The organism is Pseudomonas sp. UF-293 (genome assembly GCF_058245595.1).
In genome coordinates this window covers 1-115,343 of sequence record NZ_JBSICA010000015.1, presented here as the reverse complement: position 1 = coordinate 115,343, position 115,343 = coordinate 1, and the positions used below count along the sequence as shown (strand labels likewise).

General features: G+C 59.8%; 88 protein-coding genes, 1 tRNA gene and 2 pseudogenes (1 of these 91 running past the window's edge). 48 read left to right on the top strand and 43 right to left on the bottom strand.

Translation table 11 applies throughout. From position 1 onward, the window contains the following. The 7 genes and pseudogenes from AC4IHP_RS17205 to AC4IHP_RS17175 form a co-directional block, all read left to right on the top strand. Positions 1–483: the 3' portion of a FecR family protein gene (locus tag AC4IHP_RS17205; RefSeq protein WP_490832265.1), read on the top strand. 483 nt of this gene lie to the left of the window's left edge; 483 of the gene's 966 nt are visible here — the last part of the coding sequence; the start codon falls outside the window, past its left edge; it ends in the stop codon at positions 481–483. A 122-nt stretch (positions 484–605) separates the two neighbouring features. Next, entirely contained in the window at positions 606–3,191 is a 2,586-nt protein-coding gene (locus AC4IHP_RS17200) for a TonB-dependent receptor (RefSeq protein WP_490832264.1), read from the top strand. A 110-nt stretch (positions 3,192–3,301) separates the two neighbouring features. Next, positions 3,302–3,898 carry a biliverdin-producing heme oxygenase gene (locus tag AC4IHP_RS17195; RefSeq protein WP_460120969.1) on the top strand — a complete coding sequence of 199 codons (597 nt, stop codon included), beginning with the start codon at positions 3,302–3,304 and terminating at the stop codon, positions 3,896–3,898. Between the two features lie 153 nt (positions 3,899–4,051). Further along, complete coding sequence (locus AC4IHP_RS17190) at positions 4,052–4,462, top strand: YbaN family protein (protein ID WP_490832263.1); 411 nt, start codon at positions 4,052–4,054, stop codon at positions 4,460–4,462. Between the two features lie 105 nt (positions 4,463–4,567). After that, a pseudogene (locus AC4IHP_RS17185) lies at positions 4,568–5,911 on the top strand (methyl-accepting chemotaxis protein); the annotation flags it as partial. Between the two features lie 102 nt (positions 5,912–6,013). After that, on the top strand, positions 6,014–6,769 hold the full coding sequence (locus AC4IHP_RS17180) for a methyl-accepting chemotaxis protein (RefSeq protein ID WP_371699605.1): 756 nt from the start codon (positions 6,014–6,016) through the stop codon (positions 6,767–6,769). A gap of 191 nt (positions 6,770–6,960) precedes the next feature. Next, a complete protein-coding gene (locus tag AC4IHP_RS17175) occupies positions 6,961–8,307 on the top strand; it encodes a CoA transferase (RefSeq protein ID WP_490832262.1) in 1,347 nt (448 codons plus the stop codon). A 105-nt stretch (positions 8,308–8,412) separates the two neighbouring features. Here the strand turns inward: AC4IHP_RS17175 and arcD (AC4IHP_RS17170) are convergent, their stop codons facing one another. Beyond that, positions 8,413–9,840 carry an arginine-ornithine antiporter gene (gene arcD, locus AC4IHP_RS17170; protein ID WP_460120975.1) on the bottom strand — a complete coding sequence of 476 codons (1,428 nt, stop codon included), beginning with the start codon at positions 9,838–9,840 and terminating at the stop codon, positions 8,413–8,415. A gap of 438 nt (positions 9,841–10,278) precedes the next feature. On the opposite strand from arcD (AC4IHP_RS17170), the gene arcD (AC4IHP_RS17165) reads away from it, so the two are divergent. The 12 genes from arcD (AC4IHP_RS17165) (at position 10,279) to AC4IHP_RS17110 (ending at position 24,987) form a co-directional block, all read left to right on the top strand. Continuing rightward, positions 10,279–11,706: an arginine-ornithine antiporter gene (arcD, locus tag AC4IHP_RS17165; protein ID WP_490832261.1), complete on the top strand. Its 1,428-nt coding sequence runs from the start codon at positions 10,279–10,281 to the stop codon at positions 11,704–11,706. 35 nt (positions 11,707–11,741) lie between these two features. Continuing rightward, the gene (gene arcA, locus AC4IHP_RS17160) at positions 11,742–12,998 is read left to right on the top strand and encodes an arginine deiminase (RefSeq protein WP_460120979.1); all 1,257 of its coding nucleotides are present in this window, start codon (positions 11,742–11,744) and stop codon (positions 12,996–12,998) included. A gap of 69 nt (positions 12,999–13,067) precedes the next feature. Further along, positions 13,068–14,078 carry an ornithine carbamoyltransferase gene (locus AC4IHP_RS17155; protein ID WP_126365799.1) on the top strand — a complete coding sequence of 337 codons (1,011 nt, stop codon included), beginning with the start codon at positions 13,068–13,070 and terminating at the stop codon, positions 14,076–14,078. 191 nt (positions 14,079–14,269) lie between these two features. Continuing rightward, positions 14,270–15,199: a carbamate kinase gene (gene arcC, locus AC4IHP_RS17150; protein WP_016770621.1), complete on the top strand. Its 930-nt coding sequence runs from the start codon at positions 14,270–14,272 to the stop codon at positions 15,197–15,199. Between the two features lie 62 nt (positions 15,200–15,261). Then, positions 15,262–15,624, top strand: a complete 363-nt coding sequence (locus AC4IHP_RS17145; RefSeq protein ID WP_460120982.1) for a DUF5064 family protein — start codon at positions 15,262–15,264, stop codon at positions 15,622–15,624. Between the two features lie 208 nt (positions 15,625–15,832). Then, positions 15,833–17,341 (top strand): transcriptional regulator GcsR, encoded by a 1,509-nt coding sequence (gene gcsR / locus AC4IHP_RS17140; RefSeq protein WP_460120984.1) that lies wholly within the window; start codon positions 15,833–15,835, stop codon positions 17,339–17,341. 439 nt (positions 17,342–17,780) lie between these two features. Next, complete coding sequence (gcvH, locus tag AC4IHP_RS17135) at positions 17,781–18,164, top strand: glycine cleavage system protein GcvH (RefSeq protein ID WP_039758162.1); 384 nt, start codon at positions 17,781–17,783, stop codon at positions 18,162–18,164. An 11-nt stretch (positions 18,165–18,175) separates the two neighbouring features. Next, positions 18,176–21,028, top strand: a complete 2,853-nt coding sequence (gcvP, locus tag AC4IHP_RS17130) for an aminomethyl-transferring glycine dehydrogenase (protein WP_460120987.1) — start codon at positions 18,176–18,178, stop codon at positions 21,026–21,028. A 204-nt stretch (positions 21,029–21,232) separates the two neighbouring features. Further along, positions 21,233–22,609, top strand: coding sequence for an L-serine ammonia-lyase (locus AC4IHP_RS17125; RefSeq protein ID WP_490832260.1), 1,377 nt, complete (start codon positions 21,233–21,235; stop codon positions 22,607–22,609). A 51-nt stretch (positions 22,610–22,660) separates the two neighbouring features. Further along, positions 22,661–23,785, top strand: coding sequence for a glycine cleavage system aminomethyltransferase GcvT (gene gcvT / locus AC4IHP_RS17120; RefSeq protein ID WP_490832259.1), 1,125 nt, complete (start codon positions 22,661–22,663; stop codon positions 23,783–23,785). A 403-nt stretch (positions 23,786–24,188) separates the two neighbouring features. Further along, positions 24,189–24,401 (top strand): cold-shock protein, encoded by a 213-nt coding sequence (locus AC4IHP_RS17115; RefSeq protein WP_003227496.1) that lies wholly within the window; start codon positions 24,189–24,191, stop codon positions 24,399–24,401. Between the two features lie 97 nt (positions 24,402–24,498). Then, positions 24,499–24,987, top strand: coding sequence for an RDD family protein (locus AC4IHP_RS17110; RefSeq protein WP_460120991.1), 489 nt, complete (start codon positions 24,499–24,501; stop codon positions 24,985–24,987). A gap of 133 nt (positions 24,988–25,120) precedes the next feature. Here AC4IHP_RS17110 and nadA read toward each other — a convergent pair whose 3' ends face one another. The 19 genes from nadA to AC4IHP_RS17015 form a co-directional block, all read right to left on the bottom strand. Then, complete coding sequence (gene nadA / locus AC4IHP_RS17105; RefSeq protein ID WP_093098981.1) at positions 25,121–26,179, bottom strand: quinolinate synthase NadA; 1,059 nt, start codon at positions 26,177–26,179, stop codon at positions 25,121–25,123. 273 nt (positions 26,180–26,452) lie between these two features. Next, positions 26,453–26,528: transfer RNA gene (locus AC4IHP_RS17100), tRNA-Lys, on the bottom strand. A 63-nt stretch (positions 26,529–26,591) separates the two neighbouring features. Next, positions 26,592–27,284: a 7-cyano-7-deazaguanine synthase QueC gene (gene queC, locus AC4IHP_RS17095; protein WP_041479788.1), complete on the bottom strand. Its 693-nt coding sequence runs from the start codon at positions 27,282–27,284 to the stop codon at positions 26,592–26,594. Position 27,285: 1 nt separating this feature from the next. Further along, complete coding sequence (gene queE, locus AC4IHP_RS17090; RefSeq protein ID WP_460120995.1) at positions 27,286–27,933, bottom strand: 7-carboxy-7-deazaguanine synthase QueE; 648 nt, start codon at positions 27,931–27,933, stop codon at positions 27,286–27,288. 167 nt (positions 27,934–28,100) lie between these two features. Next, positions 28,101–28,937 (bottom strand): tol-pal system protein YbgF, encoded by an 837-nt coding sequence (gene ybgF, locus AC4IHP_RS17085; RefSeq protein ID WP_460120997.1) that lies wholly within the window; start codon positions 28,935–28,937, stop codon positions 28,101–28,103. Positions 28,938–28,943: 6 nt separating this feature from the next. Continuing rightward, positions 28,944–29,441, bottom strand: a complete 498-nt coding sequence (gene pal, locus AC4IHP_RS17080; RefSeq protein WP_003178634.1) for a peptidoglycan-associated lipoprotein Pal — start codon at positions 29,439–29,441, stop codon at positions 28,944–28,946. Positions 29,442–29,493: 52 nt separating this feature from the next. Next, positions 29,494–30,774, bottom strand: a complete 1,281-nt coding sequence (gene tolB / locus AC4IHP_RS17075) for a Tol-Pal system beta propeller repeat protein TolB (RefSeq protein ID WP_082367955.1) — start codon at positions 30,772–30,774, stop codon at positions 29,494–29,496. A gap of 17 nt (positions 30,775–30,791) precedes the next feature. Beyond that, on the bottom strand, positions 30,792–31,868 hold the full coding sequence (gene tolA / locus AC4IHP_RS17070; RefSeq protein WP_460120999.1) for a cell envelope integrity protein TolA: 1,077 nt from the start codon (positions 31,866–31,868) through the stop codon (positions 30,792–30,794). Next, positions 31,868–32,320 (bottom strand): protein TolR, encoded by a 453-nt coding sequence (gene tolR, locus AC4IHP_RS17065; RefSeq protein ID WP_163012734.1) that lies wholly within the window; start codon positions 32,318–32,320, stop codon positions 31,868–31,870. Before tolR ends, tolA begins: the two co-directional genes overlap by 1 nt. A 23-nt stretch (positions 32,321–32,343) precedes the next feature. Then, positions 32,344–33,039, bottom strand: a complete 696-nt coding sequence (gene tolQ, locus AC4IHP_RS17060; RefSeq protein ID WP_008080223.1) for a protein TolQ — start codon at positions 33,037–33,039, stop codon at positions 32,344–32,346. After that, a complete protein-coding gene (ybgC, locus tag AC4IHP_RS17055; protein WP_186530005.1) occupies positions 33,029–33,496 on the bottom strand; it encodes a tol-pal system-associated acyl-CoA thioesterase in 468 nt (155 codons plus the stop codon). Before ybgC ends, tolQ begins: the two co-directional genes overlap by 11 nt. A gap of 127 nt (positions 33,497–33,623) precedes the next feature. Beyond that, positions 33,624–34,685, bottom strand: a complete 1,062-nt coding sequence (ruvB, locus tag AC4IHP_RS17050) for a Holliday junction branch migration DNA helicase RuvB (protein ID WP_024014087.1) — start codon at positions 34,683–34,685, stop codon at positions 33,624–33,626. Beyond that, on the bottom strand, positions 34,686–35,294 hold the full coding sequence (gene ruvA, locus AC4IHP_RS17045) for a Holliday junction branch migration protein RuvA (RefSeq protein WP_460121001.1): 609 nt from the start codon (positions 35,292–35,294) through the stop codon (positions 34,686–34,688). Between the two features lie 114 nt (positions 35,295–35,408). After that, positions 35,409–35,936: a crossover junction endodeoxyribonuclease RuvC gene (ruvC, locus tag AC4IHP_RS17040; protein WP_016773501.1), complete on the bottom strand. Its 528-nt coding sequence runs from the start codon at positions 35,934–35,936 to the stop codon at positions 35,409–35,411. A gap of 154 nt (positions 35,937–36,090) precedes the next feature. Then, positions 36,091–36,837 (bottom strand): YebC/PmpR family DNA-binding transcriptional regulator, encoded by a 747-nt coding sequence (locus tag AC4IHP_RS17035; protein ID WP_250607526.1) that lies wholly within the window; start codon positions 36,835–36,837, stop codon positions 36,091–36,093. Between the two features lie 119 nt (positions 36,838–36,956). After that, entirely contained in the window at positions 36,957–38,732 is a 1,776-nt protein-coding gene (gene aspS / locus AC4IHP_RS17030; RefSeq protein ID WP_039758189.1) for an aspartate--tRNA ligase, read from the bottom strand. A gap of 98 nt (positions 38,733–38,830) precedes the next feature. Continuing rightward, positions 38,831–39,052 carry an FmdB family zinc ribbon protein gene (locus tag AC4IHP_RS17025; RefSeq protein ID WP_016773499.1) on the bottom strand — a complete coding sequence of 74 codons (222 nt, stop codon included), beginning with the start codon at positions 39,050–39,052 and terminating at the stop codon, positions 38,831–38,833. Between the two features lie 130 nt (positions 39,053–39,182). After that, positions 39,183–39,521 (bottom strand): ribbon-helix-helix domain-containing protein, encoded by a 339-nt coding sequence (locus AC4IHP_RS17020; RefSeq protein ID WP_460121004.1) that lies wholly within the window; start codon positions 39,519–39,521, stop codon positions 39,183–39,185. A 181-nt stretch (positions 39,522–39,702) separates the two neighbouring features. Beyond that, positions 39,703–40,173, bottom strand: a complete 471-nt coding sequence (locus AC4IHP_RS17015) for a Dps family protein (protein WP_490832258.1) — start codon at positions 40,171–40,173, stop codon at positions 39,703–39,705. Between the two features lie 311 nt (positions 40,174–40,484). Here AC4IHP_RS17015 and AC4IHP_RS17010 point away from each other — a divergent pair, with 311 nt between their 5' ends. Then, positions 40,485–41,087 carry a cold-shock protein gene (locus AC4IHP_RS17010; protein WP_460121006.1) on the top strand — a complete coding sequence of 201 codons (603 nt, stop codon included), beginning with the start codon at positions 40,485–40,487 and terminating at the stop codon, positions 41,085–41,087. 64 nt (positions 41,088–41,151) lie between these two features. Here AC4IHP_RS17010 and AC4IHP_RS17005 read toward each other — a convergent pair whose 3' ends face one another. Both AC4IHP_RS17005 and AC4IHP_RS17000 read right to left on the bottom strand, forming a co-directional pair. After that, positions 41,152–41,358 carry a SlyX family protein gene (locus AC4IHP_RS17005; protein ID WP_039758193.1) on the bottom strand — a complete coding sequence of 69 codons (207 nt, stop codon included), beginning with the start codon at positions 41,356–41,358 and terminating at the stop codon, positions 41,152–41,154. 3 nt (positions 41,359–41,361) lie between these two features. Then, on the bottom strand, positions 41,362–41,787 hold the full coding sequence (locus AC4IHP_RS17000; RefSeq protein ID WP_490832257.1) for an HIT family protein: 426 nt from the start codon (positions 41,785–41,787) through the stop codon (positions 41,362–41,364). Positions 41,788–42,675: 888 nt separating this feature from the next. Between AC4IHP_RS17000 and AC4IHP_RS16995 the strand changes: the two genes are divergently transcribed. Continuing rightward, complete coding sequence (locus AC4IHP_RS16995; protein ID WP_076563946.1) at positions 42,676–44,025, top strand: OprD family porin; 1,350 nt, start codon at positions 42,676–42,678, stop codon at positions 44,023–44,025. A gap of 113 nt (positions 44,026–44,138) precedes the next feature. Here the strand turns inward: AC4IHP_RS16995 and AC4IHP_RS16990 are convergent, their stop codons facing one another. Together AC4IHP_RS16990 and AC4IHP_RS16985 are read right to left on the bottom strand one after the other, a co-directional pair. Continuing rightward, complete coding sequence (locus AC4IHP_RS16990; RefSeq protein WP_460121012.1) at positions 44,139–44,981, bottom strand: mechanosensitive ion channel family protein; 843 nt, start codon at positions 44,979–44,981, stop codon at positions 44,139–44,141. 160 nt (positions 44,982–45,141) lie between these two features. Next, positions 45,142–45,627: a YajQ family cyclic di-GMP-binding protein gene (locus tag AC4IHP_RS16985; RefSeq protein WP_016773491.1), complete on the bottom strand. Its 486-nt coding sequence runs from the start codon at positions 45,625–45,627 to the stop codon at positions 45,142–45,144. Between the two features lie 140 nt (positions 45,628–45,767). On the opposite strand from AC4IHP_RS16985, the gene AC4IHP_RS16980 reads away from it, so the two are divergent. Genes AC4IHP_RS16980 through AC4IHP_RS16970 form a run of 3 tightly spaced genes read left to right on the top strand, consistent with a single transcriptional unit; the run spans position 45,768 to position 49,355 of the window. Beyond that, entirely contained in the window at positions 45,768–46,685 is a 918-nt protein-coding gene (locus AC4IHP_RS16980; RefSeq protein WP_490832256.1) for a putative 2-dehydropantoate 2-reductase, read from the top strand. A gap of 45 nt (positions 46,686–46,730) precedes the next feature. Continuing rightward, positions 46,731–48,767, top strand: coding sequence for a sensor histidine kinase (locus tag AC4IHP_RS16975; RefSeq protein WP_460121016.1), 2,037 nt, complete (start codon positions 46,731–46,733; stop codon positions 48,765–48,767). Between the two features lie 3 nt (positions 48,768–48,770). Beyond that, complete coding sequence (locus tag AC4IHP_RS16970) at positions 48,771–49,355, top strand: cob(I)yrinic acid a,c-diamide adenosyltransferase (RefSeq protein WP_460121018.1); 585 nt, start codon at positions 48,771–48,773, stop codon at positions 49,353–49,355. A gap of 113 nt (positions 49,356–49,468) precedes the next feature. Here the strand turns inward: AC4IHP_RS16970 and AC4IHP_RS16965 are convergent, their stop codons facing one another. The 4 genes from AC4IHP_RS16965 to secA form a co-directional block, all read right to left on the bottom strand. Next, positions 49,469–50,416: a Nudix family hydrolase gene (locus AC4IHP_RS16965; protein ID WP_490832255.1), complete on the bottom strand. Its 948-nt coding sequence runs from the start codon at positions 50,414–50,416 to the stop codon at positions 49,469–49,471. Then, positions 50,413–51,045: a glutathione S-transferase family protein gene (locus AC4IHP_RS16960; RefSeq protein WP_490832254.1), complete on the bottom strand. Its 633-nt coding sequence runs from the start codon at positions 51,043–51,045 to the stop codon at positions 50,413–50,415. The genes AC4IHP_RS16965 and AC4IHP_RS16960 overlap by 4 nt, the downstream gene beginning before the upstream one ends. A 159-nt stretch (positions 51,046–51,204) precedes the next feature. Next, complete coding sequence (gene argJ / locus AC4IHP_RS16955; RefSeq protein ID WP_490832253.1) at positions 51,205–52,422, bottom strand: bifunctional glutamate N-acetyltransferase/amino-acid acetyltransferase ArgJ; 1,218 nt, start codon at positions 52,420–52,422, stop codon at positions 51,205–51,207. A gap of 122 nt (positions 52,423–52,544) precedes the next feature. Beyond that, the gene (gene secA / locus AC4IHP_RS16950; RefSeq protein ID WP_490832252.1) at positions 52,545–55,286 is read right to left on the bottom strand and encodes a preprotein translocase subunit SecA; all 2,742 of its coding nucleotides are present in this window, start codon (positions 55,284–55,286) and stop codon (positions 52,545–52,547) included. A gap of 308 nt (positions 55,287–55,594) precedes the next feature. On the opposite strand from secA, the gene AC4IHP_RS16945 reads away from it, so the two are divergent. After that, positions 55,595–56,050: a DUF721 domain-containing protein gene (locus AC4IHP_RS16945; protein ID WP_460094847.1), complete on the top strand. Its 456-nt coding sequence runs from the start codon at positions 55,595–55,597 to the stop codon at positions 56,048–56,050. Positions 56,051–56,140: 90 nt separating this feature from the next. Here the strand turns inward: AC4IHP_RS16945 and AC4IHP_RS16940 are convergent, their stop codons facing one another. Further along, the gene (locus AC4IHP_RS16940; protein ID WP_490832251.1) at positions 56,141–57,628 is read right to left on the bottom strand and encodes a helicase HerA-like domain-containing protein; all 1,488 of its coding nucleotides are present in this window, start codon (positions 57,626–57,628) and stop codon (positions 56,141–56,143) included. 186 nt (positions 57,629–57,814) lie between these two features. Here AC4IHP_RS16940 and AC4IHP_RS16935 point away from each other — a divergent pair. From AC4IHP_RS16935 to gpgF, 5 genes and pseudogenes are all read left to right on the top strand, one after another. Then, a pseudogene (locus AC4IHP_RS16935) lies at positions 57,815–58,846 on the top strand (HAMP domain-containing protein); the annotation flags it as partial. Positions 58,847–58,939: 93 nt separating this feature from the next. After that, a complete protein-coding gene (locus AC4IHP_RS16930; protein ID WP_425375757.1) occupies positions 58,940–59,704 on the top strand; it encodes a methyl-accepting chemotaxis protein in 765 nt (254 codons plus the stop codon). A gap of 174 nt (positions 59,705–59,878) precedes the next feature. Next, complete coding sequence (gene gpgS / locus AC4IHP_RS16925; protein ID WP_490832250.1) at positions 59,879–60,991, top strand: N-acetylglucosaminyl phosphatidylglycerol synthase; 1,113 nt, start codon at positions 59,879–59,881, stop codon at positions 60,989–60,991. Beyond that, positions 60,984–61,754: an N-acetylglucosaminyl phosphatidylglycerol deacetylase gene (gpgD, locus tag AC4IHP_RS16920; RefSeq protein ID WP_490832249.1), complete on the top strand. Its 771-nt coding sequence runs from the start codon at positions 60,984–60,986 to the stop codon at positions 61,752–61,754. The genes gpgS and gpgD overlap by 8 nt, the downstream gene beginning before the upstream one ends. Next, positions 61,751–62,749 (top strand): glucosaminyl phosphatidylglycerol flippase, encoded by a 999-nt coding sequence (gpgF, locus tag AC4IHP_RS16915; RefSeq protein ID WP_460121034.1) that lies wholly within the window; start codon positions 61,751–61,753, stop codon positions 62,747–62,749. The genes gpgD and gpgF overlap by 4 nt, the downstream gene beginning before the upstream one ends. On the opposite strand, the gene AC4IHP_RS16910 is transcribed toward gpgF, so the two are convergent. After that, positions 62,733–62,909: a hypothetical protein gene (locus AC4IHP_RS16910; RefSeq protein ID WP_490832248.1), complete on the bottom strand. Its 177-nt coding sequence runs from the start codon at positions 62,907–62,909 to the stop codon at positions 62,733–62,735. The two genes, gpgF and AC4IHP_RS16910, sit on opposite strands and share 17 nt — an antisense overlap. A gap of 81 nt (positions 62,910–62,990) precedes the next feature. Beyond that, positions 62,991–63,839 carry a formyltetrahydrofolate deformylase gene (gene purU / locus AC4IHP_RS16905; RefSeq protein WP_016773477.1) on the bottom strand — a complete coding sequence of 283 codons (849 nt, stop codon included), beginning with the start codon at positions 63,837–63,839 and terminating at the stop codon, positions 62,991–62,993. Positions 63,840–64,175: 336 nt separating this feature from the next. Here purU and mvaT point away from each other — a divergent pair, with 336 nt between their 5' ends. Continuing rightward, complete coding sequence (mvaT, locus tag AC4IHP_RS16900; RefSeq protein WP_016773476.1) at positions 64,176–64,553, top strand: histone-like nucleoid-structuring protein MvaT; 378 nt, start codon at positions 64,176–64,178, stop codon at positions 64,551–64,553. Positions 64,554–64,650: 97 nt separating this feature from the next. Here mvaT and sbcB read toward each other — a convergent pair whose 3' ends face one another. Continuing rightward, a complete protein-coding gene (gene sbcB / locus AC4IHP_RS16895) occupies positions 64,651–66,081 on the bottom strand; it encodes an exodeoxyribonuclease I (protein ID WP_460121040.1) in 1,431 nt (476 codons plus the stop codon). Between the two features lie 267 nt (positions 66,082–66,348). On the opposite strand from sbcB, the gene AC4IHP_RS16890 reads away from it, so the two are divergent. The 6 genes from AC4IHP_RS16890 to AC4IHP_RS16865 are packed head-to-tail and all read left to right on the top strand — an operon-like array spanning position 66,349 to position 73,047. Then, on the top strand, positions 66,349–67,065 hold the full coding sequence (locus tag AC4IHP_RS16890) for an RDD family protein (protein WP_490832247.1): 717 nt from the start codon (positions 66,349–66,351) through the stop codon (positions 67,063–67,065). Beyond that, positions 67,062–68,039: a stage II sporulation protein M gene (locus AC4IHP_RS16885; RefSeq protein ID WP_490832246.1), complete on the top strand. Its 978-nt coding sequence runs from the start codon at positions 67,062–67,064 to the stop codon at positions 68,037–68,039. The genes AC4IHP_RS16890 and AC4IHP_RS16885 overlap by 4 nt, the downstream gene beginning before the upstream one ends. Beyond that, positions 68,026–69,564, top strand: a complete 1,539-nt coding sequence (locus AC4IHP_RS16880) for a DUF4129 domain-containing protein (protein ID WP_490832245.1) — start codon at positions 68,026–68,028, stop codon at positions 69,562–69,564. The genes AC4IHP_RS16885 and AC4IHP_RS16880 overlap by 14 nt, the downstream gene beginning before the upstream one ends. Beyond that, positions 69,561–70,724, top strand: a complete 1,164-nt coding sequence (locus AC4IHP_RS16875) for a DUF4350 domain-containing protein (RefSeq protein WP_490832244.1) — start codon at positions 69,561–69,563, stop codon at positions 70,722–70,724. Before AC4IHP_RS16880 ends, AC4IHP_RS16875 begins: the two co-directional genes overlap by 4 nt. Next, complete coding sequence (locus AC4IHP_RS16870) at positions 70,721–71,722, top strand: AAA family ATPase (RefSeq protein WP_490832243.1); 1,002 nt, start codon at positions 70,721–70,723, stop codon at positions 71,720–71,722. The genes AC4IHP_RS16875 and AC4IHP_RS16870 overlap by 4 nt, the downstream gene beginning before the upstream one ends. Continuing rightward, positions 71,719–73,047: a DUF58 domain-containing protein gene (locus AC4IHP_RS16865; RefSeq protein WP_490832242.1), complete on the top strand. Its 1,329-nt coding sequence runs from the start codon at positions 71,719–71,721 to the stop codon at positions 73,045–73,047. Before AC4IHP_RS16870 ends, AC4IHP_RS16865 begins: the two co-directional genes overlap by 4 nt. A gap of 24 nt (positions 73,048–73,071) precedes the next feature. Here AC4IHP_RS16865 and AC4IHP_RS16860 read toward each other — a convergent pair whose 3' ends face one another. The 6 genes from AC4IHP_RS16860 to AC4IHP_RS16835 form a co-directional block, all read right to left on the bottom strand. Continuing rightward, on the bottom strand, positions 73,072–77,142 hold the full coding sequence (locus tag AC4IHP_RS16860; RefSeq protein WP_490832241.1) for an Ig-like domain-containing protein: 4,071 nt from the start codon (positions 77,140–77,142) through the stop codon (positions 73,072–73,074). Continuing rightward, positions 77,087–81,211 carry a Tc toxin subunit A-related protein gene (locus tag AC4IHP_RS16855; RefSeq protein WP_490832240.1) on the bottom strand — a complete coding sequence of 1,375 codons (4,125 nt, stop codon included), beginning with the start codon at positions 81,209–81,211 and terminating at the stop codon, positions 77,087–77,089. Before AC4IHP_RS16855 ends, AC4IHP_RS16860 begins: the two co-directional genes overlap by 56 nt. 55 nt (positions 81,212–81,266) lie before the next feature. Next, positions 81,267–84,881: a Tc toxin subunit A gene (locus AC4IHP_RS16850; RefSeq protein WP_490832239.1), complete on the bottom strand. Its 3,615-nt coding sequence runs from the start codon at positions 84,879–84,881 to the stop codon at positions 81,267–81,269. Between the two features lie 140 nt (positions 84,882–85,021). Continuing rightward, entirely contained in the window at positions 85,022–88,273 is a 3,252-nt protein-coding gene (locus AC4IHP_RS16845; RefSeq protein ID WP_490832238.1) for a hypothetical protein, read from the bottom strand. Positions 88,274–88,461: 188 nt separating this feature from the next. Beyond that, the gene (locus AC4IHP_RS16840; protein ID WP_460121060.1) at positions 88,462–88,821 is read right to left on the bottom strand and encodes a PilZ domain-containing protein; all 360 of its coding nucleotides are present in this window, start codon (positions 88,819–88,821) and stop codon (positions 88,462–88,464) included. A gap of 230 nt (positions 88,822–89,051) precedes the next feature. Continuing rightward, positions 89,052–89,438, bottom strand: coding sequence for a tetratricopeptide repeat protein (locus AC4IHP_RS16835; protein WP_016773461.1), 387 nt, complete (start codon positions 89,436–89,438; stop codon positions 89,052–89,054). A 190-nt stretch (positions 89,439–89,628) separates the two neighbouring features. On the opposite strand from AC4IHP_RS16835, the gene pyk reads away from it, so the two are divergent. Continuing rightward, on the top strand, positions 89,629–91,080 hold the full coding sequence (gene pyk / locus AC4IHP_RS16830; RefSeq protein WP_024014116.1) for a pyruvate kinase: 1,452 nt from the start codon (positions 89,629–89,631) through the stop codon (positions 91,078–91,080). Positions 91,081–91,281: 201 nt separating this feature from the next. After that, the gene (locus AC4IHP_RS16825; RefSeq protein WP_490832237.1) at positions 91,282–92,577 is read left to right on the top strand and encodes a hypothetical protein; all 1,296 of its coding nucleotides are present in this window, start codon (positions 91,282–91,284) and stop codon (positions 92,575–92,577) included. A 137-nt stretch (positions 92,578–92,714) separates the two neighbouring features. Here AC4IHP_RS16825 and AC4IHP_RS16820 read toward each other — a convergent pair whose 3' ends face one another. The 3 genes from AC4IHP_RS16820 to AC4IHP_RS16810 are packed head-to-tail and all read right to left on the bottom strand — an operon-like array spanning position 92,715 to position 95,522. Next, on the bottom strand, positions 92,715–93,458 hold the full coding sequence (locus AC4IHP_RS16820) for an enoyl-CoA hydratase-related protein (RefSeq protein WP_490832236.1): 744 nt from the start codon (positions 93,456–93,458) through the stop codon (positions 92,715–92,717). A 29-nt stretch (positions 93,459–93,487) separates the two neighbouring features. Beyond that, the gene (locus tag AC4IHP_RS16815; protein ID WP_490832235.1) at positions 93,488–94,423 is read right to left on the bottom strand and encodes an iron-sulfur-binding ferredoxin reductase; all 936 of its coding nucleotides are present in this window, start codon (positions 94,421–94,423) and stop codon (positions 93,488–93,490) included. Beyond that, positions 94,416–95,522, bottom strand: coding sequence for a GGDEF domain-containing protein (locus tag AC4IHP_RS16810; protein ID WP_460121067.1), 1,107 nt, complete (start codon positions 95,520–95,522; stop codon positions 94,416–94,418). Before AC4IHP_RS16810 ends, AC4IHP_RS16815 begins: the two co-directional genes overlap by 8 nt. Positions 95,523–95,959: 437 nt before the next feature. On the opposite strand from AC4IHP_RS16810, the gene AC4IHP_RS16805 reads away from it, so the two are divergent. The 8 genes from AC4IHP_RS16805 to AC4IHP_RS16770 all read left to right on the top strand — a co-directional run bounded on the left by AC4IHP_RS16805 (position 95,960) and on the right by AC4IHP_RS16770 (position 113,225). Then, positions 95,960–97,483, top strand: coding sequence for a fumarate hydratase (locus AC4IHP_RS16805; RefSeq protein ID WP_016773454.1), 1,524 nt, complete (start codon positions 95,960–95,962; stop codon positions 97,481–97,483). A 197-nt stretch (positions 97,484–97,680) separates the two neighbouring features. Then, positions 97,681–102,153: a SpvB/TcaC N-terminal domain-containing protein gene (locus AC4IHP_RS16800; RefSeq protein ID WP_490832234.1), complete on the top strand. Its 4,473-nt coding sequence runs from the start codon at positions 97,681–97,683 to the stop codon at positions 102,151–102,153. Beyond that, a complete protein-coding gene (locus AC4IHP_RS16795; RefSeq protein WP_490832233.1) occupies positions 102,150–104,933 on the top strand; it encodes an RHS repeat domain-containing protein in 2,784 nt (927 codons plus the stop codon). Before AC4IHP_RS16800 ends, AC4IHP_RS16795 begins: the two co-directional genes overlap by 4 nt. After that, positions 104,926–107,568, top strand: a complete 2,643-nt coding sequence (locus AC4IHP_RS16790) for an RHS repeat domain-containing protein (RefSeq protein WP_490832232.1) — start codon at positions 104,926–104,928, stop codon at positions 107,566–107,568. The genes AC4IHP_RS16795 and AC4IHP_RS16790 overlap by 8 nt, the downstream gene beginning before the upstream one ends. 84 nt (positions 107,569–107,652) lie before the next feature. After that, entirely contained in the window at positions 107,653–109,413 is a 1,761-nt protein-coding gene (locus AC4IHP_RS16785) for an ATP-binding protein (protein WP_490832231.1), read from the top strand. Beyond that, complete coding sequence (locus AC4IHP_RS16780) at positions 109,413–110,744, top strand: sigma-54-dependent transcriptional regulator (protein ID WP_490832230.1); 1,332 nt, start codon at positions 109,413–109,415, stop codon at positions 110,742–110,744. Before AC4IHP_RS16785 ends, AC4IHP_RS16780 begins: the two co-directional genes overlap by 1 nt. A gap of 320 nt (positions 110,745–111,064) precedes the next feature. Beyond that, positions 111,065–112,384: an MFS transporter gene (locus AC4IHP_RS16775; protein ID WP_024014128.1), complete on the top strand. Its 1,320-nt coding sequence runs from the start codon at positions 111,065–111,067 to the stop codon at positions 112,382–112,384. A 211-nt stretch (positions 112,385–112,595) separates the two neighbouring features. Next, on the top strand, positions 112,596–113,225 hold the full coding sequence (locus AC4IHP_RS16770) for a flavin reductase family protein (protein WP_415761663.1): 630 nt from the start codon (positions 112,596–112,598) through the stop codon (positions 113,223–113,225). Here AC4IHP_RS16770 and AC4IHP_RS16765 read toward each other — a convergent pair whose 3' ends face one another. Together AC4IHP_RS16765 and AC4IHP_RS16760 are read right to left on the bottom strand one after the other, a co-directional pair. Next, a complete protein-coding gene (locus AC4IHP_RS16765) occupies positions 113,226–113,468 on the bottom strand; it encodes a hypothetical protein (protein ID WP_039758265.1) in 243 nt (80 codons plus the stop codon). Between the two features lie 43 nt (positions 113,469–113,511). Further along, on the bottom strand, positions 113,512–113,865 hold the full coding sequence (locus AC4IHP_RS16760; RefSeq protein WP_490832229.1) for a putative quinol monooxygenase: 354 nt from the start codon (positions 113,863–113,865) through the stop codon (positions 113,512–113,514). A 368-nt stretch (positions 113,866–114,233) separates the two neighbouring features. On the opposite strand from AC4IHP_RS16760, the gene AC4IHP_RS16755 reads away from it, so the two are divergent. Then, positions 114,234–115,163: an AraC family transcriptional regulator gene (locus AC4IHP_RS16755; RefSeq protein WP_042607330.1), complete on the top strand. Its 930-nt coding sequence runs from the start codon at positions 114,234–114,236 to the stop codon at positions 115,161–115,163. Positions 115,164–115,343 lie beyond the last annotated feature (180 nt).

The window sequence follows — 115,343 nt, the reverse complement described above, 5'->3', positions numbered from 1 at the left end:
GCGTTTTTCGAGATCGCCAGCGGGCGCAATCAGCCGCTGGAGATCGACGCAGGGCCGGTAACGGCCAGCGTCCGCGACACCGCGTTCGCCGTGCGCTACCTCGATGGCGTCGCGCAGGTGAATGTGCAGCGCGGCGATGTCGATCTGCGCGCCACTCACACTGACGCTCGCGTGCGTCTGCGTGCCGGGGAAAGCATTCGTATCGGCCCCAACGGCTTCGACCGCCCGGCCAAGCTCGACGCCAATGCCGATCTGGCTTGGGTTGAAGGCCGCCTGGTGTTCGAGAACTGCCCGCTGAATCAGGTGCTGGCCGAGCTGCGCCGCTACTATCCGGGCTGGATCATCAACAACAACGAGCAACTGGCCGACGTCGCCGTCACTGGCAATTACCGTCTCGACCAGCCGCTGGACGTGGTCCGCTCCCTCGCCCACATCACCTCGGCGCGCCTGCAGGAATTCCCCGCGCTGGTGATCCTGAACTAAATGAGAATTATTTTTACTCGATAGCCAACGGCAGTACGTCTCGTTATAGCCAATGCAATTGATTCGCATCTGACCATGCTGATCAGCACCTATAAAGATTCGTGCGACACGGAGCGCTATCGATGTCCTCACGCCTTACCCGCCAGACTGCTTCCCCTTCCCGCGTGCTGTCGCTGCTGACTGCGGCCATGCTCATGGCCGGCTCCGCGCCGCTGCTCGCAGCCACCGAGCAACCGGCGCGCAACATGGGCGATTACTCGTTCGCCATCAACCAGCAACCGCTGGTCTCGGCGCTGAATGCCTTTACCGCCGTGACCGGTTGGCAGATCGGCTTGCCGGCAGAGTTGGGGCAGAACGTTTCGTCGCCGGGCGTGCGCGGTTCACTGCCGCCGGAGAAAGCCCTCGAGCGCCTGTTGGTGGGGACCAACCTGAGCTTCCGCAAACTGAGCAACAACAATGTCGTGCTGGAGAAACGCAACAGCAGCGGCGCGCTCAATCTCGATCAGGTGACCATCAGCGCCACCCGCCAAGAACAATCGGTGAACAGCGTACCCGCAACCGTCACGGTGCAGACCCGCGAAGAGCTCGACCGCAACAACGTCAACAGCATCAAGGATCTGGTGCGCTACGAGCCGGGCGTTTCCGTCGGCGGTGCCGGCCAGCGTGGCGGCATCAGTGGCTACAACATTCGCGGCATCGACGGCGACCGCATCCTGACTCAGGTCGATGGCGTGGAAATTCCCAATGGGTTCTTCAACGGCCCATACGCCAAGAGCCAGCGCAACTACGTCGACCCGGAAATCGTCAAACGTGTGGAAATCCTCCGTGGCCCAGCCTCGGTGCTGTACGGCAGCAACGCCATCGGCGGCGCAGTCAGCTACTACACGCTGGACGCCGACGACATCATCAAGCCGGGCAATGACCTTGGCGCGCGCCTGAAAAGCGGTTACAGCTCCGCCGACGACAGCTGGCTGAAATCTGCCACCGTCGCCGGCCGCAGCGGTGAGTTCGACGGTCTGCTGCATTACAGCCAGCGTGACGGCCACGAAACCGAATCGTTCGGCGGCAATAGCGGCACCGGCCTTGCGCGCACCGCCGCCAACCCGGAAGACGTGCGCGCGACCAACGTCCTGGCCAAGCTCGGCTGGAACTACAACGATGATTCGCGCCTGGGCCTGACCTACGAAAAGTACAAGGACGATCGCGACACCGATCAGAAAAGCGCCTATGGCGGCCCGTATTTCAACGGCGCGCCGACCATTCCGAGCAGCGTCCTGCCCGGCGGCATGTACCAGTGGCGTACCGGCAACGACACCATCACCCGCGAGCGTTTCGGTATCGAACACGCGTTCGCGCTCGACAGCCTGCTGGTCGATAACGTCAAGTGGAGCCTCAACCACCAGATCGCCAAGACCGACCAGAGCACCGAAGAGTATTACTTCCCGATGACGCGTCGGGTGCTGCGCACTCGCGACACGATCTACGAGGAAAAACAGTGGGTTTTCGATGCCCAGCTGGACAAGGCCTTCGCCATCGCTGACACCGATCACCTGCTGACCTACGGCACCACGATCAAGCAACAGAAAGTCACCGGTTCACGCAGCGGCGACGGCACATGCCTGGCGATCGGTCGTGGCTGCACGGCGATTGGCGCGACCAGTGCGGCGGACGTGCTGGCCAAGGCCAGTGATTTCCCCGATCCGACCATCAACACCTACAGCCTGTTTGCCCAAGACCAGATCAGCTGGAACGACTGGACCTTCCTGCCGGGCCTGCGCTACGACTACACCCAACTCAAACCGCACATCACTGAAGAGTTCCTCAACACCGTGAACGCCGACGGCCAGGGCACGGTCAGCGACAAGAACAAGACCTGGCACAAAGTCTCGCCGAAATTCGGCCTGACCTATGCGCTGACGGAACACTACACCTGGTACGGCCAGTACGCCGAAGGCTTCCGCACCCCGACGGCGAAAGCCCTGTACGGCCGATTCGAGAACAACACCAGCGGCTACACCGTCGCACCCAACTCCGACCTTGAACCGGAAAAAAGCAAAGGTTTCGAAACCGGCCTGCGCGGCAATTTCGAGCAGGGCTCGTTCGACGTCGCGGTGTTCTATAACAAGTACCGCGACTTCATCAACGAGGACGCGGTCAAGCCGGGCGACGATCAGTTGACCTTCCAGAGCAACAACATCAAGCGCGCCACGATCAAGGGCGCGGAGGTCAAAGGACGCTTGAACCTGGATGCGTTCGGTGCGCCGCAAGGTCTGTATACCCAGGGTTCGATCGCCTACGCCTACGGTCGCAACAACGACAACGGCGAACCGATCAACAGCGTCAATCCACTTACCGGGGTCTTCGGTCTCGGTTACGACCAGGACACCTATGGCGGCCTGCTGAGCTGGACTGTGGTGAAGAAAAAGGATCGCGTCGACGACAGCAACTTCAAGTCGCCGGACGGCGTCAGCAGCCAATTCAAGACCCCGGGCTTCGGCATTCTCGATCTGGCCGGCTATTACAAAGTCAGCGACGACGTCACCGTCAGCGGCGGCATATACAACCTGACCGACAAGAAGTACTGGCTGTGGGATGACGTGCGCGGATACGACAGCGTCGGCGAAGCCTCGGTCACGCAACCGGCCAACCTCGATCGCCTCACCCAACCGGGACGCAACTTCGCGATCAATCTGATCTGGGACATCTGATCGGCCCGGCCTCACTGCGCGTGTAATCGCTGCGCAGTGAGGTTTTTTTACTGTCCGGCGCCCGCCCGTACGTCTTGTTATCAAGCGCCTCATTTATCAAGGACACCCCCATGACTGCCTCGGAAAAAGCCCTGCGTTCGCAACGCCTGAACCAGATCACCCATGAGCCGCACAGCAAACTCGATGCGCTGGTCAAAGCCCACGCACCATTCGAAACCCGCGCCAGCTTCGCCCGTTTCGTCGTCGCGCAATACCTGTTCCAGGCGGAACTGGTCGAGCTGTACAACGATGCCGAACTGACCGCGATCGTCCCGGATCTGCCGGCCCGTTGCCGCGCCGAAGCGGCCAAGGCCGACCTCGCCGACCTCGACACCGCAGTCCCGGCGCCGGTGGCCGGCGCACTGAAAAACCCGAGCAAGGCGCGAGCGCTGGGCTGGATCTTTGTGTCGGAGGGTTCGAAGCTCGGTGCGGCGTTCCTGATCAAGCGCGCGGTGGCGCTGGAGTTGAGCGAAACCTTTGGCGCGCGGCATTTGGCTGAACCGCAAGGTGGCCGCGCCGAGGGTTGGAAAAGCTTTGTGCGCACCCTCGATGCGCTGCCGTTCACGGCAGAGGAAGAAGCAGAAGTGGAGCAAGGCGCACTGGATGCGTTCAACCGCTTCACCGTGCTGCTGGAACGGGCTTATGCGGTCGAAGCCGCAGTGGCCTGAGCGCCACGAATACCCCTGTGTAGGAGCTGCCGAAGGCTGCGATCTTTTGATGTTGCTTTAAAGATCAAAAGATCGCAGCCTTCGGCAGCTCCTACAGGGGTTCGCGTAAGTCTGTAAGATCTCCGTTCCGCTTCAGAAGCCGCCGCTGAGCCCATGCCCGCACCCGCCCCATCAAAACTCGCCCGTCTGCTGTTCGGTCTGCTGGCCTACGTCAGCCTCGGCATTGGCCTGATCGCCATCGTCGTGCCCGGTCTGCCGACCACCGAGTTCATCCTCCTTGCCGCGTGGGCCGCGACCCGCAGTTCGCCGCGCTTGAGTGCGTGGCTGGAAAATCACCGTCTGTTCGGGCCGATCCTCAGTAACTGGCGCAACGGCAGGATCATCGCGCGCAAGGCCAAGGTCAGCGCCACCGTCAGCATGCTGCTGTGCGCCACTTTGATGCTGATGATGCTCGATCATGGCTGGCCGATCTATCTGGCGATTGTCGGCATGGGCCTGGGCAATCTGTGGATCTGGTCGCGCCCGGAGACGCCCGTCACAGTCGCGAAACATTCCTGTAATTAAAGCCGTTTCGGCACTTTCTCCTGCGCAAACGTTTAGCGGCGACCGTCCGTCGGCAAGCGCCTCATGCCGTTTCGCTCGACGCCGATGAGGATGGAATGGCGCTGAATGGATTTGGCAAACCGGGCTCCCGTCCCAGCCACCTGTTTATTCCATTCGCGAGATCGCCCCATGTTCGACTCTCTTTCCATTCGCCTGAAAATCGTCCTGCTCTCCGGCCTGTGCCTGCTCGGAGTGGTGGTGCTGATTGTCAGCATGAACATCTACCAGACCAACCAGAACGACGAGCTGGTCAGTCAATCCAGCAACCAGTTGCTCACCGCCAGCGTGCAGAACCTGCTGCAGGCCAAGGCCGCCGAACAAGCGGTGCGGGTGCAGAAAACCTTTGGCGAAAGCCTGCTGGTGGTCACCGCCCTCGCCGACCAGATCAAGGATCTGCGGACGATGGCGGCCAAGCGTTCGCTTGAAGCCGGCGCTGTTCGTGAGGAGTTGAACCAGAGCCTGAAAACCGCCTTCGAGCGCAACGATAAAGTCCTCGGTATCTGGCTGGCCTTCGAACCCAACGGCCTCGACGGCAAGGACAGCGAATTCGCCAACGACGCCGCGCGGCAATCCAACGAAACCGGGCGCTTCGCCTCGTACTGGAGCCGTGCCGCCGGCGCCGCGCTGAATACGATCATGGTCGAGGACGACTTGACCAAGACCACCCTCAGCGTCAGCGGCACGCCGTACAACAGTTGGTACACCTGCCCTCGCGACAACAAGCGCACCTGTCTGCTCGACCCGTATGCCGACACCGTCGGTGGCAAGGAAATGCTCATGACGACCATTTCCGTGCCAGTGATGGTCGACGGCAAAGCAATCGGCGTGGTCGGTGTCGACATCGCCCTCGACGCCCTGCAAGCCGCCGCCGTCGACTCGCAACGCAGCCTGTTCAACAACGCCGGGCATATGCTGATCGTCTCCGGCAGCGGCGTACTGGCGGCCGACAGTGCTGACGCGACGCGGGTCGGCAAAAAAATCAGCGACACCCTCGGCGCCGATGGCAAGGATGTATTGCAACTGGTCGGCAGCGGTACGGCAAAAATCCTCGAACAGGGCGATTTGATTCGTGCGGTTTACCCGGTTGATCCGATCGGCAATTCGCGCGCCTGGGGCGTGGTCATCGACCTGCCCGAGCACGTGCTGCTGGCCGACTCGGTGAAGCTGCAAGCAGTACTGGATGACGCACAACAAACCGGCGTGATCACTGCCCTGCTGGTGGCGGGCGTGGCCGGTCTGGTCGGCCTGCTGCTGATCTGGCTCACCGCCTCCGGTGTCACCCGTCCGATCAACAGCGTCGCCGACATGCTGAAAAACATCGCCAGCGGCGAAGGTGATCTGACCCAGCGCCTGAACTACAGCAAGAAAGACGAACTGGGCGAACTGGTGAACTGGTTCAACCGCTTCCTCGACAAGCTTCAGCCGACCATCGCGCAGATCAAACAAAGCATCACCGAAGCGCGCGGTACGGCCGATCAATCGTCGGAAATCGCCCGCCAGACCAGCGAAGGCATGCAGGTGCAGTTCCGCGAAATCGATCAGGTCGCCACAGCGTCCAACGAAATGAGCGCCACCGCCCACGACGTTGCCAACAGTGCCTCGAACGCGGCCAATGCGGCCAAGGGGGCCGACCAGTCGGCGAAGGACGGCATGGCGATCATTGAGCGCAGCACCCGCGACATCAATCAACTGGCCGATGAAGTCAGCAAAGCGGTGACCGAAGTCGAAGCACTGGCGGTCAACAGCGAGCAGATCGGCTCGGTGCTGGAAGTGATTCGCAGCATCGCCGAACAGACCAACCTGCTGGCCCTCAACGCCGCCATCGAAGCCGCCCGCGCCGGCGAAAGCGGTCGCGGTTTTGCAGTGGTCGCCGATGAAGTGCGCAACCTGGCCAAGCGCACGCAGGACTCGGTGGAAGAAATCCGCATCGTCATCGAGCGCATCCAGACCGGCACCCGTGGCGTGGTCGCGACCATGCACTCAAGCCAGACCCAGGCGCACAACAACGCCGGGCAGATTCGTCAGGCCGTTGATGCACTGGGCAAGATCAGCGACGCGGTGACGGTGATCAGCGACATGAACCTGCAGATCGCCAGCGCCGCCGAAGAGCAGAGCGCAGTGGCCGAAGAGGTCAACCGCAACGTCTCGGCAATTCGCACCGTGACCGAAACCCTGACCGAACAAGCCACGGAATCGGCGGCAATCAGCAGCCAGCTCAACAGCCTGGCGAGCCAGCAGATGAAATTGATGGATCAGTTCCGCGTCTAACAATCCAGCATAAATCCCTGTGGGAGCGAGCCTGCTCGCGAAGGCGTCGTGTCAGTCAACACAGATGTTGGATATGACGACCTCTTCGCGAGCAGGCTCGCTCCCACAGGGGAAATGGGTTCACATCCTGGTTTCATCTAAATCGCGATTCTTTTGCACTATCATCGCCCTCTCGTTCCGGAGGGCCTTCGATGACTGATCTGCTCACGTCCATCCAAACCGCACTCGGCCTGCCGCGCACGCCGATCCCCTTCACCAGTGACGGCGCCCTGACGTCGGCGTTCGCGGTCACCGAACTGGCCTGCGCCAGCATCGCCGCTGCCGGGCAAGCGGTCAGCGAATTGCTCCATCAGCAAACCGGGCACTTGCCTGCGGTTGCAGTCGACCGCCGTCTGGCCTCGTTCTGGTTCTCCACCTCGCTTCGCCCGATCGGCTGGCAGGTGCCGCCCTTGTGGGACGCGATCGCCGGCGACTATGCGACTCGGGACGGCTGGATCCGTCTGCACACCAACGCCCCGCACCACCGCGCCGCCGCTGAACGCGTGCTCGGCGCCTGCGCCGATCGTGCCGCAATGGCGGCGAAAGTCGCACAGTGGGCCAGCACGGATCTTGAACAGGCGGTGGTCGACGCCAAGGGCTGCGCCGCCGAGATGCGCAGTTGGGCGCAGTGGCAGCAGCACCCGCAAGGGCAGGCAGTGAATGCCGAACCGCTGGTGCAATTCATTGAGCAGACGGACGAGAACCGCAGCACATGGCAAGGCTCGATCGCACGGCCTCTGGCAGGGATCAAGGTGCTCGACCTGACCCGCGTCCTCGCCGGTCCCACCGCCAGCCGCTTTCTCGCCGGGCTGGGCGCGAACGTGCTGCGCATCGATCCGCCGAGCTGGAACGAACCCGGCGTGGTTCCGGAAATGACCGTCGGCAAACATTGCGCGCGGCTGGACCTGCAGACTCCGGCGGATCGCGCAGTGTTCGAAGGTTTATTGCAAGACGCCGACATCCTGCTGCACGGCTATCGTGCCGACGCTCTGGAGCACCTCGGCTTTGGTGTTGAACGCCGTCGGCAACTGGCACCGGCCCTGATCGACGTCAGCCTCAACGCCTACGGCTGGAGCGGCCCCTGGCAGAACCGCCGAGGCTTCGACAGCCTGGTGCAGATGAGCAGCGGCATCGCCGAGGCCGGACAGCATTGGAAACACAGCGATAAACCGACGCCACTGCCGGTCCAGGCGCTCGATCATGCGACCGGGTATCTGCTGGCGGCGAGTGCGATCAAGTTGCTGACGGAGCGTTTGGCCAATGGCCCAGGTGGATCGGCGCGGTTGTCGCTGGCACGTACGGCGAAGCTGTTGATCGAGCATGGGCCGGGGATGCTTGATCCGCTGCGGGCTGAAGATGCGCTGGATCAGGATCCGGCGATTGAAAACACCGCGTGGGGCCCGGCGCGGAGGTTGCGCGTGCCGGTGCAGATCAGCGGGACGGCGGTGCGGTGGGATTTGCCGGCCGCCGAGTTGGGGTCGCATCAGGCGCAGTGGTGATTTTGAGGCCGCCTTCGCGAGCAGGCTCGCTCCCACTTGGATTCGCGTAGTCCTGTGGGAGCGAGCCTGCTCGCGAAGGGGCCTGACCTGCCGAAGCAAACCCGCCTACAAACTCAACACCCCGCTATACAACCCATACGCCGCCAGCCCCGCCCCAATCACCACGCAGGCAAAAATCCCCTTCTCCACCGTGGTAAAAACCGGCTGGCCCTGTTCATGCTTGGCCTTGGCAAACAGAATCACCCCCGGCGCATACAGCAGCGCCGACAGCAGCAGATATTTCACTCCCCCGGCATACAACAGCCACACCGCATAAACCAGGGCGATGGCGCCGATCAGCAGATCCTTGGTGCGCTCGGCCGAGGCGTGTTCGTAGGTTTCGCCGCGCCCGCTGAGCAGCACCGCGTAGGCCGCCGACCACAAATACGGCACCAGGATCATCGACGAGGCCAGGTAAATCAGGCTGGTGTAAGTCCCCGCCGAAAACAGTGTGATCAGCAGGAAAATCTGAATCATCGCGTTGGTCAGCCACAGCGCATTGACCGGCACATGGTTCTTGTTTTCCTTCTTGAGGAACGCCGGCATGGTCTTGTCCTTGGCCGTGGCGAAAAGGATCTCCGCGCAAAGCAAGGCCCAGGACAGCAGCGCGCCCAACAGCGAAATCGCCAGCCCGATGCTGATCAGCAACGCGCCCCACGGCCCGACGATGTGCTCCAGCACCGCTGCCAGTGAGGGGTTCTGCAAATTGGCCAGCTCTGGCTGACTCATGATCCCCAGCGACAGCACGTTGACCAGCACCAGCAGCGCCAGCACACCGAGAAAACCGATTACCGTGGCGCGGCCGACGTCGCTGCGTTTCTCCGCGCGGGCGGAGTAGACGCTGGCGCCTTCGATGCCGATGAACACGAACACGGTGACCAGCATCATGTTGCGCACCTGATCCATCACCCCGCCGAAGTTCGGGTTGCTGCGGCCCCAGATGTCGCGGGTGAAGATGTCAGCCTTGAACGCCACCGCAGCGATGACGATGAACATGATCAACGGCACGACCTTGGCCACGGTGGTCAGCTGGTTGATCAGCGCCGCCTCCTTGATCCCGCGCATCACCAGAAAATGCACCGCCCACAACAGTACCGAGGCGCAGCCGATGGCGATCGGCGTGTTGCCCTGGCCAAACACCGGAAAGAAATAGCCGAGGGTGCTGAACAGCAAGACGAAATAGCCGACGTTGCCCAGCCAGGCGCTGATCCAGTAACCCCAGGCCGAGGAGAAACCCATGTAATCACCGAACCCGGCCTTGGCGTAGGCGTAGACGCCGGAGTCCAGCTCCGGCTTGCGGTTGGCCAGGGTCTGAAAGACAAAGGCCAGGGTCAGCATGCCGATCGCGGTGATGCCCCAACCGATCAGAATCGCCCCGGCATCGGCGCGCTCCGCCATGTTCTGCGGCAACGAGAAAATTCCCCCGCCGATCATCGACCCCACCACCAGGGCGATCAACGCACCAAGGCGCAGCTTTTGCGTCGGTTGCGACATGCAGATCTCCTTGAACGAGCCGTTGTTATTTATTTGTAACAACAGCTGACTAAAAGCCTAAGGGTAGATGACGTTTATCAGGTAATGCCGAATCTCGCACCGTTATATATAGCCGACTACGATAACGCTTAGCACGTTTAAGACGGTTTTGTGCGCTGTTCCTGATTAATCAATTCCGCAGTGAAAACAGATGACGGACATTTGCCAAACGCGGAAAAGCAACTAGCGTCATAGTTCGAAAGCATTAATAGCTATTCCCAATTGCGTTAGCGAAACGCCTCTGGCTCGGGCCTTTCAGACCGCAGCTTTATGCCCGCAACGGGTGGATAAGTCATTCATTAACAATGGAATGTGACCATGCACTGATCCATGTCAGCTGTTCGAACAGACAACAGTACTAGGCTGTGAGCTCTCCTTTCCTGCAATGGAGTCATGCAAATGTCTGAAGCGCCCGGAAAACTAAGACTCGGTGCACTGGTTGCACTGGTAGTCGGTTCAATGATTGGCGGCGGGATATTTTCGTTGCCACAAAACATGGCCGCCAGCGCCGACGTCGGTGCAGTGCTGATCGGCTGGGCCATCACCGCAGTCGGCATGCTCACCCTCGCTTTCGTCTTTCAGACCCTCGCCAATCGCAAGCCTGACCTGGACGGTGGTGTCTACGCCTACGCCAAGGCCGGGTTCGGCGACTACATGGGTTTCTCCTCGGCCTGGGGCTACTGGATCAGCGCCTGGCTGGGCAACGTCGGCTACTTCGTTCTGCTGTTCAGCACCCTCGGCTATTTCTTTCCGATTTTCGGCGAAGGCAATACCCCGGCGGCGGTGATCGGTGCGTCCTTGCTGCTGTGGGGCGTGCATTTCCTGGTGTTGCGCGGGATCAAGGAAGCGGCGTTCATCAACCTGGTGACCACCATCGCCAAGGTCGTGCCGCTGCTGCTGTTCGTGTTGATCGCAGTCTTCGCGTTCAGACTGGACATCTTCACCGCCGACATCTGGGGCGTGAAAAACCCTGACCTGGGCAGCGTGATGAACCAGGTGCGCAACATGATGCTGGTCACCGTCTGGGTGTTCATCGGCATCGAAGGCGCAAGCATCTTCTCCGCCCGCGCCGAGAAACGCTCGGACGTCGGCAAGGCCACCGTGATCGGCTTCATCACCGTGCTGCTGTTTCTGGTGCTGGTCAACGTGCTGTCGCTGGGCATCATGACCCAGCCGGAACTGGCAAAACTGCAGAACCCGTCGATGGCCGCCGTGCTTGAGCATGTGGTCGGTCACTGGGGGGCGGTGCTGATCAGCGTCGGTCTGATCATCTCCTTGCTCGGCGCGCTGCTGTCGTGGGTGCTGCTGTGTGCGGAGATCATGTTCGCCGCCGCCAAAGACCACACCATGCCGGAGTTCCTGCGCAAGGAAAACGCCAACCATGTGCCGGTCAACGCCCTGTGGCTGACCAACGCCATGGTGCAGGTGTTCCTGATCATCACGCTGTTCTCGGCCAGCACTTACCTGTCGCTGATCTACCTCGCCACCTCGATGATTCTGGTGCCGTACCTGTGGTCGGCGGCCTATGCCCTGCTGCTGGCGGTGCGCGGCGAGAGCTACGAAGGCTTTGCCGCCGAGCGGCGCAAGGATCTGATCATCGGCGGTATCGCCCTGATCTATGCGGTGTGGTTGTTGTACGCCGGCGGGGTCAAGTACCTGCTGCTGTCGGCCCTGCTCTACGCGCCCGGCGCAATCCTGTTCGCCAAGGCCAAGCTGGAACTCAGACAACCGGTTTTCACCAACGTCGAGAAGCTGATTTTCGCCGCAGTGGTCGTGGGCGCCATGGTGGCGGCCTACGGTCTCTACGATGGCTTCCTGACGCTGTAACCCCTGATTGAATTGTCATCTGGAGGAACACAGAAATGACCACGGAAAAAGTGAAGTACGGCGTCCACTCCGAAGCCGGGAAACTGCGTAAAGTCATGGTTTGCTCCCCAGGTCTGGCCCATCAGCGGCTGACCCCGAACAACTGCGATGAACTGCTGTTCGATGACGTGCTGTGGGTGGCGCAGGCCAAGCGCGATCATTTCGACTTCGTCACCAAGATGCGCGAGCGCGGCATCGACGTGGTGGAAATGCACAACCTGCTGACCGACATTGTCGCCATCCCCGAAGCGCTGGACTGGATCCTCGAACGCAAAGTCACTGCCGATTCGGTGGGCCTGGGCCTGATCAGCGAAGTGAAATCCTGGCTGAAAAGCCTCGAGCCACGGCACATCGCCGAATTCCTGATTGGCGGCGTCTCGGCCGATGATCTGCCGGACAGCTTCGGTGGCAAGACCATCCAGATGTTCCGCGACTTCCTCGGCCACTCCAGCTTCATCCTGCCGCCGCTGCCCAACACCCAGTTCACCCGTGACACCACCTGCTGGATCTACGGTGGCGTGACGCTGAACCCGATGTACTGGCCGGCGCGCCGTCAGGAAACCCTGCTGACCACCGCCATCTACAAATTCCATCCGCAATTCACCAACGCCGACTTCGAGATCTGGTACGGCGACCCGGACAAGGATCACGGCAACTCCACCCTTGAGGGCGGCGACGTCATGCCGATCGGCAATGGCGTGGTGCTGATCGGCATGGGCGAGCGCTCATCGCGCCAGGCCATCGGCCAACTGGCGCTGAACCTGTTCAACAACAAAGCGGTGGAAAAAGTCATCGTCGCCGGCCTGCCAAAATCCCGCGCGGCAATGCACCTGGACACCGTGTTCAGCTTCTGCGACCGCGACCTGGTGACGATCTTTCCGGAAGTCGTCAACCAGATCGTCGCCTTCACCCTGCGCCCTGATGAAAGCAAACAGGGCGGCATCGACATCCGCCGCGAAGAAGGCAGCTTCCTCGACACCGTCGCCGCTGCGCTGAATCTGCCGAAACTGCGCGTGGTGGAGACCGGCGGCAACAGCTTCGCCGCCGAACGCGAGCAATGGGACGACGGCAACAACGTGGTGGCGATGGAGCCCGGCGTGGTCATCGGCTACGACCGCAACACCTACACCAACACCCTGCTGCGCAAGGCTGGCGTGGAGGTCATCACCATCAGCGCTGGCGAACTTGGTCGCGGCCGTGGCGGCGGCCACTGCATGACCTGCCCGATCATCCGCGACCCGATCGATTACTAAACGACCGTCTCCCCGGCCGCACTTATCCCGTAGCGGCCGGGCCGATTACCGAATCCAAGGAGAATCATCATGGCGTTTAACATCCACAACCGTAACCTGCTGAGCCTGGAACACCACACCCCACGTGAGCTGCGTTACCTGCTCGACCTGTCCCGCGATCTGAAACGCGCGAAATACACCGGCACCGAGCAACAACACCTGAAGGGCAACAACATCGCCCTGATTTTCGAGAAAACTTCGACCCGTACCCGTTGCGCGTTCGAAGTGGCGGCCTATGACCAAGGCGCCAACGTCACTTACATCGACCCGAACTCTTCGCAAATCGGCCACAAGGAAAGCATGAAGGACACCGCCCGCGTGCTCGGGCGCATGTACGACGCCATCGAGTACCGTGGCTTCAAACAGGAAATCGTCGAAGAGCTGGCCAAGTTTGCCGGTGTGCCGGTGTTCAACGGCCTGACCGATGAATATCACCCGACTCAGATGATCGCCGACGTTCTGACCATGCGCGAACACGCCGACAAGCCGATCCATGAAATCAGCTACGCCTACTTGGGCGATGCGCGCAACAACATGGGCAACTCGCTGCTGCTGATCGGCGCCAAGCTCGGCATGGACGTGCGCATCTGCGCACCGAAAGCCCTGTGGCCGCTGGACGATCTGGTGGCGCGTTGCAAAAAATACGGCGAGGAAAGTGGCGCGCGCATCACCCTCACCGAAGATCCGAAAGAAGCGGTCAAAGGCGTCGACTTCATTCACACCGATGTCTGGGTGTCGATGGGCGAACCGGTGGAAGCCTGGGCCGAGCGTATCCAGCAACTGCTGCCGTATCAGGTCAACGCCGAGCTGATGAAAGCCTCCGGCAACCCGCGCACCAAGTTCATGCACTGCCTGCCGGCCTTTCACAACAGCGACACCAAGGTCGGCAAACAGATCGCCGAGCAGTATCCGCATCTGAAAAACGGCATCGAAGTGACCGACGACGTGTTCGAGTCGCCAGCCTGCATCGCCTTCGAGCAAGCGGAAAACCGCATGCACACGATCAAGGCGATTCTGGTCTCGACCCTGGCTGATCTCTGACGCCCCAGCGCTCTCACTGAAGGAACCGGAAACCCGATGTGGGAGCGAGCCTGCTCGCGAAAGCGTCTAATCAGACGACATCACTGTTGAATGACATACCGCATTCGCGAGCAGGCTCGCTCCCACAGGGATTCCGGTTCCGACAGGGGATCGAATCGTTTGCCATTCCTCTGCACAGAAGGACATGCACCATGCGTATCGTCGTAGCCTTGGGCGGTAACGCCCTGCTCCGCCGTGGTGAGCCAATGACCGCTGACAATCAGCGCGCCAACATCCGCATCGCCACCGAGCAAATCGCCAAGATCCACCCCGGCAACCAACTGGTCATCGCCCACGGCAATGGCCCGCAAGTCGGCCTGCTGTCGCTGCAAGCGGCGGCGTACACCTCCGTCACCCCATACCCGCTGGACGTGCTCGGCGCCGAAACCGAAGGCATGATCGGCTACATCATCGAACAGGAACTGGGCAATCTGCTCGACTTCGAAGTGCCGTTCGCCACCCTCCTGACCCAAGTCGAAGTCGACGCCAACGACCCGGCCTTCAAGAACCCGACCAAGCCGATCGGCCCGGTTTACGAGAAAGCCGAAGCGGAAAAACTCGCCGCCGAGAAAGGCTGGGCAATTGCTGCCGATGGCGACAAATTCCGCCGCGTCGTCGCCAGTCCACGGCCGAAACGCATCTTCGAAATCCGCCCGATCAAGTGGCTGCTGGACAAGGGCAGCATCGTGATCTGCGCTGGTGGTGGCGGGATTCCGACCATGTACGACGAGCAGCGCAACCTCAAAGGCATTGAGGCGGTGATCGACAAGGACCTGTGTTCGTCGTTGCTCGCCGAGCAACTGGAAGCCGACCTGCTGGTGATCGCCACCGACGTCAACGCGGCGTTCATCGACTACGGCAAGCCGACGCAGAAAGCCATCGCCGAAGCCCACCCGGACGAGCTCGAACGCCTCGGGTTCGCCGCCGGTTCCATGGGACCGAAGGTGCAGGCAGCCTGTGAATTCGCGCGCCATACTGGCAAGGTCGCGGTGATCGGTTCGCTGGCCGATATCGAAGCCATCGTCCAGGGCACCGCCGGTACGCGGGTCAGCACGGCGAAGCCGGGGATCAGCTACCGATAACAATAAATGCCGGGGCAGACTCAATGCCTGCCCCGCGCCCATGCCTTGAAAGGAGTAGCTCAATGGCCCAATTCGAACCCGGTCATCTGCATATCGAGCGGCACGCGTTGACCGACGATGACGTCAATTACAACGTCTGCCTCGACTATGAAGTGTTCACCGACCCGCAGAAAGGCAAAGGGATTCAGTTCACCCTGCACGGCAGCATGCAAGGCAAGGACGTGAAGGAGATGTTTTTCCTGCCCAAGGAAGAAGCCTACAACTTTGCCCGCGACGTCACCCGGATCGCCGAGAAATACGGCATCCCCAAGACCCACAGCCAGATCGGCTCGGTGCACAAGCATTACGACCTGATGTTTGAAGATATTCGGCAGAAGTTGAATATGCAGTCCGGGGATCCGGTCAATCCAGAGCATTTCGAATAACCGGAATTCACCACATTCCCCCTGTGGGAGCGAGCCTGCTCGCGAAAGCCTTCTATCAGGCAATATCGCCTTGTCTGACACACCGCTTTCGCGAGCAGGCTCGCTCCCACCGGGTCTGTGTTGTGACGAAAGTCGGCGCAGATTTCATCATTAGCCCGCCCCAAGGCATACTTGCCCCCCTCCGCTCTGCAGATCACTGAACCGCCCCATGCGTATCCACGTCAGCTTCATCGACCGCGTCGGCATCACCCAGGAAGTCCTGGCTATCCTCGGTGGGCGCAATCTCAATCTGGATGCGGTGGAGATGATCCCGCCGAACGTCTACATCGACGCGCCGACCCTCAGCCCGCAAGTACTCGAAGAACTCAAGGATGCGCTGTTTCGCGTACTCGGCGTGGAAGCGGTGACCGTGGTCGATATCCTGCCCGGCCAGCGCAGGCACTTGCAGCTTGATGCCCTGCTCGCGGCGATGACCGACCCGGTGCTGGCCCTCGACAGCGCCGGCAAGGTGCTGCTGGCCAACCCGGCGTTGATTGCCCTGTACGGTCGCGAACCGGCCGGCGAAAGTGTCTCGGCGCTGTTCAACGATCCCGGTCTGCTCGACACCCTGCTGGAAAACGGCTTTCGCCTGCCGCTGCGCGAGATCACCGTCAACGGCCAGACACTGTTGCTCGACGCCACGCCGATCACCGACGCCGGCGCCCTGCTGACCCTCTATCAACCGAACCGCATCGGCGAGCAGCTCTCGGCACTGCATCACGATCACGCCGAAGGCTTCGACGCGCTGCTCGGCGAGTCTCCGGCGATCCGCACGCTCAAAGCCCGTGCGCAACGGGTCGCCGCCCTTGATGCACCGTTGTTGATTCAGGGCGAAACCGGTACCGGTAAAGAACTGGTGGCCCGTGCCTGCCATGCGATCAGTGCGCGGCACAGCGCTCCTTTTCTGGCGTTGAACTGCGCGGCGCTACCGGAAAACCTCGCCGAAAGCGAACTGTTCGGCTACGCCCCCGGCGCCTTCACTGGCGCGGCGCGTGGCGGTAAGCCGGGGCTGATGGAACTGGCCAACCAGGGCACGGTGTTTCTCGATGAAATCGGCGAGATGTCGCCGTACTTGCAGGCCAAACTTCTGCGTTTTCTCAACGACGGCAGCTTCCGCCGCGTCGGTGGTGATCGTGAAGTGAAGGTCAACGTGCGCATCCTCAGCGCGACCCACCGCGACCTGGAAAAAATGGTCAGCGAAGGCCTGTTCCGCGAAGACCTGTTCTATCGCCTCAACGTGCTCAACGTCGAAGTGCCGCCGCTGCGCGAACGCGGTCAGGACATTCTGTTGCTGGCGCGCTACTTCATGCAGCAGGCCTGTGCGCAGATCCAGCGCCCGGTCTGCCGCCTCGCGCCGGGAACTTACCCCGCGCTGCTCGGCAATCGCTGGCCGGGCAACGTGCGGCAATTGCAGAACGTGATTTTCCGCGCAGCGGCGATTTGCGAGAGCAGCCTGGTCGATATCGGCGACCTCGACATCGCCGGCACTTCGATGGCGCGCCAGGCCGATACCGACGTCGACAGCCTCGAACAAGCGGTCGAATCGTTCGAGAGAGAACTGCTGGAAAAGCTCTACGTCAGCTACCCCTCGACCCGGCAATTGGCGAGCCGCCTGCAAACCTCGCACACTGCCATCGCCCACCGATTGCGCAAGTACGGCATTCCCAATAAACCTTGAGATCATCATCGATATCCCTGTAGGAGCTGCCGAAGGCTGCGATCTTTTGATTTTGTTTTTAGAGATCAAGATCAAAAGATCGCAGCCTTCGGCAGCTCCTGCAGTCCGGGTTTTCAATTCAGGAATGATATTGCCCGTCTAAAAACGACCCCTACCTGTACCGAAAGCGCTACAGCGGAACGATATCGCTACACCCGCCTATGACCTGCGCTGCGCAACGCTTTGATCCCGTTCAGCTTTTCTCCTCGCCCCAAGCTGTAGCGATTTCGCTACAACAGCGACATCCCAATAAACGTCAAAACCAAGCAAGCCATTGATTTATATAGCTAAATCAACCTTGGCCGCATTCTTGCTACCTGACTCTTCATCTAAAAAGGGCTTCCACGCCCCAAGCTTTCCACCGCGCCCACCAGACGAGTCTGGCCCCTGAGGAGTTTCCATGAGCGAGTTGCGTTTTACTGAAGATCACGAATGGCTGCGCACCGAAGCCGACGGCAGTGTCACTGTCGGCATCACCGCTTTCGCGCAGAACGCCCTGGGCGACGTGGTGTTCGTGCAACTGCCTGAGCTGCAGGCTTACGAAAAAGGCGCTGAAGCCGCCACCGTGGAATCGGTGAAAGCCGCCAGCGGCGTGTACATGCCGCTCGATGGCGACGTGCTGGAAGTCAACCCGGCACTGCAAGACGCTCCTGAGCTGGTCAACGAAGATCCGCTGGGCGAAGGCTGGTTCTTCCGCTTTCAGCCAAGCGACGCCGCCGCTGTCGGCAAACTGCTCGATCAGGATGCTTACGACCGTCTGATCAAAGCCCAAGCCGAAGCCTGAGGAATTACGCCATGACCGCCATCAATCTCGGCACCGCCAACGAATTCATCGCCCGTCACATCGGCCCGCGCGCCGGTGACGAGCAAGCCATGCTCAACAGCCTCGGTTTCGACTCGCTCGAAGCCCTGAGCGCCAGCGTCATCCCGGAAAGTATCAAGGGCACCAGCGTGCTCGGCATGGACGACGGCCTCAGCGAAGCCGACGCCCTGGCGATGATCAAAGCCATCGCCGGCAAGAATCAGTTATTCAAGACCTACATCGGCCAGGGCTACTACAACTGCCACACGCCGTCGCCGATCCTGCGCAACCTGCTGGAAAATCCGGCCTGGTACACCGCTTACACTCCGTACCAGCCAGAAATTTCCCAGGGCCGTCTCGAAGCGCTGCTGAACTTCCAGACCCTGATCAGCGACCTCACCGGCCTGCCGATCGCCAACGCCTCCCTGCTTGACGAAGCCACCGCCGCTGCCGAAGCCATGACCTTCTGCAAACGCCTGAGCAAGAACAAGGGCAGCCACCAGTTCTTCGCCTCGATCCACAGCCATCCGCAGACCCTCGACGTCCTGCGCACTCGTGCAGAGCCGCTCGGTATTGACGTGGTCGTGGGCGATGAGCGCGAACTGACTGACGTCACGCCATTCTTCGGCGCGCTGCTGCAATACCCGGCGAGCAACGGTGATGTGTTCGACTATCGCGAGCTGACCGAGCGCTTCCACGCCGCCAACGCACTGGTGGCGGTGGCCGCTGACCTGCTGGCCCTGACGCTGCTGACCGCACCGGGCGAATTCGGCGCCGACGTAGCGATTGGTTCGGCGCAACGCTTCGGCGTACCGCTGGGCTTTGGTGGCCCGCACGCCGCTTATTTCTCCACCAAAGATGCATTCAAGCGTGACATGCCGGGCCGTCTGGTCGGCGTGTCGGTTGACCGTTTCGGCAAACCGGCGCTGCGTCTGGCGATGCAGACCCGCGAGCAACACATCCGCCGCGAAAAGGCCACGTCGAACATCTGCACCGCCCAAGTGCTGCTGGCCAACATTGCCAGCATGTACGCCGTCTACCACGGTCCGAAAGGTCTGACCCAGATCGCCAACCGCGTGCATCACCTGACCGCGATTCTGGCCAAGGGCCTGACCGCGCTGGGCGCTCAAGTCGAGCAAACCAGTTTCTTCGACACCCTGACCGTCGCCACCGGCGCACACACCGCCGCGCTGCACGACAAGGCGCACGCTGCGCAGATCAACCTGCGCGTCATCGACGCTGAACGTCTGGGCCTGTCGGTCGATGAAACCACTACTCAAACTGACATCGAAACCCTGTGGGGCCTGTTCGCCGACGGCAAGACCCTGCCGGACTTCGCTGCGCTGGCCGCCTCGGTGCAGAGCACCATCCCTGCTGCGCTGGTGCGCCAGTCGCCGATCCTCAGCCACCCGGTGTTCAACCGTTATCACTCGGAAACCGAGCTGATGCGCTACCTGCGCAAACTGGCGGACAAGGACCTGGCGCTGGATCGCACCATGATCCCGCTGGGCTCGTGCACCATGAAACTCAACGCCGCCAGCGAAATGATCCCGGTGACCTGGGCCGAATTCGGTGCACTGCACCCGTTCGCCCCGGCCGCACAAAGCGCCGGTTACCAGCAACTGACCGATGAGCTGGAAGCGATGCTCTGCGCCGCCACCGGTTATGACTCGATCTCGCTGCAACCGAACGCTGGTTCGCAAGGTGAGTACGCAGGTCTCCTGGCAATCCGCGCCTACCACCAGAGCCGTGGCGACGAGCGCCGCGACATCTGCCTGATCCCGTCGTCGGCCCACGGCACCAACCCGGCCACCGCGCAAATGGCCGGTATGCGCGTGGTCGTCACCGCGTGCGATGCCCGTGGCAACGTCGACATCGAAGACCTGCGAGCCAAGGCCATCGAGCACCGCGAGCACCTCGCCGCGCTGATGATCACCTACCCGTCGACCCACGGCGTGTTCGAAGAAGGCATCCGCGAGATCTGCGCGATCATTCACGACAACGGCGGCCAGGTGTATATCGACGGCGCCAACATGAACGCCATGGTCGGCCTCTGCGCACCGGGCAAGTTCGGCGGTGACGTTTCGCACCTGAACCTGCACAAAACCTTCTGCATCCCTCACGGCGGTGGCGGCCCGGGCGTTGGCCCGATCGGCGTCAAATCGCACCTGACCCCGTTCCTGCCCGGCCACGGCCAGATGGAACGCAAGGAAGGCGCGGTCTGCGCGGCACCGTTCGGCAGCGCGAGCATTCTGCCGATCACCTGGATGTACATTCGCATGATGGGTGGCGCTGGCTTGAAGCGCGCTTCGCAGCTGGCGATTCTCAACGCCAACTACATTTCCCGTCGTCTGGAAGAGCACTATCCAGTGCTGTACACCGGCAGCAACGGTCTGGTGGCGCACGAGTGCATTCTCGATCTGCGTCCGTTGAAAGACAGCAGTGGCATCAGCGTCGATGACGTCGCCAAGCGCCTGATCGACTTCGGCTTCCACGCCCCGACCATGTCGTTCCCGGTCGCCGGCACATTGATGATCGAGCCGACCGAAAGCGAATCCAAGGAAGAACTGGACCGCTTCTGCGACGCCATGATCCGCATCCGCGAAGAAATCCGCGCAGTCGAAAACGGCACGCTGGACAAGGAAGACAACCCACTGAAAAACGCCCCGCACACCGCAGCGGAACTGGTTGGCGAATGGACCCACCCGTACAGCCGCGAGCAAGCGGTGTATCCGGTCGCGTCGCTGATCGAAGGCAAATACTGGCCGCCGGTCGGCCGTGTCGACAACGTCTTCGGCGACCGCAACCTGGTGTGCGCCTGCCCGTCGATCGAAAGCTATGCTTAATGGAATGAGGGGCTGAATATCGGCCCCGATTTCAGCAACACCCTAGATCCCCCTGTGGGAGCGAGCCTGCTCGCGAAGGCGCCATTTCAGCCAGCGTAAATGGTGGCTGATCCGACGCTTTCGCGAGCAGGCTCGCTCCCACAAGGGATCTGCACCGATCTCAAACTGCGCCAATCCCTATAACAAGAAACCGGAGAACCACTCATGTCGTTAAGCGTGTTCGACCTGTTCAAGATTGGCATCGGTCCCTCCAGTTCCCACACCGTCGGCCCGATGCGCGCGGCTGCGCGTTTCGCCGAAGGTTTGCGCCGTGAAAACCTGTTGACCAGCACCGCCAGCGTGCGGGTCGAGCTGTACGGTTCGCTCGGCGCGACGGGCAAAGGCCACGGCAGCGACAAAGCCGTGCTGCTCGGCCTCGAAGGTGAACATCCAGATACCGTCGACACCGAAACCGTCGCCGCCCGCCTGCAGGAAATTCGCGACAACGGACGACTGAACCTGCTCGGTGAACACAGCATTGCGTTCAACGAGAAAGAACACCTGGCGATGATCCGCAAACCGTTGGCCTACCACCCCAACGGCATGATCTTTCGCGCCTTCGATGCGGCGGGGATTCAGATCCGCAGTCGCGAGTACTATTCGGTCGGCGGTGGTTTCGTTGTCGATGAAGATGCCGCCGGTGCCGATCGCATCGTCGAAGACGCCACGCCACTGACCTTCCCGTTCAAAAGTGCCAAGGATTTGCTCGGTCATTGCGCCACCTATGGGCTGTCGATCAGCCAAGTGATGCTGACCAACGAAAGCGCCTGGCGTCCGGAAGCCGAGACCCGTGCCGGCCTGCTGAAGATCTGGCAAGTGATGCAGGACTGCGTCGCCGCTGGCTGTCGTAACGAAGGCATTTTGCCGGGCGGTTTGAAGGTCAAGCGCCGGGCGGCGGCGCTGCATCGGCAATTGTGCAAGAACCCCGAATCAGCCCTGCGCGATCCGCTGTCGGTGCTCGATTGGGTCAACCTTTATGCACTGGCGGTCAACGAAGAAAACGCCAACGGCGGACGCGTGGTCACTGCGCCCACCAATGGCGCGGCGGGGATCATTCCGGCGGTGCTGCATTACTACATGCGCTTTATCCCCGGGGCGAATGACGACGGCGTCGTGCGTTTTCTGCTGACCGCTGCGGCCATCGGCATTCTTTACAAGGAAAACGCTTCGATCTCCGGCGCCGAAGTCGGTTGTCAGGGTGAAGTCGGCGTGGCCTGTTCGATGGCCGCCGGCGCTCTGTGCGAAGTGCTCGGCGGCAGCGTGCAGCAAGTCGAGAACGCTGCGGAAATCGGCATGGAACACAACCTCGGCCTGACCTGCGATCCGATTGGGGGCCTGGTGCAGGTGCCGTGCATCGAGCGCAATGCGATGGGTTCGGTGAAAGCCATCAACGCGGTGCGCATGGCCATGCGTGGCGACGGTCAGCATTTCGTCTCCCTCGACAAAGTCATCCGCACCATGCGCCAGACCGGCGCCGACATGAAAAGCAAATACAAGGAAACCGCCCGCGGCGGTTTGGCAGTCAACATTATCGAATGCTAATTAGCCCCCTCTTCCTGCGGGAGAGGGTTGGTTTGAATCAAGGAGTTCCGCATGTCCACAGAACAACTGTCGAAAACCCCGCTGCACGCGCTGCACCTCGAACTTGGCGCGCGCATGGTGCCGTTCGCCGGCTACGACATGCCCGTGCAATACCCGCTGGGCGTGATGAAAGAACACCAGCACACCCGTGAGCAAGCCGGGTTGTTCGACGTCTCGCACATGGGCCAGATTCGCCTGACCGGCGCCAATGCTGCCAAAGCCCTGGAAACCCTGGTGCCGGTGGACATCATCGACCTGCCGGTGGGCATGCAGCGTTATGCGATGTTCACCAACGAAAGCGGCGGCATCCTCGATGACCTGATGGTTGCCAACCTTGGCAACGACGAGCTGTTCCTGGTGGTCAACGCCGCTTGCAAGGATCAGGATCTCGCGCACCTGCAAAAACACATCGGCGATCAGTGCACCATTACGGCGCTGTTCGAAGAGCGCGCCCTGCTCGCCCTGCAAGGTCCGGCAGCCGTCACGGTGCTGGCGCGTCTTGCTCCGGATGTGGCGAAGATGACTTTCATGCAATTCAACCGCGTATCGTTGCTGGGCGTGGACTGCTTTGTCAGCCGTTCGGGCTACACCGGTGAAGACGGTTTCGAAATTTCGGTACCGGCCGCTGAAGCGGAAAAACTCGCCCGCGCCCTGCTCGCCGAACCAGAGGTCCAGGCCATTGGCCTCGGCGCCCGTGATTCGCTGCGTCTGGAAGCCGGCCTGTGCCTGTACGGCCACGACATGAACACCGAGACCACACCCATTGAAGCCAGCCTGCTCTGGGCGATGTCCAAGCCACGCCGCGCCGACGGCGCACGGGCCGGCGGTTTCCCGGGGGCAGAGCAAATCTTCGCGCAACAACAAAACGGTGTCGCACGCAAACGCGTTGGCCTGCTGCCCCAGGAACGCACCCCGGTGCGTGAAGGCGCAGAGATCGTCAACGAGGCCGGCGAGATCATCGGTAGCGTCTGCAGCGGTGGCTTCGGTCCGACTTTGGGCGGGCCATTGGCAATGGGTTACCTCGACAGCGCCTACGTTGCTCTAGACACGCCCGTGTGGGCCATCGTCCGTGGGAAAAAGGTGCAAATGCTTGTAAGCAAAATGCCATTTGTTCCACAACGCTACTATCGTGGTTGATCGACTGTTTCTATAAGTAACGCGATTGCGTTATGCGTGCACTAATGTGTAACGCAATCGCCATAAAACAGTGCGTTTTTTAACATCTTTTTCGGATATGAACGTTGCTTATAACGTTTGCTGAAAATACAACCAGGCAATCGTCTAAGACTCAACTAGTTAACTGACGAACTGCCATGAAGGGCAGTAAAACCGGGGCCTTCGCGGGGCTTGTTTTTTCTCCCGTAGTTGGCGTAGAGTTTGTCCACTGTGTTTGCATGGGTCAGCTTGGAATCGTGACCTGGGCAGTAGCCTACAAGTTAGCTACATCCCGCTCGACGTCTTCTTACTCCTTGCAACCAGCTCCAGTACTCTTTCATGTGAAAGGGGCTGTCATCAATTTATGCGTCAAAGGAAATAAGAAATGTCCACACGTCAGAGCGGTACCGTCAAGTGGTTTAACGACGAGAAAGGTTTTGGTTTTATCACTCCAGAAAGCGGTCCGGATCTGTTCGTACATTTCCGCGCCATTCAGGGCAACGGCTTCAAAAGCCTGAAAGAAGGCCAGAAAGTGACTTTCGTTGCTGTGCAAGGCCAGAAAGGCATGCAGGCTGACGAAGTACAAGCAGAAGCCTGATCTTCTGATACGAAAAAGCCCCTGATATTGATATCAGGGGCTTTTTTGTGCGCGCCAATCCGTAAAATGGCGCTTCCATTCGCGTCCCGAGGCTGCCATGTCGAAACACCTGCTCACGCCGCAAGGGGACTTTCCTCCCGTTGCTCTCGGTCGTCGTCTGGCGGCAATGTTCTACGACTTCCTGCTGTGCACCGCCCTGCTGATCGTCACCGGATTCATCTACAAGCTGATCCAGGCCGCCATTGTCGGCGAAGAACGTCTGCGGGCAATGACCGATGCCGGCCAGCTCGATGGCGATCCACTCTATTCCACGGTGCTGCTGTTAGTGTTGTTCGGCTTTTTCGCCAAGTTCTGGACCCATGGCGGGCAGACACTCGGCATGCAGGTGTGGGGCATTCGCGTGCAGAACACCGACGGCACGGCCATCAGCCTGTGGCAGGCGCTGTTGCGCTTTATGGTGTCGATCGCGTCATGGCTGTGTATCGGGCTGGGTTTCTTATGGTCATTGCTCGACAAGCAGAAGCGCACCTGGCATGACATCTATTCGGATACACGCGTGGTGCGGATCCCGAAGAAGAGCAAATAATTTCCCGACACCGAATACCAATGTGGGAGCGGGCTTGCTCGCGAAGGCGTCGTATCAGTCAATTTCAATGGTGACTGATACACCGCTTTCGCGAGCAAGCCCGCTCCCACATTTGATTTGCGTTGCCTGAAAATCAGGCGTTACCCGCCAGCTTCATCCGTGCCGCCTGGGTGAAGTCCAGCATGCGCTTCAACGGGCGGATCGCCTGGGGAATCAGCGCCGGATCGACAAAGATCTCGTTGGTGCCTTCCTTCAAGCTCTTGAGCGTGCGCTCAAGGGTGTTCATCGCCATCCATGGGCAGTGCGCGCAACTGCGGCACGCCGCGCCATTACCGGCCGTTGGCGCTTCGATGAAGACCTTGTCCGGGCACAGCTGCTGCATCTTGTAGAAGATGCCCCGGTCGGTGGCGACGATCAGCGTCTTGTTCGGCAAGCTTTGCGCGGCGGCGATCAACTGACTGGTTGAACCTACGGCGTCGGCCAGCTCGATCACCGAAGTCGGCGACTCGGGATGGACCAGAATCGCCGCATCCGGGTACAACGCTTTCATGTCCTCGAGCTGCTTGGACTTGAACTCTTCGTGAACGATACAGGCGCCGTCCCAAAGCAGCATGTCTGCACCGGTCTTGCGCTGGATGTAAGTGCCCAGGTGCTTGTCCGGGCCCCAGATGATCGTCTCGCCGTTATCCATCAGGCTTTCGACGATCTCCAGTGCGCAGCTCGAAGTCACCACCCAGTCAGCCCGCGCTTTCACTGCGGCCGAGGTGTTGGCGTAAACCACTACGGTACGCTCTGGATGCTGATCGCAGAATGCCGAGAACTCGTCGACCGGGCAGCCCAGGTCCAGCGAGCAGGTCGCCTCCAGGGTTGGCATCAGCACGCGCTTTTCCGGGTTGAGAATTTTTGCCGTCTCGCCCATGAATTTCACGCCGGCGACCACCACGGTCCTGGCCGGATGGGCATTACCGAAGCGGGCCATTTCCAGGGAGTCGGAAACACAGCCGCCGGTTTCTTCGGCCAGAGCCTGAATCACCGGATCGCAATAGAAGTGAGCCACGAGCACCGCGTCCTGAGCCTTGAGCTCGGCGGCGATGGCGGAACGGTAGTAGGCCTCCTCCTCTGCCGTCAGCGGTTTGGGCTGTTTGGCATCGAGGTGAGCTTGAACCAGAAGGCGTTCGGAAATCTGCGTCATGTTCGCAAGACCTGCAGGCGCATTCGCGCGAAAGTCGAGTATACACCCGGCTCCGGACCGCTAGAGGGTACCGCCGGGAGAGTGAGTATCATCAGGCACGGGACAGCGTTGAAGCTGCGCAAGGCTACAGAATATCCCGTTGATACAAAAGATGATTCTGACCTGTGTCAGGCAGGGCCGCACTGAAACATCGAACGCCCGAATTGCAGGCAAAAAAAAAACCCGGAAATCCTCACTTTCGTGGGCCTTCCGGATTTTCTAAACCGCCAAATATGGTGGGTCGTGTGGGATTCGAACCTACGACCAATTGGTTAAAAGCCAACTGCTCTACCAACTGAGCTAACGACCCGCTGTGTGGTGGCGCGTATAATACTGATTTTTAAGGACTATTCAACACCTTTTTTGAAAAAGATTAAAAATAAGGAGTTGGATCGCTCACACCCGCCGCCGCGAAGCCTTCTGCACGCAGGCGGCAGCTGTCGCATTTGCCGCAGGCGCGGCCGTCATCATCGGCCTGATAGCAGGAAACCGTGAGGCCATAATCCACGCCGAGCTTCACCCCAGCCTGGACGATCTGCGCCTTGCTCAGGTTCTGCAGTGGTGCCTGGATGCGGAAGCCGTTGCCTTCCACGCCGGCCTTGGTTGCCAGATTGGCCATGCGCTCGAACGACTCGATGAATTCAGGGCGGCAATCGGGATAGCCGGAATAATCCACCGCGTTGACGCCGATGAAGATATCGCGGGCGCCGAGCACTTCGGCCCAACCCAATGCCAGCGACAGGAACACGGTGTTGCGCGCCGGTACGTAAGTCACCGGAATGCCTTCGCCCAATTCTTCCGGGATATCGATGCTGGTGTCAGTCAGCGCCGAGCCGCCCATGCCATTGAGGTTCAGCCCGATAACCTTGTGCTCGACCACACCCAGATCGCGAGCGACGCGGGCGGCGGCATGCAATTCGGCATGGGACCGCTGGCCGTAATCGAAGCTCATGGTGTAGCAGGCGTAGCCTTCGGCGCGTGCCATCGCCACGACGGTGGCCGAGTCGAGGCCGCCCGAAAGCAGGATAACGGCACGTTTTTCGGTAGTATTCAGTTGTTCAATCATCTCAGCGCCCCGGCTCATCATTCCATAGATATTTATGCAACTGCAGTTGCAGCCGCACTGGCAGGTTGTCTGCCACCACCCAATCCGCCAGATCCCTGGCATTGAGGTCATGATGACTTGGGGAGAAAAGCACTTCGCCCGCACGTCGATCAAGCCCGTACTGGATCAGCTTCGATACCGCCCAGTCATAGTCTTCCCGCGAGCAGATGACAAACTTCACCTGATCGTTGCGGGTCAGCAGTTCGATGTTCTCGTAACGGTTGCGGTGGGCTTCTTTCGAGCCCGGCGTTTTCAGATCGACGACGCGACTGACACGCGGATCGACGGCGGACACGTCGAGGGCGCCGCTGGTTTCCAGCGAAACCTCGTAACCGGCATCACACAACCGTTCAAGCAAAGCAATGGCGTTCGGCTGAGCCAACGGCTCACCGCCGGTGACACAAACGTAGCGCGGACGATATCCGGCCACTTGCTCAAGGATGTCGTCGAGGGTGCGGACAGTGCCGCCGCTGAATGCATAAGCGCTGTCGCAATATTGGCAACGCAACGGGCAACCGGTCAGGCGTACGAAAACCGTAGGCAGCCCGGCAGTCCGAGTTTCCCCCTGCAACGAGTAGAAAACTTCGGTGATTCTCAATGTGTCTTGCATAGTCGCCACGGGCGTAACAGCTAAACAGGCTGTCCGCCTCCGTCAGGCACTTCAGGCAATCCCGCCAACGCGTAGACCGCAAGAAGCGTGTTTCAGAAAAAGGGCGTGAATTCTAACGAAAAAACCCGCGACAAGCGCGGGTTTCTTCAAAACACGGATGAACCGGCTTACATGCGCTGCAAATCACGCTGGGCCAGCTGCGCGGCGGAAGTGCCCGGATATTGGGACACCACCTGCTGCAGAATGCCTTTGACCTTGTCGGTGTGACCGAGGCGGCGCTCTACGTCAGCGAGCTTGTACAGCGAGTCCGGCACTTTGTTGTGCTTGGGATACAGCTGCGAAACCTTGGCAAAGGCCTGACCTGCACCTTGCAGATCACCCTTGGCCAGGTTCACTTCGCCCAACCAGTACTGGGCGTTGCCCGCGTACTGGCTATTGGGGTATTTGCGCAGGAAAGCGGCGAAGGCCTGACTGGCCTTGTCGAAATCCTTGGCTTTGATCAGGTCGAAAGCGGCATCGTAATACAGCTTTTCCTTGGCCGGATCAGCCGGTTCGCTACCCGCAGCAGGGGCTTGGGCGGCCGCAGCAGCACCCGCCCCTGCGGCAGCACCGGCAGCACTTGCATCGCCACCGGCAGAAGAATTCTCGGGACTCGCGGCTGGTGCAACGCCGGATCCTATGCGCCGATCAAGATCCTGGTATCGCTCCAGGGATTCCTGCTTCATGCGCGCAACCTGATTCTGCAGTTCTTCGATCACGCCCTGTTGGCGCGAGATCTGATCCTGCATCTGTTGCAATTGGTTGAACAGCATGCCTTGTGCCGAGGCAGGGGCCGAAGCCGCTCCCCCGGCATAGGCGCCGTTCGTACCGTAACCCGCAGGCGGATAACTGCTCCCGCTATTGTTATAACCGGAGTTGTCATCGACCACAGGAACCGCAGCCCACGCCGCAAGCGGCGCGAGGCTGAGAGCCAGAACAGTTACAGCACGACGGCACGTTCGCATATCGAATTACTTACGCAGTTCGACGCGACGGTTCTGGGCCCAGGACTGCTCGTCGTTGCCGGTAGCAACTGGACGCTCTTCGCCGTAGGAAACCAGTTCCAGCTGAGCTGGGGAAACACCTTGCAGTACCAGGTAGCGCTGAACGGCTTTCGCACGACGCTCGCCCAGTGCCATGTTGTACTCACGAGTACCACGTTCGTCGGTGTTGCCTTCCAGAACAACGCGAGCGCCGTTTGCTTTCAGGTCTTTGGCGTGAACGTCCAGAGCGCGCATGGCTTCTGGCTTCAGGTCCGAGCTGTCGTATTCGAAGTAGAAGGTGGTGATTGCGCGCAGAGCAGCTTCTTCGCTCAGGGAGCCGTCAACGGCACCAGTGTTTGCGCCGTAACCAGCGTTTGGATCAACAGCGCCTTCACCGGCGTTGTCGCCGCCTTTGGACGAGCAACCTACAGCTACAGCCATGGCCAGAGCCAGCGCAGCAAATTTACCAAACTTCAGCATTTCCATCGTGAAACTCCTAATGAACCCCAGTGTGTTAAGTAAAACGTGTAGCGCCCGCTCACTTCAGGTAAGGGGACCAGGACGGTTCTCTGACTTCGCCTTGAGCGGTAGGAAGCGGGAGCCTCACGCGTCCATTAATGGACACGAGCATCAAGACTCCCCGGCCCTGTTGGCGGGTGGCGTAGATTACCATGGTGCCGTTGGGCGCAACAGTAGGTGACTCGTCCAGAGTGCTATCAGTGAGGATCTTTACACTACCTCTCTGCAGATCCTGAGCTGCCACCTTGAAATTGGTGAAGCCATCCTGACGATGGATCATCACCAAAGTCTTTTCATCAGCCGACAGTTTCGGGTTGGCGTTGTAGTTACCCACGAACGTCACACGCTCGGCACCACCGCCACCGACGCTGGTTTTATAGATTTGCGGCTTGCCGCCACGGTCCGAGGTGAAGTAGATGGTCGAGCCATCCTTGCCCCAGAACGGTTCGGTATTGATGCCCTGACCGTTGGTTACGCGGCTGATCTGACGCGAACCGAGGTTCATCACGTAGATATCCGGGTTACCGTCTTTCGACAGCACGAACGCCAGGCGATTGCCATCCGGCGACCAGGCTGGCGCACCGTTGAGGCCTTCGAAGTTGGTGATCTGCTCACGGCGACCGGTGTCGATGTTCTGCATGAAGATACGCGGACGCTTCTGCTCGAACGACACGTAGGCGATACGCTTGCCATCCGGTGCAAAACGCGGCGACAGAATCGGCTCGCGCGATTGCAGCAGAGTCACTGCGCGGGCGCCGTCATAGTCGGAGCGCTGCAGGGTGTAGCGCGTGTTCTTCTCGGAGAAACGCTCGGCCGTTACGTACAGCAAACGTGTCGAGAAGGCACCGTCAATACCGGTCAGCTTCTGGAAAGACTGATCAGAGATGAAGTGCGCCATGTCACGGATCTGGTCGGTCGTGCCGGAAACACTGCCGTCCGCCACTTTCTGCTCGGTGGCTACGTTGAACAGTGCCCACTGCACCTGCAAGCGACCACCGGCTGGAGCGATGCTGCCGACCATTACGTATTGAGCGCCCAGTGCCTTCCAGTCACGGAAGATGATTTCGCTCGGCTGGCTTGGCTGGCTGATCATGTTTTGCTTGGGGATTGGCGCGTAGTAGCCCGAGTTGCGCAAATCGTTACCGATGATTTCGGCCATGTCATCCGGTAGCACGGCACCGCCCTGCATGCCGAACGGTACGACGGCGATCGGAGTTGCCCGGTCAGTGCCACTGCTGATCAGGATGTTCTTTTCGTCTGCTACCGCTATCCCTGCAAGACAGCAGATAACGACCAGCATTGATCGAAGAATATTTCTCACAAGCCTAAATCCTCAGGATTGAATGTCATCTTGAATGAACGATACGGAGCAAAATCACTAGGGCTCAAGCCCTGCATTTCCGTCAACCGCCCGATGTTCTTGACTGCAGCTACCGCCGAAGCGTCAAACGAAGCATCGCCGCTGGACTTCGTGACCGTGGCGCCCGTTACGGTACCGTCCGGCAACATACTGATTCGAAGCTCTACCTTCATGCCTTTACGTGCCGAAGGTGGAAGATTCCAGCCTTCCGAAACACGCAGCCTGATCAGATCATCGAAATCGCCCGCGACGCTGTCGCCAAGTTCATCGGCCTTGGTCGCTGCCCGATCCGTCTTGTCCGAAAGCAACTCAGCCAATGCCTGGGCCTTTTTATCCTCAGCCGATTTACGAGCTGCGTCCTGGGCCTTTTTCTTGGCAGCGTCGGCCGCAGCCTTTTTCTTCGCATCTTCGGCGACTTTCTTCTTCGCCTCTTCAGCTTCAGCTTTCTTCTTGGCGTCTTCGGCGGCTTTCTTCTTCGCGTCTTCGACGATCTTCTTCTTGGCTTCTTCAGCAGCGGCTTTCTTCGCCTCTTCTTCAGCAGCCTTTTTCGCTTCGTCTTCAGCCTTCTTCTTGGCTATATCAGCCAATTGTTTCTCTTCGGCCTTTTTCGCTTCGGCTTTCTTCGCGTCGTCGGCTTTCTTGGCTTCATCAGCCTTTTTCGCCTCGTCCGCTTTTTTCGCCTCGTCGGCCTTCTTGGCTTCCTCGGCCTTTTGAGCCGCTTCCTCTTTCTTTTGTTCCGCCGCCTTCACCGCTTCCTGCTCGATCTTCTTCTGTTCGAGCTGTTCGACTTCAGTCTGGCGCGCGGCAGTTTTCTTCGCCTCACCCGCAATCTTCTGATTGGTCTGGGTGGTCGCCGGACTTTTCGATTTCAGCTGGTACAGAGTCGCCTGGACGATCGGCTTGGCCGGCGGCAGTTCGGGCGTGAAGGCAAAACTGACGAACAGCATGCCGAACACCAGCACGTGCAGGACAATTGCCAGAACACTAGGCCAGAAGTAGCTTTCCGAGGCGGACGGCTCTCGCTGTTGCTGCATCAGGGGGCCTCGGTAATCAGACCAACGTTACCGACCCCGGCTTTCTGCAACCCGCCCATTGCACCCATGACGGCGCCGTAGTCGACAGTCTTGTCGCCACGAATGAACACCTGGGTGCGTTTGCCGTTTTCAGTGCCAGTGCGAATGATCTTGGTCACCGCGTCGGTCATTTGCGGCAGGGTCATGGCCCTGTCCTGTTGCTTCTCGGTGTCGACTTCGCTGCCAAGGTTCCAGTAGTAGGTCTTGTCAGCCTTGATCGAAATGGTCAGGACCTGGGTGTTGTTGTCCTGCGGCAAGGCTTCGCTGGAAACCTTGGGCAGATCAACTTTCACGCCCTGATTGAGCATTGGCGCGGTCACCATGAAGATGACCAGCAGCACCAACATCACGTCGATGTAGGGCACCACGTTCATCTCGGCGACCGGCTTGCGCTTTTTGCGAGCTCGAGCGATTAAAGCCATCGGGAAATACCTGCTTATTCTTCGCTGGTGTGCACTTTGCGGTGCAGGATCGCCTGGAATTCATCGGCGAAGGTGTAGTAGCGGCCCAGCAAGGTTTCGCTGCGGGCAGCAAAACGGTTGTAAGCGATGACCGCCGGGATCGCAGCGAACAGGCCGATCGCCGTGGCGATCAGGGCTTCGGCGATACCCGGGGCAACAGTGGCGAGGGTCGCTTGCTGAGCACTGGCCAGACCGCGGAAGGAGTTCATGATCCCCCACACGGTACCGAACAGACCGATGTACGGGCTGACCGACCCAACGGTGGCGAGGAACGGCAGGCTCTGCTCGAGTTTCTCTTCTTCACGCGAGATGGCCACGCGCATGGCACGGGCGACGCCTTCCATCACGGCTTCAGGATCGACGCCTGGCTGCTGACGCAGACGGGAGAATTCCTTGAAACCGGCACGGAAGATCTGCTCCACGCCCGAATCCGGATCAGGGTTGCTGCCGGCCTGACGGTACAGTTTGGACAGGTCGATACCCGACCAGAAGCGCTCTTCGAAGCTCTCCAGGGCGCGTCGACCGGCACGCAGCAAATTGCTGCGCTGAAAGATCATGATCCATGAGGTCACCGATGCGGCCACCAGGGTCAACATTACCAACTGCACCACGATGCTGGCATTGCTGACCAGGCTCCACATGGAGGAATGGTCGACGACGTTAGCTTCCACGCTTTATCTCCTGCTTTGAGTGTGTACCCGGGCCGACCGCGTCGGCGAAGGCCGCACGCAGGTCTTCGGGAAGGGCCCGGGGTTTCAAACTGTCGGTGCGCACGCAGGCCACCAAAAACTGCCCTTCGCAGAGCAGCACATTATCCGTGGCCCGCCTGACCTGCTGTTTGAAGCGCAGGCTGGCACGGTTCAATTCGATTACATCAGCGCTTACCAGCAGTTCGTCGTCCAGTCGCGCCGGCGCGTGGTAGCGCGCTTCGCTGGAATGCACGACGAACAACAGGTCCTCTCCGGCGAGCGCAGATTGGGCAAAACCCAGTTCCCGTAGCCGCTCGGTTCGAGCCCGTTCCATAAACTTGAGGTAATTAACGTAATACACGATGCCGCCCGCGTCGGTGTCCTCGTAATAAACGCGACAACGATGTGCGAACGGCTCAAGCCCGTTTTGCGCGCGCATACTCTAGTGCTTACTCCTCAGGTTGCCAATCCGGCCAGACAACTGTTTTTCGTGGTTTCAAAGCTTTAACGCAAAAGTACCGTCGTCTGACAGTACAAACCCTGAATAAATCACCAACAAATGTGTATCAATCGTCGACGGCGTCGAGAAACTCGTCTGCCACGGGCATCTCGCCCATGCGCGACGGAACATTCAAACCGAAATGCAGATAGGCATGCCGGGTCACCACCCTGCCCCGTGGCGTGCGCATGATGTAGCCCTGCTGGATCAGATACGGCTCGAGCACGTCTTCAATGGTGTGGCGTTCTTCACTGATCGCCGCCGCCAGACTGTCGATGCCGACCGGGCCGCCGTCAAACTTCTCGATCATGGTCAACAGCAGGCGCCGGTCCTGGTGATCGAAACCGTGTTCGTCGACGTCCAGCAGGTTCAGCGCCAGATCCGCCACCGCTTTGGTGATGTGGCCCTTGGCGCGCACTTCAGCAAAATCGCGCACCCGTCGCAGCAGACGGTTGGCAATTCGCGGGGTGCCACGGGCGCGACGGGCGATCTCGAACGAACCTTCCGGATCCAGCGGCAGACCGAGAATGGCCGCCGAACGACTGACAATCGTCGCCAGATCCGCTGTGCTATAGAACTCCAGACGCTGGACGATACCGAAGCGATCACGCAATGGATTGGTCAGCATGCCCGCGCGGGTGGTTGCGCCAACCAGAGTGAACGGCGGCAGATCGAGCTTGATCGAGCGCGCCGCCGGCCCTTCGCCAATCATGATGTCGAGCTGGAAATCTTCCATCGCCGGGTACAGCACTTCTTCAACGATTGGCGACAGACGATGAATTTCGTCGATGAACAGCACGTCGTGCGGCTCAAGATTGGTCAGCAGCGCGGCCAGATCACCCGGGCGTTCCAGCACTGGCCCGGAGGTGCTCTTGATCGACACGCCCATTTCCTGGGCAATGATGTTCGCCAGCGTGGTCTTGCCCAGCCCCGGTGGGCCGAAGATCAAGGTGTGATCGAGAGATTCGCTCCGGCCACGGGCGGCCTGGATAAACAGTTCCATCTGCTCGCGCACGGTCGGCTGGCCAATGTAATCGGCCAGGCTGACCGGGCGAATGGCCCGGTCCTGGACTTCTTCGCGCTCGCGCGGGCTGTGCGCGGCGGCGATCAGACGATCAGCTTCAATCACTTAAATCATTCCCTTCAGAGCGCGGCGGATCAGGTCTTCGCTGCTCAGGTTCTTGTCTTTGATCGCGGAAATCGCCTTACTCGCTTCCTGCGGCTTGTAGCCCAACGAGATCAACGCACTGACCGCATCAGTCTCGGCGCTGTTGACCGGCGCCGGCCCATCCGGCTGATTCGGCACCAGCGCGAACATCGCCGGCGTGGTTTCCCAAGCCTTGAAGCGGTCTTTCAATTCGACCAGCAGGCGTTCGGCGGTCTTCTTGCCAACCCCCGGCACCTTGGTCAGCGCCGAGGTATCCTGGGACTGTACGCAACGTACCAGTTCATCGACTTCCAGACTCGACATCAATGCCAGTGCCAGTTTCGGCCCTACGCCGTTGAGACGAATCAGTTCGCGGAAAAAGTCTCGCTCACGCTTGCCGGCAAAGCCATAGAGCAATTGCGCATCTTCGCGTACGACCAAATGGGTGTGCAGGGTCAGCGGTTCACCGACCGACGGCAGCCGATAAAGAGTGGTCATCGGCACTTCCACCTCATAGCCGAGGCCATTCACATCGAGAATCAGGTGCGGCGGCTGTTTCTCAGCCAGGGTGCCGCGCAAGCGTCCAATCACGTTTTGAATCCTTGAGCGCTGGCCAGCCGTGGGCTGGCGACGATTGAAGGTGGCTTGCACGCCGACAACACAGGCACCGCAACGCCACTTTCAGGAAAATTGATGCTGATGCTATCAGAGACGCAGGCGCCCGCCACGACTGCGTGCGGTTCCCAGACCGTGCGGTAGCAGGCTTGAGCGTGTATGCGCATGGCAAATGGCGATAGCGAGGGCGTCGGAGGCGTCGATTTGCGGCTTGCTGGTCAGTTTGAGCATGTGCATGACCATCATCTGCACCTGCTCTTTATTGGCCGCACCGGTGCCGACCACGGCCTGTTTGACTTGCGTGGCGGTGTATTCGGCGATTTCCAGGCACTCTTCGGCGCCCGCGACGATGGCCGCGCCGCGCGCCTGACCGAGTTTGAGCGCCGAGTCGGCGTTTTTCGCCATGAACACCTTTTCGATGCCCATGGTCACCGGGCCGTAGGTCTTGATGATCTCGCGCACACCGCGATAGACGATTTGCAGACGCTCATGCAGCTCGCCGGACCCGGTGCGAATGCAGCCCGAAGCCACGTAAATGCAGCCGCCGCGCCCGGTATCGCGAACGATCCCGTAACCGGTGATGCGCGAACCGGGGTCGATACCAAGAATTAGAGTCATAACGCCTGCAGATTCATAAAACGATTTACCTGACAGCCAATAGCAAATGTGGGAGCGAGCCTGCTCGCGAAGGCGGTATGTCAGCAGATACAGGTGCTAATGACACACCGCTTTCGCGAGCAGGCTCGCTCCCACAAGGAAGACTAGTCGCTTATCAGCCAAGCTGAGCAGCCACGTCTTCCGGGATATCCGCGTTGGAATAGACGTTCTGCACGTCATCCAGATCCTCAAGCATGTCGATCAGCTTGAGCACCTTCTCGGCGCCTTCCAGATCCAGTTCGGCGCTGGTGGTCGGCTGCATGACGATCTCCGCGTCGTCGCCCTTGAACCCGGCCGCTTCCAGCGCGTTACGCACTGCATAGAAACCGGTGAACGAGGTGAACACGTCGATCGAACCGTCTTCGTGGGAGACCACGTCATCGGCATCCGCTTCCAGTGCCGCTTCGGTCAGTGCGTCCTCATCGACGCCCGGGGCGAAGCTGATCTGGCCCTTGCGCTCGAACAGATAGGCCACCGAACCGTCGGTGCCGAGGTTGCCGCCACATTTGCTGAAGGCATGGCGCACAGCTGCGGCGGTACGGTTGCGGTTGTCGGTCATGCACTCGACCATCACCGCGACGCCGCCCGGGCCGTAGCCTTCGTAGGTCAGTTCTTCAACGTTGTCCGCTTCGGTGGCACCGGCACCGCGCGCAACGGCGCGGTCGATGATGTCGCGGCTCATGTTCGCGCTCAAAGCCTTGTCCAGGGCCAGGCGCAGACGCGGGTTGGAACCCGGATCACCGCCACCCTGACGGGCCGCAACGGTCAGTTCACGGATCCACTTGGTGAAGATCTTGCCCCTCTTGGCATCCTGACGTTCTTTGCGGTGCTTGATGTTTGCCCACTTGGAATGACCTGCCATAACTTGCTCCGAATGCTCTTTGAAACCTTGCCCGCCCTGCCGAGGCAGCGGCCGGCAATCGAAAAATTCGACCTGAGAAAGAAAAAAGGCGCATCCGAAGATGCGCCTTCAGGCCCGTCTTACTCAGCCTTTGGCGTTTCGCGCAGGCGAATGTGCAGCTCGCGCAATGCCTTGGCATCCACGACGCCCGGAGCCTGCGTCATCACGTCGGCAGCACTCTGGGTTTTCGGGAAGGCGATCACTTCACGGATCGACTGGGCGCCGGTCATCAGCATCACCAGACGGTCCAGACCGAAGGCCAGACCACCGTGCGGCGGTGCACCGTACTTCAGCGCGTCGAGCAGGAAGCCGAACTTCTCTTCCTGTTCCGCTTCGTTGATGCCCAGCAGGCGGAATACCGCTTGCTGCATTTCCTTGCGGTGGATACGGATCGAACCGCCACCCAGCTCGGTGCCGTTCAAGACCATGTCGTACGCACGGGACAGTGCGCCGGCCGGGTTGGCTTCGAGTTCCTGCGGGGTGCACTTCGGTGCGGTGAACGGGTGGTGCAGCGCCGAGAAGCTACCGTCGTCGTTCTCTTCGAACATCGGGAAGTCGACGACCCACATTGGTGCCCACTCGCAGGTCAGCAGCTTGAGGTCGTGCCCGAGCTTGATCCGCAGCGCGCCCAGGGCTTCGCTGACGATCTTGGCCTTGTCGGCACCGAAGAACACGATGTCGCCATCGACTGCGCCAACGCGATCGAGGATCACGTTGAGCTTGTCTTCCGGGATGTTTTTCACGATCGGCGATTGCAGACCTTCAACACCGGCAGCACGCTCGTTGACCTTGATGTACGCCAGGCCCTTGGCACCGTAGATGCCGACGAACTTGGTGTAGTCATCGATCTGCTTGCGCGGCATGCTCGCCCCGCCTGGAACGCGCAGCGCGGCGATGCGGCACTTCGGATCATTGGCCGGGCCGCTGAACACTTTGAATTCAACTTCTTTGAGCTGGTCGGCAACGTCAACCAGTTCCAGCGGAATACGCAGGTCCGGCTTGTCCGAACCGTAGCGGCGCATGGCTTCTTCGAAGGTCATGTGCGGGAATTCGCCGAATTCCAGATTCAGCACTTCCTTGAACAGGTTGCGGATCATCTGCTCGGTCAGGCCCATGATCTCTTTTTCATCGAGGAAGCTGGTCTCGATGTCGATCTGGGTGAATTCCGGCTGACGGTCGGCACGCAGGTCTTCGTCACGGAAGCACTTGGCGATCTGGTAGTAACGGTCGAAGCCGGCCACCATCAGCAGTTGCTTGAACAGCTGCGGCGATTGCGGCAGGGCGAAGAACGAACCGGCGTGGGTACGGCTCGGCACCAGATAGTCACGCGCACCTTCCGGGGTGGCCCGGGTCAGGATCGGCGTTTCGACGTCGAGGAAGCCGTTTTCGTCGAGGAAGCGGCGGATGCTGGTGGTCATGCGCGAGCGCAGACGCAGCTTCTCGGCCATTTCCGGACGACGCAGGTCGAGGAAGCGATAGCGCAGGCGGGTTTCCTCGCCAACGTCGGAGAACTCGTTGAGCGGGAACGGCGGGGTTTCCGACTCGTTCAGCACTTCGAGTTCGTAACCCAGCACTTCGATCATGCCCGAAGCCATGTTGGCGTTGGTCGCCCCGGCCGGACGCAGACGCACCTTGCCGGTGATTTTCACGACGTATTCGCTGCGCACGCGATCGGCGGCGGCGAAGCTCTCGGCGCGATCCGGATCGAACACCACCTGGGCCAGACCATCACGATCACGGATGTCGAGGAAAATCACCCCGCCGTGGTCGCGGCGACGGTGAACCCATCCGCAAAGGGTAATTTCCTGGCCTTCCAGGCTTTCGTTCAGTTGGCCGCAATAGTGGCTGCGCATCATGGTGTGGTTCGCTTCTCGTAATTCGAAATTCGGTGGAGTAACTGTCGCCTTCAAGCAAGGCGGCCACTCACGCGTGTCGTTCGTTCAGGGTTTGAACCCTAGTCAGCTTTGTCGCCACCGGCCAGATTCTTCTTGGCTCCGGTCTTGAAATCGGTCTCGTACCAACCGTTGCCGCTGAGGCGAAAACCCGGCATGGACAGCTGTTTCTTCAGTTCGGGCGCCTGGCAGGCAGGGCAGTCGACCAACGGTGCGTCGCTGATCTTCTGAATGGCTTCCAACTGATGACCACAGGAAGCACATTGGTAATCGTACATTGGCATGGGGGTGTCTCGGCGATCAGATTGCTGCCGCGCGCGGAGCTTTGCGGCGAAAGCGCGGGATTATATCGATTAAATGCGGGCTGTGCAGCCGTAACACTGCACAGCCCGCAACCTCGTTGCAACCGCCGTTTCAGCGCGAAACGGCGGGTGCGAGGTCTTTGATCCCGTTCATGACGCAAACCACGCGTACCAGCGCACTGAAATTTTTCACCCCACCGTGACGCAGATGCACCTCACGGTCGACATGGGACAGCAGTGTGCTGATCGAACAATGATTGGCCTCGGCCATGCCGCCGAGGATATTCCAGTAGACCTGTTCGAGTCGCAGGCAGGTCGCAAAACCATTGAGGCGAATCGATCGCGACAACGGCCGGATCAGATTCATGTCGAACTCGCTGACAAACGGGTCGACTTTTATAACGTGCCGCGAAGCCGACATCCTGTCGCTTCGCCTGTCTCCTTCTACCATAGCGTTGACACTCCTTTGCCATGACTGCTGATTTATAAGGCAACATCCTGCGCCTTAATAAAAACCCAGTGACAAAGTTAGCGCCATACGACTTGTTGACCAGCCTCGTAGGATAAGCCAACGACAATGGTAAGAGTCTGGACAGCGTGCGGACGAGCTCAAGCCGTCCGCAGCGGCCGGATCACTCTTCGAGCAGCGCGCGCAGCATCCACGCGGTTTTCTCGTGCACCTGCATGCGTTGGGTCAGCAGATCGGCGGTCGGCTCGTCGCTGACCTTGTCCAACAGCGGGAAGATACCGCGTGCGGTACGGGTCACGGCTTCCTGGCCCTCGACCAACTGCTTGATCATGTCTCCGGCGCTCGGCACACCGACTTCTTCCTTAATAGAAGAAAGACGCGCGTAGGTCGCGTAGGCACCCGGTGCCGGGAAGCCCAACGCACGGATACGCTCGGCGATCGAATCGACGGCCAACGCCAATTCGTTGTACTGCTCCTCGAACATCAAATGCAGCGTGCGAAACATCGGGCCGGTGACGTTCCAGTGAAAGTTATGGGTTTTCAGATACAGCACGTAGGTGTCCGACAGCAGTCGCGACAACCCTTCGACGATGGATTTGCGGTCTTCTTCACTGATACCGATATCAATGGCCATGCTTACCCCCTAACAATGAGTGAATTCATCCAGCAGGTTCGCACCCACTTTAGCAAGGCACGCGCCCGCTCGCAGCTATGAATCAGTGATCTAACTGCGACAAATCGACCGTTTCTCTGCCGCTGGCCGGGCTGATTTGAGTAGCCGCAGGCTTTGCTGTTAAATAGGCAGTGTGTCGCCATGCCCTATTTTCCGGGGCGTTGCGCATAGGCTGATGCCGTGTACGTGTCCACCGCCTCTTATTTTGTCCTGAAGCGAACCGTGCGCCTTCAGCTCTTCCTTGTGAGCCGTCATAATGTGAGCCAATCAAAATGTTGAAAATCGTCCACCTGCTAATGGGCGCAGCAGCCTTGCTGCTGTCGTTCATACCCAGCCTGAAAGCCGAAGCCGTTCCTTACCTGCAACAGCCCGATGCACTTTACCTGGCCTTTTTCGGCCTGCTGAACCTGGTTATCGCTCCAGTAATTCCCTACTGGAACAAAGGCCCGCGCCAGCATCTGCAAAATCTGGTCAGCGCCCTTCTGGTACTGACTGTCGTCCTGCAAACCTTGACTTTGATCGCACCGATGCCGGTCATCGCTGGCCAGCCAGCCGTATTGTTCAGCCTGGTGATCGCGCTGGTTGCCGTGCTGCTGCACCTGGCCGTCAGCTTTTACAAATCGTCACCGGCCGCTGCGCCGACTAGCTATGACATGAGCAATCGCGATACCGGCACCGTAAAGTGGTTCAACACTTCCAAGGGTTTCGGCTTTATCTCCCGAGATTCCGGCGATGATATTTTCGTGCACTTTCGCGCCATTCGTGGCGAAGGCCACCGTGTTCTGGTCGAAGGCCAGCGCGTCGAGTTCTCGGTGATGAACCGCGACAAAGGCCTGCAAGCCGAGGACGTGATCGCCGCTCTGCCGCGTCGCTGATCCAAAGCAAAAAAAACCGCGAACAGCCTGGCTGTCCGCGGTTTTTTTATGCCTGCCGAATGGCTCAATAATGCGGCGGTGGCGCATCTTCTTCAAAAGCACCGAACTGCCCGACCATTTCTTCGTGACGCTTGATCAGCGCTTCCATCTGCAATTGCAGGCGCTCGATGACTTTCTGCTGGGCCACCAGCACATCGTTCAATGCCTGAATGGTGTCATCCTGAAAGGCCAGACGGCTTTCCAGATCGGTTACGCGCTCTTCAAGGCTCATGACTCAGCCCTCCACAAAGGTGAATTCTTCGGTCAGCACCAGACGCAAGCGTTCGCGAATGGCCGCAACCTGCTCGGCGCTGTAAGGCTTGCCCGGGTGTTTGCCCCAGACCGGCGCCGGCCACGCAGCATCATTGCGTTTACGCACGATGACATGCATATGCAGTTGACTGACAACGTTACCCAGTGTTGCGACGTTCAGCTTGTCAGCGTCGAACGAATCCTTGAGCAACTCGGCCAGCGTGGTGGTTTCCTGCCAGAGCTGCTGCTGATCGGCGACATCCAACTGAAACAACTCGCTTATATCCTCGCGCCGAGGCACCAGGATGAACCACGGGTAATTGCTGTCGTTGGACAGCAACAGCCGGCACAACGGAAAGTCACCGATGACCAGGGTGTCCTGTTGAAGTCGTGAATCCAAAGCAAACACTGTGAGCACTCCCGTTGATCCTATGACTCAGCTTAGCGGCGGCACCAAAAAGGCGGCGCGCCAAGCGACAGGACGGCAGCATACCTGCGAATGCAGCGGGCTTCACGCTCCCCCCGGCAGTAATTCGCCAAGCGCGCCGACATGAGACATTTATCCAGGCCACGCACCAATACAGGCCCGGACATGAGCCTTGACGTGAAGAGCCGCAGGAAAATCCTTGATCTGCCATGCCTCAGGTCAGTCGCCTGCGGATTGACCAAGGCTTGATTGTGATTTTTTTGCACCAAAACTGCACAACACGTCTACGCTCAGTGGGTCGAGCATCCGCCAAATACTCAATATGGGGTGAACCGGTAACGTTTTTTGCTGTCCCGCGCACCTTTGGTGCGTTGCAACACCATTGGGCAAACCACGTCAAGCGTGTGACAAAAGAGGCTCGAGGCCCCGTTTTCACAAGGTTTTCACATATGCGGGCGCCCCACAGAAAAATAACCGCAGCAATTTCGCGGTTTGTGCACGCTTGTTGCATTCGTAACCGTATGGACTATAAGCGCACCACTGGAAGTGGTCGCCTGAAGCCAATAAAAACAGTGGCAGGGTTGCCCGATGGAGATTCAAGTGTTTTGCCAGGGACTCTTTTTTAGCGATGCAAAAAGGCCCGGAAACAGCGATAAAGTTGTCAGTCCGGCTGCATCGGTACTGTGAATTTGCGACATCCAGCGCTCCTTTCGCGACAACGCCGTAAAGAAGCTGAAAGGTTGGTTTCGCAAGTATCGCCAACATTGTCGGCGTGATATAAGTTTGCGCCGACACAAAAAGAAAGAGCCGCCCAGATAATAAAACAGGTGGGACGGCAGTACTCTTCTAAAACCAAAGGAGCAAATCACGATGCGCGTGATGAAGTGGAGCATGATCGCACTGGCAGTTGCAGCAGCAGCCAGTTCGCAGTTGGCTACGGCCGCCCCGTTTGTAAGTGACCAGGCAGAAGCCAAAGGTTTCGTTGAAGACGCGACACTCACCGAGACGTTGAAGAACTACTACTTCAACCGCGACAACAAGAACGGTGGCCGTGACCAGAAAGACTGGACCCAGGGTTTCCTCGGCAACTTCACCTCCGGTTATACCCAGGGCACCGTGGGTGTAGGTATCGATGCCTACGGCTATCTGGCCTTGAAACTGGATGGCGGTGACGGTACCTCCGGTACTGGCAACATGAGCCGTAGCGATACCGTCAAGGCGAACGGCTATGCTCGCGACGTCAATGACAGTCAGGGCAAGGCAGGCGCTTCGATCAAGTTCCGCGTCTCCAAGACCGAACTGAAATTCGGCGACATGCAGCCAAGCACTTCTCCAGTGTTCGCTGTCGGCGGTTCCCGTATCCTTCCGCAAACTGCCACTGGCTTCCAGTTGCAGAGCAGCGAAGTCAAAGATCTGGACCTGGAAGCCGGCCACTTCTACTCCGGCTCCAGCCAGGACAAGAACGCACGCGATGGCGGCCTCTACGCTACCTACGCCGGTGTTGAAGCGAACAACATCGACTACTTCGGCGGCAAGTACTCGATCACTGACAACCTCACTGCATCGCTGTACGGCGCCAAGCTGGAAGACATCTGGAACCAGTACTACGCCAACGTGAACCTCACCACCCCGTTCGGTGGTGATACTTCGCTGAACACCGACTTCAACATCTACCGCACCACCGACACCGGTAGCGCCGAAGCGGGCGACATCAGCAACACCACGTTCTCGCTGGCAACCGCTTTGTCGTTCCTCAAAGCGCACACCTTCACCCTGGCGTTCCAGAAGGTCAACGGCGACACCCCGTTCGACTACATCGGCGTGGGCAAGAACAACCGTGGTGGCGACTCGATCTTCCTTGCCAACTCCATCCAGTACTCTGACTTCAACGGCGCTGGCGAGAAATCCGTGCAAGCCCGTTACGACCTGAAAATGGCCGAGTACGGCGTTCCTGGCCTGAGCTTCATGGTTCGTTACGTCAAAGGTTGGGATATCGACGGTACCAACACTCCAGCTGGCAGCGCTTACGCCGGTCTGTATGGTGAAGATGGCAAACACCACGAAACCAACTTTGAAGCCAAGTACGTTGTTCAAAGCGGTCCGGCTAAAGACCTGTCCTTCCGCATTCGTCAAGCTTGGCACGTTGCCAACGCCGACGAAGGTGAAGGCGACGTCAAAGAGTTCCGTCTGATCACCGAGTACCCGCTGAACATCTTGTAATTGTCAGTGGTTAGTTTCACAGCATAAAAAAAGGCCCATCTTCTGATGGGCCTTTTTTATTTTCACTTATTCAAAAGACTGACTAGCAAAGCAAGTAGTTAGCTAGCAACCTATCATTGCGCCGCCGATTCCTGCACTACGCGTATAACCCGCTGCGGAAACGGAATATCAATACCAGCACTCTTCAAACGATCACGCGCCTGTTCATTGAACATGAACATCACATCCCAATAATCCGCAGTTTTAACCCAGACGCGCAGGGACACCGTGATCGAACTGTCACCCAATGTCGAAATCACCGCCTGTGGCTCCGGGTCCTGCATGACGCGGGGATCCTTGGCCAGATCCAGCAATACCTGGCGGGCCTTCTGCAGATCCGCTTCGTAATCCACGCCAACATCGAACACGACTTTGCGGGTTGGCTGACGGTTGGTGTTGGTGATGATGCCGTTCGACAGATTGCCGTTGGGCAGGATGATGGTCTTGTTGTCACCGGTACGCAGCACAGTGTGGAAAATCTGGATGCTGTCGACGGTGCCCGCCACGCCTTGGGCTTCAATCCAGTCACCGATGCGGAACGGGCGAAACAGCAGAATCAGCACGCCGCCGGCGAAATTTGCCAGGCTGCCCTGCAGGGCCAGACCGATCGCCAGACCGGCAGCACCGATAGCCGCAACGAACGAGGTGGTTTCGACGCCGATCATCGACGCGACGCTGACAATCAGCAGCACCTTGAGAATGATGTTGGCCAGGCTGCTGATAAAGCCTTGCAGCGCCAGATCGGCATTGCGCAGAGCCAGCAGACCGCCGAGTTTCTGCGTGACCTTGTTGATCAGCCACCAGCCGATCGCCAAGGTAATCACTGCCAGCAGTACGCGGCTGCCGTATTCCATGATCATCGGGATCCACGCCTGGGACGCCTTGACCAGGTGGTCCACTTCCGCATTCAAATCCATGTTCTATCTCCTGATTTCCGGCTTCCCGGGGTGTATTCAAAACAACAAAACAACTGTGGGAGCGAGCCTGCTCGCGAAAGCGGTGTGTCAGTCAACTCTTCGCTGAATGAAACACCGCATTCGCGAGCAGGCTCGCTCCCACATAGCCTTCAGACCAAGCTTAGTCGCGGAAGTTGTTGAACTGCAGCGGCATGCCGAATTCCTTGGCACGCAGGGCCGCGATGGCTTCCTGCAGGTCGTCGCGCTTCTTGCCGGTGACACGCACCTGCTCGCCCTGAATGGCGGCCTGGACCTTGAGCTTGGCTTCCTTGATGTGGCCGACGATCTTCTTCGCCAGCTCTTTGTCGATGCCTTCCTTGAGGATGGCGTCCTGTTTCATCAGCTTGCCGGAAGCGTAGGCGTCCTTGACCTCAAGGCACTGCACGTCGATCTTGCGCTTGGTCAGCGCGAGCTTGAGGATTTCGATCATCGCTTCGAGCTGGAAAGCCGCTTCGGCGGTGAGGCTGACAGTCAGGTCTTTTTCCTTGAACTCGAAGCTGCCTTTACCTTTCAGGTCATAACGACGATCGAGTTCCTTCACGGCGTTCTCGACCGCGTTGGTGAGTTCGTGTTTGTCCAGTTCGGATACCACGTCGAACGACGGCATGTAATCTCTCCAATAAAAAGGCGCGCTCGATGTGCATGGAGCGCGCTTGGCTTGCGGTTAAAATCGGGCTCATTATAACGGGTCTTTTCCTACCGATACGGCGAGCCGCACATGCCTGCAAGCAATCGAGCAAAAAACTGATGTCGACCACCTGGCACGTACTTGGCGCCGGCAGTCTCGGCACACTCTGGGCGACACGTCTGGCCCGCGCCGGCTTGCCCGTGCGCCTGATCCTGCGCGATGCGGCGCGCTTGCAAAGCTACGAGACAGTGGGCGGATTAACCCTGGTAGAAAACGGACAAGCTCACACCTATGCAGTTCCCGGCGAAACCCCTGACAGCCCCGAGCCCATTCGCCGATTGCTGGTCGCGTGCAAGGCCTATGACGCCGAAGAGGCCGTCGCCCGTCTCGCTTCACGCCTCGCTCCGGACGCCGAACTGATCCTTCTGCAAAACGGCCTCGGCAGTCAGGACGCCGTGGCCGCGCGGGTACCGCAAGCGCGCTGCATCAGCGCCTCCAGCACCGAGGGCGCGTTCCGCGCTGGCGATTGGCGCGTGGTGTTCGCCGGCCACGGTTTCAACTGGCTGGGCGATGGCGCAAATCCGCTGGCGCCGATCTGGCTGGATGACCTGCAAGCGGCGAACATTCCCCATGAATGGAGTGCTGATATCCTCACTCGACTGTGGCGCAAACTGGCGCTGAACTGCGCGATCAACCCACTGACCGTGCTCCACGATTGCCGCAACGGCGGGCTGAGCGAGCATCACTGCGAAGTCGCCACACTCTGCGCCGAACTGGCGGAACTGCTCCAACATTGCGGCCAGCCGGCTGCGGCGGACAATCTGCAAGCGGAAGTCGAACGAGTGATCCACGCCACCGCCGCCAATTACTCTTCGATGTATCAGGACGTCGCCAACCAGCGCCGCACCGAGATCAGCTATCTGTTGGGCCACGCCTGCAAAGTCGCTGAGCGCCATCAGTTGCACCTGCCGCATCTGCACCAGTTGCAGCAACGTCTGGTCGCTCATCTGCACAAGCTTGGATTGCCCAGCGACTGAGCAGCCGCTAGGCTGACGACTTGTTCCCCTGCTGCGATAAACCTGATGCCATTGCGCCAGCGCCTCGAAAACCTGCCGGTCGGCCAGAAACTGCTGGCCGCCCTGCTGGTGTTGTTGACCACGGTTCTGCTGGTCGCCAACCTGACCTTTATCAGCGCCGCCTACTACATTTCTCAGGAAAGCATGGCGCCACAAGCCTTGCAGACCATCGGCCGGCTGATAGCCAATCCGAGTCTGGTCAGCGATGCGCTGGAGTCGCCGCGCAGCGCCGAGCGCCTGCTCAAGGAACTCGACAGTTATTCACCGTTGCGCGCCGCTGCCCTGTACGACGGCAAGGGTGAACGTCTGGCGCAGGTGCAGCGCGGCGACAAACTTCACTTGCCGGAGCGCTATCGGCATGTCGAAGCCTGGCAACTCACCGAGTTTCGCAGCAATCAACTGATCACCCTGCCCCGTCCCGGTGCTGCGCCGGGGCATCTGTTGCTGGTGGCCAGTAGCGAGCTGCCGATGGCGTTCTACACCGGCACGCTGACCGCCAGCCTCGGCATCCTGATTTTCAGCGTGTTGTTGTGGCTGGTGATTGCCCGGCAGATCAAACGTCTGATCACCCGCCCCATTCATCAGCTTGAGGAATTGTCCCGGCAGGTCACCCGCGAAGAAAACTACGCGCTGCGCGCCGCACGCGGTAACCATGACGAAATCGGCAGTCTGGCCGAGGCCTTCAACACCATGCTTTCGCGCATCGAAGCTCGCGAGCAGCAGCTCAAACGCGCCCGCGACGACTCGCAAGCCGCCTACGATCAGGCCCAGGGGCTGGCCGAGGAAACCCGCCACACCAACCGCAAACTGGAGCTGGAAGTCCAGGTGCGCAGCAAGATCGAGAAGAAACTCACCGGCTTCCAGAATTACCTCAATAGCATCATCGACTCGATGCCGTCGGCGCTGATCGCTCTCGACGAGCAGCTTTACGTCACCCAGTGGAACCAGGAAGCCAGCGCGCTCTCCGGCACGCGTCTGGACGAGGCCCTGAACCAACCGATCTTCCTCGCCTTCGAACCGCTGAAACCGTTTTTGCCTCAGCTTAAGGCCACCGTCGAACAGCACACCGTGGCCAAGGTCGACCGGGTGACCTGGTTCAAGGACGATGAACCCAAACACTACGCACTGACTTTTTATCCGCTGATGGGCGGTGCCGGGCGCGGCGTGGTGATCCGCATCGACGACATCACTCAGCGTCTGTCGCTGGAAGAGATGATGGTGCAGTCGGAAAAAATGCTCTCGGTCGGTGGCCTCGCCGCCGGCATGGCCCACGAAATCAACAACCCGCTCGGTGCGATCCTGCACAACGTGCAGAACATCCGGCGGCGTCTGTCGGCGGATCTGCCGAAGAACATCGAGACCGCTGAGCAACTGGGCATCGAACTGGACACGGTGAACCGCTACCTGCAAGGCCGCGAAGTGCCGCAATTGCTCGACGGCATTCAACAGGCCGGCGCCCGCGCGGCGAAAATCGTCACGCACATGCTCAGTTTCAGCCGCCGCAGCACCCGGCAAATGGCGCCGTGCGATCTGCCGGCGCTGATCGATCAAGCCGTGGAAATCGCCGGTAACGACTTCGATCTGGCCATCGGTTTCGACTTCAAGGGCCAGGCGATCATCCGCCAGTTCGATCCGGCCTTGGGTCCGGTGCCGGGCACCGCCAACGAGTTGGAACAGGTGTTGCTCAATCTGCTGAAAAACGCCGCGCAGGCGATTCATCAGCGCGAGGACGACAGCGAGCCGGGCCGGATCATTCTGCGCACCAGGCTCAATCCGCCATGGGCCGAGATCCAAGTCGAAGACAACGGCATCGGCATGAGCGAGAACGTGCGCAAGCGTACCTTCGAGCCGTTCTTCACCACCAAAGAAATCGGCCAAGGCACCGGCCTGGGCCTGTCGGTGTCGTACTTCATCATCACCAACAATCACAAGGGCCAGATGGAAGTGCAGTCGGCGCCCGGCCAGGGCACTTGCTTCACTCTGCGTCTGCCGCTGGCGCAACCTGCGCCGTTGACCACCGAAACCAATTCACTACCGAGGTAACCCATGGGCTTTCGCTTGTCGAAGATCTACACCCGCACCGGCGACAAAGGCGAGACCGGCCTCGGTGACGGCCGTCGCGTCCCCAAGGATCACCCGCGCATCGAGGCGATCGGTGAGGTCGATACGCTGAACAGTCAGGTCGGCGTGCTGCTCGCCGGTTTGCTCGCCGAGCGTGAAGTGCACCCGGGACTGAATGAAATCTTCGAAGTGTTGGCGCCGTGTCAGCATCGCCTGTTCGACCTCGGCGGCGAATTGGCGATGCCTGAATATCAGGCGCTGAACGAGGCCGAAATCGAGCGACTGGAAGCGGCGATCGATGTGTGGAATGAAGAGCTGGGGCCGCTGGAAAACTTCATCTTGCCGGGTGGTTCGATGCTGATTGCGCAGGCACATGTCTGCCGTAGCCTGGCGCGCAGTGCCGAGCGGCGCTGTCAGCATTTGAACTCGGTTGAGCCATTGGCCGGGGTTGGCCTGGCGTATATCAATCGGTTGTCGGATTTGCTGTTTGTTGTGGCGCGGTTGATTGCGCGGCGGCAGGGAGTGGCGGAGATTTTGTGGCAGCCGGCTGCTAAACCTGAAGGAAAGTAGCGCCTGTCAGGGCGCCTTCGCGAGCAGGCTCGCTCCCACATTTGACTGCATTGTGACTGGAGAAATGCAATCCACTGTGGGAGCGAGCCTGCTCGCGAAGAGGTCGGTAACCCTTACACTGGATCCGGCCAGAACGCCCGAATTCCCGCCACACCCTGAGCCCCAGCACGCCAGGCTTTCTCGCGCTCCGCCGGCCCTACTCCACCGAGCAGAAACACCGGTTTGCTGAAATCGTCGATCAATGCCTGTGCCTGCTCCCACCCCAACGGCTGTGCATCCGGGTGCGTCAGCGTCGGCTGCACCGGTGACAGGGTGACAAAGTCGACGCCCATCTGCTCGGCCAGCGCCAGCTCTTCGGCGTTATGGCAGGATGCCGCGAGCCAGCGCTCGGCCGGCAACGGACGTCCTGCCGCTGCGTATTTACGCAGTTGCGCAGCGGTGATGTGCCAACCGGCTGACGGGAAATCGCCGAGCCATTCGAAGGGCCCTTTGATCATCAACTGCGCCTTGCCGGCGCACAGGCCCACCGCATCCACCGCCAGATCACGGTATTTCGGGTCGTAGCCGTTGGGTGCGCGCAGCTGGATCAATTTGATGCCGCCGGCGATCGCCTTCTGGATGCCGCGCAACAAGGCCGGGCCTTCCAGATCTTCCGGAGTGATCAGGTATTCGGCAGGCAAACGCGCTGCCGCGACGATCGGCTGGTTGGCCGCCGGGAACTCGTAGTTGATCAACTCCCTGGCAGTGGCCCAGGCCAGTGGCTGGCCTTCCGCACCGTGGGGTTCGCCGCTGAACGCCGAGACTTCCCAGACATCCAGCAACACCTGTTTGTCCGGGTAATCGTGGCGAATTTTGATCAGCGGGCGGGCAGCGTCAACGACGATGCCCAGCTCTTCATGCAGCTCGCGAGCGAGTGCCGATTCGACCGACTCGTCAGCCTCGACCTTGCCACCGGGAAATTCCCACAAGCCGCCCTGATGCTGAGTGTCGGCACGGCGGGCGATAAGGATTTTGCCGGCGCCGTCACGAATGACAGCAGCGGCGACGTGGACGCGTTTCACGGGGTCAATTCCTCCAGTCCAGCCTTTTGCCACGCTTTGAAGGCGGCCCATTGGTAGACGGTTTCAACATAAGCTTCGTCGACCGCCGGCAGCTTCACCTGATAGGTGCGCAGGCGCACGGCGATCGGCGCGAAAAAGGCATCGGCGAGGCTGACACGACCGAACAGGTAAGGCCCCTCTTCCGTCGCTGCCGCGCGACATTCGGCCCAGAGCGCGAGCATGCGTTCGATATCGCCCCTCACTTCTGGCGGCACCGGATTCAGCGGCGCATCCTGGCTGAGGTTGAATGGCATGTGATTGCGCATGGCGAAGAAGCCGCTGTGCATCTGTGCGCAGGCCGAGCGGGCCTGAGCGCGGGCGAAGGTATCGCTCGGCCAGAGTTGCTCGGACGGAAACTGCTCGGCGAGGTATTCAGCGATGGCCAGCGAATCGGCGATGGTGCCACGGGTGGTTTGCAGCAGCGGTACCTTGCCGGTCGGCGAATGCTTGAGCAGGCGCTCGCGGGTGTCGGGCTTGCCGAGCCTGATCAGCTCTTCGCTGTAGGGCGCGCCGGTCAGTTCCAGCGCCAGCGCCGCGCGCAGGGACCAGGAGGAAAGCAGTTTGTCGCCGATGATCAGGTGCAGGGACATGGTGTGGCGCCTTTTCGTCAGAGGAATGCTTCTGAATGGGTTGTGTCCGGATCGCCGTTTTCGCGAGCAGGCTCGCTCCCACAGAAAACCGAACTGCAGCGAGAATACCCTGTGGGAGCGAGCCTGCTCGCGAATGGAGCGGCTCGGTCCCGGATCAGGTCAAGTACGGTATTCAGCGTTGATCTTCACGTATTCATGCGACAGGTCGGTGGTCCAGATGGTTTCGCTGCAATCACCGCGCCCCAGTTCGATGCGGATGGTGATTTCTTCCTGCTGCATCACCGCCGAGCCCTGGGCTTCAGTGTAGGTCGCGGCGCGGGCGCCACGGCTGGCAATGCACACGTCACCGAGGAACACGTCGATCTTGCTCACGTCCAGGTCCGCCACACCGGCACGGCCAACGGCGGCGAGGATCCGGCCCCAGTTCGGGTCGGAAGCGAACAGCGCAGTCTTGATCAGCGGCGAGTGGGCCACGGTGTAACCGACGTCCAGGCATTCCTGATGATTGTCGCCGCCATTCACTTCAACGGTAACGAATTTGGTCGCGCCTTCGCCGTCACGCACGATGGCTTGGGCGACGTCCATGCACACTTCGAACACCGCCTGCTTCAGCTTGCCGAACAGCTCGCCTTCAGCGCGGGTGATTTCCGGCAACGCGGCTTTGCCCGTAGCGATCAGCATGCAGCAGTCGTTGGTCGAGGTGTCGCCGTCGATGGTGATGCGGTTGAACGACTTGTTGGCGCCGTCGAGCATCAGGTTGTGCAGTACCTCGCGGGAGACTTTGGCATCGGTGGCGATGTAGCCAAGCATGGTCGCCATGTTCGGGCGAATCATGCCGGCGCCTTTGCTGATGCCGGTAACAGTAATGGTCACGCCGTCATGCTCGAACTGGCGGCTGGCGCCCTTCGGCAGAGTGTCGGTGGTCATGATCCCGGTGGCTGCGGCTTCCCAGTTGTTCTCGGACAGGTCGTCCAGCGCGGCTTGCAGTGCGCCTTCGATCTTCTCGACCGGCAGCGGCTCGCCGATCACGCCAGTGGAGTACGGCAGAATCTGGCTGGCATCGACGCCGGTCAGCTCAGCGAGTTTGGCAGTGGTGCGCTCGGCGGCGGCCAGACCCGGTTCGCCGGTACCGGCGTTGGCATTGCCGGTGTTGGTCAGCAAATAACGCACGGCATTGTGTACGCGTTTTTTTGCCAGGATCACCGGCGCGGCGCAGAACGCGTTCAGGGTGAACACGCCAGCCACGGTCGAACCTTCAGCACAGCGCATCACCACTACATCCTTGCGCCCCGGGCGCTTGATGCCGGCCGAGGCGATACCGAGTTCAAAACCGGCAACCGGGTGCAAAGTTGGCAAAGGACCAAGACCAACAGCCATGAATGCGCTCCTTACTCAATGATGTCAGCACCGCCACGGGAAAGGACGGTGGGATAAATGGCAAAACGCCGCGACGGCAGGAGCCGGTCGCGGCGCGGGGTGTTCAGCGATTGAAACGGGTTTTACTGGATCTGCCCGTGGCAATGCTTGTATTTCTTGCCCGAACCGCAGTAGCACAGTTCGTTGCGGCCCAGCTTCTGCTCGTTGCGCACAGGGGCAGCGGCGGTGGCCAGTGCCACATCGACGTCTTCACCCAGCGCTTCCGGCTGATCCAGCCCCGGCGCTTCGGCGTGTTCGAACTGCATGCGCGCAGCCAGTGCTTCGGCTTCCTGACGCAGGCGTTGCTCTTCGGCTTCCGGATCTTCGCGACGAACCTGAACGTGCGAGAGCACGCGGATCGAGTCGCGCTTGATCGAATCGAGCAGTTCGGAGAACAGCGTGAACGACTCGCGCTTGTATTCCTGCTTCGGGTTCTTCTGTGCATAGCCACGCAGGTGAATGCCGTGACGCAGGTGATCCATGGTCGACAGGTGGTCTTTCCACAGGTCGTCCAGCACGCGCAGGACGATCTGCTTCTCGAACGAGCGCAGCGCCTCGGCACCGGCCTGGTCTTCTTTCTCGTTGTACGCCGCCATCAGCTCGGTCATGAGCTTCTCGCGCAGGGTTTCTTCGTACAGGTGATCGTCTTCGTCGAGCCATTGCTGGATCGGCAGCTTCACGCCGAAATCGCTTTCGATCGACGCTTCCAGACCGGCCACGTCCCACTGCTCTGGCAGCGATTGCGGCGGAATGTGCGCGCTGACGGTAGCGTTGAGCACGTCCTGACGGAAATCGGCAATGGTCTCACCGATGTTGTCAGCGGCCAGCAACGTGTTACGCATGTGATAGATCACTTTACGCTGTTCGTTGTTGACGTCGTCGAACTCGAGCAGTTGCTTGCGGATGTCGAAGTTGCGGCCTTCAACCTTGCGCTGCGCCTTTTCGATCGCGTTGGTCACCATGCGGTGCTCGATCGCTTCGCCCGGCTGCATGCCCAGGGCTTTCATGAAGTTCTTCACCCGGTCAGAGGCGAAGATGCGCATCAGGCTGTCTTCCAGCGACAGGTAGAAGCGGCTCGAACCGGCATCGCCCTGGCGGCCGGCACGGCCACGCAGCTGGTTGTCGATACGGCGCGATTCGTGACGCTCGGAAGCGATCACCTGCAAGCCACCGGATTCCAGCACTTGCTGGTGACGCTTCTGCCAGTCGGCCTTGATCTGGGCGATCTGCTCAGGAGTCGGGTTCTCCAGCGAAGCGACTTCCACTTCCCAGTTGCCGCCCAAGAGGATGTCGGTACCACGACCGGCCATGTTGGTGGCGATGGTCAGCGCACCCGGACGACCGGCCTGAGCGATGATTTCAGCTTCTTTTTCGTGGAACTTGGCGTTGAGAACCTTGTGATCGATGCCTTCTTTGACGAGCAATTCGGACATGTGCTCGGAGGTCTCGATGGTCGCGGTACCCACCAGCACCGGACGACCGGCAGCCATGCTTTCCTTGATGTCGGCCACGATCGCCGCGTATTTCTCTTCGGCGGTGAGGAACACCAGGTCGTTGTAGTCTTTACGCGCCAACGGCTTGTTCGGTGGAATGACCATGACTTCCAGACCGTAGATCTGGTGGAATTCGAACGCTTCGGTGTCGGCGGTACCGGTCATGCCGGACAGTTTGGTGTACAGACGGAAGTAGTTCTGGAAGGTGGTCGAGGCCAGGGTCTGGCTCTCGGCCTGAATGTTCAGACCTTCCTTGGCTTCGATAGCCTGGTGCAGGCCCTCGGACAGACGACGGCCCGGCATGGTACGACCGGTGTGTTCGTCGACCAGTACGACCTGGCCGTCCTGAACGATGTATTCGATGTTGCGGTTGAACAGCTTGTGCGCACGCAGACCGGCGTAGACGTGAGTCAGCAGGCCAAGGTTATGCGCCGAGTACAGGCTCTCGCCTTCGGCCAGCAGGCCGACGCGGGTGAGCATTTCTTCGATGAACTGGTGACCGGCTTCGTTGAGTTCGACCTGACGGGTCTTTTCGTCAACGGTGTAGTGGCCGGCCTTGGTGACCTGGCCTTCGACTTCCTCGACGTGAAGTTCCAGCTGCGGGATCAGTTTGTTGATCTCGGTGTACAGCTTGGAGCTGTCCTCGGCCTGACCGGAAATGATCAGTGGGGTACGCGCTTCGTCGATGAGGATGGAGTCGACTTCGTCGATCACGGCAAAGTTGAGTTCGCGCTGGAATTTTTCATCCATGCTGAACGCCATGTTGTCGCGCAGGTAGTCGAAACCGAATTCGTTGTTGGTGCCGTAGGTGATGTCGGCGGCGTAGGCGGCACGCTTCTCTTCCGGCGGCTGGAACGGCGTCACGACGCCGACGGTCAGGCCGAGGAATTCATACAGCGGGCGCATCCAGTTGGCGTCGCGGCGGGCCAGGTAATCGTTCACGGTCACAACGTGCACGCCCTTGCCGGACAGTGCGTTGAGGTAAACACCCAGGGTGGCGACGAGGGTCTTGCCCTCACCGGTGCGCATTTCGGCAATCTTGCCTTCGTGCAGGGTCATGCCGCCGACGAGTTGCACGTCGAAGTGGCGCATGCCCATCACGCGCTTGCCGGCCTCGCGGGCGACGGCAAAGGCTTCCGGCAACAGCTTGTCGAGGGTTTCCCCTTTGGCGATACGGGCCTTGAACTCGGCGGTCTTGGCGCGCAATTGATCGTCCGAAAGGGCCACCATTTGCTCTTCGAAGGCATTGACGAGCTGCACCGTCTTGAGCATGCGTTTGACTTCACGCTCGTTCTTGCTTCCAAAAAGTTTCTTTAACAAAGGCGCAAACATATCGGCAGGATCTTCCACACTAAAGGGATGGAGGGCGGCCCCGTGAGTCGCCCGTGCAGCCCTCATGGCCGCATGCGAACGAGCATTCTACCCGGAAACGGTGGTGAGGAAAGTGGCGATGTTCCACGATGCTGGCACTGCGCTTTGACGGGGCTCACTTAAAATAGGGGCGTTTTGCTCAACTTCAACCCGTCGAGGGAAAGAAGTCAGGCGTTGATTTAATGAGCAAAGCAGGGACAAAAGCAATGGGCCAGAGGTTCCACAGCTTTCTGCTAACATGGCGCCTCTGTGACTTCAGGTGTTTAATCATGGCGTTTCGCCCTCTCACGGCCAGAGCCCCCGCCGTTCTGCTCCGCGAAGCCAAACCGCTGAAAGCCATCCTCGGCCATGCCCAGCGCCTGGAGCATTTGCAGCGTCTGCTCGAAAGCCAGCTGCAACCGGCCGCCCGTGAACATTGCCGGGTGGCCAAGTGGCGTGAGGGCGAACTGTCGCTGGTGGTCACTGACGGCCATTGGGCAACGCGCCTGCGCTACCAGCAGAAACGCCTGCAACGGCAGTTGCAGCTGTTCGAAGAGTTCGCCAACCTGACCCGGATCAAATTCAGCGTACGCCCGCCGATCGTGCAGCATCGGGCAACTGGGCACTCGATGGATTTGTCGAGCAGTGCGGCAGAGACGATTCAGTCGACGGCCGACGGGATCAGCGATCCGGGACTGCGCGCGGCGCTGGAGCGGCTGGCGGCGCATGCCAAGGGGAAAGCCTGAAGCAAAATCAAAAGATCGCAGCCTTCGGCAGCTCCTACAGAATGAATGCATTTCAACTGTAGGAGCTGCCGAAGGCTGCGATCTTTGCTTTTAGCGGCGCTTGCTGCCTCCGAGCAGAGACCCCATCAACCCGCGTACCAACTGCTTGCCAAGGTTATTGGCCGCCTGGCGCATGGCTGATTTCAGCGCCTGCCCTGCCGCCGTGCCGAGGAATTCTCCCGCGCGATCAGCCAGGCTCGGCTCTTCGGCCGCCGGTTTGCCCGCTGGTGTTTCAGCCTCGGGCGCCAGCCCTTTGCGTCCCATCAAAATCTCATAGGCCGACTCACGATCGATCGGCTTGTCATAACGGCCCTTGAACGGCGAGCCAGCGATCAGCACGGTGCGCTCGGTTTCAGTCAGCGGGCCGATCCGCGATTGCGGGGGAGCCACCAGCACGCGCTGGACCGTTTCCGGCGTGCCCTTCTCGGTCAGCGTGCCCACCAGCGCCTCGCCAATCCCCAGTTCGGTCAGCACCGACAGGCTGTCGAATGCCGGATTCGGCCGAAAACCATCGGCCACGGCGCGCAGGGATTTCTGCTCTTTCGCGGTGAACGCGCGCAGGCCGTGTTGAATGCGCAAGCCCAACTGCGCCAGCACGTCATCCGGCAGATCCGCTGGCGATTGGGTGACGAAGTAAACGCCAACACCCTTGGAACGGATCAGGCGCACCACCTGCTCAAGCCTTTCTTGCAGAGCCTTGGGCGTATCGCCGAAGAGCAAGTGCGCCTCATCGAAAAACAGCGCCAGCAGCGGCTTGTCAGCATCGCCGCGCTCGGGCAGTTGCTCGAACAACTCTGCCAGCAACCACAGCAGGAACGTTGCGTAAACCTTCGGCGCTTCGTGCACCAGCCGACTGGCGTCGAGCAGATGGATGCGTCCACGGCCATCGGCGCCCGGTTGCAGGATGTCTTCAAGTTGCAGCGCCGGCTCGCCGAACAGGGCTTCGGCGCCCTGCTGTTCCAGCGTCGCCAAACGGCGCAGCAGCGCCTGGCTGGAACCGGTGGTCATCAGCGCCGCGTCTTCGCCCAGCAGCTGCGGATTGTCCTTGAGGTGATTGAGCAGCGCTTTCAGATCCTTGAGATCCAGCAACAGCAAGCCTTCGCGATCCGCCACTTTGAAAGCCGCGTACAGCGCCGACTGCTGGCTGTCGGTCAGCTCGAGCAGGCTGCCGATCAGCAGCGGCCCCATTTCGCTCAGGGTGGTGCGCAGCGGATGACCGGATTCACCGTGGATGTCCCACAGCGTCACGGGATAAGCCTGCGGCGTGTGACCGAGCCAGGGCATGCCGGCGATGCGCTCGGCCACTTTGCCCTGCGGGTTGCCAGCGGCGCCGAGCCCGCAGAGGTCGCCCTTGATGTCGGCGGCGAACACCGCCACACCGGCGTCGCTGAACGCTTCGGCCAGACGCTGCAATGTCACGGTTTTACCGGTGCCGGTGGCGCCGGCAATCAGCCCGTGGCGGTTGGCCAGGCGCATGGCCTGAGCGATGGGTTGCGCGGCCGGATCAGCGCCGATAACGAGTTGCGAAGAGTCAGGCATTTTCTCACCCAATGGTTAATCTTTGATGACACATGGCCGATACATCAATTGGACAGGCCCGTCAGAAAATCGGGTCGGACATTTCCCTAAGGAGAGCCGGAAATTTCAGTTTTTCAACCTTGCCCATAGTGCGCGTCTCTATCAAAGCACGCCCAGGACATTAAGACCTTAGCGGAACCCCAAGCCATGAACAAAAACCTGCGCTTCAGCCATAAGATTTTGCTTGCCGCCGCCCTCATCGTCATTGCCGCTTTCGCCTCGTTCACGTTGTACAACGATTGGCTGCAGCGCAATGCGATCCGCGATGACCTGAACAATTACCTCAACGAGATGGGCGAGGTCACAGCCGGCAATATCCAGACCTGGCTCAGCGGGCGCATCCTGCTGATCGAGAACGCCGCGCAGAACATCGCCATCAATCCGGAACCTGCCACGGTCGCCAGCCTGCTCGAACAGAAAAGCCTGACCTCGACGTTCATGGCCACCTACCTGGGCGATGCCACCGGGCATTTCACCATCCGCCCGGACGTGAAGATGCCGGACGGTTTCGATCCGCGCGTGCGCCCTTGGTATAAAGGCGCCGAAAGCAGCAGCACGTCGACCCTGACCGAACCCTACATCGATGCGGCCACCGGCCAGTTGATCATCTCCATCGCCACCGCGTCGAAAAAGGCCGGGCAGAGCGTTGGCGTGGTCGGCGGCGACCTGAGCCTGCAGTCGCTGATCGATACCCTCGCCGCACGGAATTTCGACGGCATGGGCTACGTGTTTCTGGTCAGCGCCGACGGCAAGATCCTCGTCCACCCGGACAAGGCTCTGGTGATGAAGTCGCTCAAGGAAGCCTATCCGCAGGACACCCCGCGCATCAGCAGCGATTTCAGCGAAGTGACGGTTGATGGCAAAACCCGCATCGTCACTTTCGCCCCGATCAAAGGCCTGCCGTCGGTGAACTGGTACATCGGTCTGTCGATCGATAAAGACCAGGCCTACGCGATGCTCAGCGAATTCCGCACCTCGGCGGTGATCGCGACCATTATTGCCGTGGCGATCATCATTGCCCTGCTCGGCATGCTCATTCGCCTGCTGATCCAGCCGCTGCACGTGATGACCCGCGCCATGGAAGACATCGCCGACGGCGAAGGCGACCTGACCAAACGCCTGAACATCGTCAATAACGATGAATTCGGCATCCTCGGCACCGCGTTCAACCGCTTCGTCGAGCGCATTCACGGTTCGATCCGCGAAGTGTCCTCGGCCACCGGCCAGGTCAACGAAGTAGCCCTGCGCGTGGTCGCTGCGTCGAACTCGTCGATGTACAACTCCGATCAGCAAGCGTCGCGCACCAGCAGCGTCGCCGCCGCGATCAATCAGCTCGGCGCCGCCGCCCAGGAAATCGCCCGCAACGCCGCGCAAGCATCGAATCAGGCCAGCGACGCCCGGGGTCTGGCCGAGGATGGCCAGCAAGTGGTCGAGCGCAGCATCAAGGCGATGAATCAACTGTCGAGCATGCTCAGCGCGTCCAGCACCAACATCGAGTCGCTGAACAGCAAGACGGTCAACATCGGCCAGATTCTCGAAGTGATCACCAGCATTTCCCAGCAGACCAACCTGTTGGCGCTGAACGCTGCGATCGAAGCAGCGCGCGCCGGTGAGGCCGGTCGTGGTTTTGCTGTGGTGGCCGACGAAGTGCGCAATCTCGCGCACCGCACTCAGGAATCGGCGCAACAGGTGCAGACCATGATCGAGGAGCTGCAGGTCGGCGCCCGGGAATCGGTGAGCACCATGAGCGACAGCCAGCGCCACAGTCAGGACAGCGTGGAGATCGCCAACCTTGCCGGCGAACGCCTGAACAGCGTGACCTTGCGCATCGGTGAGATCGACGGGATGAACCAGTCGGTGGCGACCGCGACTGAAGAGCAGACTGCGGTGGTCGAGTCGATCAACGTCGATATTACTGAGATCAATACGCTGAACCAGGAAGGCGTGGAGAACCTGCAGGCGACCTTGCGCGCGTGCTCGGATCTGGAGCAGCAGGCTTCGCGTCTCAAGCAACTGGTGGGCAGCTTCAGGATTTAAGAGCAAAAGATCGCAGCCTTCGGCAGCTCCTACAGGGGAAACGCATTCCAATTGTAGGAGCTGCCGAAGGCTGCGATCTCTTTGCATGTGCCCTGCACCGCGCAATCCCGACCGAACATCTATTCTGGATAACGGTCAACCAAGGGAGAACAACGCAGCGGAGGGTTGCTCACCGTGCATATCGCCGACATCACCATGTTCTACGCCCCGGCCAGCGGAGGCGTGCGTACTTATCTGGACGCCAAACACCGTCGCCTCGGCGACCGCAGCGGTATTCGTCATAGCCTGCTGATCCCCGGCGCGCGACTGGGTGAACATGACGACATCTACACGGTTCCAGCGCCTGCCCTGCCTTTCGGCAAAGGCTATCGCTTCCCCCTGCGCCTGGCGCCCTGGCGCAACGTCCTGCAGGATTTGCAGCCGGATCTGATCGAAGTTGGCGACCCCTACCTCACCGCGTGGGCAGCACTGAATGCGCGGCGGCAACTGGATGTGCCGGTGATTGGCTTTTATCACTCGGATCTGCCGCTGCTGGTGGGCAATCGCATGGGCCATTGGGTCACGCCGAATGTCGAGGCTTACGTCACTCGTCTCTATGGCAATTTCGACCGCGTTCTCGCGCCAAGTCAGGTCATGGCTGACAAGCTCACCGGGCTCGGCGTACGCAATGTGCATGTGCAACCGCTGGGCGTGGATCTGCACACTTTTCACCCCGATGCGCGCGATCCCGGCCTGCGCGCCGAACTGGGGATTGCCGAAGACACCCGCCTGCTGATCTTCGCCGGGCGCGGTTCCAAGGAGAAAAACCTGCCGGTGCTGCTCAAGTGCATGCAGCGCCTCGGCCCGCGTTATCACTTGCTATTGGTCGGCTCGTCAATGCCCGCTGCGGTGCCGGACAACGTCAGCGTCATCGACGAATTCTGCCCGGCGCCGAAAGTCGCGCGGCTGATGGCCAGCGCCGACGCACTGGTGCATGCCGGCGACCAGGAGACATTCGGGCTGGTCATCCTTGAGGCCATGGCCTGCGGCATTCCCGTGGTGGCGGTGGCGGCCGGGGCGTTTGAAGAAATCGTCAACGACTCCTGCGGTCTGCTCTGTGCACCGAATAACCCGCAAGCCATGGCCAATGCCGTGCGCGAGCTGTTCAGTCGCGGCTGCGCCCGCCTCGGTCAACAGGCGCGCCAGCACGTCGAACGGCATTATGCCTGGGACACCGTGGTCGACAGCCTGCTCAGCCACTATCACGCGGTGCTTGGCCATACGCTGCCACGGGTGGCCAATGGTTGAACCAATGAAAGCTGTTTGCCTGGTGTTGCATGATGTGGCGCCCTCGACGTGGGCGGATTACCAACCCTTCGTCGAGGCTGTCGATGCCTTGGGTGATGTGCCGATGACGTGGCTGGTGGTGCCGGACTTCCACCGCCACGATGCGCTCGACGCCAACCCTGCGTTTCGCCGAGTGCTCGATGCCCGGGTCGCTCGTGGCGATGAACTGGCACTGCACGGTTATTACCACGACGATCAGGACCCCATGTCGCACAACCCGCGCGACTGGTTCATGCGCCGGGTCTACACCCATGAAGGCGAGTTCTACCGTTTGTCCCGCGAAGCAGCCCTGGCCCGCCTGAACGCGGGTCTGGACATGTTTCAGCGCTACGACTGGCCGGTGCAGGGTTTCGTCGCCCCGGCCTGGCTGATGAGCGACGGCACCCGTCAGGCCTTACGTGAATTGCCACTCAGCTACACCAGCGATCCGCAGCATCTTTATCGCTTGCCCGACTTCAGCGCCATAGATGCACCGGGGCTGGTGTGGAGTGCGCGCAGTGCCTGGCGTCGCGGCTTGTCGAAAATCCTCAGCGACCAGCGTGAACAGCGCTGGCGCGAGGCACCAGTGATTCGCCTGGGACTGCATCCGGTGGACATGCGCCACCGCTTTTCTCGCGATTACTGGCTACACACCTTACAACGCCTGCTGGCAGACGGACGCGTGCCGCTGACCAAGATCGACTGGCTTGCCCGCCAGCACGGTCAGCTGGAACGCGCAGCATGAAGCGCAGCCTGTTGTTGCTGATCGGCCTGCTCGCGGCGGTGATGATTCCGGTGCTGCTCGGCGGCGGCGAAACCTGGTCGCGCCTGCGCAGTTTTCCGCTGAACTGGCTGTTGATCATGTTCGGCATGATTCTGCTGTGCTGGGGGATCAATACCCTGCGCCTGCGTTTGTTGCTCGGCGACCAGCGTGACAAGGTCGCCCCCTTGAAGAGCCTCGGTGTGGTGATGGCGGCAGAGTTCGCTTATTGCGCCACGCCCGGCGGCAGTGGCGGGCCGCTGACGATCATGGCGTTGCTGGCGCGCTGCGGAGTACGTCCGGCGCGAGGCAGTGCGGTGTTTGCCATGGATCAGCTCAGTGATCTGCTGTTCTTTCTCTGTGCGCTGAGCGCAATTCTGATTTACGCGCTGTTCCAGCACCTGAGCGATCGGCTCGAATGGCTGCTGACAGTCAGCGCGGTGTCGCTGTTCGGCGGCTTGTGCAGTTGCGTGTTGATTGCGCGCTATCACCGTGCCCTGATCCGTTTGAGCGGGCGGCTGTTGGCGGGGATGAACGTCACAGCGCGTACGCGTCGACGCTGGGCGCGCAAGTTGCTGCATTTTCTCGCGGCGTTTACCGATACCTTGAAGCTGCCTTGGCAGACGCTTGTCCAGGTGTTCGCCCTGACCTGCGTGCACTGGTTGTTGCGCTATAGCGTGCTGTATCTGGCGCTACGCGGGCTCGGTGCCGACTTGCAGTGGGCGTGGAGTTTTCTGGTGCAAATGCTATCGCTGGGCGCCGGTCAATTCAGCCTGTTGCCCGGTGGCGCGGGGGCAGCAGAATTGACTTCTGCAGCGCTGCTGGCGCCAATGGTGGGCAAATCCACCGCAGCGGCGGCGATCCTGATCTGGCGTGTGGTGACGTATTACTTCTATCTGCTGGTTGGCGGCCCGGTGTTCGTGTTGATGCTGGGCAAGCCGTTGCTGAAGAAGTTGATGAACGTCAGGCAGGCTTCTTAGGTTCGTCCTGCTCTTGCTGCAGCTGCTCCCACAACTCGGCGGCGCCGGGGAATTCGGTGCCGTCCTCGGGGCTCATGTCATCCGGGTCGTAACGACTCAGGCAACCCTCGCCGAGGGTGGCGGGCGCTTTTGAAGTGGCTTTGTCCAGTGGATCGTTCATGGCTTTTCCTCGGGCTCAAATGACAAGGGCCTGAGCGATTCAACGCCCAGGCCCCTGGTTTTTCAAGCATGCAGTGCTCGATCAGAACACAACCGTCTTGTTGCCGTGCACGAGCACGCGGTCTTCCAGGTGATAACGCAGGCCACGGGCCAGCACCATCTTCTCGACGTCACGGCCGAAACGCACCATGTCTTCGATGCTGTCGCTGTGGCTGACTCGTACCACGTCCTGCTCGATGATCGGACCGGCGTCCAGCTCTTCGGTCACGTAGTGGCAGGTCGCGCCGATCAGCTTGACGCCACGCAGGGACGCCTGGTGATACGGCTTGGCGCCGACGAACGAAGGCAGGAAGCTGTGGTGAATGTTGATGACCTTGTGTGCGTATTCGCGGCACATGTCCGGCGGCAGGATCTGCATGTAGCGCGCCAGCACCACCACTTCGGCATCGTGTTGCTTGACCAGGCGCGACACTTCGTCGAACGCTGGCTGCTTGTCCTGTGGATTGACCGGCACATGGTAGTACGGGATGCCGTGCCATTCGACCATGCTGCGCAGGTCGTCGTGGTTGGAAATCACACAGGAGATTTCGCAATCCAGTTCGTCGCTGTGCCAGCGGTGCAGCAGGTCGGCCAGGCAGTGGGATTCGCGGCTGGCCATCAGCACCACGCGTTTTTTCTGCTCGGTATCAGTGATGCGCCAGTCCATCGAGAACTCTTCGGCGATCGGTGCGAACTTCTCGCGCAACTCTTCAATACCGAACGGCAGCGAATCGGCACGGATTTCGTGACGCATGAAGAACCAGCCCACTTGATTGTCAGAGTGGTGGCTCGCTTCGGTGATCCAGCCGTTATGAGAGGCCAGAAAATTACTGACTTTGGCAACGATGCCAACGCGGTCCGGGCAAGATATCACCAGCCGAAAAGTGCGCATGAGGGGGAAACTCCAGAACTTCACAAAGGCCGCCATTCTAGCGACTGTGCAGAAAAACTGCAGTACGCATGCGCGCCGGGCGCAACGAAGCTAGGCGAAACGACTTCCTGACGCAGGTTTTCGTCAAGACCGTGACGCTTTCGCGAGACTTTTGTCAGACAACTGTAAATATCTGTGCTGACTGCATCACATTATTTAACTGAACATTCAATTCACGGCTAATTCCTGTAACTCATTTAAATAAAAAGCCGATCTAAATGTTTACTTGATGAAACAGCCTGACTATTATTGCGGCACTGTCCCCTGTCATTCAGCATTCTACAAAAGGTAGTACTCATGTCCTTGATCAACGAATATCGCGCCACCGAAGAAGCCATCAAAGAGCTGCAAGCCCGTCTGAAGAACCTGTCCGAAGACGACAAACTGCAAGCCGAACTGGAATTCGAAGGCAAACTGCGCACGCTGATGGGCGAATACTCCAAGTCGCTGCGTGACATCATCGCGCTGCTGGATCCGGAAGCCAAATCCAAGGCTCCACGTGGCGGCGCAGTAAAAACTACCGGCACCAAGCGTGCACGCAAAGTTAAGCAATACAAAAACCCGCACAACGGTGAAGTCATCGAAACCAAAGGTGGCAACCACAAGACTCTGAAAGAGTGGAAAGCCAAGTGGGGCGGTGACGTGGTTGAAGGCTGGGCGACCCTGCTGGGCTAAGCCGCGACGCCTTCGCAGAGCGATCCGCGAACAAAAAAACGCCAGCTTGCGCTGGCGTTTTTTTATGCCCGCAAATTAATTCCGGGTATGTTCGATTTCAAAGATTCAAACGTTTGCGTAATGCCTGGACATAGTTCTGCCAGTCATTGAGTACCTCGCGCTGGATTGGCGTCGCACTAAGCGACCATTGCTCGGCAGCTTCTATAAATGACTGCACGGTATTCGGCGCGCCTGCCTCGGGTTGCGTCAGACGCTGTTGACAAAACAATCTCCAGCGTTCCTGCTCGGCAACATCCAGGGTGTCGGGAAAGTTGCGTGCTCGATATCGAAAAAGTAATTCAGGCAAACGTTCATCATCGAAAGGCCACTGCTCTTGCGCCAATTGCAGAGGATCAGCCGTTCGAACTTGTTCGCATAGACGCCGATCACGATCACCGATAAATCCGTCGTACAACTGCTGCTCGGGATCTTCGCTGGGAGTGAAATCTTCGCTGGCATAAATCGCCGCGACTTTATCTTTCCAGACTTGTTGTGCGTCAGTTAGTCGCACTGCCCGTTGCTGATAAAGCGCCATGTCCAGCCCAAGGCGCTGCTGATCTTGTGCGCGCAGTACCGCCAACGGCGCCACTACCGGGCAACGATTGATATGAATCAGCTTGAGCGGTACCGGTAACTCACCTTCGGCCAACTCATCGCGGCGGGTATAAAGACGCTGACGCAGGGCTTGCGCATCCAGGTCGAGCAACCCCTGCGGGTCCAGATGCAGATCACAGACGATCAAGGCGTTGCGATTCTTCGGGTGCCAGGCCAGCGGCAACACCACGCCGACATAACTGCGTGCCGCCGAGAACCGCCCGGACACATGCACCAGTGGCTGCAACAGGCGGATCTGATCCATCACTTTCTGTTTACTGCGCAACTGGAACAGCCACTCGTAGAGCTTGGGTTGTTTCTCGCGAATCAGCCGCGCCAACGCAATGGTGGCGCGCACATCCGATAGCGCCTCGTGGGCATGGCCGTGATCGATATGGTTGGCGGCAGTGAGGCGTTCAAGCTTTAAAGTCACGCGGCCTTCATCATCGGTCGGCCAGACCAGCCCATCAGGACGCAGTGCATAGGCGGCGCGCACCACATCAATCAGATCCCAGCGACTGTTGCCACCCTGCCATTCCCGCGCATAGGGGTCGAAGAAGTTGCGATACAGGCTGTAGCGGGTCATCTCATCGTCGAAACGCAAGGTGTTGTAACCGGCGCCACAGGTGCCCGGCGCGGCCAATTGCGCATGTACGCGAGTCATGAAATCGGCTTCGCTCAGGCCTTTTTCAGCGAGCTGACCGGGGGTGATGCCAGTGATAGCACACGCCGCCGGGTGCGGCAGGATGTCTTCGCTGGGCTGGCAGTAGAGATTGACCGGCTCGTCGATTTCGTTGAGCGCATGGTCGGTGCGGATCCCGGCCACTTGCAGCGGACGGTCGTTGCGCGGATTGATGCCAGTGGTTTCGTAGTCGTACCAGAAGATTGAAGTCACGGGCGAATCCTGAACAGTAGATCGGCGAAGTCTAGGCGTTTCAGGGTTACCACGGCCAGCCTCGTAGCCCTGGAACGGCAATTTCTCCAGATTCCTACAACTGGAATGCATCGTTATTGTGGGAGCGAGCCTGCTCGCGAAGGCTTTCCGTCAGTTGCACATAGGCTGACTGATCCTGCGCATTCGCGAGCAGGCTCGCTCCCACACCCGAGAGGCTGCTAGCATCAGGCGCACTTGCATCCCGAACAGGCGAACATCAGGTAGCCCATGCTCGAGCCCACAGCACCGCCAAGGAAAGCACCGCTGGATACGCGGCATCAGGTCGAAACGCCGGAAGGCATCGACCTGCCATTGCGCCCTGCCGGGTTGATGGTGCGCGCCGTGGCATTCGCCATCGATCTGGGCATTCGCGGCCTGATTCTGGGCGTGCTGTTTATCGCACTGGCATTTCTCGGCAAGCTTGGCATGGGCCTCGGCTCTTTACTGCTGTTTGCTATCAGTTGGTGGTACATGGTGTTGTTCGAGGTGCTGCGTCAGGGCCGCTCGCCGGGTAAACAGTGCATGGGCTTGCGCGTTGTGCACGACGACGGCACGCCGATCGGCTGGTCGGCCTCACTGCTGCGCAACCTGCTGCGCTTTGTCGATCTGCTGCCCTTCGGCTATTTCCTCGGTGCGCTCAGTTGCCTGCAACACCCGACCTTCAAACGCCTCGGCGATCTTGCCGCCGGCACGCTGGTGGTTTACAGCGAGAGGCCGCTGAGCCGCCCGCAACTGCCTGACGCCGAACCTCGCCCCTGCCCCTTTGCACTCACGGTACGCGAACAACGCGCGGTCCTCGGTTTCGCCGAACGTCAGGCGCAGCTATCGCCGGCCCGGGTCAATGAGCTGGCGGCATTGCTGGCTCAGCCGCTGCATATCTCTGCGCCCAAAGCGGTGTCCGAACTCAATGGCATTGCGCGCAGTCTGTTGGGGCCGACCCCATGAAGCAGAGCCTGTTCGAAAGTCGCCACAAGGTCGAATGGGAGCGCTTCGCCGTGGCGCTCGAACGCCTCGAACAAGGCAAAGACACAGCGCAAGTCAGCGATTTCCCCAAGGCCTATCGGCGTCTCTGCCACCATCTGGCCCTGGCCCAGGCGCGCGGCTACAGCAGTTTTCTGATCGATTCGTTGCAACAGCAAGTGCTGCGCGGCCATCAACAGCTGTATCGGCATCGCAGTCGCCTGGGTGCGCAAATCATCAGTTTTATTCTCGCCGACTTCCCGCGACTGGTGCGCGAAGAGTGGCGCTTCGTCGCGGTCGCCAGCCTGCTGTTCTTCGGCAGCCTGATCGGTTTCGCGGTGCTGGTTTACCTGTTCCCGGAACTGATCTACAACCTTATCCCGGCCGAACAGGTGCGCGAGATGCAAGGCATGTACGACCCCGTTGCCGGCCACCTCGGACGCTCGGCCGAGCGAGCGGCGAGTGAAGACTGGGTGATGTTCGGCTATTACGTGATGCACAACATCGGCATTGCCTTTCAGACCTTCGCCAGCGGTTTGCTGATGGGCGTTGGCAGTGGTTTCTTCCTGCTTTACAACGGCATGATCATCGGCGCGGTGGCCGGACACCTCAGCGAAATCGGTTTTGGCCAGACCTTCTGGTCGTTCGTGATCGCTCACGGTGCATTTGAACTGACCGCCATCGCTCTCGCCGGAGCAGCGGGCCTGAAGCTGGGCTGGGCGCTGATTGCACCGGGACGCCTGACGCGCGATGAGGCACTGCGCCTGGCTGCGCGCAAAAGCGTAATGCTGGTGTGCGGGGTCATGCTGTTCTTGTTGATCGCTGCATTTATCGAGGCTTACTGGTCGTCGAAAACCAGTGTCACGCTGCTGACCAAATACGCCGTCGGCGCTGCTCTGTGGCTGGCCGTCGCGGTATATCTGCTGTTTGCCGGAAGGACCCACCATGCGCCTGAGTGACGCCAGCGTGGTGATCCGCCCGCGCACGACCTGGGAAGCCATGGACCTGGGCGTACTGATGAGCCAGCAGCATCGCCGGTTGTTGATGACCAGTTGGGCGATCGTCACCCTGCCGCTGTTCGCTCTGCTCAGCCTGCTGCTGTGGGAGTCGCCATCGCTGGCGGTGTTCATTTTCTGGTGGCTGAAACCGGCCTACGAACGCCTGCCGCTGTACATCCTCTCCAAAGCGCTGTTCGGTGAAACGCCAACCCTCAGACAAGCCTTGCGCGAGTGGCCGCGCCTGCTCAAGCCGCAACTGCTGGCCAGTCTGACCTGGCGCCGGCTGAGTCTGAGTCGCAGCTTTGTGCTGCCAGTGACCCAACTCGAAGGGCTCGACGGCGAGGCCAGACAACAACGTCTGCAGGTGCTGCTGCAACGCAACGGTGGCGCCGCGCAATGGCTGACGATTATCGGCGTGCATCTGGAAACCGCACTGTGGATCGGCTTGATGCTGCTGTTCTACATGCTCTTGCCGCAGCAGATCGAAACCGACTGGGACTGGCAGTCGCTGCTGCTCGCCGCCGATCAGGACTGGCGCTGGCTGGAACACCTGACCAACGCGTTTTACGCGCTGATTCTGGTCGTCTGGGAGCCGATCTATGTCGCCTGCGGCTTCAGCCTCTACCTGAACCGTCGCACGCAACTGGAAGCCTGGGACATCGAGCTGGTTTTCCGCCGTTTGCGCCAGCGTTTGAACAACAGCGTGCTCGGTGTGCTGCTGGCGGCGTGTCTGCTGCTGCCGAACCTGCAACCGGTATGGGCCAGCGATGCGCCAGATGCTCCACGATTGCTCAATCAGCCGCTGACCAGTCAGGCCGCACGCGACAGCATCCAGTCGCTGCTCGAACAACCGCCGTTCAAGAACAAGGAAAGCGTCACCCGCTATCGCTTCGGAGACGACCCGGCAAGCCCGGCCAAGGACGCGCAACCGGGTGAGGCTCCGCAGTGGCTGAAAACCCTTCTCGGTTGGCTCGACGGTCGACACCTTGATGCCTTGGCGAACGTGATTGAAGTGCTGTTGTGGGGCGCGCTGATTGCCGCGCTGGGCTGGCTGGTCTGGCGTTATCGCGAATTTCTCCGGGCCTTCGTCAGTCGTCGCCCGAACCTGCCCTCGCGCAGCAAACCACCGGCGCCGCCACACGTCTTCGGGCTGGATCTGAACCGTGAAACCCTTCCCGATGACATCGCCGCCAGTGCTGAACAATTGTGGCTGAGCGAACCTCGCGCCGCGCTTGGCCTGCTCTATCGCGGCCTGCTCAGTCATCTGCTGCACGATTTCGACCTGACGCTGAAAGCGGCCGACACCGAAAGTCAGATCCTCAACCGCATCGAGCAATTGCAACGCCCGGACCTGCTCGCCTATAGCCGCAACCTCACTGTTCACTGGCAGAACATGGCCTATGGGCACCGACTTCCGGCCGCGCACCTGCGAGCCGAACTGTGCAACGGCTGGCGTGAATTGTTCAGTGAAGGGGCTCGGCATTGAACCGGCGCATCGGCTGGTCGCTGGGTGCATTGGCGCTGTTGCTGCTCGGCGGTCTGAGTCTTTTTCTGTTTCTCAAAGCACGCCCGTATCAGGAAGTCGTCGATCACGGCCCCTCCCCCACGGCGCAAGCCAACCCGTATCTGGCGGCAGAAATGTTCCTGCGCGAGCGCGGCCTTGCGGTCAGCCACGCCGAGACCTTGACGGTGCTGCCGCAGATCGATCCGCACAGCCACACTTTGCTGTTGTTCGGCGAGCGCGCGCGGATGACGCCGCGTGAAGTCGATCAGGTGCTCAACTGGACCCGCGCCGGCGGACGCCTGGTGTTCGTCGCCGAGTCGCTGTGGGATGCGCAGACCCGGCAAAGCAACGATCTGCTGCTCGACCGCGTGCAACTGCACCAATCGCTGAGCAAAGACTTGAAAGATCCTGCGCAAAAAGTGGAAAAGGACCGCTTCCCGAAACTGACCAAGCTGTACCTGGAAGACGAAGATGCGCCGGCCTACGCCGGGTTCGACACCGACTTCCACCTCGACGACCCGAACAACGTTGCGCAAGCCTGGGCCAACAGCGCCAAAGCCACGCACATGATGCAACGGGTGTACGGCCTCGGCACAGTCACCGTGGTCACCGATGCCGAGCTATGGAAAACCCCGGCCATCGGCAAATACGACAACGCCTGGCTGCTCTGGTACCTGAGCGCCGACACCGACGTCACGCTGATTTACAACACGGTGCACGACGGTTTGTGGACGCTGCTCTGGCGCTACTTCCCGCAGGCTATCGTCGCCCTGTTCGCCTTGATCGGCCTGTGTTTGTGGCAGGCCGGCGTGCGTCACGGCCCCGTGCAAATGCCGGCGCCAGCGGGTCGCCGACAATTGCTCGAACATTTGCGCGCCAGCGCCGATTTCCTCCTGCGCCACAACGGCCAGCAGGCGCTGCTGCAAGCCTTGCAACAAGACATCCTGCGCCGTGCCCGCCGCCGCCATCCCGGTTTTGATCAATTGAATGTGGCCGAACAATGGCTGGCGCTATCGCGCCTGACCCGGCAACCCACCCGCGCCATCAGCCAGGCCCTGAGCCCACGACCGAAGCAGCGATTGTCCAGCGCCGAATTCAGCCGTCAGGTCGCTCATCTGCAAACTTTGAGGAACGCGTTATGACTGAACAGATCGAGCCCGGCAGCGCGACGCATGCCGCCCAGCAACGCCAGCGTGCCAGCCAGTTGGCGCAGGCGGTGCGCAACGAACTGAACAAGGCACTGATCGGCCAGGAAGCGGTGGTCGACGATGTCCTGACCGCGCTGATTGCCGGCGGCCATGTGCTGCTCGAAGGCGTGCCCGGTCTGGGCAAGACCTTGCTGGTGCGGGCCTTGGCACGCTGTTTCGGCGGCGAGTTTGCGCGCATCCAGTTCACCCCCGATCTGATGCCCAGCGACGTCACCGGTCACGCCGTGTACGACCTGCAGACCGAACAGTTCAAGCTGCGCAAAGGCCCGTTATTCACCAATCTGCTGCTGGCCGATGAGATCAACCGCGCCCCGGCGAAAACCCAGGCGGCACTGCTCGAAGCCATGCAGGAACGTCAGGTGACACTCGAAGGTCGCGCGCTGCCCATCGCGCAACCGTTCATGGTATTGGCGACGCAGAACCCGATCGAACAGGAAGGCACCTATCCACTGCCGGAAGCCGAACTCGACCGCTTCATGCTCAAGGTGCGCATGGATTATCCCGACGCCGATCAGGAGTTGAGCATGGTCCGTCAGGTCTGTCGTTCGACCCGCGCCGACATGCTCGATGTGCAACCGCTGCGCACGGTGTTGCAGGCCAAGGACGTGCAAGCCCTGCAACGCATCGCCAGTGATTTGCCGCTGGACGATCAAGTCCTCGACTATGCCGTGCGTGTGGCGCGCAGCACCCGCACCTGGCCGGGGCTGACCCTCGGCGCCGGACCGCGCGCCTCGATTGCATTGGTTCGGTGTGCTCGTGCCCGGGCGTTGTTGCGCGGCGGCGAATTTGTCATTCCGGATGACATCAAAGGCTGCGCGCTGGCCGTGCTGCGCCACCGCGTGCGTGTTGCACCAGAGCTGGACATCGAAGGCCTGCAGGTCGATCAGGTGCTTGCGCAATTGCTCGACCAAGTGCCGGCGCCGCGCCTGTGAAACCCTCGCGACTGCTGCTGATCTGGCTGGCGCTGCTGCTGGTGTTCAGCACTGTGCTCGGCACTTTGCAGGCTTTGCAGCTTGAAGTTCCAAGTAGTCTGATTTCGATCAACTGGGGTTTGCTCCTGGCGCTGTTGGCGCTGGCAGTGATTGACGCGGTGCGCCTCAGACGTCTGCCCTCGCCGCGCATCAGACGGCAAATACCCGGCAGCCTGGCACTGGGGCGCTGGGCAGAGGTGCAACTGGACATTGCCCATGACTGCGCCGAGACGCTGCAAATCATGCTTTTCGACCACGTTCCTGACGGTCTCGCGTTCGAACATCTGCCACTGGCCGTCGAGCTCCAACCCGGCCATTCGAGCCAGATCCGATACCGTCTGCGCCCGACCAGACGCGGGCATCTGCGCTTCGAGCAGTGCGAAGTCAATCTGCCGAGTCCCTTGGGCTTATGGTCAGGCAAACGCCTGATCGAGGTCGCCGATCAGACCCGTGTGTATCCCGACTTCGCCCGGCTCTACGGCGGTGAATTACGCGCCGTCGACAACTGGCTGAGCCAGCTCGGCATACGCCAGCGGCAACGTCGCGGGCAGGGTCAGGAATTTCATCAACTGCGCGAATTCCGCGAAGGCGACAGCCTGCGCCAGATCGATTGGAAAGCCACCGCACGCCAACGCACGCCGATTACCCGGGAGTATGAAGATGAACGCGATCAACAGATCATTTTCATGCTCGACTGCGGCCGGCAGATGCGCAGTCAGGACGGTGAACTGTCGCACTTCGACCACGCGCTCAATGCCTGTCTGTTGCTCGCTTATGTTGCGCTGCGACAGGGGGATGCGGTGGGGCTGAGCGCATTTGCCGGTGATCAGCCGCGCCATGTAATCCCCGTCAAAGGCAGCGGCCAACTGAACGTCTTGCTCAACGCTGTTCATGATCTGCAGAGCACACAACATCCTGCCGATTATCAGGCCGCCGCCAGCCAGTTACTGGCCCGACAAAAACGCCGGGCATTGGTGGTGCTGGTGACCAATGTGCGCGATGACGATGCTCAACTGCTGGGCGCGGTCAAACGCCTGAGCGCAACACACCGGGTGCTGGTGGCCAGTCTGCGCGAAGACGCGCTGGATACGTTACGTCAGGCACCGGTGCAAACGCTGCCCGAGGCATTGGCTTATTGCGGGACGATCGATTTTCTGAACCACCGTTCGCAATTCCAGGAGCGGCTGATTGCTCATGGAGTTGCGGTGATGGATATTCGGCCCGTAGAGTTAGGGGCCGAACTGGTGATCCGATATCTCGACTGGAAAAGAAGTGGTACCGCATAATCGCACGCTGTTTGTGCCAGAGCCTCAAGGCAGCTCCGAGTCAAAGAATCGAAGCCGAAATACCTCCTCATCGAGCACCGTGCCTTTTTCATCGACCACAGAAGCACGAACGATTTTGTAACCCACCATTCCTTGCGATGAATAACTTTTTTGAACCGATCCATCGGTTGTTGAAAACGATGATCCATCGGGAGAACTGTTCAGTACCCAGAGAACTTTCTGGCCTGCAATCGCTTCGCCACCTGGAATCGATACGAGCCTGAACGAGACGGGTACCGCCTGATCGACCGGGTAACTGCCAGTGCCGCTGATATCAGTCATCATTCGCTCATGCGCCTTGAGCGTAAACTGCATCGAACGGACGTCCCATCCAGCCCTGCCCCCGGGAACGGCTGCGTAAAGAACACAAGATTGAGGATCTGAAAGCCGGAACATAACGCTCGCGATACCTTCGCTATCCGTTGTCGTCGGCGCGATGTCCACGCCAGGGAATTCCCAGCTGACTTCGACGCCAGCCAAGGGATTACCGGTAATGGCCGAGACGACGTAAGCTCGGGCTGAAACGTTCTGGCCCGGATAACCGCTCGGGTCGTCGCTGACGAGCTCCGTTATCACGCGAGGCTCATGGAGAAAAAACGGCAACGAAAGCGACTCCGAATACAGCCCATCCCCCGCCCTCGCCGTCAGCGACGACGCGCCAGTAGTGGTGGGCACAAAAGCAATGCGCGCCACGCCGTAATAGTCGGTCGTGGTGACCCGCTCACCGAAATCCGGATGGCTCCAGACCACCGTTGTGCCGCGCATCGGCTTGTTCCCGTCAATCGAGACCAGCGTAATCTGCTCGGATACGGTGTCACCCCAGAACAGTGTCCGAAGAACTCGCGAGCGCTCGGCGATGGTCATCATTTGCGAGCCTTCGCCCACCGAGACGGCATGAATCGGCGACAGACTTGCCAGATCTTCGGCAGCACAATAAAAACCGAAGCTACCGTTGTTCTCGTCGCCAACGCTGAACTCGTACACGAGGCCGGAATCGCTGAAGGGTTTCGGGACACCCAATACGGAGTCAAGACCGCGGATGCCAAATGCAGATGGCCCTCTGTCGGCAATACCCAGGCTCAGATTGCGTTCGAATAACTGACTTCCCTCGTCGGCATTCACTTCGATCCGGTAATCAAGCGAGCGGCGTGCGAACAGGACTTTTTCACCAAAGGCTTGCGGCTCTCCCCTGTCAACGCTGATCGTGAGGCCCTTCCAGGGATCGCTGGCCAATGCCCTGACCTTCATCGAGCGCTGTTCGCTGGACGCGTTGTAAGGGCTGAATATCGCTGCGGTGATTGCCTGTTCTCCGGCGGCTGCAGGCGCGTGGGCATAAGCACTCCACCCCTCCTCATCGGTGGGCTCGACCTGTTCGGCGCTGCCCTTCCATTGCACCGGAACCTGGCCGACACCAAGGCCTGAGAATGCCGAGATCACACGAGCCCACAGACATAACGATTCTCCACCCATCACCGGAGTCACCGTGGTCTCGTGCCATTGCGCGATCCGCAGCTTGTTGTGCGCCAGGTCCATGGGTTTGCCCTCTGATGACAGGGCCAGCTGGGGCAGCGACACGGTTATCTGAAACTTCCCGGGCCGGGCGCTACGAGAGAAATCCAGCGACCAGACGAAACCACCGTCAGTCAATTTCTGCGTCGAGTCCAATGCTGGAAATACTTGCGCGTCCAGTTCCTCTGCCGCAGTTCCCGACCATACCAACGCGATATCCAGCCCGGTGAGTGGACTCAAAGCCTGGGGCAGGACCTTGAAGTCGTGCGCCGCTGCGAGACACGGATAAAAAGCCTGTGTATCCAGCGCGGCGTGGATCTGGTCGAGCATCAGGCTCATTTCCCGGCTCGGTTCCTGCCAGAACAGCCGCCCGGTCAACTCTCGATCCGCCTCGTTGCCGTCAATGTGCAGCCTCAATTGAAAGAGGCTGCTCACGTCACTTTCAGTAGCATCGAGCGTCCACCTCAGGCCTTGACCGGTGAGAGGTCTGACCACATCCAATTCAGGAATGTGCAGACCGATCCGAGGATCGTCGCCGCGCCAGTGCAGGCTGACGTTGCGGTCACGCCAATCTTCCGTAAGCGGCAGAATCTCCAGCTCATGTTTCTGCCCGCGATGGCAGAGCAGGCCAAGTGTGTTGCGCTCGACCTCGACACCATCAAGCAAAATCCGCACCCTGCTGTTCCAGGGGCTGGTCGCGATCGCATTGACCTTGAATGACCAGGGAACGGATGGCGCCTGGGAATGCGCCCTGACGCTGACATCGACGGTGGTTTCCCCCACCTCCAGGGGCTTGCACCACGCCCCCGCCCAGCCGTCGCAGCCTGAGGTCGTATGGACGGTTTTGCCCCCCGGCATGCTCCATTCGACCTGCGCGCCGATGACGCCGTTTTTCTCGCCGCTGTCGGTGTGATGAATGACCTGCAGCCGCAGCAGCGCGCTTTCGTTTTCATCCAGTACGGGCGATCTGTCCGCCTCGCGGACCTCACCGATTTCGACTTTGTTGCGTGCCAGGAACATGCGTTTTATCGGTGACGGTTTCAGTAATCTGGAGCACACCAGAAACAGACCGAACTGGCCATCGACCTTGTCCTGCGCAGCAAGCGACCAACGCAGGCCGGCCGCTGGTTCTTGCCATTCACCCAGTGCCGGCTCGACGGCTATTCCCAAATCGTCGGCGGGGTCGCCGGACCAATGCAGCGAAATCGGCAGGTCTCGCAACGGGTTGTCCCTGGGTATGGATACATCAATGATGTGCGCCGAACCACGATTTGGGTAGCCGTCCTCCGGCCATTCGGTAATGACCCCGTTTTCAAAAATCACAAGATGCAGCCATGGGCTTTCAGCCAGAACCTTGACCGCGAAATCTTCCCTCGCCACCCCGTCAACGTCATAAGGACTTGCAACCGAAGCCTGTATCACCACATCGCCCACATGCTCGCTGGTGGGCGAATAATCGATATACGCCCAACCCTGCTGATCGGTAATGCAGGCGCCAATGACGTCACCCGCGATCGACCAGTTTACAGTCCGCCCGCCAACGCCCTGACCGGTGTAAGGCGACACCACTTTCACGCCCAGGGAAACACTTTCGCCGAGCAGCGGGTAATAAGCCGCCTCTCGCGTTTCCTGAAACACCAGACGGTGATGCCCCAAAGACACCTGCATCGCATAGGGCTCGGCGGTGTACTGATTGATCAGGTTCAATGTGAATGCATAGTCTTGCGCATCGTCCAGCAGCGGGCAGTTGATGAGCCATTCGTCGGTCAGTGGCTGGTTGGTTTCCCAGCGGGGCTCAGCAGTGACTGCTCCCATGGGATTGTTCGCAATGGCCAGTGCTGCCTGAGTGCCGAGCCACGGACTATCATCCGCCAGGCAGAACCGCACCCGGTGCCCGCCGAGGATCTCGGAGCCCAGGCACAGATAAAGCGGAGCGCCGGCCGTGCGGGCATGTTCATCCAGGATGATGCTCTGCACTTTCGGTTCATCAAGTTCCAATTGCAGATCAATGCAGGTGATGCAGACTTTTTCCCGTGAGGAAGGGGCGTTTTTCGGACTGCTTATCTCGATTCGCAAAACATCGCCCGCAACAAACGATGACATCAGCGGTTCACGGAAAAGGTTCGGTTTCAAATCCAGCGGGAGCCCGGCGTTGAGACGGATCTGGTCCTGTTCACGGTCGCGGGCGTTGCCGGGCGGCAGCTCGAAGTGTTCGACCCGGACGCCATTTTTGTGCACCGACAGTAAGCCCGGCTGAGTGTGGCGGGTTTCCCAGAGGAAGCTCAGGACATAGCGCGTATCGTCAGCCGATGACTTGGGCAAGGTGATGTCTTGCCACGCTTTGCCTTCGTTACGCGCAGCCAGAAAGGATTGATCCTTACCCTGATAAGGCTCGGATTCCTTATCGACGCGCCCCTGCTTCTGCCACAGCCTCAAACCCTGGAGAAACTCGCCATCGTTCACCAGGTTCTCGCGTGCATGGATGATCGCTTCAGGCATGACCGCGCCCTCCATTGCCTGCAGCTTCTGCGTTTTCTTCCGCTTCAATCACCAGATCCATGACTTTTTGGGTAAACGTCGGGTCGCCGGCTCTGGCTGTGTAGTGAATCTCGAAAATGATGTCAGTCAGGCTGGCAAGCTGTTGCGCCTGGCGAGCCCGGTCAAACCAGGGGCAATACAACGAGAAGGTGCCGATCAGGCCGGTAAACTGGAAAGGCCGCAGCAGGCCCTCTTCCGGTTTCACCGCAGACGTGCCGTCATCACCGACGGCCAGCGAAATCGCGATTTGCTGACCGCTGCGCACGTTATGCACAACATCGACGGGCGCTACATCCCCTGTCGGGTCGAGCAAATACTGTACCGATTGCGCCGTGGCCTGAGTGGCCGTCATATTGCTCACCTGCGTCAAAATCATTCGCGTGTTCTCGAATGGCCCGGCGACGACCGGCAGCGTGACAGCCACTGAACTGATCTGACGGCAGTAGTGCCCCGGATAATCACGGTCGAAGAGCAACTGCGTGAGTCTGAATTCCAGCGCTCCGGTATCGCATAGCTGCTTCAGCGCGTGCGCCCAGTTTTCGATACCGGGTTGAGGGTCAGTAACGTCATCGCACAACGAGCGCAACGAGATGGTCCTCACAAATTGCAGCTTCAGCTCGGTGCGCTGCACATACTCACGCTCCAGCAGCAGCAGGTAATTGCGCAGATGATTGGCGGCGGTCAGTCCATGATATTGGTCATGCAACACCTGGGGGGGCGGGTTTACTGCGTAATTACCCGTTTCCGCGCTCAGTGACGCCTGTGCGCTGAGGCACAGGCTGACCACCGCATCGTAGGCCTGATAGTGCAACGCCTTGAGCTGGCCGAGCATCCAGTTGAACAGCTCGGCATTGGTCGCACGTTTTTTCAGGAAGTTGTACATCGTCACCGCCTGACCGTTCGCCCTGAGCGTCTGTGCGAGGTTGATTCGGGCGGCGGCCACAGCATGATTCTGCGCTACGATTTGCGCATCGATTGCGCGTACCTCCGCCAGTGCCTGGTCACGTTGCAGTGCCCAGTCATTGCGTCGCCGGCGATAGGTTTCGTTGGTGCCTTGTTTGTCGGCATCCGCCTGCGCGCCGATCGACAAAATATTGAACAGGTCGGCAGAGGCAAACAGTATTTGCTCAGGCAGCGCGCCGCCATTGGACATGCCGAAAATCTTCGGCAGCGCTGCGACCGCTCCGCCCGCCGTTCTGAGCGCAGAAGACTGCATCGCCAGTTCCTTGGAGCGTTGCAGGTTGGACATGACTGCATACTCGGCGTCCGATACGTTTTCTTCGTAGCGTGTCGCATACGCTTGAGCAAGCTCGACGGCTTTTCCCCGATTTTCGGTAAGCGATACGACTACCGCCTCCATCTGGGCAATGGTCTGCTCTTGCACGGTCAGCGCGTAATTGCCCAGCTCGACGAGATGGCTTTGCTGCAGTTCCTCTTGTTCAGCGCGATCACGGCGCTCCAGCACGTTGAGTATCTCTGCGGCAAACTGCTGCATGGTTTCCACCGCCCGCAAGGCGAGTTCGAAGGCTACCCGCCAATAGAAAGCGATGACCCGCGTCTGCCCCATCGAGCGCGGTCTGCCATTGCTGCCGGCTGCCCGGTCACGCAGCAACTGGTTGGGATCAGCCGGCGGGCTGAACAACGGTATGTCCAGCGGACGACCGTCAATGGTCAGATTGTTGCGCAGATTGAACAGGCGCTTTTGCGGCGCCTCGATCCAGTCGACCAACACCTGATTGATCGGAATTTTGAAAGGGCCGCAGGCCAACAGGCCCAACTGTGGGGCGACATCAGAACCTGCGGGAATGTCTGCCAGACTGAACTGAAATTCGCTTTCAAACTTTTCCAGATCCGGGCGTTTGCTGCAGTCTTCCAGCAGCGCCCCCAAAGTGACCGCCTGCCAACGGCTGACGGTACTCCCCGAGGGTGGCTTGCCCATGAAAAAACCGGCCTGTACGTAACGCAGATGGGCAGCGGCAAGACTTTCGCGAGTCAACTGGCGGTAATACCAGTCTCCCCATGCCATCAGGTTTTTCACGTATTCGACAAATACTACAAGCCTGTAATGTTTCGGCTCGGAATAGGCGATGGCATCCGGGTCCAGCGGGGCAAGGCTCTCGGCACCAGAGTTGCCTGGACCGGTCAACGGACGGCAACGCCAGTAGCTCGGACGGGCATCTGGCACCGTGTCGGGGTCGGCAGGAGCGTGGGGAGCGAACAGGTAATGCAGCCAGTGCTGCGCATCGCTGAACCGATCCTCATCGCGCAGTCGTGTTGCCACCAGATGCACCGCGTGGAAAAACAGTTCCCAGAAGAACAGGCCATTGGCACCGTCAAAAGGCCCGTTGGGTTCTTCGAATGCAGGAATGCCTGTAGGACCCGGTTCTTTCAGGTGCTGCGTTTGCCAATCCAGAACCGCGTCCGGAGAAATATTGGCGCGCTGCACCAGTTCGGGGCCGAACAGGGAATTGAGCCGCACATACTTGAGGGCGTAGTCCGCGCCCAGGTTGAGGTCGAGAAACTGCGCCGCATCGATGGTGTTTTTCAACAGGGTTGGCGGGATGAAGTCCATCAGGTCGACGATGCTCAGATCGAATTTCTTCCTGCCGTATCCCGCTGCATCAGTGCCCAGCGAGAAACTCGTGGGGTTTGGCCATGTGCCTTTTGTCCGCGTGAATTTGCCCAGTGGCATTGTCCAGTTGCCTGCGGGTTTCTGCATGGTTTCAACAGGCGGCGGATCACCAGCCGGCGGATCCCCGAGGATTGTCAGCTTCATCATCACGTCGTTGCCATCCAGTGGGGTCGGGCGGCATAGACCATCGACGGTCAGCACATCGTTTTCACCCACTCGCAACGCGAAGACATTCAGATCCAGATACGGCGTCATGCTGCCGGCCGGGGCATCTTCGCTGACGATGGTGACCTGGCTGCCCAGTGGGTGCTGAACTGTCTCGGCAGTAAGGAAGCGGTCGTCCCGGGCAGACGTCAGCCATGCGCCTGAATCCGTGACAGGGCGCATCAGCACATCGAACACAGCGAACTGGTTGAATGGCCTGGGCTCTGCCCTGCCCTCTTCCCGGTCGCCATTTTCATCAACTGCTGCTCCCATCACCGTCCCCGTCAGCAACACCCCAAGCTTGCCTTTGGGGTGTTGATGGTCGGTCCAGATCGTGGCGATCAGCCGGACCGGATCGGGACGCGTCACTGGGTCGGCATGTTCTGAACTGTGCAGACTCAGCGGTGCCGACCACTGGCCGTTCTCGGTCATGAACGCCAGGTTGATGTCCAGCTTGTGGGGGATAAAGTCTTCCGCGGTTTTGCCGGTGACTTTGTCACGCCACTGTGCCCAGACCACGCAAAGCCGGCCGTTCCAGATCAGCGGGCGCATGTCCAGGACACCGTTCACCGCTGGAATATCGACAGCTTGCCATTCATCCCAAGCCGCCGGATTGACCGCGCGACTGCTTTTGAGCAGTTCGACGCGAACCTTGCGTACGTAGTACTGGTACGGAGGAACGCGTTCTCTGCCGATGAAGCAATAAACAGAGTCGGCAGGCTCGAGGCCGTCCATGTAGCCACTGATCACATCAAGATTGCAGATCCGCTCGAAGGCTTGCAGATAGTTGCGCAGCGCGATCAGAACCGAATCGGCACTGAGGCGGGTCTGGTTGAGATCGTTTTCGAGAATCCTGAACAGGCTGGTTTTGCGTTGACGCACATAGGCGTTGATATAGCTGGAAGGATGAGTCTGGATCAATTGCGCTGCGGCCCATTCGGAATAGGTTCTTTCCAGCTTCCAACGCTCAAGCAGTTCGGGGTTGAAAGTGTGACTTTGGTAACCCGGCTCAAGTTTGTGCAATACCGCATCGATGAACTGCTGAGCGCAACTCGTCGCCTCTGCCACGTAGGAGGTTTCTACGGCCAGGGTGTTTTGCACGTCGGTGCGAAACAACTCCGACAGATCCGCCTCTGTTTTGAGGAAATCATGCCCGGATTTGCGCGCGAGTGCGCCGATACAAAAATCGATCAATGCCGAGCGGTGTTTCTCCAGCAACGTGCCAGTGACATGCGAATTCATCGTCCTCTCTCCTTGGAATATGGCTTGAGTTCAAATGCGTGAAAAAGCGATACCCTCAGGAAGCCGGCTCGTTATCTTCGAACGTGATGGGATCGAAATAGGCTGCAATGCCGCTATCAGCGCTTCTCACGATGATTTCGAACGTGCCGCCGGTATGGCTGGAGACAACTACCTGTGAGCGGCCTTGCTCATCGGTAACGCCATGATCCGGTTCAATGATCGCGACTTCTTCGCTTGGCGATGGCAAGCTCCAGCTCCACTCAACCTTGCGTTTTTTGCCGGGATTGTCGTAGTCATCCAGCAACCGGATGCTGAATGCGACAGTCTGGCCGATCCTGACACTGCCAGGCGGCAGCTGTGATGTCTTCTCAGGCGTCATGGAGGTCAGGTCCACGACAATATCAACGGGGCCTGCGGGTCTCGGCTCGAACAGTGCAGGCCAGAAGAGCGGTGTTTCTCTGCCCGGCAACGCCCCCGGCGTGAAGGTCGCGGTGAGTACACCCTCTAGATTGGTGTCGTTGCTGACAATGTCGCCCAGCGTCGTTTGCCAGTTCAGGCGAAGGCCACTGAGCGGCTTGTTGTTGGCGTCGGTGACAGTAACGGTATATGTGGCTTTTTCACCGGGTTTGTTGGCGATGACCGTGGCAGGGCTCAATGTCCAGACCACATTGACCAGTTGATCCAGATCGCCCGCCCCCGGAATAACGGGAACCAGCGGTTCGGTCTCGCTGAGCAAGGCGAACTCGGCAGCCGCTTCATATGCATTGCTGACGTCTTCTTCCGGCAGCTTGCCGATCAGAAGCATGGTCTTGGCATCCATGCCACTCTCTGCAGACAGCCTGCGCAGGCGCATCAGAACGTCCAGCTGAGGAAGATTTTTCAGCACCTTGGTCGCCGGTACTATGTGCAAGAGACATTCATGCACGTCTTGCACACTCCAGCCCAAAAAGAGCGCCAGCCTGACTTCCGCTGCCTTTTGCGCCAGCGTCAGTGCATCACCGCTGAGATCTTCACGCAGCTCATTGACCTCTTGAAAGTAGTCCAGCAAGTCCTGCTCAGGCTGCTCGCTGATGGCAATCGCCTGGGTCATCACCGTCAGGTAGTAAAGTGTGGACAACGAAAAATCTTCCGGCGGATGGCCGATCCAGGCCTGTGATCCATAGGCCAGGTAGTCCTCCAGCAGACTTGCGCTCAAGCCGAGCTGTGTGACGATTTCACTGAAGCGGCGCACTTGGGCAAGAAGTCCAAGCAGTTCAGGGGGACTTTCAGTGCGTGCGCGACGCGGTTGTTCGGCTTCGGTCATCGGCAAGTCTTTTATCTGACGCAATAACCCGAACACTGTCGCGCCAGCCCAATTGAGCGTTGACAGGACTTGCTCGGCTGCAATATTGGCGTAAACGGCAAGGGTTTCCTGGACTATCGATGACTGCGCCTCGCTGGCCTGATTGAAAACTGTCAGCATGATCGCGAGTGTCGTTTCAAGTTCTGCGGGGGGCAGGTCGCCGAGAGCGGTCCTGATCGCCCAGCGAAGTTTGTTCAGGACAAAGAGGCGGTATTCCTCAGCTGTCCCGGTGGGGGACAGCAGCAGACCATCATCATCAATCAGGGGCTGCAGACCTGCGGCCTCGATCGACAGCAATTGAACCCAGCTATCAACCCTTGCAACTGGCACGCCCGCCATCATCAGGGCGCTCTCGGAAAATAGCGCTGCGGGCAGCAAGCCGCGAACCTGTTCAAAAAACTGCAAGTCGCGATCCGTTGCTTCACTCACCGGCAGCAAGGGCGAGACGTGCTGCAACATCCAAAGCACCGGCAGATCGCTTTGACGGCACCACTGGACACAGGTGTGCATGGCTTCGATCAGGTGCAAGGCATCCGGACCTTCCCCTGCGGGATCGATGCTCGGTTCTCCCGCCAGACCGTCAAGCCACGCTTTCCCACCGACCAGGCTCAACAGCGAAATCGCTTCTACGGGCGTGATCCCGAACATTCGCGCCAGTGCCACCAGTCGATAGAAGCTCGAAATGACTGCCCTGCTGCGCGGCAACTTCGAATTGGGCGTGTAGGCGCCGGCCACGGCGAGAGCCAGATAGGCGTAGGTTTGAAGGTTGATACCCAGTCCGCTGCACAATTGACTGATCGTCAGGTCGACAATGCCCGGCGCGGGCACCCAGTCAAAGCCTTCACCGTCAAGTACAAAAGGGGCCCTGTGACTTCCCTGACTATTGAAGATCCGATCGAACTGCGAAAGTGCTTCGCCGCGACCATAGATCGCCAGTTGGTCGACGAACACGGCGAAATCCGCCGCAGAACAGTTGTAATGCTTGCGTAACCGCTGGAACAGACCCAGACCATGAACGACGTTTTCGGAGATCGCCCACTGCTTGTTTCCCGCGCCGCGACGCTCGGCGTTGATCAAGGCAGCCACGACGTCATCCACTTCGCCACTGGGCATTTCAAACCATTTATCCAGGCGTAACTTGCGGTTCATCCGGTCGAAACCGTTCAGGCCCTGAGCGGTGTAGGGCGCCAGGTAGATTCGCGCGTATTGACTGCCACCGTCATAGAAACCAATACCGGGATGCTTACCGCCATTGATATAAACCGAACCGTAGCGTCCGCTTTCGGATGTACCGTCATCGGCGATGTCGTACCGCACATTTGGCGAGCGTTCCGATTCGAAAGCACCTACCGATAACAGGCGCGTCAGCATTGGCGTATCGAGTTTCGTCCGTTCGCAAAAAAACTTGACCTGATTGAGGTTGAACACATCCGTGCCTTCAACGCCGAAGTTGTCGGTATAAAATTTCCCATAGACTTCGGCGTCGAACGGGATGAAAGGCTCTGTCAGAAGCTTGCGCTGATAGGGCCCCAGGCCCGTGTCATGCGCCCATGCAGCCCCTGACCCGGCAACCCAGTTATTCGAACGAAGGAAACCAGGCGACAGCAAATCGATAGCCCGCACAAAATCACCTGCCAACAGCTCATGGGAGCGCACCACTTCTTCAATGGTGCTCCAGGGTTGGTAGTAGGGCAGACCATTGGGATAACGCGCAGCAATCAGTGCCTCCCGCTGATCCTCTATCGGAATGTTCGAGTCGATGAAAGTCTGCAGGATCGAACTACTGACTTCGACCGAAGACACGCGCTGGTGCATCGATTGCTCGTCGATCAACAGGTGCTTGAGGTCCGCTCGCCGATCGTGCAATGGCTTGCTTGCGGGGTCGCCTGCAACCTCGATCTCGTCAACGAACTGGTAGAGGTTCACCAGATACGCCTGCAGCGAATCAATAGCCTCGGGCGAACCCACAGGACACATCTGTTCAAACCCGGGGGTAAACAGGCGCTCCAGATTGGGACCGTCGACTATGGAAAGCAGCCCACTGAAAGACTCGGCTGGCGCCCTGTGGCTCCCGCGCTGGGTGTGCTCGAGGTACTGGCGCAAGATATAGGTGGCCATAGAGCGCAGTGGCCGGATGATTTTTTGTGCATCAACGGGACTCAGACCATATCGGCTGATCAAACCCTCGGCGTTGTGTTTAACCAGCGGGAAAATCGAGCTGTCCTGGAGGTCGGCACGCAGCTTTGCCAGGCCGGTGTTTTCAGCGAACGCTGACTCACCGAATATCTGGTCCAGCAATTGCTGAGCGGGACGAAGCGTATCTGCCATGATCGGTATCCTTGGGTATGACGGCGCTGAACCACCTCGCCAATTGTCCGCAGCGACGTCGGATTGACTGGAATTAAGCGCTCATGGCCGCCAACTGTCGCCTGTCAGAACTGACAGGTTTATCTACCGTTCATCGGGTTCTACCGACGCTGTTTCGCTGGCGCGTCTCCAGCGTCAACCTCGAAACGCGAACTCAGCACCCGCTCTGACACTGTTTCTCCTTGGTCATCAGTGAGCGTCTGGTGAAACCAGCACCAAGTGCCGCCTGCCGGCAGCGATTGTCCTGACTGGCCCTGCCATTGCCCTCCGTCCACTGGAACGTGCTCGAGCCAGACCACCTCAGGATTGAACCAGCTCACCAGTTGGCCGACACCTGGGCGACCATGTCCTCGGAACCAAGGGTTGCGATCGACCTGGCGCCCTGGTTGCGGCGCCTCGATGACTGGCAGATAAGTGCCGACCGCCAGCTGCTGCAGGGTCGGCTCAGATTGAAACTCTGCGGATGAAGCAATCACCTGCAACGCGTGATTGCCGCCTGCAACACTCAGGTTCAACAGCATCGACCAGGTGCGATTGTCCGCGACCACGGCCTCGCCCCGGGCATCGCCCAGTGTCGCCAGTACTTTGTCGCCGGGTACGCCAAAACCGCACACCCACACTCGCCTGCCCACATGATCGTCGGCGGTTGGGGTTTCGATGGAAGGAGCGTTCGGGACAACCCTGTAGCTGCGTATCGGGCTTTCTTCGGACCGGGTCCCCGCGAACGCTTGCCGGGCCCAGAGTTGATGGTGACCGGTCAACTGTTTCAACTCCCAGTGCCAGGAACCATCAGGCTGGACTTCGATATCGGCGGCCAGTTGCACGTTCGCATCCACGTCCCATATTTCAACGTAGGCGCCGCGCCAACCGGTGCCCTCAATCCTGCCATCGCGCGGCATGGTGCCGTCCTGCTCCGGAACGGTGATCTGTGGGGCGAGTAGCGCTACCGTGAATGCACGCGGATCACTGGGCTCGGATTTCTGCTCCTCCAGCGTTTGCTGCGCATCAATGCTGTACCAACGCCGCGACAGATCGGTCAGGTTGATCGACCAGGGGCCGTTTACGGTCAAGTCCAGTGGTTGCCCCAGTGCATTGCCATATTGCGCATCGCGCAATTGCATCGAGGCGCCGGCCATGCCGTTGCTGCCGGTCACAATCAGATCCGCTGCGACCACGGCACCTTCCAGCGGTGTGTCGATCTGCGGTTTCAGCACGCTTCGGCTGACCGCGAAGTCTTTTCTGACCGCAACCGACTCCTGTTCGGCAGCAATCTGGGTGACAGTGACGGTGTATTGCCCCGGTACAAAACCACCGGGCTTTTCGTACCGCCATTGACCCTCATCTGTTTCAGCCACATACCGACCGTCGCCGTTGAAGGCCAGGAGGACCTCGGCACCCGGCCAGCAGGTGCCGGTAAATATTGGCGACTGGCCGTTTTCCTGTGGATCATTCAGGCCTGGCGCCTGAGGCGGGATGGAAAAAACATACTCGAGGGGTTCAGTTGCACCTACATTCGCAATGGACTGGTGAATGCCGATTGTCTGATCTTTAGTCGGCCCCAACTCATCAAGGGTAGCGCTTGACCACCGCTCATTCACCACGACGGTGCTGGGAGCAATTTCCCAGCCGTCAGGACGAATAAACCGGACAGTCGCACCTGGGTAGCCCTTGCCGCTGAACACCGGACGATAGGTTGGGGTATGAGTGACTTCGCTGACCTGTGGAATCCAGTGTTTGACATCAAACTGACAGGCATGCGAGTCGATCCAGCCGCTGGCGTTGTCGGCGATCTGCTGCACGACCTCGACTGAATAATTGCCCAGCCCCCAGCCTGTTGCTGTTACGACCCAGGAACCATCGTTTCGCACGTCGACGATGGGAGGCGTGTTCGGTGGCGTGGGGCCTGGGAAACTTTTGACGATAAACCGGATTCGCGTGGCGAGTTTCGGGTTGTAGTGGCCGGCGCCGGAGAACTGCACTGTTTGTGCGAAAGGAAATTCGTACTTGGATATTTCAAGCGTCGGCGGACGAATGCGGAAGCCATGCGCCTTGAGTGCCCCGGAGGAGAGACCCTGGAGCGTTTGTCTCACCACAAGAGAGAGCGGACCCGGTGCCAAGCCTTTCAATTTGACGCGCCAATTAGCGTTTGTCAGCTCCTCACTTGCACCTAACAGGACGTTGCTCAGATCCTCGAAAACTTCGACCTTGGCGCCGAGCAATCCATTATCGCCTTCAAGGTCGAAAGCCGCCTCTTGCAAAACTTCGGAATCGATGGCGGGAAAACCCAACATCCTCAAGGCTACTTCGTTTGAGTAAGAGTCAGATTGACCGGCCGATTGGTTTTTTGCTCTGACTAAAAAATAACCGGAGGGGACGAATATCCCAGACTTAAGGGGAAGCGCCCAAGTGTCAGTGTTGGAATCGTCGCTTACGGTCAACGTAACATTGTTATTGCGCGCGTCCTGTACCGAAATTTCTGCTTCTCTGTTACGAGTCCCCTTGAAAACCAATTGCGAGTGATTCACCAGGGTGTTTGCCAAGGGTGAGGTTATTTCAACCTGCAATTTTCGAATCGCGACTACACCGGATCCAAGCGATCTCTCAGAACCTATCTGCTGGACTGCATAAAACGACGTAATGTCCGAGGGCAATGTAATGGACGCAATCCAATTACCGCCCCCTGTCGGAATCGCAGTGGCCAACGCGACTGAATAAGGGCCACGCAGCCCGAACAGATAGATAGTACCGGCAGGCAGATGACCATTTCCCTGAACATTGAAAGACGTACTGACCAGTTGATCTGGTTTCGGCGATGTTATGAAAGGCGGCGGTGCAGGAATGATTTTTTGATTCCAACCCTCCGAAGGCCCGACATCATTATTAGTTCCGTCATATTGAATACGCATTTGCAGATAAACTTCTACACCATACGCCCCAAGTGGCACGCTCAAGTGAGCTGAGTAGTCATGCCACTGTGTGTCTTGGCTCATCGTGTCTGGTGAGTTTTTGCGTTCATATGCACCAGCGTTGAGCGCCAAATCAATATTGGCGCGATACCAGTTCCCATATCGGGTAGTCATTCTGTACCTTAAGGTCCTTACATAAATCCATCCATTTTCAAACTTGTATTGACACTTCAGTTCGGTAGTCAGGGAAGGCACGCGCGGGTGAGTCTGATAAAGGGTAGTGGTGACAGTGTTGGCCCAGAACACTTCGGAATATTGTTCCCCCTCGCCCACACCTGCGAAGGAAGCCTTATCAGCGAGAGATTCGTCCGTTAAGCGGTTGGTGTGAGCTTGATTCTCGCTCTCCTGCTCATTCCCGCTCTTGGATTTTCCAATCTCGTCGTCCATTTCAGTGCTCCTGCGCAAATAGGCAAACTTGCACCGAAGCTACGGGACTGCGGAAGGAGCGACCACTGTCAGTTCTGACAGTCGAAAAGACCTTGTTGGCATTAAAAACGTCATAACAATAGCGAAACAACTATTCAACCGGCGGGCGCACGCTCGATACCTGGCTACCTGAACTCAGCGGATTCCAATCAAGCCGATGCCGGCATCGGCTGAAAACTGAAGTAGCGCTGCAACGCCAGCACCAGTTGCCCGAACTCCGCTGGCGCGCGGCGCAGGATGAAGCCGGCGTCGTAATGCAGCGGCGTGGCGTCCTCATGGCACCACACGCAGCAGGCGCTGAAATCGATCACTTGCTGGCTGCCATCGCGGGCCGGGACTTTGACGCGTAACTGGAAATCCATCCCGACCATCATCGGCAGGTTGCTGATGAGCATCAGCCCGTCCGCCGATACATTGCCGAGAAAGCCGACGGGTCTGTCGGTGACGCTGTTGAATACTCTGAGGTAGTACGGCAATTGGTGCCGTTCGATCCGGCGGTCGGTAAACATGATGTGCTGTTCGCCATGCAGGGCTCAGCAAGGAGCCGCACCTGTGCTTCGGAACGAACCTGTGGAGCAGGCCCGCTCTCCCCGCTTCCGGTGTGACGGTCGCAATAGCGCCGTCACCTTTACCACTGCCAGTCGCAGGTGTTGCGCCGCCATCGAGACAAGGCTCGCGAGCGGTTTCCTTGACTATAGCGGAGCTTGTACAGACGGCCAGATTTTGTAGGGCAACACCGTCAGAAGCGCGTCGGCCGCACCACAGCAGCGGCGCTGCGTGTCGGGTAATGGCCCAGGCTCTGCAAGGTTTCCAGACGCGCGCGGGCGCGGTAGGCGTATTCGCTGTTCGGGTACGAAGCGATGATGAACTGGTAAGTCTGCACCGCGTCGATGTAGAGCTTCTGCCGTTCCAGGCACTGGCCGCGCATCATCGACACTTCAGGCCACACGTACGGCCGGGCGCGGCTGGCACGTTCGACCTTGGACAACTCGAGCATCACCTGCTCGCAATTGCCGCGCTCATAGGCGCTGTAGGCGTTGTTCAAATGATGGTTCATCGACCAACGGGTGCAGCCCGTCGCGGCGAGGACGCTGAGGGCAAGGGCGGCAATGGGCAACAATCGCATGGGGGTTCTCCTGTCTTGTGCTCTGTATCGACCCCTGGTCGGAAATCTTCAGGCGCGCTGGTCGCAAAGTTGCCGCGTTCAATAAAGAAAGCAATAACGAAGCTCTTCACAAAAAGTAGTGCAAACGAACAATGACTACACCCCTAGACCATAGTAGCCTCTGCCTGCGCTTGAACTCAGGAGTCTTTGCATGTCCGTCCGTCGTACCAAAATCGTCGCTACCCTTGGCCCGGCCAGTAACTCGCCGGAAGTTCTCGAACAGCTGATTCTGGCTGGTCTGGATGTCGCCCGTCTGAACTTCTCCCACGGCACCCCCGACGAGCACAAGGCTCGCGCGAAGCTGGTGCGTGACCTCGCTGCCAAGCACGGCCGCTTCGTCGCCCTGCTCGGCGACCTGCAAGGCCCGAAAATCCGTATCGCCAAATTTGCCAACAAGAAGATCGAGCTGAAGATCGGTGACAAGTTCACCTTCTCCACCAGTCATCCGCTGACCGAAGGCAACCAGCAGGTGGTCGGCATCGACTACCCGGATCTGGTCAAGGACTGCGGCGTTGGCGACGAGCTGCTGCTCGACGACGGCCGCGTGGTGATGCGCGTTGAAACCGCCACGGCCACCGAGCTGCATTGCGTGGTGACCATCGGCGGTCCGCTGTCCGATCACAAAGGCATCAACCGTCGTGGTGGCGGTCTGACCGCTCCGGCCCTGACTGAAAAAGACAAGGCCGACATCAAGCTCGCCGCCGAGATGGAAGTCGACTACCTCGCGGTGTCCTTCCCGCGTGACGCCGCCGACATGGAATACGCCCGTCAACTGCGCGACGAGGCCGGCGGCACTGCCTGGCTGGTGGCGAAGATCGAACGCGCCGAAGCCGTGGCCGACGACGAAACCCTCGACGGTCTGATCAAGGCCTCCGACGCAGTGATGGTTGCCCGTGGCGATCTCGGTGTGGAAATCGGCGATGCCGAGCTGGTGGGCATTCAGAAGAAAATCATTCTGCACGCCCGTCGCCACAACAAGGCGGTGATCGTGGCGACCCAGATGATGGAGTCGATGATCCAGAATCCGATGCCGACGCGCGCCGAAGTGTCCGACGTGGCCAACGCCGTGCTCGACTACACCGACGCCGTCATGCTGTCGGCCGAATCTGCCGCTGGCCTGTACCCACTGGAAGCCGTGCAGGCGATGGCGCGCATCTGCGTCGGCGCCGAGAAGCACCCGACCGGCAAGACCTCCAGCCACCGCATCGGCAAGGAGTTCAGCCGCTGTGACGAGAGCATTGCGCTGGCGACCATGTACACCGCCAACCACTTCCCGGGCGTCAAAGCGATCATTGCGTTGACTGAAAGCGGCTTCACCCCGCTGATCATGTCGCGTATCCGCTCCTCGGTGCCGATCTACGCGTTTACCCCGCACCGCGAAGCCCAGGCCCGCGCGGCGATGTTCCGTGGCGTCTACACCATCCCGTTCGATCCGGCCTCGCTGGAACCGCACGAAGTCAGCCAGAAAGCCATCGACGAGCTGACCAAGCGCGGCGTCGTGGAAAAAGGCGACTGGGTCATCCTGACCAAGGGCGACAGCTACCACACCACCGGTGGCACCAACGGCATGAAGATCCTGCATGTCGGTGATCCGCAGGTCTGAGTGATCGGAAGTTGAAACACCAAAGCCCCGCCATGTGAATGGCGGGGCTTTTTGTTGCCTGCATGTTGCTGAAAACCAATTTTCGCAGAACTTCAACTGTCAGTTTTGTCAGTTGTCGCGAGAGCCATTCCTGATTAGCGTGCAACTTCGTCACCCAACCACTCAAGACTGGACACGACTTGTAATCAGGGAGGATTGAAGATGGAAATTGCGGCAAACATCTCGCCAGGTAAGTTCGACCCGACGTTTGGCAATCAGGGCGTTGCCACTCCGAAAAAACCTCCCGACGCTTTAGGAAATCTTGTCCTGAGAGGTTTGATGGTCGACAAAACAGGACGCACCTATATCGCGGGAAGCATAGGTCAATCGACCGGTAACGCTTACTACCTGATCAGACTGGATATCAATGGCGTACACGACACTCAATTTGGCCAGAACGGGTACGTAACCGGTCAATTTGAGGACGGGGAAGAATCGCATTCCTTCGCTAACGAAATAGTGGAACAGGCTGACGGCAAACTGCTGCTCATCGGCAGTTTCTTTCAGGCTAGCCTTAAGCGTGCCATAGGAGTCGTGCGTCTCGACGTCGCTGGCAACCTCGATCCTGCATTCAACAAAACCGGCAAAGTCGCTGTTTACCTCTCGGATGACGACCCGGCACATCAGACGCACCAGCAACTACTCAACCCAACGAACTCAGAATCGGGTAGCCAGCGGTCAACCGTTCTGCCTGACGGCAAGATCGTATTGCATACCACCGTAGGTCGGGATGGAAACAAAATAGCGACAGCAGTCATTCGACTCTTGCCTGACGGCACACGGGATGTTGAATTCAACCAGGGAGAAATCGCTTACGTTCTCCACCCGAATTTCACTCACACGGAGCTATACGATCTATTGGCAAAACAGGATGGCACCTACGTGCTCGCGGGCTGTGTACGTAGCAATCATCCTTACCGGGCAGTACTCAACCGCTTGACTGCCACCGGGAAAATTGATGACTCGTTCGCCAATGACGGCTTTGAAGTGATGGATCCAGTAGAAAACTCGCTGAGCGTCAATGTCTTGAAAGTTATCGGGCAGACGAATAAGCGGCTGTTATCCGTTGGGTATACGGAGCCTGCACACCATGGCGTATTGATCAGCCGGGAATCCGACGGCAAACCCAACATCCAGTTCAACGCAGGCGAACCACTTCTGAGCAGACTGCAAGGCATCGACACCCTATGGCTTGACGCGTCCATCCAGAGCAGTGGACACATACTTGTTGCGGGGCTGAGTCACCTGTCCTCTGGTTTTAACTATGTTATTGCCAGATTCATCGATGACGGCAGACTGGACACGGATTTTGCGGATGGCAAAGGCTGGCGAGTGTTCGACATGGAAAGGGGTGTTTGGCGGGGGGCTGCAATCGCGGAGGGTAAACTGACGTTCCTCGGCCAGCGGCAAGTCGAAGGCCAACGGGTTCCATGCGTCGGCCGTGGACTAATCGAGTGAGCTGGCGACGGGATCGCCGGGATTCCCCTGATTGACAGTTTTATTGGCTGGCCAGGTCCTTCGCCAGCGGGCTCGCTCCCACATTTGAAATGCAATCTCCTGTGGGAGCGAGCCTGCTCGCGAAGGCGTCTCAAGATTCAGCGAAAAAACCCGCTCAACGCCGCCACCGCCTCCGGCGAACGCAGCCGCTGGGTGAACAACGCGCCCTCCTCTTCAATCACTTTGCGCAGCAACTTGCGATCTGGCGCTCGCATCAGTTGCTTGCTGATTTGCACCGCCTCAGCCGACAATTCATCAAACCGCAGCGCCATTTCCCTCGCTTTGCTCAACGCAGCCGCGCCACTGTCCAGTGCGTCTGTCGCAATTCCCCACTGCGCAGCCTGTGCGCCGCTGAAGCTTTCACCCAGCAACAACAATTCTGCCGCTTTTGCCTGCCCAAGCAAACGCGGCAGGATCAGACTGGAGCCAAACTCCGGGCATAAACCAAGATTGACGAATGGCATGCGCAGGCGCGCATCGCGGCTGACATAGACCAGATCGCAGTGCAGCAGCAGGGTCGTGCCAATACCCACCGCTGCTCCGGCCACGGCGGCGATCACCGGTTTGCGGCATTCGAGCAGATTGAGCATGAAGTGAAACACCGGGCTGTCGAGGTCGCTCGGCGGTTGTTCGAGGAAGTCGGCGATGTCGTTGCCGGCGGTGAAGCACTCGGCGCTGCCGCTGATCAGCACGGCATTGATTTGCGGGTCATCGTCGGCCTGTTTCAGGGCCTCGGCGAGGCGGCTGTACATGGCGCGGGTCAGGGCGTTTTTCTTGTCCGGGCGGTTGAGGCGCAGGGTCAGCAAACCGCGCTCGCGTTCCAGCAGGATGACTTCGGTCATGGCGTGTCTCGCGTCTGAAATATCAGCGCTCAACCACGGGACAGGAACACGTCGGCCAGCAGTTGGTTGCGCGGCAATCCGGCCAGGTACAGACGCTTGGCGAAGGCGTCGACACTGGCCGTCGAGCCGCAGACTAAGGCCAGGGTTTGCCGGGAAACAAGGCGCAGTTGCGCCAAAGCGGCGGCTGACTCGGCCGCTGTCCACAGTTCGACGCTGAGGTTTTCCCGCTGCGCGGCCAGTGCGGCAAGGGGTTTGGCCAGATAGTGCTCGCGTTCGTCATGGGCCAGGTGAATGACGCGGATGGCGCCTTGGTGATCCTGGCGCAAGGCTTCGCGGAGCACGCCGAACAACGGGCCTAAACCGGTGCCGGCGGCGAGCAGCCAGAGCGGTCGCGCATGCCAGTCCGGATCGTAATGCAAGGCGCCACCGCGCAGTTCACCGAGGCGGATCGAGTCGCCGATCTGCAGCTTGCGTGCGGCATCGATGAATTCGCCGGGCTGGCGGCAATCGAGGTGAAACTCAAGAAATCGGTCTTCCTGCGGCAGGCTCGCCAGCGAATAGGGACGGGCGATATGGCCGATCCACAACACCAGATGTTGGCCGGCGCTGTAACGCAGTGGCCGTTGCAGGACCAGACGCAGACGCAAAACGTTGTCGCTGAGCCAGTCCAGCGCCTCGACCACGGCCGGGCGACCGTCGGCAATCGGATCGAAGGTGTGCACCTGCAGATCTTCGCTCACCTGGCATTGGCAGGCCAGCCGCCAGCCCTGCTGGCGCTGTTCGGCGCTCAAGGCGTCCGGGCGGTTGTCAGTGGGCAGGCCTTGCACGCATTGCACCAGACAGGCGTGGCAACTGCCGGCGCGACAGCTGTAGGGCACCGCGACGCCGTTCTGATTCAGACTGTCGAGCAGGTTGCTGCCCGCCTCAACCGTCCATTGCCGATCACCGACACGCAATTCAGGCATCGACGTTCTCCCACGCGGCGGCACAACGATTGCGTCCGTCACGCTTGGCCCGGTACAGCGCCTGATCGGCGCGCTGCAAGGCTTCGTCCAGATCATCGCCAACCGCCAACAGGGTCATGCCCGCCGACAGGCTCAGGTTGCGCACTTGCAAGCCCATCAATTCAACCTCGCTGAAGGCAATGCGCAAACGCTCGCAACAGGCGGTCAGGCGTTCGGCATCGCAGTCGGGCACTAGCACCACGAACTCCTCACCACCATAGCGCGCCAGCACATCGCCGTCGCGCAGGCAGGCTTGTGCCACACCGGCAAATGCCTGCAGCACCTGATCGCCAGCGGCGTGGCCGTGCAGGTCGTTGATGCGTTTGAAGTGGTCCAGATCGATCAGCGCCAGGCCGTGCATCACGTCGCTGTCCAGCGCATTGAGCTCGCGCGAGGCAATGCGCAGGAAGTGGCGGCGATTGAATAACCCGGTCAGCTCATCGGTGGCAACCAGATCTTCGAGCTGACGCATCATCCCGCGCAGAGTGTCCTGATGCGCCTGCAAGGCAAACCGACGCTGCCGCTGGCGTTGCCGGGAAACCTGGACAAAACGCGCATAGAGCACCAGCCACGCCAGCACCATCGCCAGAATGCACACCTGCAACGCCGCGAGCGCAGGCTCGGCGAGGCGCAAGTGGTAGGCGTCCCACAGGGTAATCGCGGAAAAACTGAAGAACACCAGCAGCGCGCAGCGGATAAACACCCGCCGGGTGAGATGGAACAGGCCGAACAGCAGGATCAGCACGTAGAACACCAGAAACGCACCACGTGCCTCGTCGACATGAGCGATCAGCCACGTTTGCCAGCCCAGCCCCATCAGCACTTGCGCTTCGGTCAGGCTGGGGTCGGCGAAGCGCTGGTTGCGCCCGCTCCAGAACAGCCCGAAGAGGGTCGCCTGGCTGATGACCACCAGGGCGCTGCCGATGGCCACACCACTTAGCGATTGCTGATAATGCCCGGTGAAAAACGCCAGCCACAGCAGCAGCAAAGCCAATCCGTAGGTGGCCGCAGCGAGGGCGAAGCGTTTGAGCAAAAGGCGTTGAATGGCGTTATGGGTCAATCGTTGACTCACCGTGCGATAGGAGGCTGACCGAGTGTCCTACTCTACAGACCGGATGCCACTTTAGAGGGCCGGTCGCTAAATGACCACCGATTTTCGGGCCGGGAAAATGGCGTCAAAAGTGTGGCCCACCTGGCCCAGACGGGCAGCTACAAGTCGCGAGCTTCAAGCGGCAAGCTCAAGCTGTCCGCGTATTGCCTTGACTTGCCGCTCAATGCTTGAAGCTTGCAGCTGCCGCAATCAATGACTGCCGGCGCGTGTACGGCCGATCGGGGCGCGGTATACTGCCGCGCCTTTTTAGCGTCGCGCCACAGAGGGACAGCTACGAGCCGCAAGCTTCAAGCGGCAAGCTCAAGCTGTTCGCGTACTGCTTTAACTTGCCGCTCGAAGCTAGAAGCCTGTAGCTTCCCCACCGTTTTTTTTGAGGAGCGCGACTCATGACCGTGATCAAGCAAGATGACCTGATTCAGAGCGTTGCCGACGCCCTGCAGTTCATTTCCTATTACCACCCCGTGGATTTCATCCAGGCGATGCACGAAGCCTACCTGCGCGAAGAATCGCCAGCGGCCCGTGATTCGATGGCGCAGATCCTGATCAACTCGCGCATGTGCGCCACCGGCCATCGCCCGATCTGCCAGGACACCGGTATCGTCACCGTGTTCGTCCGTGTCGGCATGGACGTACGCTGGGACGGCGCCACCATGGGCCTGGACGACATGATCAACGAAGGCGTGCGTCGCGCCTACAACCTGCCGGAAAACGTCCTGCGTGCCTCGATCCTCGCCGACCCGGCGGGTGCGCGCAAGAACACCAAGGACAACACCCCGGCCGTGATCCACTATTCCATCGTCCCGGGCAACACCGTGGAAGTGGACGTGGCAGCCAAGGGCGGCGGTTCCGAGAACAAGTCGAAAATGGCCATGCTCAACCCGTCCGACTCGATCGTTGACTGGGTACTCAAGACCGTGCCGACCATGGGCGCTGGCTGGTGCCCACCGGGCATGCTCGGTATCGGCATCGGCGGCACCGCTGAAAAAGCCGCGGTCATGGCCAAGGAAGTGTTGATGGAATCCATCGACATTCACGAGTTGAAGGCCCGTGGCCCGCAGAACCGCATCGAAGAAATGCGTCTGGAACTGTTCGAGAAGGTCAACCAGTTGGGCATCGGCGCCCAGGGCCTTGGTGGCCTGACCACCGTGCTCGACGTGAAGATCATGGATTACCCGACCCACGCCGCTTCCCTGCCGGTGTGCATGATCCCCAACTGCGCCGCCACCCGTCACGCGCACTTCGTGCTCGACGGTTCCGGCCCGGCCTCGCTGGAAGCGCCACCGCTGGACGCCTACCCGGAAATCGTCTGGGAAGCCGGCCCGTCGGCCCGCCGTGTCAACCTCGACACCCTGACCCCGGAAGACGTGCAGAGCTGGAAGCCGGGCGAAACCGTATTGCTCAACGGCAAAATGCTCACCGGTCGCGACGCCGCGCACAAGCGCATGGTCGAAATGCTCAACAAGGGCGAAACCCTGCCGGTCGACCTCAAGGGTCGCTTCATCTATTACGTCGGCCCGGTTGATCCGGTCGGTGACGAAGTGGTTGGCCCGGCTGGCCCGACCACCGCAACGCGGATGGACAAATTCACTCGTCAGATCCTCGAGCAGACCGGTCTGTTGGGCATGATCGGCAAATCCGAGCGCGGCCCTACCGCTATCGACGCGATCAAGGACAACAAGGCCGTGTACCTGATGGCCGTGGGCGGCGCCGCCTATCTGGTTGCGCAAGCGATCAAGAAGTCCAAGGTGCTGGCATTTGCCGAACTTGGCATGGAGGCGATCTACGAGTTCGAAGTCAAGGACATGCCGGTAACGGTGGCGGTGGACAGCAAAGGCGAATCCGTACACATCACCGGGCCGGCGATCTGGCAACAGAAGATCAGCGAGAGCCTGGCGGTCGAAGTGCAGTAAGTTTTTCGCCACATCGAAACGGCCGGTGCATCTGCAAGGATGCCCGGCCGTTTTTGTTGGTTAATACCGTTAGCGATAAACAAACGCCCCATGCACAGAAAATGATCTTGCGCACCTGTCAGATCTGACAGGTCCATCTTCCGAGCGTTTTTGTTAGCGTCATTCCATGAAAGCCCCTCTGCGCGAATGGAATCGACATGCCCGATCAAGACCTGAGCATCACCGCCCCGTCCATCGCCAAGAGCTCATCGATCGCGACTGTCGGCAAGAGCTGGAGCGCAGTGGGCCCTACGGGCACAGCCGGAGTAGAACTGCCGATCCCGACCGCTGGCCGTGGCTATGACCCGCACATGCTCCTGTCATTCAGCAGCCAGAGCGGTAACAGTACGTTTGGCCTTGGCTGGAATCTGGCTGGACTGAGCCAGATCAGCCGACGTACCAACAAGGGCGTACCGCGCTACACCGAGCACGACGAAATCATCGGCCACGACGGCGAAGTGTGGATGCCCGAGCTGGATGACGATGGCAACCTCAAGTCACGCAGCGAAACCACATACCGCGACCGGCCCATTCCGGAGCACACGGTGGTGTCTTACCGGGCGCGGATCGAAAGCGATTTTTCCCTGCGCGAATGCTGGCATCCGGCTGACGGTGGTGCGCCTTTCTGGCTGGTGCACGGCGCCGATGGCACATTGCATGTCTACGGCAAAACCGCCGCTTCACGCCGCGCCGACCCCGACGCCCCATTGCATATCAGCAACTGGCTGCTGTGCGAAAGCATGAACGCACAGGGCGAACACATCTGCTACGAGTACAAGCCCGACGATCAGCCCGAAGAACACGACCCGACTCACGACTACCGAGCCCAGCGTTATCTGCGACGGGTATGTCACGGCAACGCCACGGCGACCGACCGCCTCTATAGCTGGGACTTCGACCGGCCGACGGATCTGCCATGGCATTTTCAACTGCTGTTCGATTACGGCGAACGCAGCAACTCCCTGACCCAGATCCCGACCTACGATGAAGCGACCCCCTGGCAGCTGCGACAGGACCGGTTTTCCACTTATGGTCAGGGTTTTGAACTGGGCACACGCAGGCTTTGCCAGCAGGTGCTGATGTTTCAGCACTTTCCCGAGGGCATCGCCGCAGAGGCAAGACTTGCACGGCGCCTGCTGCTGGAATACCGGCCGGTTCAGAACAAAGCTCAGTGGGCATACAGTCAGATCAGCGCTGCGCACTATCAGTCCTTTGACGCAGAAGGCAATGTCGAGCATTCACCGCCGGTGGAGTTCGAATACTTGCCCTTCGAAATCAATAAAACACCTGCGCGTCTGCTGGAAAACCAGAACCAACCCGGCATCGAAGACAGTGGGTTCTACCAATGCGTCGATCTGTATGGCGAGGGCGTTCCGGGCTTCCTCTGCCGCTACGACAACGCTTGGTATTACCGTGAACCGTTACGCGCAGAACCCGGCACCGACCGGATCGGTTACGGCCCATGGACCTTGCTGGAGAAGATTGCGCTTGCCGATCGTAACCGGGCCGTGGCGCAACTGCTCGACCTGACCGGTGACGGACGCCTGGATCTGATCATTGCCCGGTTGGGTTATTGTGGATTTCATGCGTTGAATGCACAGCGCCAATTCGAGTTGTTTACCGCTTTCGATAAATTCCCCAGGGAACATCGGGATCTGGCCTTGACCATGGGAGATTTTTGCGGCGACGGCTTGATGTCAGCGGCCACTATCAGTCCCCATCGGGTGCGCCTTTATGCCAGCCTGCGGGAAAAAGGCTTCGCGGCGGCACAGGAAATCCCCCACGAATATGATGACGACCGTCTGCCGGTCTTCAGCGATTCGCCCACTGAACTGGTGTTACTGGGTAACCTGCTCGGCAGCGACATGCCCGAACTGTGCCGCATCCGCCACGACGAGATCCGCTGCTGGCCTAATCTTGGGCATGGCAAATTCGGCAAAGGGCGCAAGATCAGCGACCTGCCGTTCACCTACGAAGAATTCGACGCCTCGCGAGTGCGTTTCGCCGATCTCGACGGTTCCGGCGCGCCGGCGCTGATCTATCTGAAATCCACGGCATTCGAGATCTATCTGAACCGTGGCGGCAACGGTCTGGAGCAAACTCCTGTCAGCGTAGCGTGGCCGGAAGGGGTGCGTTACGACCCCTTGTGCCAGGTCAGTTTCGCCGACCTGCAAGGGCTCGGTTGTGCCAGCCTGGTTCTGACGGTACCGCATATGAAGCCAAGGCACTGGCGCTACGATTTCGTTGCGAACAAGCCTTATCTGCTGGCGAGCAGCAATAACAATATGGGCTGCTGCTCCAGCGTGACTTATCGCAGCTCGGCACAGGAATGGCTGGATGAAAAGGCCCGTCTTCTGACGCTGGGGCGCGCCCCGGTGTGTCATTTGCCGTTTCCGCTGGCCGTGGTGAAAAAGCAGGAGCAGCACGATGAGATCACCGATGTCCGGTTGACCCAGTTATTTGAATGGCGAGAGGGATTTTACGACGGCAGGGAACGCGAATTTCGCGGCTTCGGCTACTTGCAGCAACTCGATTGCGAATGGCCCACGGGGCCTTCAGAGCCTGGCTTCAGCGAGCCGGCGCAGACCCGTATCTGGTTTCATAACGGGCAAGACATGAATCGCCCGCGCGATGATTATTTCAGCGCGGACGTGGATGCTTGTCCGTTGGGCGAAACCCTGTTCAGTCGTTACCACCCCAAAGGTGAAGTCGATGAACCCATCACCCCGGAGGATCCCGACAGTCGCTATCGGATCGCGCAGGCACTGGTCGGCTCGGTGGCTCGCACGGAAACCTCTGCCTACCTTGCCGACACCCGGGCACCCGGCATTCCTCAGCTGTACTCGGTACAGGAAACACGCTATCTGGTGCGCGAAGTGCAGCCTCGGGGGCAGTACGCAGCAGCCGTTCTGCTGCCGCTGCAGGTGGAACACATCAGCTACCAATACGACGGATTTATCAACGACCCGCTGTGCCGCCATGACGTGACTTTGCGCTGGGACGCTTATGGTGCCGTGGCCCACGCACTGTCGGTGAGCTACGCGCGACGGCTGACGGCTGACAGTCCGCCGCCCTTCACCGAGGACCACTTGAATCAATGGTGGAGCGACGCCCATGACGACGCGCAGCAATGGTTTTACCTCAGTGAAACCCGTGCGCGCCTGATCCACCTGACCGGGCCGCAGCAGTGGCGATTGGGTCTGCCTTACCAGGAACGGAGCAATGCGCTGAAATTGCGCAAAGGTACCTTGCCCATAGGGCTGACCCCCGCTCAGGTGTCCTTGGAAACGCTGCGAGCGCATCAGGATTCACCGCAATGGAATGACGAACGGGTCCTGGCGTCGCAATCCGTGCAGCGCTATGTGGACACGGAAGGTCAGGAACTGGGCGACGGCGTCGCCGGTTTCGAAGCTTTGAAACATTCCCTCGAGCTTGCGCTATTGGACAAGACCGCGCTGGACGCTTACAGCATTGTGCCGGAGTTCAATATCGCTGAAGCCCTGGTGGAGATTGGCTACAGAGACATGCAGCCGATGTTCGAGGCAGTGCCAAGCGCAGAAAACAACCTCTGGTCAGCGCGGTTCAACTTTGCCCGGTATGGCAACCTTCAGGCGTTCTACAAAGTCCTTGAGTTCAACGAAACGCAAAGCCATGGCGTGACCAAAGCCGAATACGATCAACACTACCTGGCGATCATTCGCATGGAGTTGCCCGACGGTTGTACTACTCGCGTGGCGGAGTTCGATTACCACGCACTCAAACCCAAGCGACTCATCGACGCCAATGAAAATATCGAAGAAGTCATCTATGAACCGTCAGGTCAGCCGCTGGTCACCAGTTTCCACGGCACGGAAAACGGTGAAGACGCCGGATTCCATGAGTTGACCTGCTGGACATTACCGGACACCAGTGCGGAATACGCCATCGCGAATCCACATCCAACCGTACAAAGAGCAGCGAGTACCCTGCACAAGAACCTGTTCAGCTGGATGGGCCGGATCCCCGCCTCCACCCTTCAAAGCCAATCGATCAGGCAAGGCGACCTGTTGCCCGGTGGACACATACGCGCCAGCGCACGGCGGCGCCTGGCCAGAGACAAAGACCTGACACCCGACGATCAGCTGTTGCTCAAGGCTATCGAAGCTGCATATCGCGAACCCATACACACCGTGGTGCTCAGTGCTGACCGCTACCCCGACGACCCCGACCTGCAGATCCAGATTGTCAAAACCTGCGTCGACGGCTTCGGTCGTATCCTGCAAACCCTGCAAGAGGTTGACCCGGGGCTGGCCTACACCGTAGACGAAAACGGTGAGTTGCTTATCGAAGAGGGCGAGCAGATGGCGCAGAGGCGCTGGCGTATCAGCGAACGTGTCGAATACAACAACAAGGGTCTGCCGATACGCCAGTACCGACCGTTTTTCGCCAATACGCACCGGTACGTCAATCAATCAGTGCGCAAGCTCGGACTGTTCGACCAGCTTTTTTATGACGCGCCGGGGCGTCTGATCAAGCTGATCAACGCCAAAGCGGACTTTGCCTGCACGACGTGTCATCCCTGGTTCACCATCAGCGAGGACTTCAACGACACGGCCGAAGAGGTGGTGGCTTCGAGTGAGTCGGGCGCATGACCGCCTCCTTGCATTGGCGCACCCCAGCCCTGGCGGTGATTGACGGCCGAGGCCTGCCGATCCGTCAGGTCGCTTATTTGCGCTCTGCCGCAGATGACACAGCGCACGCTATCGTGACCGCTCAAAAGCACGATGTGGCCGGGCGTCTGGTGGCACAGCACGATCCGCGCTTGCCGGTTGCCAACGCCACCACCGTCAGCGCACTGAACGGAGATGCGCTATTCACTGACAGCGTCGATGGCGGATGGCGCCTGATATTGCCGGGGCTGGCCGGTGAACCGCGCCAGCGTTGGGACGCCCGCGGCCATCACTGGCAATCGACCTTCGACAATCAACTGCGCGTGGTCCAACTGCAGGTCACGGGAAACGGTGAGCATCAGGTCGACACTTTCACTTATGCCGATGGTACCGTCAGCGCCAGCCACAACCTGCGCGGCCAGTTGATCGAACAAAGTGACAGTTCAGGGTCACTGGGGATATCCAGCCATGCCCTCGCCGGCCAGTCATTGATCGAAACCCGTACCTTTCATGACGGCGCAGCATTTACCAGCCAGCAGGTATTCAGCCCGCTGGGCGCTCTGCTGGAGCAGGTCGACGCCGGCGGACATCGCAGACAATTGCGCTATGGCCTCGCCGGACAGCTGCGACAGGTGGATCTGTGGATCGATGGCAAAGTGCGCAAACCGGTGCTGCTGGACGCACACTACAACGCCAGTGACCAGGTCATCGAGCAAGTGGCCGGTAACGGTGTGCTCAGCCATTGGACCTACGACCCGGGCGATGGCCGCCTGCATACCCGGATCAGTCAGCCCCCGGCAAAATCCCGCCTGCAGGACCTGGAATATTTCTACGACCGTGTCGGCAATGTCATTCGCATCGAGGATCACGCCTTCAAGCCATCCTGGTTCGCCAACCAGCGGGTCGATGGCCATCGCGAATTCAGCTACGACTCGCTGTACCGTCTGATTCGCGCCACCGGTTACGACGACGCTCCGCCTGCGCAGATTCCTGGATTGCCGGCTGCGAGCGACCCGAGAAACCGCCTCAATTACATCCAGACCTTCATCTACGACGACGGCGGTAACCTGCTCAAGTTGATCCATGTACGTGAGGGCAACACATATACGCGGCAAATGTTCGTCGATTCCCACAGCAATCGCGCTGCGCGCTGGAAACCGGGTGATGCGGATCCGGACTTCGACGCCTTGTTTGACCTTCACGGCAATCAGCGGGATCTGAAGCAAGGGCCATCGTTGCAATGGAACGCCCGGGACGAGTTGCAAAGCGTCAGCCTGGTCATGCGCAAGGACAGGGACGACGACGCCGAACATTATCGTTACAGCCAGGGCCGGCGAGTGTTCAAACGTCACGAATGGCTTACTGACAACACGCGGCATTTCCATCAGGTCCGCTACCTGCCGGGCCTTGAAATTCGCAGCAAAGACAATGGCGAAGAACTGCACATCGTCAGCGCGGGCGATGCACGTTGCCTGCATTGGGTAACAACGCCCCCCACTACTAACGACCAACTGCGCTACAGCCTGCAAGACCATCTGGGTTCGAGTGTCATGGAGCTGGATGAAGACCTGACCGTCACCAGCGAAGAAGGCTATTACCCGTTCGGCGAAACCGCATGGATGAGGCCGGAATCGGAAACCGAGTACCGCTTCATCCGTTACTCCGGCAAGGAAATGGATGTCAGCGGTTTGTATTATTACGGCGCCCGTTATTACGCGCCGTGGCTGCAACGTTGGGTCAGTACGGACGCCGAGCAGGCGGACGGCCTGAATTTGTACGCATTCGTGGGAAACAACCCGATCCGCTTCGTCGATCCGGACGGCAACAAGCGGGCAGAGGGTGTGATCATGCTCTATTCGGCGTTTGCATCCGCGGTGGAGGGGCACGCTGAAGAAGTATTGGGACAATTGCACAACATCATCCATCAGGATGTTGCGATGAACATGGCGATGAATCTGGCCGGAGAAGTCGTCCGAGGCGTTCTCGGCTATGAGGGTGGCTCCCTGGGTGGTGTGCAACTGGACACCATGCTTCCCGTCCTGGAGGTGTCAGCGAACGTGTTGAAACCCTCAGGCTTGATCGGCGGCAATATCGGTGGGGATGTCGCCGGAGCGATTGTCGAACCGCTGGCAAACCACGTCGGCCTGCGCGTCGGGCCATTGATACCGCAGACCTCGCAGTTGTCCGTGAGCGCGATTGATGAAAGGCTGGGAATCCAGGCGCCGGTCAAGGAGATCAACTCGTGGAAAGACTTCAAGGGCGAGGTGCTCCATCCGGCACTCGACGCGGTTTTCAACCCGTTATTCATAATGAACAGGGTGTTCGGATCGGTGATCGGCATCATTCCCGGCGCGCTCAATATGGGAAGTCGGGCGCAGGAAGCGCAAGACATCAAGAACCGGCTCGACCCGGTGAAGATTGAAAAGATCGAAAAAATGCTCGGCGACTGGAAAGCCGCCATCGAACAACGGTCGGCGTGGGCGGAGAATGCCTTCGATGCACTGGGCGTCGACAGTGTTTCGCCCGCCAATGTGCTGCCGAATGTCAATGGCAATACGTCCAGCGAAACGCTGTCCACCATCACGCGCTCAGGCCTGCAACAGAAAAACCGAACCGTGCTTGCGCACATCGCGCGTGCTCAGGCCGGCCTGGCGTATTACAAAGCGATGGGTACGACGGACAACCAATACCTGGCAACGCAACGGCATCTGGCGTCGAAAAAAAACGGTAGCCCATTGCTTGGCAGGTTCAAGAATGGGTGATGAATCCATGCATGCGCACACGCCGTCCTTGGCCGCCACGGACGGCCGAGGCTTGCCTGTCCGGCAGGTCGCTTATCTGCGCAACGTGGTTGGTGCCCCTCCCAAAGCGCTCGTGACTCGCCAGCAATACGACCTGGCCGGGCGTCTGGCGACGCAGCAGGATCCGCGTTTGAGCGTTGCCAACGTCAGCACCGTTTACGCGCTGAACGGCGATGCGCTGTATACCGACAGTGTCGACAGCGGCCAGCGTCTGGTGCTGCAAGGACCGGCCGGCGAGCCAGTGCAGCGATGGGACGGCCGCGACCAGCACTGGCAGGCGTGGTTCGACAAGCAGCTGCGCGTGGTGAAGCTTGAGATGACCGGTAACGACAAGACCCAGGTCGATACCTTCATTTACGCCGACGGTTCTGCCGATGCAGGTTACAACTGCCGTGGCCAGTTGATCCAACAGACAGATGCCTCAGGTTCGTTCGAAGTGGTCAGTTACACCCTTACCGGCCAGACACTGGAAGAGACCCGCCGCTTTCACGACGGCGCGTCTTTTGCCAGTCATCAGGTATTCAGCCCGCTCGGCGCCATGCTCGAGCAGACCGACGCCGGCGGGCATTGTCGGCAATCGCGCTACGGCGTCGCAGGACAGCTTCAGGCAGTGGATCTGCTGATAGGCGGCACAGAACGGCACCACGTGTTGCTGGCCGTACACTACGACGCCAATGGTCAGATCATCAAGCAACAGGACGGCAACGGTGTGCTCAACGAATGGACTTACGATCCAGCCAATGGACGCTTGCGCAGCCGAACCAGTCATAAGCCCGGCCGACCCGGACTGCAGGATCTGGAATATTTCTACGACCGCGTCGGCAATATCACCCGCATCGAAGACCACGCCTTCGAACCCGTCTGGTTCGCCAATCAGCGGGTCGACGGGCACCGTGAATTCAGCTACGACTCCTTGTACCGGTTGATCCGCGCCACCGGCCATGACGATGCCCTGCCCCCGGACATCCCCGGCCTGCCGCAGCCACCAGACGAACGAAACCGCCTCAATTACACCCAGGCGTATACCTACGACAACGGTGGCAACCTGACCGAACTGCGTCATCAGCGCGACGGCAATAGCCGCACCCGAACGCTGTCCATCGACGCCAAAAGCAATCGCGGTGTGCGCTGGCAAACAGGCGACGAGCCGCCGGACTTCGGCACCTGGTTCGACCCGCACGGCAATCAACGCAGGCTGCATCACGGTCCGTCATTGCACTGGAACGGCCGCGACGAGCTGGAACATATCGATCTGGTCCTGCGCAAGGACAGCGCCAACGACGCTGAACACTACCGATACAGCCAAGGCGTGCGGGTGTTCAAGCGTCACGAAACCTTCGCTCCCGGTGCCAATCACTTCCATCAGGTGCGTTATCTGCCCGGCCTGGAAATCCGCACCAGAGACAACGGCGAAGAACTGCACGTCATCAGCCTCGGCAACGCACGCTGCCTGCATTGGGTAACGACTTCACCTGTCGCCAACAACCAACTGCGCTACACCCTCCAGGACCATCTGGGCTCTTGCGTGATGGAGCTTGATGAAAAGGCTGACGTCACCAGCGCAGAAGGCTATTACCCGTTCGGCGAAACCGCATGGATGAAGCCGGAATCGGAAACCGTGTATCGCTTCATCCGCTACTCCGGCAAGGAGATGGATGTCAGCGGTTTGTATTACTACGGCGCCCGTTATTACGCACCGTCGTTACAGCGCTGGGTCAGTGCGGATCCGGCGGGGGATGTGGACGGTTTGAATCTGTATGGTTTTGTCGGTAACAACCCGATCGTCCATGTCGACCAGACCGGTGCCTTCAAAGTGGTGTTTGACCTGATCAGAAAAGCGGTGGGTATCTTTGATCAAGCACAAACTGCGGCGGAGCAATTGCACAACCTGACCACCGAGTTCGATGGCCTGATTCCTGAAGGCCAGAACATCGAGGCGGTGCGCAAAAGCATGACGTTCGGCAAATTCATCACCTCCCGAGCCGGCATCAAATCGGTGTTTTACGGTATCGGCAAAGGCATCGCCATCGGCAGTGTCATCGGCACCGTGGTACCCGGAATCGGCAACGCCATCGGTTCCGGCGCAGGGGCAATCGCGGGGGCAATAGTGTTTCCGGTATTGCGTTACCACTTTTTCAAGAAAGGTTTGAAAGCGGCGCAGACACTGCACACCCAAGAGCTCAAGGACGGGCTGAAAACGTTGGGCGACGGCGCTGCAAAAGCCGTCGACGGCGCGGGGGCTCTTCTCGATGGAGGCGCTGCGCTTATCGACAGCATCAAGACCTTCACGGATAACCTCAACAGCTACTCCGAGCACATCCAGAAGATGTTCTATGCCCAACTGGACGCACTGGATGCAGAACAACAGCGTCAGGTCATGAAGCTGTCCAGGAATGGTGTAGACCCGTTCGAAGCTATCGACAAGGTCATGCAAACCGCACAGGCAATTATCGAAGCGCCGAGCGAGGCGCAAGGCGTGACTGAACGCCTGCAGCAACTGGAGCGCTCGCTCGCTGCCGAACCTCGCGGCAGACCGGTGCCGAAGCCGAGGTTGAATCTTGTGCATCGACGTCAGGTACAGGAGACAGCTGTTTAGCAGACACGGCCGGCGTGAACAGCACGCCGGGCCACCTCGGCCCATGCTATCGTGCCCGCCCGTTCTGCCGACCCAGCACCGAGCATGTTGCCGACTTCCCGTACCCTGCGTCTGTCGTTGTATTCCCTGCTGATCATCGCCGGCACGGGCGTGGCCGCGACGTTCGCCATGCACCATGCCGAGCGTCAGGCGCTGGAAGAAGACGCCGCCCGCGCCAATCAGCAACTGGGGCTTTACGCCAACTCCTTGCACACGCTGATCGACCGCTACCGCGCGCTGCCCGCCGTGCTGGCGCTGGATCCGCAATTGCGTTCTGCCCTGGCCGGCCCGGTCGATGCTGCGCAGCAAGCGGCACTGAATCTGAAGCTGGAAAAGATCAACGGTGCGGCGCAGTCCTCGACCCTTGAACTGCTCGATCGCACCGGTCTGGCCGTGGCCGCCAGCAACTGGCGCTTGCCCAGCAGTTACGTCGGGCACAACTACGGTTTTCGTCCTTACTTCAGCCAGACCCGCACCCAAGGCACCGGGCGTTTTTACGCGGTAGGCGTGACCAGTGGCATTCCCGGCTACTTCCTTTCCAGCGCAGTGCTCGGGGACAACGAAGAGTTCCTCGGCGCAATGGTGGTCAAACTGGAATTCCCGGAGCTGGAACGCGAATGGAGCCAGGGCAGCGATACGCTGCTGGTCAGCGATGCGCGCGGGATCATCTTCATTGCCAATCAGCCGGGCTGGCGTTATCGCGCCTTGCGGCCGTTGAGCGCCAGCGACCTGGCCGAGATCAAATCCACGCGCCAGTACGACAAGCAATCGTTGGTACCGCTGACCCATTTGCCGTTGCGTCGCTTCGATGACAACAGTGATCTGCGCCGGGTCGAAGGCCCGGACGGCACTGCCGACTATCTTTGGGAGTCGCTACCACTGACGACCGAGGGCTGGACGCTGCACCTGCTGCGCCGCCCGCAAGTCGCCTTCGAAGATTTGCGCAACGCCGCGCTGGCCGCCGCCGGGGTGTGGCTGGCGCTGGTGTTCCTGTTGCTGTTCCTCAATCAGCGCTGGCGGCTGGCCAAGGTCCGTCAGCGCAACCGCGAAGAGCTGGAACGCTTAGTGGAGGAGCGCACTCGCGACTTGCGCACCGCTCAGGAAAGTCTGGTGCAATCGGCCAAACTCGCCGCGCTGGGGCAGATGTCTGCCGCGCTGGCCCACGAAATCAATCAACCGCTGACCGCCCAGCGTATGCAACTGGCAACCTTGCGCCTGCTGCTCGAACATGGCCGCGTCGATGACGCGTACAAGGCGCTGAAACCGGTGGACGACATGCTCACGCGCATGGCCGCCCTCACCGGCCACCTCAAGACCTTCGCGCGTAAAAGCCCGAGCGGCTTGCGCGAACGTCTCGACCTGGCAACGGTGATCGATCAATCGCTGCAACTGCTCGATGCGCGCCTGCGTGACGAGCAAGTCAGCCTTGTGTTGCATCTGGCGCGTCCGGCGTGGGTGCGGGGTGATGCGATTCGTCTGGAACAGGTGTTGATCAATCTGCTGCGCAATGCGCTGGACGCGATGCAGGGCAAAGCCTGCAAGCGCCTGGAAATCCGTCTCGAGGCGGATGAGCAATTGTGGCGGCTCAGCGTCAGCGACAACGGCGGCGGCATTGCCGAGGAGCAACTGGGCCAGGTGTTCGATCCGTTCTTCACCACCAAACCGGTAGGTGACGGTCTGGGCCTGGGGCTGGCGGTATCCTTCGCCATCGTGCATGAATCCGGCGGCCGCCTGAGCGTCGAGAATGGCGACCACGGCGCGGTGTTCAGCCTGACCCTGCCAATCGATCTGGAGGCACACATCTGATGCTCAATTCGATAATGGTGGTCGACGACGAAAGCAGCATTCGCAACGCCGTTGAACAGTGGCTGAGCCTGTCTGGGTTTCAGGTGCAACTGTTCAGTCGCGCAGAAGAATGCCTCGCCGCGCTCCCGGAACACTTTACCGGGGTGATCCTCAGCGACGTGCGCATGCCCGGCATGGACGGTTTGCAATTGCTCGCGCAAGTGCAACAGCGCGATGCCGATCTGCCGGTGATTCTGCTCACTGGCCATGGCGACGTGCCGATGGCGGTCGAGGCGATGCGCGACGGCGCTTACGATTTTCTGGAAAAACCGTTCAGCCCGGAGACCCTGCTCGGCAGCCTGCGCCGGGCGCTGGACAAACGCCGCCTGGTTCTGGAAAACCGCGCCCTGCACGAACTCGCCGACAACCGCGCGAAGCTGGATGCGACGTTGCTGGGCGTATCCCGTGGCTTGCAAACGTTGCGTCGGCAAGTGCTGGATCTGGCGACGTTGCCGGTCAACGTGCTGATCCGTGGCGAAACCGGCAGCGGCAAGGAACTGGTCGCGCGCTGCCTGCATGATTTCGGCCCGCGCGCCGGCAAACCGTTCGTGGCGCTGAACTGCGCGGCGATCCCGGAGCAACTGTTCGAGGCCGAGCTGTTCGGCCATGAGAGCGGCGCGTTTACCGGTGCCTCCGGCAAGCGCATCGGCAAACTGGAATATGCCGATGGCGGCACTTTGTTTCTCGACGAGATCGAAAGCATGCCGCTGGCCCAGCAGGTGAAACTGCTGCGGGTCTTGCAGGAGCAAAAACTTGAACGGCTGGGATCGAACCAGAGCATTCGCGTCGATTTGCGGATTGTCGCGGCGACCAAACCGGACCTGCTCGACGAAGCCCGTGCCGGGCGTTTTCGTGAGGATCTCGCTTATCGCCTGAACGTCGCCGAACTGCGTTTGCCGCCGCTGCGTGATCGCCGCGAAGACATTCCATTGCTGTTCGAAACCTTTGCCCAGAACGCCGCCCAGCGTCTGGGCCGGACCTTTGCGCCGTTGACCGGCGCGCAGCTGAGTCACCTGCTCAGTCATGACTGGCCAGGCAACGTACGCGAACTGGCCAACGTCGCCGAGCGTCAGGTGTTGGGCCTGGATGAGCCAGTGGCGGCGATTGATCCGGGTCAGTCGCTGGCGGCCCAGCAGGAAGCCTTCGAAGCGCAATGCCTGCGCGCGGCATTGACCCGGCACAAAGGTGATGTCAAAGCCGTGCTCGAAGAACTGCAACTGCCACGCCGCACGTTCAACGAAAAGATGCAGCGGCATGGGTTGAGTCGGGAGATGTTTGTTCAAGGCAGCTGACTTTGGCAGTGTTTGATCGGGCCTCTTCGCGGGCAAGCCCGCTCCCACAATGGTCGGTGGAGGTCACAAATTCAGGGTTCAGCACAAAACCCTGTGGGAGCGGGCTTGTCCGCGAAGGAGCCAGCGCAGGCAACAATGGCCGATCAACCTAATGAGCAATTTCCCGCTCACCACAACCCAGCCATAAGCGGATTTCCGCTCATTCGATCTCACCGGCCCCTCTAAACCGGCTCCCTCCCCGTTGGCACACCTCCTGCTATAGCCCTGGCAGGCTGCGTTCCGACGCGCTCCACAACAACAATTAAACGAAGGATCCTTCAATGGATAACTCCAACGCCCTGCCCCTTGGGTCGGCTGCCGTGCCGGCCAAACCAAGAACTACCGCCAGCCGGATCAAATCGATCTTCAGCGGCTCTGTCGGCAACATGGTCGAGTGGTACGACTGGTATGTGTATGCCGCCTTCTCCCTGTACTTCGCCAAAACCTTTTTCCCCGCCGGCTCCACCACCGCGCAACTGATGAACACCGCTGCGATCTTCGCCGTGGGCTTCCTAATGCGTCCGATCGGTGGCTGGCTGATGGGCATGTACGCCGACAAGGTCGGGCGCAAGAAAGCGCTGATGGCCTCGGTGTACCTGATGTGCTTCGGCTCGCTGCTGATCGCCCTGAGCCCGAACTATGAAACCATCGGCATCGGCGCGCCGATCCTGCTGGTATTCGCCCGTTTGCTGCAGGGCCTTTCGGTCGGCGGCGAGTACGGCACCTCGGCGACGTACCTGTCCGAGATGGCGACCAAAGAACGTCGCGGCTTCTTCTCGAGTTTCCAGTACGTGACCCTGATCTCCGGCCAGCTCATCGCCCTCGGCGTATTGATCGTGCTGCAGAACATGCTGACCACCGAACAGCTGTACGCGTGGGGCTGGCGTATTCCGTTCGCCATCGGTGCGCTGTGTGCAGTGGTGGCGCTGTACCTGCGTCGCGGCATGGAAGAAACCGAGTCGTTCACCAAGAAAGAAAAATCCAAGGAAAGCGCGATGCGCACCTTGATGCGCCATCCGAAAGAGCTGTTGACCGTGGTCGGCCTGACCATGGGCGGCACCCTGGCGTTTTACACCTACACCACCTACATGCAGAAATACCTGGTGAACACGGTCGGCATGAGCATCTCCGACTCGACCACCATTTCCGCCGCCACGCTGTTCCTGTTCATGTGCCTGCAACCGATCATCGGCGGCCTGTCGGACAAGATCGGCCGGCGTCCGATCCTGATCGCGTTCGGCGTGCTCGGTACGATCTTCACCGTACCGATCCTGATGACCCTGCACACCATCCAGACCTGGTGGGGCGCCTTCTTCCTGATCATGGCGGCGTTGATCATCGTCAGCGGCTACACCTCGATCAACGCGGTGGTCAAAGCCGAATTGTTCCCGACCGAAATCCGCGCCCTGGGCGTCGGCCTGCCGTACGCACTGACCGTATCGATCTTCGGCGGTACCGCCGAATACATCGCGCTGTGGTTCAAGAGCATCGGCATGGAAACCGGTTACTACTGGTACGTCACCGCGTGCATCGCCGTGTCGCTGCTGGTGTACATCACCATGAAAGACACCCAGAAGCACTCGCGGATCGTCACTGACTGATCGGACTCTATCGCTGGCAGGACACAAAATCCGTGTCCTGCGCCGAACCCGTAAGAGCCGCCGAAGGCTGCGATCTTTTGATCTTGAAAAAGACAAAATCAAAAGATCGCAGCCTTCGGCAGTTCCTACAGGGTCTCGCGTCCGGGTGGCAATATGCGGTGGCTCCTTGCACTATGGCGGCATCCGAATGCAGCTCAGGAATCCGCTCCCCATGTCCGATGACATCCACTTCTACGAACCCGCCAACGGCCACGGCCTGCCTCACGATCCGTTCAACGCCATCGTCGGCCCGCGGCCCATCGGCTGGATTTCCTCGCAGGATGCCGAAGGCCGACTCAATCTCGCGCCCTACAGTTTCTTCAACGCCTTCAATTACGTGCCGCCGATCATTGGTTTTTCCAGCGTCGGGCGCAAAGACAGTCTGAACAACATCGAGCAGACCGGGGAGTTCGTCTGGAACCTCGCCACCCGCCCGTTGGCCGAGCAGATGAACCAGAGCTGCGCGATGGTCGCGCCTGAGGTCAACGAGTTTGAACTGGCGGGGCTGACGACCGTGGCGTCAAAGGTGATTTCGGTACCACGGGTCGCCGAAAGCCCGGTGTCCTTCGAGTGCAAAGTCACGCAGATCATCCAGCTGCAACGCGCCGATGGCGAAACGGTGCCGAGCTGGCTGATCCTCGGCGAGGTGGTGGCCGTGCACATCGCCAAATGGCTGCTCAAGGATGGCATCTACGACACCGCCGCCGCACAACCGATTTTGCGCGGCGGCGGTCCTGCTGATTATTTCCAGCTGGGGCCTGAGGCTCTGTTCAAGATGTGGCGCCCCGGGGCGCAGAAATAATTACCAGATCAGCTCGGCGTCATCAGTGACGCCCTTGAGCTTGTCCAGCTCATTGATTGCCGCTTCATCGGCAGCGATGGCGCCGGGAAACACCTGCTCATCGAGCAATTTGTGAAAGCGTGGTGCGCCGCCATCGACCAGGGCCTTGACCGCGATGGCCGCGTAATAACCCTTGTTACCGCCCAGCTCAACGGGGACGACTGCGGAGACTGCTTCGAAGCGTTCAAACTCTTTACGTGCCATGTCGCGGATCCTGGCTCAATCAAATAAGCCGGACATTAAACCCTCAACCGGCAAGTTTGTGTATCGGCGCCGAACATTGACCGAGGGCCTGCGCGGCGGAAACGTCCCTGAAGGTGTGGAAGTCGAGGCTGTTGACCACCAGATCCTGGACCAGCTCGGCGAAGACTTCCATCGACGGACTATTGAAGTATGCAGTCATCATCTGCTGGCTGCTCCAGTAGCCGCTGACCAGCCACAGGTCGGTGTCGCACTGCGATTGTTGCAACGCGAAACTCAGGCAACCGGGCGCCGCGCGCGAGACCTCGATCAAAGCGCTCAGGCGCACACCGAGTTCCGCCGAGCGCCCGGCCTGGGCACGAACGAAGGCCATATGACTGACAGGCATCTGCTTGGACATGATCAACCCTCCATGAAATCGCGTGGCAGCCGGGGGACAGGCTGCGACTGGAGCAAAGATTAAGGGCCGGGGCGGCCGCGCCGTTAGTCGATTCCTGCCTTCGCGTTGCACAATCCTGCGAGACTTGCCAAAACCCCGGCCGCCAACGCTGCCCTGTAGGAGCTGCCGAAGGCTGCGATCTTTTGATCTGAAAAACAAAAATCAAAAGATCGCAGCCTTCGGCAGCTCCTACGACCGGGCGTCTCGGCGACGGCCGGAAACGGCGCGGTGCAGAATCAGGCAAGCATTAGGCAGAATGTGTCTACCGCCGTTGCTTGCACAAACATATGCTCTGCTGCATTCCCCCTCACTTGCCGAGGATGCCGTGCATGACGTCATTCGATCGTTTTCAAGCCGAACCCAGCGCCGACATGGAAAAGCAGCGTGCGGAGCTGGCGGCGATCATCCGCCGCAACACCAGCGACGATGGCAGCTACCAGACCGCCATCGGTTCGCTGGTGATGTCGCGCCACACCAAATCCCATGATTTCGCCCCGGTGCTCGCGCAGCCGGCGCTGTGCATCATGGCGCAGGGGCGCAAAGAGGTCCGCCTGGCCGACGAGTTTTTCAACTACGACCCGCTGAATTATCTGGTGGTGTCGGTTTCGATGCCGCTCAGCGGCCGCGTGGTCAACGTCTCGCCAGAGGAACCGATCCTCGCCGTGCGCCTGGACATCGACCCGACCGAAATCACCGCGCTGATCGCCGACGCCGGCCCGATGGGCGTACCGACGCGCCCGACCGGACGCGGTCTGTACGTGGAAAAAATCGACAGCGCCATGCTCGACGCCGTGCTGCGTCTGGCGCGGCTGCTGGACGCACCGAAAGACATCGCCATGCTCGCGCCGCTGATTCGCCGGGAGATTCTCTATCGCCTGCTGCGCAGCCCGCAGGGCCATCGTCTGTATGAAATTGCGATTGCCAACAGCCAGAGCCATCGCATCAGCCAGGCGATCAAATGGCTCAACGGCAACTTCGAGCAACCGCTGCGCATCGATGATCTGGCGCGGGAAGTGAACCTCAGCGTGTCGACCCTGCATCACCGTTTCAAGGCGATGACGGCGATGAGTCCGTTGCAGTACCAGAAGCAATTGCGCCTGCAAGAGGCGCGGCGGCTGATGCTGACCGAAGGCCTGGAAGCCTCGGCGGCGGGGTATCGGGTGGGCTATGAAAGTCCGTCGCAGTTCAGCCGTGAGTACAGCCGACTGTTTGGCGCACCGCCGTTGCGGGATCTGGCGCGGTTGCGGCTTTCAGTCTGATCCGGAATCTGAAGCGAGGCTTATGGCGCTTTCGCGAGCAGGCTCGCTCCCACTGGGAAATGCATTCCAGTGTGGGAGAGATTTGGCGCGGTTGCGGCTTTCGGTCTGATCCGGAATCTGAAGCGAGGCTTATGGCGCTTTCGCGAGCAGGCTCGCTCCCACTGGGAAATGCATTCCAGT

Coding starts and splice junctions, on each gene's coding strand:
- AC4IHP_RS16835 (WP_016773461.1), bottom strand. CDS start 89,438: ATGCGATTGTTGCCCATTGCCGCCCTTGCCCTCAGCGTCCTCGCCGCG.
- argJ (WP_490832253.1), bottom strand. CDS start 52,422: ATGGCTGTTGGTCTTGGTCCTTTGCCAACTTTGCACCCGGTTGCCGGT.
- AC4IHP_RS16855 (WP_490832240.1), bottom strand. CDS start 81,211: ATGAATTCGCATGTCACTGGCACGTTGCTGGAGAAACACCGCTCGGCA.
- AC4IHP_RS17005 (WP_039758193.1), bottom strand. CDS start 41,358: ATGAGCCTTGAAGAGCGCGTAACCGATCTGGAAAGCCGTCTGGCCTTT.
- AC4IHP_RS17155 (WP_126365799.1), top strand. CDS start 13,068: ATGGCGTTTAACATCCACAACCGTAACCTGCTGAGCCTGGAACACCAC.
- tolA (WP_460120999.1), bottom strand. CDS start 31,868: ATGCAGCAACAGCGAGAGCCGTCCGCCTCGGAAAGCTACTTCTGGCCT.
- gcvT (WP_490832259.1), top strand. CDS start 22,661: ATGTCCACAGAACAACTGTCGAAAACCCCGCTGCACGCGCTGCACCTC.
- AC4IHP_RS17110 (WP_460120991.1), top strand. CDS start 24,499: ATGTCGAAACACCTGCTCACGCCGCAAGGGGACTTTCCTCCCGTTGCT.
- AC4IHP_RS16990 (WP_460121012.1), bottom strand. CDS start 44,981: ATGGATTTGAATGCGGAAGTGGACCACCTGGTCAAGGCGTCCCAGGCG.
- AC4IHP_RS16930 (WP_425375757.1), top strand. CDS start 58,940: ATGTACAACTCCGATCAGCAAGCGTCGCGCACCAGCAGCGTCGCCGCC.
- AC4IHP_RS16820 (WP_490832236.1), bottom strand. CDS start 93,458: ATGACCGAAGTCATCCTGCTGGAACGCGAGCGCGGTTTGCTGACCCTG.
- AC4IHP_RS16885 (WP_490832246.1), top strand. CDS start 67,062: ATGAAGCAGAGCCTGTTCGAAAGTCGCCACAAGGTCGAATGGGAGCGC.
- AC4IHP_RS16980 (WP_490832256.1), top strand. CDS start 45,768: ATGTCGACCACCTGGCACGTACTTGGCGCCGGCAGTCTCGGCACACTC.
- nadA (WP_093098981.1), bottom strand. CDS start 26,179: ATGACGCAGATTTCCGAACGCCTTCTGGTTCAAGCTCACCTCGATGCC.
- AC4IHP_RS16870 (WP_490832243.1), top strand. CDS start 70,721: ATGACTGAACAGATCGAGCCCGGCAGCGCGACGCATGCCGCCCAGCAA.
- AC4IHP_RS17125 (WP_490832260.1), top strand. CDS start 21,233: ATGTCGTTAAGCGTGTTCGACCTGTTCAAGATTGGCATCGGTCCCTCC.
- AC4IHP_RS16775 (WP_024014128.1), top strand. CDS start 111,065: ATGGATAACTCCAACGCCCTGCCCCTTGGGTCGGCTGCCGTGCCGGCC.
- gcsR (WP_460120984.1), top strand. CDS start 15,833: ATGCGTATCCACGTCAGCTTCATCGACCGCGTCGGCATCACCCAGGAA.
- queC (WP_041479788.1), bottom strand. CDS start 27,284: ATGATTGAACAACTGAATACTACCGAAAAACGTGCCGTTATCCTGCTT.
- aspS (WP_039758189.1), bottom strand. CDS start 38,732: ATGATGCGCAGCCACTATTGCGGCCAACTGAACGAAAGCCTGGAAGGC.
- AC4IHP_RS16910 (WP_490832248.1), bottom strand. CDS start 62,909: ATGAACGATCCACTGGACAAAGCCACTTCAAAAGCGCCCGCCACCCTC.
- ruvC (WP_016773501.1), bottom strand. CDS start 35,936: ATGACTCTAATTCTTGGTATCGACCCCGGTTCGCGCATCACCGGTTAC.
- AC4IHP_RS16805 (WP_016773454.1), top strand. CDS start 95,960: ATGACCGTGATCAAGCAAGATGACCTGATTCAGAGCGTTGCCGACGCC.
- AC4IHP_RS16850 (WP_490832239.1), bottom strand. CDS start 84,881: ATGGCAGATACGCTTCGTCCCGCTCAGCAATTGCTGGACCAGATATTC.
- gpgF (WP_460121034.1), top strand. CDS start 61,751: ATGAAGCGCAGCCTGTTGTTGCTGATCGGCCTGCTCGCGGCGGTGATG.
- ybgF (WP_460120997.1), bottom strand. CDS start 28,937: ATGCGAACGTGCCGTCGTGCTGTAACTGTTCTGGCTCTCAGCCTCGCG.
- ybgC (WP_186530005.1), bottom strand. CDS start 33,496: ATGCGCGCGCAAAACGGGCTTGAGCCGTTCGCACATCGTTGTCGCGTT.
- arcC (WP_016770621.1), top strand. CDS start 14,270: ATGCGTATCGTCGTAGCCTTGGGCGGTAACGCCCTGCTCCGCCGTGGT.
- AC4IHP_RS16815 (WP_490832235.1), bottom strand. CDS start 94,423: ATGCCTGAATTGCGTGTCGGTGATCGGCAATGGACGGTTGAGGCGGGC.
- AC4IHP_RS17145 (WP_460120982.1), top strand. CDS start 15,262: ATGGCCCAATTCGAACCCGGTCATCTGCATATCGAGCGGCACGCGTTG.
- gpgD (WP_490832249.1), top strand. CDS start 60,984: ATGGTTGAACCAATGAAAGCTGTTTGCCTGGTGTTGCATGATGTGGCG.
- arcD (WP_460120975.1), bottom strand. CDS start 9,840: ATGTCGCAACCGACGCAAAAGCTGCGCCTTGGTGCGTTGATCGCCCTG.
- AC4IHP_RS16960 (WP_490832254.1), bottom strand. CDS start 51,045: ATGTCCCTGCACCTGATCATCGGCGACAAACTGCTTTCCTCCTGGTCC.
- AC4IHP_RS16890 (WP_490832247.1), top strand. CDS start 66,349: ATGCTCGAGCCCACAGCACCGCCAAGGAAAGCACCGCTGGATACGCGG.
- purU (WP_016773477.1), bottom strand. CDS start 63,839: ATGCGCACTTTTCGGCTGGTGATATCTTGCCCGGACCGCGTTGGCATC.
- AC4IHP_RS16770 (WP_415761663.1), top strand. CDS start 112,596: ATGTCCGATGACATCCACTTCTACGAACCCGCCAACGGCCACGGCCTG.
- AC4IHP_RS17025 (WP_016773499.1), bottom strand. CDS start 39,052: ATGCCAATGTACGATTACCAATGTGCTTCCTGTGGTCATCAGTTGGAA.
- AC4IHP_RS16760 (WP_490832229.1), bottom strand. CDS start 113,865: ATGTCCAAGCAGATGCCTGTCAGTCATATGGCCTTCGTTCGTGCCCAG.
- AC4IHP_RS16825 (WP_490832237.1), top strand. CDS start 91,282: ATGGAAATTGCGGCAAACATCTCGCCAGGTAAGTTCGACCCGACGTTT.
- AC4IHP_RS16790 (WP_490832232.1), top strand. CDS start 104,926: ATGGGTGATGAATCCATGCATGCGCACACGCCGTCCTTGGCCGCCACG.
- AC4IHP_RS16945 (WP_460094847.1), top strand. CDS start 55,595: ATGGCGTTTCGCCCTCTCACGGCCAGAGCCCCCGCCGTTCTGCTCCGC.
- AC4IHP_RS17115 (WP_003227496.1), top strand. CDS start 24,189: ATGTCCACACGTCAGAGCGGTACCGTCAAGTGGTTTAACGACGAGAAA.
- AC4IHP_RS16785 (WP_490832231.1), top strand. CDS start 107,653: ATGTTGCCGACTTCCCGTACCCTGCGTCTGTCGTTGTATTCCCTGCTG.
- AC4IHP_RS17010 (WP_460121006.1), top strand. CDS start 40,485: ATGTTGAAAATCGTCCACCTGCTAATGGGCGCAGCAGCCTTGCTGCTG.
- AC4IHP_RS17195 (WP_460120969.1), top strand. CDS start 3,302: ATGACTGCCTCGGAAAAAGCCCTGCGTTCGCAACGCCTGAACCAGATC.
- AC4IHP_RS16970 (WP_460121018.1), top strand. CDS start 48,771: ATGGGCTTTCGCTTGTCGAAGATCTACACCCGCACCGGCGACAAAGGC.
- AC4IHP_RS16755 (WP_042607330.1), top strand. CDS start 114,234: ATGACGTCATTCGATCGTTTTCAAGCCGAACCCAGCGCCGACATGGAA.
- AC4IHP_RS17035 (WP_250607526.1), bottom strand. CDS start 36,837: ATGGCAGGTCATTCCAAGTGGGCAAACATCAAGCACCGCAAAGAACGT.
- pal (WP_003178634.1), bottom strand. CDS start 29,441: ATGGAAATGCTGAAGTTTGGTAAATTTGCTGCGCTGGCTCTGGCCATG.
- AC4IHP_RS17180 (WP_371699605.1), top strand. CDS start 6,014: ATGCAGGTGCAGTTCCGCGAAATCGATCAGGTCGCCACAGCGTCCAAC.
- arcA (WP_460120979.1), top strand. CDS start 11,742: ATGACCACGGAAAAAGTGAAGTACGGCGTCCACTCCGAAGCCGGGAAA.
- secA (WP_490832252.1), bottom strand. CDS start 55,286: ATGTTTGCGCCTTTGTTAAAGAAACTTTTTGGAAGCAAGAACGAGCGT.
- AC4IHP_RS17200 (WP_490832264.1), top strand. CDS start 606: ATGTCCTCACGCCTTACCCGCCAGACTGCTTCCCCTTCCCGCGTGCTG.
- AC4IHP_RS16845 (WP_490832238.1), bottom strand. CDS start 88,273: ATGGACGACGAGATTGGAAAATCCAAGAGCGGGAATGAGCAGGAGAGC.
- AC4IHP_RS16765 (WP_039758265.1), bottom strand. CDS start 113,468: ATGGCACGTAAAGAGTTTGAACGCTTCGAAGCAGTCTCCGCAGTCGTC.
- AC4IHP_RS17020 (WP_460121004.1), bottom strand. CDS start 39,521: ATGGTAGAAGGAGACAGGCGAAGCGACAGGATGTCGGCTTCGCGGCAC.
- AC4IHP_RS16995 (WP_076563946.1), top strand. CDS start 42,676: ATGCGCGTGATGAAGTGGAGCATGATCGCACTGGCAGTTGCAGCAGCA.
- AC4IHP_RS16800 (WP_490832234.1), top strand. CDS start 97,681: ATGCCCGATCAAGACCTGAGCATCACCGCCCCGTCCATCGCCAAGAGC.
- AC4IHP_RS16940 (WP_490832251.1), bottom strand. CDS start 57,628: ATGCCTGACTCTTCGCAACTCGTTATCGGCGCTGATCCGGCCGCGCAA.
- AC4IHP_RS16975 (WP_460121016.1), top strand. CDS start 46,731: ATGCCATTGCGCCAGCGCCTCGAAAACCTGCCGGTCGGCCAGAAACTG.
- AC4IHP_RS16880 (WP_490832245.1), top strand. CDS start 68,026: ATGCGCCTGAGTGACGCCAGCGTGGTGATCCGCCCGCGCACGACCTGG.
- pyk (WP_024014116.1), top strand. CDS start 89,629: ATGTCCGTCCGTCGTACCAAAATCGTCGCTACCCTTGGCCCGGCCAGT.
- AC4IHP_RS16840 (WP_460121060.1), bottom strand. CDS start 88,821: ATGTTTACCGACCGCCGGATCGAACGGCACCAATTGCCGTACTACCTC.
- gcvH (WP_039758162.1), top strand. CDS start 17,781: ATGAGCGAGTTGCGTTTTACTGAAGATCACGAATGGCTGCGCACCGAA.
- mvaT (WP_016773476.1), top strand. CDS start 64,176: ATGTCCTTGATCAACGAATATCGCGCCACCGAAGAAGCCATCAAAGAG.
- gcvP (WP_460120987.1), top strand. CDS start 18,176: ATGACCGCCATCAATCTCGGCACCGCCAACGAATTCATCGCCCGTCAC.
- AC4IHP_RS17190 (WP_490832263.1), top strand. CDS start 4,052: ATGCCCGCACCCGCCCCATCAAAACTCGCCCGTCTGCTGTTCGGTCTG.
- AC4IHP_RS17175 (WP_490832262.1), top strand. CDS start 6,961: ATGACTGATCTGCTCACGTCCATCCAAACCGCACTCGGCCTGCCGCGC.
- AC4IHP_RS16985 (WP_016773491.1), bottom strand. CDS start 45,627: ATGCCGTCGTTCGACGTGGTATCCGAACTGGACAAACACGAACTCACC.
- AC4IHP_RS16795 (WP_490832233.1), top strand. CDS start 102,150: ATGACCGCCTCCTTGCATTGGCGCACCCCAGCCCTGGCGGTGATTGAC.
- queE (WP_460120995.1), bottom strand. CDS start 27,933: ATGCAAGACACATTGAGAATCACCGAAGTTTTCTACTCGTTGCAGGGG.
- tolB (WP_082367955.1), bottom strand. CDS start 30,774: ATGCTGGTCGTTATCTGCTGTCTTGCAGGGATAGCGGTAGCAGACGAA.
- AC4IHP_RS16780 (WP_490832230.1), top strand. CDS start 109,413: ATGCTCAATTCGATAATGGTGGTCGACGACGAAAGCAGCATTCGCAAC.
- arcD (WP_490832261.1), top strand. CDS start 10,279: ATGTCTGAAGCGCCCGGAAAACTAAGACTCGGTGCACTGGTTGCACTG.
- AC4IHP_RS17015 (WP_490832258.1), bottom strand. CDS start 40,173: ATGGCCATTGATATCGGTATCAGTGAAGAAGACCGCAAATCCATCGTC.